The organism is Corynebacterium sp. HMSC064E10 (genome assembly GCF_001812505.1).
Lineage (GTDB): Bacteria > Actinomycetota > Actinomycetes > Mycobacteriales > Mycobacteriaceae > Corynebacterium > Corynebacterium amycolatum.
In genome coordinates this window covers 35,148-122,034 of sequence record NZ_KV809170.1, presented here as the reverse complement: position 1 = coordinate 122,034, position 86,887 = coordinate 35,148, and the positions used below count along the sequence as shown (strand labels likewise).

Annotated in this window: 69 protein-coding genes; 31 read left to right on the top strand and 38 right to left on the bottom strand. The window is 58.2% G+C overall.

From position 1 onward, the window contains the following. Positions 1–58: 58 nt before the first annotated feature. The 5 genes from HMPREF2860_RS11320 to cas6e are packed head-to-tail and all read right to left on the bottom strand — an operon-like array spanning position 59 to position 4,862. Complete coding sequence (locus HMPREF2860_RS11320; RefSeq protein ID WP_256375127.1) at positions 59–190, bottom strand: hypothetical protein; 132 nt, start codon at positions 188–190, stop codon at positions 59–61. After that, positions 171–485, bottom strand: coding sequence for a type I-E CRISPR-associated endoribonuclease Cas2e (cas2e, locus tag HMPREF2860_RS10825; protein WP_083296872.1), 315 nt, complete (start codon positions 483–485; stop codon positions 171–173). Before cas2e ends, HMPREF2860_RS11320 begins: the two co-directional genes overlap by 20 nt. Before the next feature lie 17 nt (positions 486–502). Next, positions 503–1,441, bottom strand: a complete 939-nt coding sequence (gene cas1e, locus HMPREF2860_RS00520) for a type I-E CRISPR-associated endonuclease Cas1e (protein WP_070549970.1) — start codon at positions 1,439–1,441, stop codon at positions 503–505. Beyond that, entirely contained in the window at positions 1,441–4,182 is a 2,742-nt protein-coding gene (locus HMPREF2860_RS00515; RefSeq protein WP_070628442.1) for a CRISPR-associated helicase/endonuclease Cas3, read from the bottom strand. Before HMPREF2860_RS00515 ends, cas1e begins: the two co-directional genes overlap by 1 nt. Further along, positions 4,179–4,862, bottom strand: a complete 684-nt coding sequence (gene cas6e / locus HMPREF2860_RS00510; protein ID WP_070605288.1) for a type I-E CRISPR-associated protein Cas6/Cse3/CasE — start codon at positions 4,860–4,862, stop codon at positions 4,179–4,181. Before cas6e ends, HMPREF2860_RS00515 begins: the two co-directional genes overlap by 4 nt. Positions 4,863–5,081: 219 nt before the next feature. On the opposite strand from cas6e, the gene HMPREF2860_RS00505 reads away from it, so the two are divergent. The 4 genes from HMPREF2860_RS00505 to cas5e are packed head-to-tail and all read left to right on the top strand — an operon-like array spanning position 5,082 to position 9,241. Then, the gene (locus HMPREF2860_RS00505) at positions 5,082–6,686 is read left to right on the top strand and encodes a type I-E CRISPR-associated protein Cse1/CasA (RefSeq protein WP_070605286.1); all 1,605 of its coding nucleotides are present in this window, start codon (positions 5,082–5,084) and stop codon (positions 6,684–6,686) included. Further along, positions 6,686–7,366 (top strand): type I-E CRISPR-associated protein Cse2/CasB, encoded by a 681-nt coding sequence (locus HMPREF2860_RS00500; protein WP_070605285.1) that lies wholly within the window; start codon positions 6,686–6,688, stop codon positions 7,364–7,366. The genes HMPREF2860_RS00505 and HMPREF2860_RS00500 overlap by 1 nt, the downstream gene beginning before the upstream one ends. Positions 7,367–7,425: 59 nt before the next feature. Beyond that, positions 7,426–8,535, top strand: a complete 1,110-nt coding sequence (cas7e, locus tag HMPREF2860_RS00495) for a type I-E CRISPR-associated protein Cas7/Cse4/CasC (RefSeq protein WP_370449818.1) — start codon at positions 7,426–7,428, stop codon at positions 8,533–8,535. Then, entirely contained in the window at positions 8,528–9,241 is a 714-nt protein-coding gene (gene cas5e / locus HMPREF2860_RS00490; protein ID WP_070628440.1) for a type I-E CRISPR-associated protein Cas5/CasD, read from the top strand. The genes cas7e and cas5e overlap by 8 nt, the downstream gene beginning before the upstream one ends. 34 nt (positions 9,242–9,275) lie before the next feature. Here the strand turns inward: cas5e and HMPREF2860_RS11375 are convergent, their stop codons facing one another. Beyond that, complete coding sequence (locus HMPREF2860_RS11375) at positions 9,276–9,578, bottom strand: VOC family protein (protein WP_370449820.1); 303 nt, start codon at positions 9,576–9,578, stop codon at positions 9,276–9,278. 335 nt (positions 9,579–9,913) lie between these two features. On the opposite strand from HMPREF2860_RS11375, the gene HMPREF2860_RS00480 reads away from it, so the two are divergent. The 9 genes from HMPREF2860_RS00480 (at position 9,914) to HMPREF2860_RS00440 (ending at position 23,488) form a co-directional block, all read left to right on the top strand. Beyond that, a complete protein-coding gene (locus tag HMPREF2860_RS00480) occupies positions 9,914–11,149 on the top strand; it encodes an acetyl-CoA C-acetyltransferase (RefSeq protein WP_070628438.1) in 1,236 nt (411 codons plus the stop codon). A gap of 74 nt (positions 11,150–11,223) precedes the next feature. After that, complete coding sequence (locus tag HMPREF2860_RS00475; protein WP_070628437.1) at positions 11,224–13,455, top strand: 3-hydroxyacyl-CoA dehydrogenase NAD-binding domain-containing protein; 2,232 nt, start codon at positions 11,224–11,226, stop codon at positions 13,453–13,455. A gap of 444 nt (positions 13,456–13,899) precedes the next feature. Further along, the gene (locus HMPREF2860_RS00470) at positions 13,900–15,177 is read left to right on the top strand and encodes a PDDEXK family nuclease (protein WP_168164987.1); all 1,278 of its coding nucleotides are present in this window, start codon (positions 13,900–13,902) and stop codon (positions 15,175–15,177) included. A gap of 31 nt (positions 15,178–15,208) precedes the next feature. After that, positions 15,209–15,967, top strand: a complete 759-nt coding sequence (locus HMPREF2860_RS00465; protein WP_239393065.1) for an MOSC domain-containing protein — start codon at positions 15,209–15,211, stop codon at positions 15,965–15,967. A 48-nt stretch (positions 15,968–16,015) separates the two neighbouring features. Next, positions 16,016–17,632 (top strand): protein adenylyltransferase SelO family protein, encoded by a 1,617-nt coding sequence (locus HMPREF2860_RS00460; RefSeq protein ID WP_070628434.1) that lies wholly within the window; start codon positions 16,016–16,018, stop codon positions 17,630–17,632. Positions 17,633–18,159: 527 nt separating this feature from the next. Further along, on the top strand, positions 18,160–19,905 hold the full coding sequence (locus HMPREF2860_RS00455) for a peptide ABC transporter substrate-binding protein (RefSeq protein ID WP_070628433.1): 1,746 nt from the start codon (positions 18,160–18,162) through the stop codon (positions 19,903–19,905). 4 nt (positions 19,906–19,909) lie between these two features. After that, positions 19,910–20,836: an ABC transporter permease gene (locus tag HMPREF2860_RS00450; RefSeq protein ID WP_038626862.1), complete on the top strand. Its 927-nt coding sequence runs from the start codon at positions 19,910–19,912 to the stop codon at positions 20,834–20,836. Next, entirely contained in the window at positions 20,829–21,809 is a 981-nt protein-coding gene (locus tag HMPREF2860_RS00445; protein WP_070559823.1) for an ABC transporter permease, read from the top strand. Before HMPREF2860_RS00450 ends, HMPREF2860_RS00445 begins: the two co-directional genes overlap by 8 nt. Further along, positions 21,806–23,488: a dipeptide ABC transporter ATP-binding protein gene (locus HMPREF2860_RS00440; RefSeq protein ID WP_070432084.1), complete on the top strand. Its 1,683-nt coding sequence runs from the start codon at positions 21,806–21,808 to the stop codon at positions 23,486–23,488. Before HMPREF2860_RS00445 ends, HMPREF2860_RS00440 begins: the two co-directional genes overlap by 4 nt. Positions 23,489–23,697: 209 nt before the next feature. Here HMPREF2860_RS00440 and HMPREF2860_RS00435 read toward each other — a convergent pair whose 3' ends face one another. From HMPREF2860_RS00435 to HMPREF2860_RS00400, 8 genes are all read right to left on the bottom strand, one after another. Then, complete coding sequence (locus tag HMPREF2860_RS00435) at positions 23,698–24,441, bottom strand: response regulator transcription factor (protein ID WP_049181799.1); 744 nt, start codon at positions 24,439–24,441, stop codon at positions 23,698–23,700. Between the two features lie 6 nt (positions 24,442–24,447). Then, entirely contained in the window at positions 24,448–27,051 is a 2,604-nt protein-coding gene (locus HMPREF2860_RS00430; RefSeq protein WP_038626891.1) for a sensor histidine kinase, read from the bottom strand. Between the two features lie 46 nt (positions 27,052–27,097). Then, on the bottom strand, positions 27,098–27,688 hold the full coding sequence (kdpC, locus tag HMPREF2860_RS00425; protein WP_048734312.1) for a K(+)-transporting ATPase subunit C: 591 nt from the start codon (positions 27,686–27,688) through the stop codon (positions 27,098–27,100). Between the two features lie 81 nt (positions 27,689–27,769). Beyond that, the gene (gene kdpB, locus HMPREF2860_RS00420) at positions 27,770–29,878 is read right to left on the bottom strand and encodes a potassium-transporting ATPase subunit KdpB (RefSeq protein ID WP_070628432.1); all 2,109 of its coding nucleotides are present in this window, start codon (positions 29,876–29,878) and stop codon (positions 27,770–27,772) included. After that, positions 29,875–31,527 (bottom strand): potassium-transporting ATPase subunit KdpA, encoded by a 1,653-nt coding sequence (gene kdpA, locus HMPREF2860_RS00415; RefSeq protein WP_070628431.1) that lies wholly within the window; start codon positions 31,525–31,527, stop codon positions 29,875–29,877. Before kdpA ends, kdpB begins: the two co-directional genes overlap by 4 nt. After that, complete coding sequence (locus tag HMPREF2860_RS00410) at positions 31,524–31,616, bottom strand: potassium-transporting ATPase subunit F (RefSeq protein ID WP_016421618.1); 93 nt, start codon at positions 31,614–31,616, stop codon at positions 31,524–31,526. Before HMPREF2860_RS00410 ends, kdpA begins: the two co-directional genes overlap by 4 nt. A gap of 677 nt (positions 31,617–32,293) precedes the next feature. Then, positions 32,294–32,965 carry a YdhK family protein gene (locus HMPREF2860_RS00405; RefSeq protein WP_080972903.1) on the bottom strand — a complete coding sequence of 224 codons (672 nt, stop codon included), beginning with the start codon at positions 32,963–32,965 and terminating at the stop codon, positions 32,294–32,296. Positions 32,966–33,041: 76 nt separating this feature from the next. Continuing rightward, a complete protein-coding gene (locus HMPREF2860_RS00400; protein ID WP_070628430.1) occupies positions 33,042–34,526 on the bottom strand; it encodes a YeeE/YedE thiosulfate transporter family protein in 1,485 nt (494 codons plus the stop codon). 204 nt (positions 34,527–34,730) lie between these two features. On the opposite strand from HMPREF2860_RS00400, the gene HMPREF2860_RS00395 reads away from it, so the two are divergent. After that, positions 34,731–35,741 (top strand): hypothetical protein, encoded by a 1,011-nt coding sequence (locus tag HMPREF2860_RS00395; RefSeq protein ID WP_049181808.1) that lies wholly within the window; start codon positions 34,731–34,733, stop codon positions 35,739–35,741. On the opposite strand, the gene HMPREF2860_RS00390 is transcribed toward HMPREF2860_RS00395, so the two are convergent. From HMPREF2860_RS00390 to betT, 3 genes are all read right to left on the bottom strand, one after another. Then, complete coding sequence (locus HMPREF2860_RS00390) at positions 35,738–36,565, bottom strand: CDP-alcohol phosphatidyltransferase family protein (protein ID WP_080972905.1); 828 nt, start codon at positions 36,563–36,565, stop codon at positions 35,738–35,740. The two genes, HMPREF2860_RS00395 and HMPREF2860_RS00390, sit on opposite strands and share 4 nt — an antisense overlap. 142 nt (positions 36,566–36,707) lie before the next feature. Then, on the bottom strand, positions 36,708–38,276 hold the full coding sequence (locus tag HMPREF2860_RS00385; protein WP_070628429.1) for an aldehyde dehydrogenase family protein: 1,569 nt from the start codon (positions 38,274–38,276) through the stop codon (positions 36,708–36,710). Then, positions 38,277–40,457, bottom strand: a complete 2,181-nt coding sequence (gene betT, locus HMPREF2860_RS00380) for a choline BCCT transporter BetT (protein WP_070628428.1) — start codon at positions 40,455–40,457, stop codon at positions 38,277–38,279. Positions 40,458–40,805: 348 nt separating this feature from the next. Here betT and betA point away from each other — a divergent pair, with 348 nt between their 5' ends. Together betA and HMPREF2860_RS00370 are read left to right on the top strand one after the other, a co-directional pair. Then, a complete protein-coding gene (gene betA, locus HMPREF2860_RS00375) occupies positions 40,806–42,545 on the top strand; it encodes a choline dehydrogenase (protein WP_049171795.1) in 1,740 nt (579 codons plus the stop codon). Positions 42,546–42,656: 111 nt separating this feature from the next. Further along, positions 42,657–43,763 carry an NAD(P)H-dependent flavin oxidoreductase gene (locus HMPREF2860_RS00370; protein ID WP_070605258.1) on the top strand — a complete coding sequence of 369 codons (1,107 nt, stop codon included), beginning with the start codon at positions 42,657–42,659 and terminating at the stop codon, positions 43,761–43,763. Positions 43,764–43,878: 115 nt separating this feature from the next. Here HMPREF2860_RS00370 and HMPREF2860_RS00365 read toward each other — a convergent pair whose 3' ends face one another. The 6 genes from HMPREF2860_RS00365 to HMPREF2860_RS00340 all read right to left on the bottom strand — a co-directional run bounded on the left by HMPREF2860_RS00365 (position 43,879) and on the right by HMPREF2860_RS00340 (position 49,999). Beyond that, entirely contained in the window at positions 43,879–45,075 is a 1,197-nt protein-coding gene (locus HMPREF2860_RS00365; protein WP_070628427.1) for a globin domain-containing protein, read from the bottom strand. A gap of 191 nt (positions 45,076–45,266) precedes the next feature. Further along, entirely contained in the window at positions 45,267–45,740 is a 474-nt protein-coding gene (locus tag HMPREF2860_RS00360; protein WP_070628426.1) for an RrF2 family transcriptional regulator, read from the bottom strand. A 112-nt stretch (positions 45,741–45,852) separates the two neighbouring features. Continuing rightward, a complete protein-coding gene (locus HMPREF2860_RS00355) occupies positions 45,853–47,688 on the bottom strand; it encodes a phosphoenolpyruvate carboxykinase (GTP) (RefSeq protein WP_038626917.1) in 1,836 nt (611 codons plus the stop codon). Positions 47,689–47,986: 298 nt separating this feature from the next. Further along, positions 47,987–48,412 carry a DUF6802 family protein gene (locus HMPREF2860_RS00350; RefSeq protein WP_070628425.1) on the bottom strand — a complete coding sequence of 142 codons (426 nt, stop codon included), beginning with the start codon at positions 48,410–48,412 and terminating at the stop codon, positions 47,987–47,989. Positions 48,413–48,446: 34 nt separating this feature from the next. After that, positions 48,447–49,475, bottom strand: coding sequence for a hypothetical protein (locus HMPREF2860_RS00345; protein WP_070628424.1), 1,029 nt, complete (start codon positions 49,473–49,475; stop codon positions 48,447–48,449). Continuing rightward, the gene (locus HMPREF2860_RS00340) at positions 49,457–49,999 is read right to left on the bottom strand and encodes a hypothetical protein (protein ID WP_070628423.1); all 543 of its coding nucleotides are present in this window, start codon (positions 49,997–49,999) and stop codon (positions 49,457–49,459) included. The genes HMPREF2860_RS00345 and HMPREF2860_RS00340 overlap by 19 nt, the downstream gene beginning before the upstream one ends. Positions 50,000–50,323: 324 nt before the next feature. Here HMPREF2860_RS00340 and trmB point away from each other — a divergent pair, with 324 nt between their 5' ends. The 7 genes from trmB to HMPREF2860_RS00305 all read left to right on the top strand — a co-directional run bounded on the left by trmB (position 50,324) and on the right by HMPREF2860_RS00305 (position 56,879). After that, complete coding sequence (gene trmB, locus HMPREF2860_RS00335; protein WP_239272130.1) at positions 50,324–51,172, top strand: tRNA (guanosine(46)-N7)-methyltransferase TrmB; 849 nt, start codon at positions 50,324–50,326, stop codon at positions 51,170–51,172. A 4-nt stretch (positions 51,173–51,176) separates the two neighbouring features. Further along, entirely contained in the window at positions 51,177–51,860 is a 684-nt protein-coding gene (locus HMPREF2860_RS00330; protein ID WP_070628421.1) for an NYN domain-containing protein, read from the top strand. A 47-nt stretch (positions 51,861–51,907) separates the two neighbouring features. Next, positions 51,908–52,951 carry a lysylphosphatidylglycerol synthase transmembrane domain-containing protein gene (locus HMPREF2860_RS00325; protein ID WP_065422990.1) on the top strand — a complete coding sequence of 348 codons (1,044 nt, stop codon included), beginning with the start codon at positions 51,908–51,910 and terminating at the stop codon, positions 52,949–52,951. 62 nt (positions 52,952–53,013) lie between these two features. Next, positions 53,014–53,385, top strand: a complete 372-nt coding sequence (locus HMPREF2860_RS00320) for a DUF3054 domain-containing protein (protein WP_049181823.1) — start codon at positions 53,014–53,016, stop codon at positions 53,383–53,385. An 87-nt stretch (positions 53,386–53,472) separates the two neighbouring features. Next, positions 53,473–54,999 (top strand): peptide MFS transporter, encoded by a 1,527-nt coding sequence (locus HMPREF2860_RS00315; RefSeq protein ID WP_070628420.1) that lies wholly within the window; start codon positions 53,473–53,475, stop codon positions 54,997–54,999. A 231-nt stretch (positions 55,000–55,230) separates the two neighbouring features. Continuing rightward, complete coding sequence (locus tag HMPREF2860_RS00310) at positions 55,231–55,500, top strand: ACT domain-containing protein (RefSeq protein ID WP_016421638.1); 270 nt, start codon at positions 55,231–55,233, stop codon at positions 55,498–55,500. Positions 55,501–55,514: 14 nt separating this feature from the next. Next, complete coding sequence (locus HMPREF2860_RS00305; protein ID WP_038626938.1) at positions 55,515–56,879, top strand: PFL family protein; 1,365 nt, start codon at positions 55,515–55,517, stop codon at positions 56,877–56,879. Between the two features lie 18 nt (positions 56,880–56,897). Here the strand turns inward: HMPREF2860_RS00305 and HMPREF2860_RS00300 are convergent, their stop codons facing one another. The 11 genes from HMPREF2860_RS00300 to glf form a co-directional block, all read right to left on the bottom strand. Next, positions 56,898–57,455 (bottom strand): TM2 domain-containing protein, encoded by a 558-nt coding sequence (locus HMPREF2860_RS00300; protein ID WP_038626941.1) that lies wholly within the window; start codon positions 57,453–57,455, stop codon positions 56,898–56,900. Between the two features lie 219 nt (positions 57,456–57,674). Next, the gene (locus tag HMPREF2860_RS00295) at positions 57,675–58,601 is read right to left on the bottom strand and encodes a cutinase family protein (RefSeq protein WP_038626944.1); all 927 of its coding nucleotides are present in this window, start codon (positions 58,599–58,601) and stop codon (positions 57,675–57,677) included. Between the two features lie 5 nt (positions 58,602–58,606). Further along, entirely contained in the window at positions 58,607–59,089 is a 483-nt protein-coding gene (locus HMPREF2860_RS00290; RefSeq protein WP_239122802.1) for a DUF732 domain-containing protein, read from the bottom strand. A gap of 43 nt (positions 59,090–59,132) precedes the next feature. Then, positions 59,133–61,244: an alpha/beta hydrolase-fold protein gene (locus HMPREF2860_RS00285; protein WP_070628419.1), complete on the bottom strand. Its 2,112-nt coding sequence runs from the start codon at positions 61,242–61,244 to the stop codon at positions 59,133–59,135. Between the two features lie 451 nt (positions 61,245–61,695). After that, positions 61,696–62,739: an alpha/beta hydrolase gene (locus tag HMPREF2860_RS00280; RefSeq protein WP_070628418.1), complete on the bottom strand. Its 1,044-nt coding sequence runs from the start codon at positions 62,737–62,739 to the stop codon at positions 61,696–61,698. A gap of 461 nt (positions 62,740–63,200) precedes the next feature. Further along, positions 63,201–64,220 carry a decaprenyl-phosphate phosphoribosyltransferase gene (locus tag HMPREF2860_RS00275; RefSeq protein WP_070628444.1) on the bottom strand — a complete coding sequence of 340 codons (1,020 nt, stop codon included), beginning with the start codon at positions 64,218–64,220 and terminating at the stop codon, positions 63,201–63,203. Positions 64,221–64,249: 29 nt separating this feature from the next. After that, entirely contained in the window at positions 64,250–64,840 is a 591-nt protein-coding gene (locus tag HMPREF2860_RS00270) for a phosphatase PAP2 family protein (protein WP_038626952.1), read from the bottom strand. Then, positions 64,824–66,884 (bottom strand): glycosyltransferase, encoded by a 2,061-nt coding sequence (locus HMPREF2860_RS00265; RefSeq protein WP_070628417.1) that lies wholly within the window; start codon positions 66,882–66,884, stop codon positions 64,824–64,826. Before HMPREF2860_RS00265 ends, HMPREF2860_RS00270 begins: the two co-directional genes overlap by 17 nt. A 199-nt stretch (positions 66,885–67,083) precedes the next feature. Next, positions 67,084–68,097: an alpha/beta hydrolase gene (locus tag HMPREF2860_RS00260; RefSeq protein WP_070432090.1), complete on the bottom strand. Its 1,014-nt coding sequence runs from the start codon at positions 68,095–68,097 to the stop codon at positions 67,084–67,086. 183 nt (positions 68,098–68,280) lie between these two features. Further along, complete coding sequence (locus HMPREF2860_RS00255; RefSeq protein WP_224792262.1) at positions 68,281–69,201, bottom strand: EamA family transporter; 921 nt, start codon at positions 69,199–69,201, stop codon at positions 68,281–68,283. 36 nt (positions 69,202–69,237) lie between these two features. Then, the gene (gene glf / locus HMPREF2860_RS00250) at positions 69,238–70,434 is read right to left on the bottom strand and encodes a UDP-galactopyranose mutase (protein ID WP_049193197.1); all 1,197 of its coding nucleotides are present in this window, start codon (positions 70,432–70,434) and stop codon (positions 69,238–69,240) included. Positions 70,435–70,765: 331 nt separating this feature from the next. Between glf and HMPREF2860_RS00245 the strand changes: the two genes are divergently transcribed. Both HMPREF2860_RS00245 and HMPREF2860_RS00240 read left to right on the top strand, forming a co-directional pair. Continuing rightward, a complete protein-coding gene (locus HMPREF2860_RS00245; protein WP_070628416.1) occupies positions 70,766–72,271 on the top strand; it encodes an N-acetylmuramoyl-L-alanine amidase in 1,506 nt (501 codons plus the stop codon). An 85-nt stretch (positions 72,272–72,356) separates the two neighbouring features. Further along, entirely contained in the window at positions 72,357–74,774 is a 2,418-nt protein-coding gene (locus HMPREF2860_RS00240) for an N-acetylmuramoyl-L-alanine amidase (protein WP_070628415.1), read from the top strand. 74 nt (positions 74,775–74,848) lie between these two features. Here the strand turns inward: HMPREF2860_RS00240 and HMPREF2860_RS00235 are convergent, their stop codons facing one another. Beyond that, positions 74,849–75,682, bottom strand: a complete 834-nt coding sequence (locus tag HMPREF2860_RS00235) for a Cof-type HAD-IIB family hydrolase (protein WP_038626965.1) — start codon at positions 75,680–75,682, stop codon at positions 74,849–74,851. A 6-nt stretch (positions 75,683–75,688) separates the two neighbouring features. After that, positions 75,689–77,338 (bottom strand): 1-acyl-sn-glycerol-3-phosphate acyltransferase, encoded by a 1,650-nt coding sequence (locus HMPREF2860_RS00230; protein WP_070628414.1) that lies wholly within the window; start codon positions 77,336–77,338, stop codon positions 75,689–75,691. A gap of 442 nt (positions 77,339–77,780) precedes the next feature. Here HMPREF2860_RS00230 and HMPREF2860_RS00225 point away from each other — a divergent pair, with 442 nt between their 5' ends. The 6 genes from HMPREF2860_RS00225 (at position 77,781) to HMPREF2860_RS00200 (ending at position 84,905) form a co-directional block, all read left to right on the top strand. Then, entirely contained in the window at positions 77,781–79,517 is a 1,737-nt protein-coding gene (locus tag HMPREF2860_RS00225) for a glycerol-3-phosphate dehydrogenase/oxidase (protein ID WP_070628413.1), read from the top strand. A 250-nt stretch (positions 79,518–79,767) separates the two neighbouring features. Beyond that, positions 79,768–80,517 carry an MIP/aquaporin family protein gene (locus tag HMPREF2860_RS00220; RefSeq protein ID WP_187401111.1) on the top strand — a complete coding sequence of 250 codons (750 nt, stop codon included), beginning with the start codon at positions 79,768–79,770 and terminating at the stop codon, positions 80,515–80,517. An 84-nt stretch (positions 80,518–80,601) separates the two neighbouring features. Then, positions 80,602–82,158, top strand: a complete 1,557-nt coding sequence (gene glpK / locus HMPREF2860_RS00215) for a glycerol kinase GlpK (protein WP_070628412.1) — start codon at positions 80,602–80,604, stop codon at positions 82,156–82,158. A 142-nt stretch (positions 82,159–82,300) separates the two neighbouring features. Beyond that, positions 82,301–83,473, top strand: coding sequence for an alpha/beta hydrolase (locus HMPREF2860_RS00210; RefSeq protein ID WP_038626972.1), 1,173 nt, complete (start codon positions 82,301–82,303; stop codon positions 83,471–83,473). Between the two features lie 257 nt (positions 83,474–83,730). Continuing rightward, positions 83,731–84,066 carry a PadR family transcriptional regulator gene (locus HMPREF2860_RS00205; RefSeq protein ID WP_038626974.1) on the top strand — a complete coding sequence of 112 codons (336 nt, stop codon included), beginning with the start codon at positions 83,731–83,733 and terminating at the stop codon, positions 84,064–84,066. Beyond that, on the top strand, positions 84,063–84,905 hold the full coding sequence (locus tag HMPREF2860_RS00200; protein ID WP_070628411.1) for a DUF5808 domain-containing protein: 843 nt from the start codon (positions 84,063–84,065) through the stop codon (positions 84,903–84,905). Before HMPREF2860_RS00205 ends, HMPREF2860_RS00200 begins: the two co-directional genes overlap by 4 nt. Before the next feature lie 205 nt (positions 84,906–85,110). Here the strand turns inward: HMPREF2860_RS00200 and HMPREF2860_RS00195 are convergent, their stop codons facing one another. Both HMPREF2860_RS00195 and HMPREF2860_RS00190 read right to left on the bottom strand, forming a co-directional pair. Beyond that, the gene (locus tag HMPREF2860_RS00195) at positions 85,111–86,004 is read right to left on the bottom strand and encodes a hypothetical protein (RefSeq protein ID WP_070628410.1); all 894 of its coding nucleotides are present in this window, start codon (positions 86,002–86,004) and stop codon (positions 85,111–85,113) included. Beyond that, the gene (locus tag HMPREF2860_RS00190; RefSeq protein ID WP_070628409.1) at positions 86,001–86,624 is read right to left on the bottom strand and encodes an ABC transporter ATP-binding protein; all 624 of its coding nucleotides are present in this window, start codon (positions 86,622–86,624) and stop codon (positions 86,001–86,003) included. The genes HMPREF2860_RS00195 and HMPREF2860_RS00190 overlap by 4 nt, the downstream gene beginning before the upstream one ends. Positions 86,625–86,887: the final 263 nt, after the last annotated feature.

Genomic DNA, 86,887 nt, shown 5'->3' with positions numbered 1-86,887 from the left:
GGAAATACCTCCGCGTATGCGGAGAAGAGATCGCCCGCCACTATCAGTGGGTGTGGGGTCAGGAAATACCTCCGCGTATGCGGAGAAGAGTCTTGACCAGGAACTCGCCCAGCGCCTTATCGGGAAATACCTCCGCGTATGCGGAGAAGAGAGTTCCCGACCTGCGGTTTTTACGAAGAAGTTTCTTCAAGTCCGCGAGTTTCGGCAGATAAGGTCACAGGCAGCAACAGACCATCGAAGTCCTGAATCACTCGGCGATTACTCCCCATCGTATTTACGGCGAACCCCTGCTCTCGGGTGGGATCATTATTAATCATCGTTAGACGTCCCTCACCTATAGCTCGGCTACACCGGCCCCATAGATTATCACGAACGCGTCTCGACACGTTACCGACAAAAACTCCAGTATCAACTTCAACTAAGAAACGAGTTAGATACCCTCGGAGATGTTCCGGCAAATTAGATGCAGTAAGTACCAAAAACATAAGGGACGCACCTACTGTTACTGGGGTCGATTTCCATACTGTGTATGCCCAGCCACTTCGTCGCCCCGTCCCGCAATCAACCGGTCATCGTCTCTTTCTGGCAGATACGGTTCGAGAATCTCCATTAATACTCCAATCATCTCTTTCAACATGCCCCTTCGATGAATCTCACGGCGAATTTCCTTCCGAACTTCTTTTAGAGCGTCACCACTTTTCGAGCATCGGAAAGACAACGGAAGTGAAACTTCAGGTTTATATAAATCAGCCAGATCGAACAACAAAGAACGGGCATCGCCACGATGGATTACTCCCAGCGCAGGGTTAATCCCCAAAGCTTGGCAGGCGGAAGCGGCACAGCCGTACAACATTGAGTTCGCCAAATTGAGGCACAAGTTCACCGAATCTTCAGCTGTAGTATCACGCCGAAAAGCCTTGACACCATGCTCTCGGGCTAAAGACCGATATGTCTGTTTCATCATCCGGCCTTCGAGTCCACGCATCACGGCGATGCTAGTCTCTTCGGAATCAATGTCCAACCCAAGCTGGCGCCGATACAGGATAACCGCAGCTTTCCTCTGGTTACGTTCCGATGATACAAGCTTGGCTTGGGCAATCGCCCATCGAGCAGAGCTCGTCAATGGCACAGAGTAGGAATAAGAAGGCACTCCTCCCCCACCGGTGAACATGACTGTCACCCCTGCACGGGTACACGAAGTCATGGCCGCCGCTGAAATGCTCGTCCCAGGCCCTAAATGCAGCACAGCCAAACCTGAAACCGGTAATTGCACACGCTGAATCAGCGACTCGCCTTCGACTTTCGAATAAGCGACAACACCGGTCTTGTCCTGGCGCACGCTACATCGCTCGAGGTAGAGGAAACTAACTCTATCTTCAAAACGAACCTGGTGTCCTGCTGGAATTTGAGAGAATGCAATAGCTTCCTCTGAATAAGTCACTACACACCGGTCGCTTTCCCGCTGAATCCTAAGAAACCAACCAAAGAATCGTAGAGTTCATGCGCCTCGACGGCATAGTACTGACTCAAGAGAGTTTTAGCATCGGCCAGTGAGATTGGAGACTCAATCTGCGAGAACTTGCTCTGTCTCATCGGCATAGAAGCCCTTAGCGCTTTGCGGATTCGCTCACGATCCCCGCTGCGAATCGATCTCAGTTCCTCGACATCTCCTTGCCATCCGCCTGGAATGCTGTCCCCGGAATCCAGGAGAATAACTCGCACTGACTCCTCCTCGATAAGGCGAGTTCTAGCATCACCACCATCCAAAGATAGAGCAGACTCATTACTAAAGTTCTCATGGAGATTGGCCATGCGGTATTCGGGGTCTAGGATCTCTTCGACTTCGTAAGAGACGCTTTTACCCTTACGCGCCATTAGGCTTTCAGCTGCAACCTGATCGAAATCAGCATCCGTTGCAGACGGGTTCTTCAAATCGTCAAAACTCACTGAAGCAGCATCCACGAATTCCTGACACTCCTCCGGCATCTTCAGAACTCGATGCTGCTGGATCCACCGCGATGTGCGAAGCATCTCCGCTTTGTAATACGGATATCGCAGTTTTTCGCTTACTTCAACACCATCGACCACTCGAATCAATGGAGTGTGAATCTCAGGAATTCTTTCGCTTCTTGACGTATCTTGCCTTCGCCACACCCTACCGATTCGCTGAATCAGCAAAGCTGAAGGACACAAATCCGTAGTCAAAATATCCATGTCAATATCGAGCGAGGCTTCAATCGCCTGCGTACCTACGACGGTCACACCAGTGGCGTTACCGTTAGGTCCGATTATTTTTTCCAGCAACTCTGCGTTACGACGTCTATGTTCCGAAGTCATCGCGGAATGTAGCACGACTACATTGTGCCCTGCATCGGACAATTGTCTCGCTACTGATTGAGCCCAATCCACTTGGTTCACAATTACTCCAATACGTGCTTGCGGGAACCGTAAGCGTTGTTGGATTACCCATTCCGCATGAGCACGGCAATTGTCGGAGTGACTGATCTTTGTGTGATTAAGTTCTATATCTCGTCGTAGAACATCAAATGGCAGAACTGAAACTACTTTAGACTCCTCAGCCTTCTTGACCCGTTCGCCCCCAGAATTATGCTCTAGTGCGCATTCCTCCCGCTGCACACTTTGAACTTGGCGACGAGGACGAACAACCGCTACTGCGGGAAACTCAGCAGGTTTGTCAACCTTCACTCCTGAGTATGCATGTACAAGTCGTCTGTATTGCCAGCTCGGGAAGGTAGCAGTCAGAAGAGTTACTCGTGCACCAACTTTGCCAAGCCACTCAAGAACAGTGCTCAGCAGCTCTGTCTGATAATGATCAAGCGTATGAACTTCGTCAACAACGATGTGGGCATTGGCCAAGGACAATAATAGTAAATGTAGCCATTTTGTACGGAGTCCGGCTTTCAAACTCTGATCAACCGTTCCCACCGATACAGCTGCCATCAGTCGTGACATCCCGGCTCTCACGAATGATGCGGGATACAGTCCGCCAGATTCTCTACAGCTAGGATCCCCTTCCGTATCATCATGGAAGCTACTTACTGGGGTGTCGTAAAAATCCTCAACACTCGCGAGACTATGAGCCAACGACGCTACGTTCGGCGTGCTAGAAAAAGCACGCTGCACACGTCTCATTAATGCATTCGTTGTTGCTTGGGTTGGCAGTAAAAACAGGAGGCGCTCATTCTTCTGCGCATGGCGAAGCAGAGCCGCCTCTGTCTTCCCGATTCCAGTCGGAGCCATGACTCCGACAAGCCCGTCACCAGCGTCACGAACTATTTTCTGGATGTGCCGTGGACTACGTTGCTGCAGAATAACTGACTCTGCGTGCTCCTGCGATTCCCAGCCAGAGTAGATGCCAAGGTTTTCACGGACGTATTCGTCTGCCCTCTCGAGCTGAACTCGATACCACTCGGTTGGGTCATTGAGATTAAGCTCACCTCGGCTTGTGGCTGCTTGCGCGTTCTCAACCCACTCATTATTTGATGCCAAACGATCAGCCAGCACGGTCAGTCCAGATAAAAGGATAGAAACCGCAGGGTCACACTCTTCGGGAAGTTCGTTTCGCGATACCCCGACGGCCCTCTCAAAACACTCTTGAATATTCTCGTGCGCAGTCTTCCATCCTTCCCATTTGAGCATCTCATCGGCACGTTTCATGGAGGATGAATGCATCTTTCCACGGAAGGGAAGGGTAAAGTAGCCATGATGACCTAAAGCTGGCAGTGTCGCCCACTGTTCTCCGATGGTTGAATCCCCGAGATTCATTCCGCCGATACCGATTGCAGATACGCGTTCATGCCTACGAAGATCGCTGTACCTATTCCAGCGCTCCATCTTCTCCCGTGGAACGGGTTCGTAATTTCCACTGTCACGAATCTCGGATCGGACTTTTCGCCACGATTCATCGTCCCGCATGTGCTGAAACTGAAATAGCGGGTTGGCTTTTCCTAAATCATGCATACCCACTACCCAGGCCACGATGCACTCCGCATTTTCTCCCAGTGCATCGCTTATTTGGAAGCGCAGCTCGGGTCGAAGCCAATGCCTAAACAAGTAAGTACCTACCGCAGCTGCATCAAGCATGTGTGCTAAAAGCGGATACGTCTCAGCGTTCTCACCCTTCTTTGCCCAGAGCTCGGAATGGACAAGTGAGTCACTCATGGAATTGCCTTCACGCTTAGCATCCCGCAGCCATACGCCTTTTCCCTGCCGACGCCTTCGAGAATCAATCTGTTTAGAGCCTCTGGATCGTCGACAAGCGCAGCACCATCCAAAACATCAACCTGAATGGCCATTCGGGAAGACTCCCGTTCGGTGGCCTTCAGCACCTCTCGCTGATGGTTAACCAACTGCACCTCCTTCAAGGCTCCAGCGAGTTTGTTCTGAATCCACGGAGTAATTGTTGTCCGCCCCTGCTCAATTGCGTCTATTTCTTGGTCATATGGCACGGGCGTCACGATGGTCTTCATCTTTCCATCATGCTGTTCACGCTTTCGACGAACTGCATTGACAGCTACACGAAAGACAACTGGCTGACCGGGCTCAAGGTCGAATAATTCCACAGTACGACTTTCAGCCCCTCGAAGCTCACCGAGATGTACAGGTTCCACCGAAGACTGGATAAGGAAGTACGGGGGGTGACCTGCAGTGAAATCAACTCGGAAAAGAATTTTTCCTGTCTGCCTGGGATTTGCATCAAACTCCCCAAAGAGGCTCATCACAGCCCTGTGTCGGAACAACGGAGAGTCAATCGACGACGGGACAAAGCTCTTTTTCTTGTCTATTCTTCGCGAAAGCAAAGAATGCACTGGAACCTTAGTCAGAAATACTGTTGCTGTCATGAAAACCTCTCTATTTACAGCATCAACGGTACAGTGAAATTGGTCTCCGCTTTCGTGGAGGTACTTCGTTATATTCGGCTATTTGCACACCTTCTCCGCGCTCGTGGAGGCACTCTCAAATAGCCAACCAGTTTTATTAATACTTATATTCGGCAATTGCTTGCGGCGTATTAACCTCATCGGTACCATAAAGCAGTACCTAGCGAAAGTGAACTACGAATGAAGATAAATGCTCTCACGGATTCACCCTTCCTAAGAACACCGAACGGTCGCTCAACCGTTCGAGACCTCCTTCTTTCATCACATAAGCAAGACACCGCCATCAGCGTAGATGGCGCCGCATATCAGTTCACGGCGCAGTTACGTTTCCTCGCTGAGATCACAGCAGTGGCTTTACGTCACACATCAACCCCAATCGAAGAAATTGTTCAGGGCGGCCTACCAGAAAATGCTGTCGACCAGGCAATTGCAGATTTAGCTCCGGGCTGCGACCCCTTTGATTCAATTCAGCCTTTTCTTCAACGTCCACCACTGCCATGCGATGGCCCAAAGGACAAAGCCCACCTACTGATGGCTGGACATTTCCCCATTAAAAAGCTCTCACCGGCAATGCTCCCCGACGAGGGCGAGACGTACTGGAACCTAATCAATGACGGGACCCCAGCCTTAGCACTGCCCGACGCTCTGCTAGCTCTCGTGGTGTACCACCACCTCTCAATGGCGGGAAATAACAACTACGCAGGAGACAAATGCCAAATGGGAGCTCCAGGCATGCGTTTTGTGGGCGCCGATTACACCGCGACTGAGATTATCCAAACCGGAGATACCCTTCTGGAAACCTTGCTGTACCAAATACCGACATCATGGGTAAAAGGCAGTGGCCTTCCGGCTTGGGCAGATCGAACGTGCAACAATTCCACACTCCCGGATGCTCCAAATCAGGCGCATCCACTTTGGCGAGCCACATGGAGCTCCAATGCTCCAGCATGCCATTGGGAAGATGGGGTACTTAATGGAGTTCGCACAGGCGGCATCCCCGAAGAGTGGTACTTCAAACCCGAGATGGGCACAAATAAAACGACATACAAAGAATGGTGGGATCAACGCAATACACTTGACCCGTTCTACCTGTATGAAACGCGTGAAAAAGGCGGCGAAACCTTAGTTCGTGTCGACTTGGGGCGAGACAACACTGACCTTGCCGTTGAGTGGGCCGCAAATAACCGTTCAAACAAAGTGCATGCTCGAATCTCAAGCCGCGCATTATCCCGCTTACCCAACGACGCGCCGCTCATTTTCGCACAACACCTAATTGCAGGTACAGCTAGCTCACCAAATATTCGCGCCAGCGAAGTTTTCTTTCCCTCATCTGCGGAATGGGCATTCGATGTCGACGAAGACTTACAAGAGGACATTCAGCTTCAAGCTAAACTTATCAACCAGCTGCATCGCAGGGTATGTCAAGTGTTTAGCAGGAAACCCACGAAATCTAAGTACCCACCCGCAGTTTTAGATGACATGATTGACCGAAAGCAGGACGCTTCAAACGCTTTCTGGCGCAATATTTCAGCGGTTTACCAGGACATATTGAACGACGCTCGCAGATTCTATAAAGCTCAGTCTCCTTCACCTTTTACGCACAGCTACGAGATGCCAACCGACCTCAGAGACCGCTGTATTGACGCGTCGTTGTGCGCATTTGATGAAGTTGTCAATCCCCATTCCATTCAGGAGCCAGCACGAATCGCATATGTCCGAGCACAACTCCGAAATGGATTACAAGCCTTAATACCCAAGCCGGCCAGTACCGAGGAGAGTTTCTAATGACATCTTCCGAAGCTAATAGTGTCCACGCAATGTGGGCAACGCGGTTAGCCAGCGTTCTCGCCTTACGAGACGACGCAAATATCCAGTCACCCCGTTGGAGAAAGACTCGAGCAGAGCTGCGTCGCGGAGCCTCACCAGCAACCGAGCACTACGCCTATCCGCATGTTCTTCCGTATGCAGATCCGACACTTTCCGACCATCAAATAACATCACTCGTTCGTCTCTTTGCTTTGGTAGCAGAATTCGACCAAGTTCCTCACTACCGACCATCGAACACAACAGATACAAATGGACAAAAGAAGATTCGGAGGGTCGGGCATTGGGCTCGACAAGTCTCAATTGCTCAAGCGAAGAAAACTGGCGAACAATTTCAGGCTAATCCCGACGACCTCGACTCCGTTGGCCAGCGCCTGCAATTCATCTATTCACTCGATGCGGAAGAGGCAATTCTTAACGTTTCGCGTATCTTGAAAATTGCAACTGCCCTGCCCGGACCTATTCCGGCGCTCGACTACTACGACCTGTTCCGGACCTTCCTATATTGGGGCAATGGATTCACGCCTGCGTCACAGAACATTAGGCGCCGAATGCTGCGAGACTATTTCTCTTACTTCGCTGAAATTCCAGAGACCTCCTCCAACACAGATAACGACAACAAAGACAACGCAACAACATAATTCTGTCGTAGAGGCATAAACAACTCCCCGAGAAAGGCCTAAACTCCATGCCCCATAACTTGACCCTCAGCATCGTCACCGCAATCCCATTCAGCAATCTAAACCGTGATGACACCGGAACCCCAAAACGAATTAACCAGGGCGGAGTTCTTCGAGCCCTCCATTCTTCTCAATCGATTAAGCGCAGCATCCGGTTACGCTACGAAAACGCGTCAATGGACCTAAGCATCCGCTCGGGTGAACTCGCCGAAGAAATCGTCGAAAGAGTCTTTGAACTGAACCCCGACGTTGACCGGAAGGCTGCACTGAAAAACGCGAGATCAATCGTCGGCAAGCTCACCAAAGCTGAAGCACCAGCTAAGACTTCTGGCGACGTTGATTCGCAAACCCAAAAGGCTGAATCCGCTCGTTCGACGTGGATGTCAAATGAAGAGATCAATACTGCCGCCCAGACTGTGCTGGCCAGCCTGACGAGCGGAAAGGACATCAAGAAAACCGATGTCAACGAGTTTATTCAGGAGCACCGAACAGGATCACTAGCAATCGCTGCCTTTGGTCGAATGTTCGCCAATTCCCCTCAAAACACAACGGAAGCGGCCCTCAGCGTCTCTCCAGCAGTAACAACTCATGCGACCAGCATCGATACCGATTACTTCTCAACTGTCGATGATCGACACGAGGCACAACATCGAACTGGGGCAACATATCTCGGAGTTAGCCAGTACACCAGTGGCGTTTTCTACCGCACAGTCAGTATCGATAAGAAACAGTTGCGTGAAAGCTGGTCAGCTTTCGATGCAGAAGACTCTCGAGAAAACGTCCGGGAATTGATTCGATCAGCTATCTATGGCCAGCCACGCGGCAAAGAGCACAGCACAGCCCCATACGTCCTTCCAGCCCTAGTACTCGCTGAAGAACAGCGCTACCGGACTGCATATGACTTCCAAACTCCGGTCATCCCCGAAGGAGCTGGAGGATTCCTCGCAGCTACAATCACTTCCCTTTCTCAACAGTATTCCGCAGCACGAAGCTTTGACGCCGGAAACTTCGGCCCCACTGAAGCCCTCGCTGGAACTTTCCCAGGGCTTGAAGACAAGTTCGGCAAACTCGAGCCGACTCAGCTGGACGACCTCATCGACACCGTCGTGAAGTGGGTTTTTGATGACTGATTCAGTGTTCATTCGGCTGGCTGGGCCAGTTCAAAGTTGGGGCAAACCAGCCATCACCGGTAATTTCGTCAAAACTGACAAAATGCCTACAACCACTGCACTCCGCGGACTGATTGCTGGTGGCCTTGGATACCGCCGAAATGAATGGCCGGACTGGATTTCTGATATCGAGTTCACTGTTCGAGAAGAACGCCGACCTACGTTCGTGGACGACTTCCACACCATCGGCTCACGTGAAGATGAGTGGGACTTTCGGCGTCGTCTAGCGATTAGCCAAGGACTTAAAGCCAAGTCAGCAAAATCGGTTGCCTACAAACCCGGTGTCGGAGCGACTGTGGTCGTCCGCCGAACATACTTGGCCGATGCGGAATTCATCGTCCGCATAACCTGCGAGGGACACACGGAGGACATTGACCGAGCTGTTTCAGACCCGGTATTTGTTACGTACTTAGGCCGCAAAGCGTTTTCGGCAACTTTCCCGTTCTATTTAGGCACGGGAAAACCCGAGCTTCTCCAACGAATTCCGAATATTTCGAAGGACACCCAACTCGGAGATAGCACTACAGTTAATCAGTACTTTTTAGCAAAAGGTGCGGGCACACGCCCCGCAACAGTTGTTGTTCCTCGTGTTTCAACTCGCGCGGAATGGATGGGCAGGGTCGGCGAACTGGGTTTGAAGCTACGGTCAACGATTCAAGAAAACTAGAAGCACCGAACTTCGGCACAGTGGGATTTTTGATTCACAACGCACGAGCGTGGCTAACGGTATCTCGCGTATCTGTCAATTTCTCCGCCGGAGTCCACGCGCCGAGTTCGTGGCCGGCGGGCGTCGTGAAGCAAAAGCGAAAACTACCTGGGAAGTCGTATGGTTCCTTGGCAATCTTGCCACCCGCGGACGTGACCTGCTCGTAGGCGGCATCGAGATCCGCTGCTCGAATGAAGGGGGCATGATTGCGCGGGTGGGATCCTCGGCGTTGATTCAGCTGACGATGCCAGAATCGCTGGTATCGGCGCAGTCGTCGCCGTACATGGCGTAATTCCACCCGAATACGCTGGAGACGAAGTCGCAAACGGTACTCAGCTCCTCGACGGACGACACAGGAAACTCAATGTCATTAAAGAGTGCGCCAGTCACGAACCAATCCTAAGGCAGAATCGAGCCCCCGCCATTCGCCTGCCACATTGTAACGCGCCCCACTCTCGCGCCGCATCACCAAAACTACTTATGTAATTACCCCCGGTTTCTCCCATAACCCCAGGTGAGAGACTACGGCAAGTTAACTTTCTCCCCAGTACCCCTCAAATCACCCCCGGCAATCCGGCATTCGTTATAGAGTGACGCACGACACTTTACGACGAATCTGTGAGGTAAAAACACATGACTTCCGCCACCACTCAGCCGGGCGGCGAAGCCTTCATCTACGAGGCAATTCGCACCCCGCGCGGCAAGGGCAAGAAGGACGGCTCCCTCCACGAGGTACGCCCGGTATCACTTCTCGTCGGCCTCATCGACGAAATCCGCAATCGTTTCCCTGACCTGGACGAAGAGCGCATCAGCGACCTCATCGTTGGCTGCGTCAGCCCGGTCGGCGACCAGGGTGCGGACATTGCCCGCACCGCAGCACTCACCGCAGGCCTGCCGTACCGCACCGGCGGTGTCCAGATCAACCGCTTCTGCGCTTCCGGCCTCTCCGCCATCAACTTGGCTGCTCAGAAGGTCCGCTCCGGCATGGACGAGCTCGTCCTCGCCGGTGGCGTCGAGTCCATGTCCCGCGTGCCAATGATGTCCGACGGCGGCGCAATGGCAATGGATGCACAGGTCTCGTTCGCAACTGACTTCGTCCCGCAGGGTATCTCCGCTGACCTGATTGCATCACTTGACGGCTTTGACCGCGAGTCCCTCGACGAAATGGCAGCACTCTCCCACGCCCGTGCCGCAACGGCTTGGTCTGAGGGTCGCTTCGACCGCTCCGTCGTCCCGGTCAAGGACGCTAACGGCCTGACCATCCTCGACCGCGATGAGACCATCCGCGAGGGCGTCTCCGCAGAGTCCCTGGCCGGCCTGCGCGCAGCCTTCACCATGATGGGTGAGCAGGGTGGCTTCGACGCAGTTGCACTGAAGAAGTACCCGCAGCTCGAGCGCATCAACCACGTCCACCACGCAGGTAACTCCTCCGGCATCGTCGATGGCGCTGCACTGACCCTGGTTGGTTCTGAGAAGGCTGGCGCAGACATGGGGCTGACCCCGCGCGCACGCGTTGTCGCCACCGCCGTCAATGGTGTCGAACCGACCATCATGCTCACCGGTATCGAGCCAGCCGTCCGCGAGGCTCTGGCCAAGGCCAACCTGACGGTCGACGATATCGACGTGTGGGAAATCAACGAGGCGTTTGCCGCCGTCGTCAAGCATGCTCAGCAGAACCTGGGCATCGACTACGAGAAGCTCAACATCAACGGCGGCGCGATGGCCATGGGTCACCCGCTGGGGGCAACCGGTGCCATGATCACCGGCGCCGCAATCGATGAGCTGCACCGCACCGGTGGCCGCTACGCCCTCATTTCGCTCTGCGTGGCTGGCGGCATGGGTGTTGCAACCATCATCGAGCGCGTCTAAAGCAAACCGGAACGAAACTCACAGCGACAATTACCGCGGCCACACCGCGATAACCACAAAGGACTGACTGATTTATGAGCACAGATAACATGTTCCGGTGGGATCAGGACGACGCCGGAATCGTCACCCTCACCATGGATGACCCGAATGCGCCGGTCAACACCATGAACAAGACTTTCCAGGACGACATCCGCGCCACCGTGGAGCGCCTGGAAAACGAAATTGGCGACGGCTCTGAGACCTCCATCAAGGGCATCGTCATCACCTCTGCGAAGAAGACCTTCTTCGCAGGTGGCGACATCAAGCAGATGTCCAAGGCCACTGAGGACGATGCAGCTGACATGTTCAACATGGTCGAGGACATGAAGGCCTCCCTGCGTCGCCTGGAGAAGCTCCCGGTGCCGATTGTTGCCGCCATCAACGGCGCAGCACTGGGCGGCGGCCTCGAGGTCGCGCTGGCTGCTAACCACCGCGTTGCGGCTGATGCCCGCGGTTCCAAGATTGGCCTGCCAGAGGTCACCCTCGGTCTCCTGCCGGGTGGCGGCGGTGTCTCCCGCGTCGTTCGCATGCTGGGTATTCAGGACGCGCTGATGAAGGTCATTCTGACCGGCGCGCAGATGAACCCAGGCAAGGCCCTCGCAGCTGGTCTCGTTGACGAGGTTGTTGCTCCGGAGCAGCTCATTGACACTGCTCGAGCATGGCTGACCAGCGAAGATGCCAAGGCCGCACAGCCGTGGGACGAGAAGGGCTTCAAGATTCCGGGCGGCGACCCGAAGACTCCTAAGTTCGCAATGAACCTGCCGTCCTTCCCGGCAAACCTGACCAAGCAGCTCAAGGGCTCCCCGATGAAGGCTCCGCGCCTTGCGATGCAGGCTGCCATCGAGGGCTCTCAGGTCGACATCGACACCGCACTGCGTGTCGAGTCCCGCTACTTCACCGAGCTGGTCACCGGCACTCAGTCGAAGAACATGATGCAGGCGTTCTTCTTCGACCTCAATCACGCTCAGGGCGGCGGCTCCCGTCCGCTGCAGGCTGACGGCACCCCGTACCCGAAGTGCGAGTTCAAGAAGGTTGCCGTCGTTGGTGCCGGCATGATGGGCGCAGGTATTGCATACGTGTGTGCAAAGGCTGGCATGGAAGTTGTCCTGAAGGACATTTCCCTGGAGAACGCCGAGCGTGGCAAGGCCTACTCTGAGGGGCTGGAAGCGAAGGCTCTCAAGCGCGGTCGCACCACTGAGGAGAAGTCCGCAGCACTGCTGAACCGCATCAAGCCGACCGAGTCCTACGACGACCTGTCCGACGTCGATCTGGTCATCGAGGCCGTCTTCGAGAACACCGACCTCAAGCACAAGGTTCACGCCGAAATCGAGGCCGCGGTTCCGGAGACCTGCATCCTGGGCTCCAACACCTCCACCCTGCCAATCACCGAGCTGGCTTCCCACGTCAAGCGTGAGAAGGACTTCATCGGTCTGCACTTCTTCTCCCCGGTGGACAAGATGCAGCTGATTGAGATCATCTCCGGCGACAACACCGACCCGGCAATCCTCGCCGCTTCGCTGGACTTCGCTGTTGCAATTCGCAAGATTCCGATTGTCGTTACCGACTCCCGCGGTTTCTACACCTCCCGCGTCATCGGCACCGTCATCAACGAGGCCCTGCGCATGGTTGCCGAGGGCTACGACCCGGCCATCATCGAGGCCGCTGGTCGCCAGGCTGGTTACCCGGCACCGCAGCTCCAGCTTGCCGACGAGCTGAACCTCAAGCTCATGGAGAAGATCGCTGGCGAGACCCGCGCTGCCGCCGAGGCCGCAGGTCAGACCTTGGACGAGGGCGGCGTGCCGGCTCTGGTCGAGGCCATGCTGCACAAGTTCGAACGCCCGGGCAAGCTCGAGGGCAAGGGCTTCTACGAGTACGTCGACGGCAAGCGCTCCGGTCTCTGGCCGGGCCTGTTCAACGAGCTGCGCGAGGAGCTGAACATCACCCCAATCGCTCCGGAAGACACCGACCTGCAGGAGCTGGTCGACCGCATGCTCTTCATCGAGGCCATCGAGACTCAGAAGTGCGTCGACGAGGGCGTTCTGCTTCACGACGCCGACGGCAACATCGGCTCCATCTTCGGTATCGGCTACCCGGCCTGGACCGGTGGTACTCGCCAGTTCATCAAGAACTACGACGGCGCCACTGTCGTCGACCCGGCTGCAGCTCACCCAGAGCGCCGCGGTGTCGCAGGCTTCGTCGAGCGCGCCGAAGAGCTGGCCGCTAAGCACGGCGAGCGCTTCAACGCTCCGGAATCCCTGAAGAAGTAGGGCTCTTTTCACCCCGGCTAGCTAGTTCACTAGTTCATACGGCTTAGGCCATACAGCACACCAACCAGCCCCGACCGGCAGTTTTTAACTAACTGCGGGTCGGGGTTTCGGCTTTTCGAGGGAAGGTTGGTGGACTTGGATCCGTCGTAAAGCGAAAACAACGGTTATCGCCATTTAACAGGGGTGTTTTGACGCAGACTCGCATGTTTGGTGGGCTTCAAATTAGAAACTCCCAGGTCAGCTCCCTGGATTTGGGCAAAAAAAGGCACCAAACATGCGAGTCTAGGTAATTTTGACCCTTGTAAACGCCTTTAACAGTTACTTTTGGATCTGCAGTCTGGCTCAATTGATGTGTTATCCACAGTCCGAAAACTATCCACAGAAAGTTGATTTACAACGGTCTTTGGCCAGCGGGCTTCCGCACCATCGATGAGAATGTCCGCCATGCGGAAAACGAGCGAGCTCATTTTCAATTCCTCCGGAATTGTGCACCTGCGAGAACAGACTCATATCAGCCGAAATACAGCACGAGGGATTCTCAGCCGGGCGGTCGAGCGCGGTGAACTTGTTCAGTTGTTTCGGGGCACTTACGCGGATGCACGAATATGGCCATCTAACAGCGATTTTCCACGAGGAATTCTTGCCATTAAGGCGGAACTCATCCGGGCACGGATTCAATGCATTGCCATTTCACAGGCACACCCAGATCGCGTATTAACCGGAATCGCAGCAGCGCTGATACATAGCCTGCCACTGCTCGATATTCCGCAAACGCTGACGCTCAGTTCCAGTGTAAAAAGTGGGTCGTCGACACTTAAAACACACCATGGCCTGCAATTTCACCAGAATTACTTAGCATTGCCCCCAAGTGCCACGACCACCATCGATGGCGTGCGGGTCACTACTCTGGCGCGAACCGTGGTTGATATCGCTGCTGCTCAGCCGCGCGTCGACGATGCCACGCGCCGCAAACCCGAGGTCTTTCGACGCTTTGCCGAAGCTATCGCGCTTGCCGACGGCGCCCTGCGTGGCTCGGTCGGAACACTTGGCTCGACGGGAATGCAGCCTCAGCAAGCTCTGCCGTGGCCGGAGGCGCCGCCGCGCTTTAAGCCATCAAATTGGGACATTGAACAGGAGTTTCCGCAGCTCGCAGCGCCGCGGCACGTGGCCATTTCCAGTACTGATTTCTTACCCCACGTGCACGACCAACGGGGTCGAGTGCGTGGGCCCCGCATGCTGGAGGTGCTGATGGTGGCATCGCCGTGGTCGGAAAGTGCATTTGAGTCGGTGACAAAGGCGTTGCTCGTGGAGCTAAAGCTGTCATTTGTGCAGCAACCACGAATAGTAGATGAGGCCGGGGTGTTCGTTGCGCGTGTGGATTTCCTGCTTCCGGCTCACGGAATCATCATCGAGTGCGACGGGCGAATGAAGTACGAGCCCGCGCAATCGAGAATGCAATCAACAGTGCAATCAGAAACGCGCGCTGGCGCCGGCCAACACCACGCGGGCACAGCAAGCATCTGGCATGACCGGCGTCGCGACTACCAACTCACCAACCTCGGCTACGCCATCATCCACCTGACGTGGGATGCGATCTTTGACGGCTCGGCGGCGGGCATGATTCGTAAGGCATTGGCAGCCTCAACGACACCGCGCGGACGCTGGTTTGATGCCATTACCGCACTTCCAAAAGGCGCATATAAATTCTCCTTTTCTGGCTAAAACGCTTCCAGTCACATGGCAGACTCAAAACATGAGCCCGCAGACCCAGCCAAGCCACCAACGACCAAGCCACCAACGACCAAGCCACCCACAGCCGAGCCACCAACTCCCAGAACTCATCGGCCGAGTGCGCCGAGTCCGCACAGGCCCGGCAGTGACGCAAAAGTGGAGCGGCCGTGAAATCAGCACCGGCGCGGCCAAAGCACCACGCGCAGACCGCGTAATAGCCACAGAAAACGGCCTTGACGGCGACGCCCAAGGCAACTTGAAGGTCCATGGCGGACCAAACAAAGCGATGTGCTGCTACCCATTGGAGTTCATGGCTCAGTGGGCGGCTGATGGATTCGATTTACCGGAGGGCGCTTTCTTCGAAAATCTCACGCTAGAAGACCTTCCTGACCAGGTGGTTTATCTGGGTGACATCTTCGAACTGAACGATCTGACAGTCCAGGTCACGCAACCGCGTCGTCCGTGTGCCACGGTCTCGGCACGTTGGAGTGACCGCCGACTGCCCAGGCTCATGCAGTCGAAGTCCCGTTCCGGCTACTACCTGCGGGTCCTTCATCCCGGCACCATCGCTGAAGGTGACACCATGCGGCTGGCCAAACGTCTTCCAAGCGCTGTCTCTGTTGCAGAGACCAATCGCGTCATGAACATCGACCGCCAGGACATCGAGGGCATCCACCGTCTCCTCGCCGCCCCTGAGCTTCCGGAGCGGTGGCGAGCAACGCTCTATCGCCGCTTGAACGGCGAGTTTGAAGACGACACCGCTCGCCTCAGCAAGCCCTGAACATAAAAGCGCATATTCTCAATCCGGCCTACCCGTTAAACTGCGCACATGGCTAGAAACGTCGTTGATCTGCCCTCCGCACTGCCTGAACTCGCTATCGACCAGCAGGGGTTTGACGCCCCATCGCCGCAGCTCGTCATGCTTAACGAGGAACTCGCGACCCAGCTCGGTCTCTCCCCACAGTGGCTCCGGTCAGACGCTGGCCTGAAGTTCCTCACTGGCCGCGGAGTCGGCAAGGAAACCGATACCCCACCCGGCGCATACACAACCCCGGTGTCCACGGCCTACGCCGGCCACCAGTTCGGTAACTTCGCAGGCCTACTCGGTGATGGTCGCGCGCTCTTGCTTGCCACAGTTGAGGCTGAACCGGGGCTGACTGGACTGCCGGATTACCCCAAAGAGACAACCCGCAGCGACAACACCCAGGCCTACGAGATTCAGGCGAAAGGCACCGGCCCCACACCCTTCTCCCGTGGCGGTGACGGCAAAGCCACGCTGACCTCCGCCCTGCGGGAGTACCTCATCAGCGAAGCCATGTATGCGCTCGGCATCCCCACCACCCGCGCGCTGGCGGTCATCAAAACCGGCGAAGAGATTTACCGCGGCTCGCAAACCCCATTCGACAACACCGACCCCACCACCGAACTTCAACCGGGCGGCATTGTCGTGCGCGTAGCATCCAGCCACCTGCGAGTTGGCACGTTCGAGCTGGTCGCACGCTCCGGAGCGGACACCGGAATCATGGACCGGCTCATCGACTTTGCCGCGCAGCGGCATGGCTACGAGGGTTCGGCGGAATCGGTTCTCCGGGACGTCGTCAAGCGGCAAGCCAATCTCGTTGCGGCGTGGCTGGCCTGCGGTTTTGTCCACGGCGTGATGAACACCGACAATGCCAGCATCGCGGGCGAGACCATCGACTTTGGGCCGTGTGCGTTTCTGGATGCGCACGATCCGCGGGCGGTGTTTAGCAGTATTGATCGCGGCGGTCGATACGCGTACGGCGCGCAGCCAACAATCGCGGGGTGGAACATGTCGAAACTCGCGGAGACTTTGCTACCGCATTTCGCAGGCACCCCGGAGGATGCCCTCGCACGCGCCCGCGACATCCTGGGAGAATTCGCCGACGAGTTCACCGATGCGCTCAGCCGCAGGTGGCTGCCCAAGTTGGGGATTCTCCCCTCGCTTTACGACGACCCGCTGGCCATCCCCTTGGTACAGCAGTGGCAGGCGTTGCTGGCGAAGTTTGGGCTCGACCACACGAATGCTCATCGGGCGCTGATTGAGGCTCTGGCCGATGGTGATGGGCAGGATTTCACTGCGCTGACCGCGCTGACCAGGCTGTCTGATGATTCTGCGCTCCCCGCTGCCGCGACTGAGTGGGGGCAGTTGTGGCAGCGGACGCGGGAGGAGCTGGGAATCGACCAGACGACGGCCCTGGCACTTATGGAGGAAACAAACCCACTGTATATTCCGCGAAACTACCTGGTCACGGAAGCGTTAGCGAAGGCAGGGGCGACGGGAGAAGCAGGGGCGGGAGATTTGGCCGCCTACCGGCACCTGCTGGAGGCGGTAACCAACCCCTTTGAGTTGCAAGACGTCCCAGCGGGGTTCACTGAGCCGGCACCGCGGGAGTTGGGGGCTTTCCACTCGTACTGCGGGACTTAATGCGCTGGCTTGGCGGCGCTCCGGCGCCCCTCTACCAAGCCCCAAAGCCCACTTCACGACACGGGTGTCACCTCGTGTCAGCTGTGGAGGTGGCATGAGGTGACATAGCTGTCGTGAAGTCGCGGATGGGGCCCGCGGACGGGGCCCGAGGATGGGACCAACGCGAATAAGCCCAACGCGGACGGAGCCTGGCTGAGCGCCAACGTCGCGGAGCACCAGAGGACAACCCCTGCGGGGGTGCCAGGGTGTCACAGACTTTCACCGCTGCACAGAATTAACTCCCCAATCGAGGGTAAAAGACACCGTCAAATAAGGGATGGTTCGCCTGATCAATACTCATATGTTTTTTGGACTTGTAAGGTTAGAGACTGTATTGAACGGTCGTATCCAAACCTTAGAATCCGTCACAACCAAAGGTTTCACCACCACCATTGCTAAGCAGCTGGGAGGTGGGTAGCTGAGTCGTTTGGAGTGAGCCGATCACCAAATTCATATCGCCTAGCTGGCAGAATCTAGAAAGGCTCGCGATGCATAGACCCGTTGCCTCCGGCCCCTTCCACACCCGGCAGGAACTCCGGCGGAAGCTCCGACAGCGAGAGAAGTTCCGTGCCACAAAACTGCACGCAACAGCGCTCAGCGAAAAAGGAAAGTTCACGCTGCATGTCCGCCAAATCCTGGCGGCTTTGCTGGCAATTGTCCTACCGGGCGCTGCACTTGCTGCCTGCAGCACTGACCAGCAACAGGTCGGCGCCGGGTTCATTGTGGTTCAGAACTCCGAACCGCAGTCGCTGCTGTACACCACTGACACCAATGAAACCGGTGGTGGCGATATCCTCCGCGTGCTCTACTCAGGTCTGGTGCGCTACGACACCGACGGCTCGATGATCCTGGACCATGCGGCAGAAATTAAGCCCAACGAGGACTCGACTCATTTCGACATCACGCTGAAACCGGGCTGGACCTTCCACAACGGCGAACCCGTCACCGCGCAGAGCTACATCGATGCCTGGAATTACGCTGCCTACGGCCCGAACCTGCAGAAGCAGCAGTCCTTCTTCGCCAACGTGCAGGGCTTTGATGCTGTCTCGGGAGAAAAGGCCACGGAGAAAACACTCTCCGGTCTGAAAAAGGTCGACGATCTGAAGTTCACCGTAGATCTGACCACCCCAGATTCCTCCTTCCCGCTCAGCCTCGGCTATGTCGCGTTTATGCCACTGCCGAAGGCAGCGTTCGAAGACAAGAAGGCTTTCGGTGAACACCCCATCGGCAATGGTCCCTACAAGATGGCCGAAGGTCGTGCGTGGCTGCATAATAACCAGCTGACCTTGGTCAAAAATGATAACTTCGCCGGTGAGCACAAGGCTCGCAACAACGGTCTGGTCTACCGCTTCTACTCGGACATGGACACCGCGTACGCGGATCTCCAGGCAGGCCGCCTGGACACGCTGCCGCGCACCATTCCACCGACGGCGATGGCCAGCTTTGAAACCGACTTCCCTGACTCCAGCGCAAACGTCCCAACTTCCTCAGCGCAATACTTCGCAATTCCGCGAAATCTGCCAGGCTTTTCGGGTGAAGAGGGCAAGCTCCGTCGTCAAGCAATTTCCATGGCGTTTGACCGCCAGCTCATCACTGACAAGCTTTTCTTCGGCACGCGCACCCCGGCGCGCGAATTCAGCTCACTGACGCTCGGTGACTTGGATCCGAATGTGCCTGGGCAGGATGTGTTGAAGTACAACCCGGACAAGGCTCGCAAACTGTGGGCCGAGGCCAACAAAATTGCGCCGTTTACGGGCTCGTTCGATATTGCCTACAACGCCGACGGCGGGCACCAGCAGTGGGTTGAAGCGGTGACCAACATGATTGGTGAAACCCTCGGAATTGAATCTCACGGCAAGGCCTACCCGACCTTCAAGCAGCTGCGCGATGAGATCACTAATGAGACCCTGACCAGCGGCTACCGTACCGGCTGGTCAGCGGACTACCCATCGGTTGCCAACTACATGATTCCGCAATTCGCCACCGGTGGTTCCGCGAATGACAACCACTACTCGAATCCGAAGTTCGACAAGCTCATTCAGGAAGCGTCCTCGGCAAAGAGCGCAGAGGAGGCCAAGCCGATTTACGTCAAGGCTCAGTCTGTGCTGATGGAAGACCTGCCTGCAATCCCTCTGTGGTATCCGAATGCTTCGGTGGCGTGGAACCCGAAGCTGCGTAATGCCGTGGTGATGTGGGATGGCATTTTGGACTACCCAATGATTGAAAAGGACTAGCGCCATGGGTTGGTATATCGGAAAGAGACTCCTGCAGATGGTGCCGGTCTTCTTCGGTGCCACGCTGCTGATTTATGCGATGGTCTTCGCCATGCCCGGTGACCCCATCGCCGCATTGGCCGGCGACAAGCAGTTGCCGCCGGAGCAGGTCGCTGCGCTGCGCGCGCACTACCACCTGGATGAACCCTTCTTCGTCCAGTACTGGGAATACTTAAAGGGCCTGTTCACACTGGATATGGGCGAGACTTTCTCCGGCCGCTCAGTCGGCGAGGAAATTGCTCTGGCCTTCCCCATTACTATTCGCCTGGCACTGATGGCCGTTGCCATTGAGGCAATCTTCGGCATCGGCCTTGGCGTCATCGCAGGCATGCGCAAGGGCGGCTTCTTCGACTCCACCGTCCTGGTTCTGTCCCTGCTAGTCATTGCAACTCCGACCTTCGTGCTCGGCTTCGTTGCCCGCTACCTCTTCGGTGTGCGCTGGCACATTGTCTCCCCCACTGTCGGTAGCGATGCGTCCTTTACTTCCCTGCTACTTCCGGCATTCGTGCTGGGTCTCGTCTCGGTTGCTTATGTTCTGCGACTGACGCGCTCGGAGGTTTCGTCGGCACGCCATGCTGACTTCGTGCGCACCGCCCGCGCCAAGGGCTTGCCAACCTCTGAAGTCACCCGCCGCCACATCTTGCGTAACTCGCTGATTCCCGTTGTGACCTTCATCGGCGCTGATCTCGCCGCTCTGATGGGTGGCGCAATCGTCACCGAGGGCATCTTCAACGTGCCCGGTATCGGTGGCCTGATCTTCCACGCCGTCCAGATTGGTGAAGCTCCCACCGTGGTCAGCATCGTGACCATCCTGGTGGTTATTTACATGTTCGCCAACTTGCTCATCGACTTGCTCTACGCAGTCCTGGATCCGAGGATTCGTTATGCCTAAGCCAGATTCGACGCAGTTAGATTCGACTCAGCCAGAAAAGCAGGCCAACACCGCACAGGCCAACACCGCGCAGGCACCAAATCCGGCGACGAACCCCGACCACAAGCAGTTGCCGGATACCCCGCCACTGGGGCTCTGGGGTTCGGCCTGGCAAAACCTGCGTTACCGCCCACTGTTCTGGATTTCCGCATTCATCATTTTGCTCTCCATCGCAGTGGCCGCGTTCCCGTCGCTGTTCACCTCGGTGGATCCGTCGGCAGCTAACCTGCGCGACTCCCTGGCACCGGCCCGCGAAGGCCACCCCATGGGCTTCACGCAGCAGGGCTATGACGTCTACGCCCGTGTCATCTACGGTGCCCGCGCCTCGGTCATCGTCGGTATCGGCGTCACCCTGGCCGTGACCATCGTCGGCATCATCCTCGGCGCAATCGCCGGCTACCTGGGAGGATGGGTCGATGCGGTGCTCTCTCGCATCACGGACATGTTCTTTGCCATTCCACTGATTCTGGCCGGCATCGTGCTGATGCAGCTGTTTACCGAACGCACCATCTGGTCCGTGGTCTTCGTGCTCGCTGCTTTCGGCTGGCCGCAGATGGCGCGCGTGGTGCGCTCCTCGGTGATTTCGGTGAAGAACGAGGAATACGTCACCGCTTCCAAGGCGCTCGGTCTGTCCAACACTGGCATTCTCTTCCGCCATGTGCTGCCGAACTGCCTCGCCCCTGTCATCGTTATGGCCACGACTTCACTGGGTATTTACATCGTCGCCGAAGCCACGCTGTCCTACTTGGGCATTGGCTTGCCAACGACCACCGTTTCCTGGGGCAACGACATCTCTGTCGCACAGCAGGTGCTCCGCCAGGCCCCGTCCAACCTGTTCTGGCCAGCACTCGCCCTGGCGATTACCGTTCTCGGCTTCATCCTCATGGGTGACGCTTTGAAGGATTCTCTCGACCCGAAGGAGCGTCGTCGATGAGCACTGACACTAACAAGACCGCGGCACCAATTCTCACCCTGAAGGACGTCTGCATCGGCTTTCCGACGACCACAGCGTCCGGCCGCCGCAGTAAATCGTTGACCGATGTGGTGCACAACGTCGACCTGGAGGTTTTCCCCGGTGAGACGGTTGCCATTGTCGGCGAGTCCGGCTCTGGTAAGTCCACCACTGTCCACGCCGCACTGGGGCTGTTGCCCGGTGATGGTGAAGTCACCGGTGGCACCATCACCTTCGATGGCCGTGACATCACACACTTGACGGACCGCGAGTTTGTTAGCATCCGCGGCAACGGCATTGGCCTGGTCCCCCAGGATCCGATGACCAACCTCAATCCGGTGTGGACTATCGGTTCCCAGATTAAGGAGGCGCTGCGCGCCAATAACATCGCCACTGGCTCTGAAGCTCACAAAAAGGCGATTGAGCTGCTGGAACAGGCCGGCCTGCCGAATGCTAAAAAGCGCATCGACCAATACCCGCACGAGTTCTCCGGTGGTATGCGCCAGCGCGCACTTATCGCGATGGGCTTGGCCGCGCACCCAAAGCTACTGATTGCCGATGAGCCCACTTCCGCGCTCGACGTGACCGTGGCGAAGAAGATCCTTGACCACCTCGACAAGCTCACTAGCGAACTCGGCACGTCCGTGGTGCTTATTACTCATGACCTCGGTTTGGCTGCCGAGCGCGCTGACCGACTCGTCGTTATGCAAGCAGGACGTGTCGTGGAGACCGGCCCTGCCCTGGAAGTCCTCACTCGCCCGCAGCATCCATACACCAAGCAGCTGATCGCGGCGGCTCCGTCGCTGGCTGCCCGCCGCGGTGATCGCGTGGTGGCGGCGCCGACGACATCGGATGCGGATCAGAAGGAGATTCTGGTCGCGAAGAACTTGGTGCGCGACTTTGCCATCCCCGGTGACCGTCCGTGGCGCAAGGATTCCTTTCGCGCCGTCGATGACATCAGCTTTACGCTGCGCCGCGGTCGCACCATCGGAATCGTGGGCGAGTCCGGTTCGGGTAAGTCCACTGTCGCAAATATGGCGCTGGGGCTGCTCGATCCGACAGAGGGCGAAGTGCTTTTCGACGGTAACCGCGTCCAGGGCCGGAATCGTAAAGAGGAGCTCGAGCTGCGGCGTCGCATTCAGCCGATTTTCCAGAACCCGTATGCGACGCTGGACCCGATGCGCACGGTGCATTCCTCCATCGAGGAGCCGCTGCAAATTCACAAGATTGGCACCAAGCAGGAGCGTGAGCAGCGCGTATTCGAGCTTCTCGACCGCGTCGCGCTGCCCGCGGAGATGGGTCGCCGCTTCCCCGGTGAGCTGTCGGGTGGCCAGCGTCAACGTGTTGCGATTGCGCGTGCACTGGCCCTGAACCCTGAGGTTGTGGTCTGTGACGAGGCGGTGTCAGCCCTCGACGTGGTGGTTCAGGCTCAGGTGCTCGAACTGCTTGCTGAGCTGCAGGAAGAGATGGATTTGGCCTACCTCTTTATTACGCATGACCTCGCTGTGGTGCGGCAGGTGGCTGATGAGGTCATCGTGATGGAGCACGGCAAGATGGTTGAACACCGTCCTACCGACGATCTCTTCGACCACCCGGAGAAGGAATACACCCAGCGGCTGCTGGACGCTATTCCGGGCGCTTCGCTGGATTTGGATCTGTAGCTAGGCGGTGCCGCCCCCCCCCACAGCACTTCACTCCACCCTCTGGGCTGGGGCAGATCGCACTTCACGACACCTATGTCACCTCGTGCCAGCTGTGGAGGTGGCATGAGGTGACATAGGTGTCGTGAAGTCGCGAGGAGAGGCAGGCAGGCGAGCGGGAAGGCGGGAACGTGCAGGCGGGCAAGCAAGAACGGGCAAGCAGCCGGCTGCTACTCCTCGTCCAGCACCATGCGATAACCGACCCCCACCTCAGTGCGCAAGTACTTGTTGTGAGCCTGCTGAGGCTCAATCTTGTGGCGCAGCTGGGAGATGTAAACGCGCAGGTAGTTGGTCTCTTTTTCGTACTGGTCACCCCAGACGGCCTTGAGAAGCTCCAGTTTGGTCACCAGTTCGCCACGATGCTGCACCAGGTAGACCAGGATGTCCCACTCGCGCGGGGTCAGATGCACGAGCTCGTCCGCCACGAGAACTTGCCGTTTGGCCAGGTCAACCATTAGATGACCATCTGCGGAGGTCACCTTCGGCACCTCTTCGACCACTACTTTGCTAGCACGCCGCATGGTTGAACGCAGCCGAGCCAACAACTCCCCCATCGAGAAAGGCTTGGTGACGTAGTCATCGGCCCCTTCATTGAGGGCGTTGATTTTCCCCGCCTCGTCGTGACGTGCGGAGACAATCAGCACTGGAATATCGCTCCACCTGCGCAAAGAACGCAGAACTTCCAGGCCACTGACATCGGGCAAGCCCAGATCCAGGAGAACGGCGTCGGGCTTCCACTCGCTGACCGCGGCTAACGCCCGCGTGGCCGTTTGCGCGACACGTGGCTCGTAACCGCGGGCTTTTAAACTGACAAGCACAGTGCGGGCCATGGCGACATCATCCTCGACGATGAGTATCTTTCGCCCGGGTTTGTTGCCAGCCTGACCAGCGGGTTGTCCTGAACTGAGATTCATGGAATCCTACTTTCTCTCGCCCATTGCACGCGGCAACGTCAGCACGAAGGTAGCACCGCCGCCGGGTGTCTGTTCGGCGCGGATGGCGCCTCCCATGGCGTCGGCAAAACGCGAGGCGGCGGCAAGTCCCAGACCAAGGCCCTGAGATTGTGCCGAGTAGTCGCCAAGGCGTTGGAACGGTTGAAAAATCTCCTCCAACTTATCCTCCGGGATGCCCTTACCGTGGTCAATGATCAAAATGTCTATGCATGCGCTCGCAGCGATAGCACCCAGCGAGCCCATAACCGGCATGTCGGCGGGACCGCGCACACCGCGCTCGCTGGGCCGCGTACGAATGGTCAGGCTCGACTCCGGTGCGTACTGACGGCCGTTGATGACGATGTTGGAAACAATGCGCTGGATCAGCCCAGGATCGCCTTCCACCATGCAGGCGTCATGGTCAATATCGCGGTCAATGTGACCTGCGGCTTCCGGCAGCTCCGCACATACCGCGTCCACAACATCGGAGACGCTAACCGGCACACTTTCCACCCGCTTGGTGCTGGAGTCGATGCGGCTGGCATCGAGTAGGTTGCCAATGACCACCTCTAGGCGGTCAGCGGAACTCTCGATTGTCTCCATGAGGATGAGACGCGTTTCGTCGTCAAGCTCAACGTCCTCCATGTTCATGCTGGAGATCGCAGCCTTGATGCTGGCCAGCGGTGTGCGCAGGTCATGTGAAACGGCGGTCAGCACCGCGCTGCCCACGCGGTTGCCCGCCTCGAGGGCAGCGGTGGCGCGGCGCATCGCGGCGATTTCCTCCATGTCCATGAGCGCCCGGATGCGGGAACCGTGAGCCGCAATCATGGCAGTCTCAGCGGCGGTGAGTTCACGGCCACTGAGCACAAAGCGCAGGTCATCGCCGGAGCTGACCTTAGTCATCGGCAGCTCTGTCGGCCACGGTTCGGACAAGCCGTGTTCGGCGGTGGTGACAATGGTCAACCACTTCTTGCGCTCTGAGGAGTAACGCTGCACGTCCACGCGCTCCATCGAGAACGTATCCGCCAAGCTGTGGACCAGGTTGGACATGTTGTCGCCATCGTGGACGACACCGTGTGCCAACTCGGACATTACGACTGCCTGATGCAAACTCCTGTCCGCCATCTCGCGGCGGCGCTCGGAACGCTCCACCACCGTCGCCACAGCCGCCGCAATCACACCGAAGAGCAGGATTTGAGCCAAGCTGGCCGGCTCGGTGATAGTCAGGGTATTCACCGGAGCGGTGAAGTACCAGTTTGCCAGAATTGAGGAGACCACCACTGCCGCCAGCGCTGGCACCAACCCTGCCGCCATAGCGGCGAAGACTATCGGCATTAGATAGGTCAGCAGCAGCACGCCCAGGAACTCCGGGCCGGTGTCCAGCTGGTAGAGCAGCAACGTCAGTAGCACTGGCCCCACCAGTGCCAGGAGCCAACCGGTGATGCGTCGCTCCTTGGAAAAGCGAGAGCGCAGTTTCTTGCGCCGCTTGGCTTTCTTCTCTGAGCTTGAGGAGATGATGTGCACATCGATGGGCCCAGCCTGGTCGATGATGCGCTGCGAGGTACTTAAGCCCACATAGCGCCGCAGTCCTCGCTCCGAGCCAATGACCAGCTGCGATGCATTGACCGTGCGGGAGAACTCCAGCAGAATTCCCGGCACATCATCGCCCACGATGGTGCGCCACTGCCCACCCAGCGACTCGGTGAGATCCTGCAGCTTGCGCAGCCGACGCAGATACCCGCGGTCAAGGCCGTCGTCCTCGCCGGTAATGTGCACGACAATCATCTCGCGGCCGGCCACGCGACCGGTCATACGAGCACCGCGGCGAATCATGGACTCCGCGTTCTCATCATCGCGCACGGCCACCACGACGCGCTCACGCGTGGTCCAGTGGTCGTCGATCTCCTCGTCTTCGCGGTAGGCATCGAGCACCTCCTCGACCTTGTCAGCCAGCCACAAAAGTGCCAGCTCACGCAGGGCGCTGAGGTTGCCCGGGCGGAAGTACTTGCGCAGCGCTAGTTCCGCTTGCTCCTTGCGGTAGATTTCGCCGCGAGACAGGCGGATGCGCAGGGCGTCCGGGCTCAAGTCGATGAGCTCAATCTCGTCCGCATCGCGGAGGACACGGTCGGGTACCGTCTCCATCTGGCGCACGCCGGTGACGGCCGCAACGACGTCGTTAAGCGATTCCAAGTGCTGGATGTTCATCGTCGAGATGACGTCGATGCCTGCGTCGAGAAGCTGGTAGACATCGTGCCAGCGCTTGCGTTGCTGAACGAACTCGTTGTCCGGCTCATCGGTAACGACGGTGTGCGCGAGCTCATCGACGAGGGCGACCTCGGGACGCATCTCGATAATCGCATCAACATCCAGCTCACGATAGGTGTTGCCGCGGTAGGACACCTTTCGACAATCCAACACTGGCAGGCCTTCGATGAGCTTCTTCGTCCGCTCGCGACCGTGGTGTTCCACCAGACCAATGACTACCTCGTGCCCACGGGAGTACAGATCGTGCCCCTCGCTCAACATGGCGCACGTCTTACCCACGCCCGGGGCGAACCCCAGGTAGACCTTCAGTTTTCCTCGCTTGGCCATTTCTTACAGACCTTTACTTGCCATACCTTGCCCAATCGCAGGATGCTTACTGTCCGTCTGTCAGAGCGGCGTTCAGCTTTACGACGTTGACCAGTCGCCCACCATCCTGCGAGCCCTGTTCCGTAATTGCGTTTTCACTATTTTCCGAGATCAACCGCTCAACCTCTGCCTGTGGCAGGTTGCGCTCCTTGGCCACGCGCGGTGCTTGCAGCTGTGCGTACTTCTCGGAGATATGCGGATCCAGACCGGAACCGGAGGCGGTGACTGCCTCCACCGGTACCTGGGCCGGGTCGATGCCCTCGCGGGCAGCGACATCGGTGCGGCGCTGTTCGATTTCAGCCTGGAACTCCTTGCTATACGGCGACACGTTCGATGCCGAAGACGACATCGCGTCGTAGCCATTATCCCCCGCAGCAGACGGGCGCGGGTAGAAAAATCCCGGCTTTGTCACTTCTTGGGCAATGAGCTCCGAGCCCTGGGCCTTGCCTGCGGAGTCATACATCATCGAGCCATCAGCGTTATCGGACCAGATTCGCCCCACTACCCAGATTGCGGCTGGGTACAGCAGGCCGATAACCACGGTGAGCAGCAAATATGCCTTGATTGTGGTGGATACCAACCGAAAGTTCTTGTTCATGTCCTTCTCGATTCTTTTCACATGTTGCGAGATGCCAAGTGCTGTGCGCTGGCTGCGCCGTTTGGCGCGAGGCCAAGGCACTTACATCCCGAACACTCCGGAGAGCAGGAGGTCAATAATTTTGATGCCGACAAACGGTGCGATGATGCCACCGACACCGAAGATGAGCAGGTTGCGGCTCAGCAGTGAGGCAGCCGACCCGGCGCGGTACTTCACGCCCTTGAGAGCCAGCGGAATCAAGGCGACAATCACCAGCGCGTTGAAGATCACTGCAGACAGGATGGCGCTTTCCGGCGAATGCAGGTTCATGATGTTGAGCTTGTCCAGGCCAGGCAGCGCCGTGACGAACATGGCTGGAATGATGGCGAAGTACTTCGCCACGTCATTGGCAATGGAGAAGGTGGTCAGCGCACCGCGGGTAATCAGCAACTGCTTGCCGATTCCCACCACGTCAATGAGCTTGGTCGGATCCGAATCCAGGTCCACCATGTTGGCCGCTTCCTTCGCCGCCGACGTACCAGTGTTCATTGCCACGCCCACATCTGCCTGCGCCAATGCCGGTGCATCGTTGGTGCCGTCACCGGTCATGGCGACCAGGCGTCCCTTCGACTGCTCCTTGCGGATCAACTCTAGCTTCTGCTCCGGGGTGGCCTCAGCGAGCACATCGTCGACGCCGGCCTCCTTCGCAATCGCATGCGCCGTCACCGCATTGTCGCCCGTGATCATGACGGTACGAATGCCCATTTCACGCAGCTGATCGAAACGCTCACGCATGCCAGGCTTAACGACGTCCTTGAGATAAATAACACCCAGCACTCGTCCGGACTCACCGCTGGTTACTTCGTCGCCGCCAAATACCTCGGCGACCACCAGCGCGGTACCGCCCGCTTCCGAAATGCGCTGGACAATGCCATCGACCTCGGGCGGCACGGTGGCACCGATGCACTTCATCAGCTTCACAATCTCCATTGCGGCACCCTTGACTACCTTGCGTTTCTTCTCGCCGCCGGTAGCGGGGAACTCGATACCACTCATACGAGTCTGAGCGGTAAAGGGAATGAAGGTCGCATTGGCATAGACGGATTCGTCGATGCGTTCATTCGATTCGGTTTCCGCGAGCTCGACAATGGAGCGGCCCTCGGGGGTTTCGTCGGCAAGCGAAGAAAGCTGGCAGGCGTGTACCAATTCAGCGTGCGTGGTGTCGCCGACCTCGGAGAACTCCGCAGCCTGACGGTTACCGAAGGTGATGGTGCCGGTCTTGTCTAGCAGCAGCGTGGCGACGTCACCAGCGGCCTCAACCGCACGGCCCGACATGGCCAACACGTTGTGCTGAACCAGGCGGTCCATACCGGCGATACCAATAGCGGACAGCAGCGCGCCGATAGTGGTCGGGATCAGGCAGATCAGCAGTGCGACCAGTACCAATGGGTCCTGCTCAGCGCCGTTGAAGACAGCCATTGGTGCCAAGGCGATGACGACCATGAGGAAGATCAGGGTCAACACGTGCAGCAGGGAACCAAGTGCCAGCTCGTTCGGAGTCTTCTTGCGCTGTGCGCCTTCGACCAGACCAATCATGCGATCCATGAAGCTCTCACCGGGCATGGTGGTGACCTCGATGGCGATGGCGTCGGAAAGCACGCGTGTACCACCGGTGACCGCGCACCGATCACCGCCGGCCTCGCGGATGACCGGCGCGGACTCACCGGTAATGGCGGACTCATCGACACTGGCAGCGCCGACGATCACGTCGCCATCGGCGGGAATCGGCTCGCCGGCGGAGACGATGACGATGTCACCCGGAACCAGGTCCGTGGCCGCGACCTTGGTGGTCTGCGCGGCTGGGTTCTCCAGTGCTGCAGCGGCGTTGGCGCCGTTGTTGAGCTTGAAGGCATCAGAGGTGGTGCGCGAAGCGCGCAGCGATTCCGCCTGTGCCTTGCCGCGGCCCTCAGCGACGGCTTCCGCCAGCGTTGCAAAAAGTACCGTCAACCACAGCCACACCGTGATGGAAATACTGAACAGCGACGGGTGCGCAATGGCCAGGACCAGCGTAAATGCGGCACCGACTTCGACCAGGAACATCACCGGGGTGGCGATGAGCTGGCGCGGGTTCATCTTGCTCAGCGCCAGCGGCAGAGACGCTTTCAGTGCGCTGGGAGAAAATGCGGAAGATGCGTTGGAATTCTTGCTCATGACAGGGCCTCCGTCAGCGGACCTAGGACGAGGGTTGGTAGGAAGGTCAGGGCGCTGACGATGATTGCGATGGCAACGGTCAGGCCGACAAACTGCGGTCGGTGAGTTGGCAGGGTGCCAGCGGTCTCGGCGGCTGGTCGCTGCTTGGCGAAGTCACCAGCCAGACCCAGCACCATGACAATTGGAAGAAAGCGACCAAACAGCATGGCGAAACCGAGGCTCATGTTGAACCACGGGGTATCGGCACCGAAGCCCGCGAATGCCGAACCATTGTTGTTGGACGCACTGGTGAAGGCGTAAATCAGGTCGGAGAAACCGTGCGGTCCGTCAGCGGACACGGAGTCCAGCGTCGACGGCAGCATGGTGGAGATACCGACACCTGCCAGCACCAGCACTGGCATGACCAGGATGTAGAGGCAAATCTTGGTGATTTCCGAAACACCAATGCGCTTGCCCAGGTATTCCGGGGTACGGCCGACCATCAGGCCGGCGATGAATACGGTCAGGATGGCGATGATGAGCATGCCGTAGAGACCGGAGCCCACACCACCAGGGCTGATCTCGCCCAGCAGCATGTTCAGCATGAGCATGCCGCCTGCCAGTGGTGAGTAGCTGGAGTGGAAGCTGTCCACCGCGCCTGTCGACGTCATGGTGGTGGTCACCGCAAAGAAGGAACTCGGCAGCACGCCAAAGCGCATTTCCTTGCCCTCCATGCCGCCACCTTGGAAGGTCTGCAGCGCAGTCTCGCTGGACATAACGACAGCCAGAGAGATGAAGTAGAGCACCGCCATGGTGGACAGAATTGCCCAGCCCTGACGCTTGTCACCGATGATGACACCGAATGCCCTGGTCAACGAGACCGGAATCAACAGGATAAGGAAGATTTCCAGCATGTTGGTCCACGCATTCGGGTTTTCAAATGGATGCGCGGAGTTGGCGTTGAAGTAGCCACCGCCGTTGGTGCCCAATTCCTTGATGACCTCCTGCGATGCCACGGCACCGCTCGGGATAGTCTGGCTGCCGCCGGTGACAGTCTGGATAGTCTGTGGGGCCGAGAAATTCTGGATGGCACCCTGCGAAATCAGCAGAATTGCACCAATAGCGGCGATGGGCAGCAGCACTCGCAGGACGGTACGAGTCAGATCTACCCAGAAGTTGCCGATGTTGCCGTCACCGTGACGGTTGGCCAGGCCTCGGACCAGCGCCACCGCCACTGCAATACCGACTGCGGCGGAGACGAAGTTCTGAACTGCCAGGCCAGCCATCTGGGTTAGCACTGTCATGGCTTCTTCACCGGAGTAGGACTGCCAGTTGGTGTTGGTGGTAAACGACACCGCGGTGTTCCACGCCTGGTCCGGAGAAACTGGGCCCTTGCCGTGGTTGAGCGGTAGCCACTGCTGCACTCGCTGCAGCAGGTAGACGAAGATGACGCTGACAGCGGAGAAGCTCAACACACTGGCGGTGTACTTTGTCCAGTGCTGGTTGGCCTCTGGGCGCACACCGATGGCGCGGTAGAAACCGCGCTCAACACCCAAGTGTTTATCAGTGGTGAATACCCGCCCCATGTAATTGCCGAGCGGGATGTAAAGGATGGCCAGTGCGGCCATCACGATGATTACCGGGACAAATCCCATAATGACGTTGCTCACGAGAATCGCTCCGGATCAATCAGGGCGACCAGAACATAGCCCAATGCCGCCAAACCTAAAATGGCGCCGACGATCAATTCCCACGTCATAGTTTCTTCACCGCCTTTGCGCAGCCCTGCAGTAGCAGGAAGGCCGCAATGGTGAGTAGAAGAAGCAAAATGTCTACGAACATGACAGTTATAAAACACCCATACCTACTGCGGCGGGCACCTATTAACGCTTTTTTAACACCCGACTGAACTGGGGTTATGCGCTTAGAGATGCGCGAATGCACTTCTGATTAAGAAAGTGCCAATGCAGGTACGCGGCGAATTAATACCAGCTTCGGGGCTGAGTGGGCTGAGCAGGCGCACTGGTGTTGCCGACTTATCGATGGTTTTCCGTGACCTGTCGATGACTTCCCTTGTCTTATCGATGGTTTTCCGCCACTTATGCGCACGTTGTGGGGTCTACCTGAGCACTTGTCGATGCGTTATTCACTGATGGCCACGCTATAGCGCATCGACAGGTGAATAGCTCATCGACAAGTGGCCGACCGCCCCTGCCCCTCGCCGCCCCTGCCCTCGCCGGCCCCGTCCCCGCCGTCTCCGCCCCAGCCGGACCACGCGCTACCCGAAGGTTTTTGGACACGGAGCATAGGCGCGAAGCATAAAAAAAAACCGGGCACCACACTTCCTGCGTGATACCCGGTTTTAATGGATTGAGTTAGGCCGAAGCAACCGGCCCGAAGCAACCAACCTAGAAGTGGCTGACTAAGCCTGACTAGTTAGTCCTCCGGTGCGAGCTCGCTTTCGGTAACCCACTTGTGGTTCTTCATGGTCATGCCGTCTTCGTCGATATCAACCATATAGACCGGCTCCTGGGTGGAGTAATCAACAGTGCCCTTGGCGCCCTTCATGCCCGCCATGTGCTCGGCATTGATGGTGATCTCGGAGCCGTCGGCAAGCGGAGCCTCACCTGGGTTCTCCAGCTCCTCATGAACAACCCAACGGTGATCCTTCACCGGTTCACTGCCATCGGTCGGAGTGTAGGACACGGAGTACGTGGTGGTGTTGAAAACACCAACAACCTTGCCTTCTGCACCCTTCATGCCCGGCATGTGATCAGCCAGAACCTTCACTTCACTGCCGACCGGAAACTTCGCGTTGTCAGCCGGAGCCATTCCCTCGGGAGCCGGACCGCCATCGGCCGGGTGATCATGGCCAGCCATTGCATCGTCATCATGGTCGCCGTGCTCACCGTGGCCATCGGCATCGTCCATGTCATCCATGTCGCCCGTGTCCTCAGAGCTGGTTGCCGTTGCCGACGAGCTGGTCTCGCTAACAGTGCTGCTTGCTTCGGTATTAGTCGAATCATCGGAGGAGCAACCGGCCAGCGCAAGCACGCTGGCGGCACCTGCGGCTACAAGCGCATTAAGTGGTCGGATATTCTTTGCCATGGTCAAGCTCCTTTGTTGTTGATGTCAATCAATCTATGCCCTCACCCTACCGACGCTCCTCTAACGCCACCAGGACTTATCGCCCTCGGCGGACGGAAATCGTCCAACCAGCCTCGCCGGTCTGCTCGAAGTTGGTGACCTCGTGGCCATCCTTCGCAGCCCAGCGCGGAATCGCATCCGTGGCCTGGGTGCAGTCGAATGGAATCACCAGCTCCTCGCCGACCTCAATCTTGTTGATTGCATCCTTGGCCTCGATCAACGGGAATGGGCACACCGCGCCGACGGTGTCGAGCTCATAACGCCCGCCACCCAGCGGCTTTAGCTTGCCGTCATCCTGCTTGACGACGCTCCGGTCGAGCAACGCCACCGGAGCGACAGCAAAGGCACCCGCCAGCGGGGAGGCCTCGGTGCCAGCGGCACCGGCACCTTCGCTACCCGGCAGGGACACAGGAGAAGTAGCAGCCGAAGCGACCGGAGCCGCTGCCGATACCGCCGTGTCGTTGGTGGTGGAAGAGGTGCTCGGGACGTCGTTAAGCGAAGGTGCGGACGGCTTCAGCCAAAGCTTGGCGGCGATAGCGACACCTGCGGCGATGGACGCCAGCGCAAGCCAACCCTGGTAGCTGAACAGCGAGGTCTGGACCATGCCGTTGCCGACGGTGCAGCCGCCGGCCCACGCAGCGCCAACACCCATGAAGATGCCGCCGACGACGGAGCGAGCGCCCTGCGTAGCGTCCGGGACGCGGAGACGGAATTCGCCGGATGCCTTGGCGGCGATGAAGGAACCGACGAGGATGCCGAGGACGAGGAGGACGCCCCAGTCGAAACGCTCGGTGTCACCAGTGACAACGTAGTTAGCGAGGTTGGAGGACGGAGTGGTGATGCCGAGGCCATCGTTGCGGCCGGTGGCGGCGGACAGCGGCCATGCAATCACGCCCAGTACACCGACGATGGCGGCGGTGGCGTACACGTGCCAGGGCTTCTCAGCCAGGATGTGCGCGAGACCGGACTTACGCGGTGCCAGAGTTACCGGGCGCGGGCCGGAGAATTCTTCGCGCAGGAAGCGGACGGCGAAGTATGCCGTGACGGCGCTCAGCGCGATGACCAGTGGCCAAATGCTAATGCCGAGAGAGGCATGAATGCTGGTCAGGCCGACGGTGCGGTCCTTCAGGGAATTCTGCAGGCCATTGAGGAAGCCAGTCTTCATAGCAGCAGCGGATAGGGCGTAAAAGACCAGTGCGATCCAAGAGCCGATCAGGCCCTCACCCGAGCGGTACCAGGTACCCGAGGCACAGCCACCGGCCAGGACGATACCCAGCCCGAAGATAACACCACCGACGATAACGGCCACCGGTGCCAGTTCGTTGTATTCGGGAGTAATCACGCCGGCGCTGGTCAGTGCGGCCAGGCCGATGGCGTGGAAGGAAATAACAATCAGTAGCGCGACGAAGCCGCGCCAGCTGCGCTGAGTAAAGATATCGCGCAGGAAGCCGGTGACGCAGAAGCGTCCTCGCTGCATAACAAAGCCGAGCACGGCGCCCAGCGCTAGTCCTGAGATGAGCATGAAAGTAGTTCTCCTAAGTTTTGTGGACAAGCCCGCCATTTAAACCCTTATGAACAGACCTGTCTATTCGTGGGTTAGAAACTACTTCAATCACCGAAGAAAGTCCAACTTAACGGCGTTTTCGCAGAGCAGAGCACTTATCAATAGACAGACCGAACCGTATAGTTGCTGGTGATAAACGCAAGTTGTGGCAAGCTAAACACTATGAGCGCACAGAATTCAGCCCTGGCTGGGCACCAGCGGCTCCTTGCGATGCGCTCGATACTCGACCTGCCCTTTGCGCACGCTTTCACCCTTGACCCACAACTGGTCATTGACATCTCCGGCGTCGCCCGTCTCAGCGAGCTCAACGCCAAAAATGTCGCAATAGTCGACAGCTTGCGTTCACTCGCCCACACCAACGTGCAGGACTTTTATGCCATCGATGACGCGGCAGAAGCTCTAGGTACCGCCTTGCGAATGGCGATTTCCTCCCGACAGCTACTCTGGTTAAGCTCACTGCCCCACAGCGACGTGGAGAGGGTACGAAACATCCTCGGCGGCGACATCGTTCATGTGGTGGGCGAGGCACTGGCCGTCGATAAGCTCGATGACGATGTCCTGGAGCTTCCCGATGCCATGAAGCAACGCGGAGAACCACTGGTGCCCATCGCCATTTCGCCGACCGAGCTGGTGCAGACCTGGGCCCACGGTACGCGCGAGCAGCAAAAACTGCTGACGTACCTGATGGAGGGTACGAATACGCTGGTCATGCAGCACAAGAACCTGCATGCACTACGCAAAGTCGGAACCAAACTCATAGAGCGCAACCCCGTGTGGCGCCTGCTCTATAACCCGAAAGTGCTCGCGTATCTGGTGGTGATGGTTTACTCTTCGCTCCGCGCGCTACCTGTGGTTTTTGTCCCCGGATTCCACGGCAATGTCTGGGTGCTGTGGAGCATCGACATCATTACCGCTATCCCCTATACCTGGGGAATTGTCGAGATGATCACCGGCCGCTCATTCGGCCGAAGAATGCTGGGGCTCCTGATCACTCTAGTGACTTTCGTCTCGCCCTACGTCTACTTCTGGGCCAACGGGCGCGATTATCCGGTGTGGGTCACCATCTTTGTCATCGCGCTGATTGTCGCGGCGTGCGCCGTTGAATACGTTCGCTGGCTGCGCGACCGAGTCATCTATGAAATCCTGCGAAAACCACCCACCAGCGGCGGCTAGCGACCGCTGAGCGAGCGCCGCACTCCCCCAATAATCAGCCAGGCACCGGCGGCAACGTTCACAGCCACAAGCCCGTGAACTGCTGTACTGCTTAACGACGCTGCCGTCGTCTCACCTGCGATGAGAGTACCGGTCGAAATAATCCAGATGAACGTTGCGGCAATGTTGGCAATCCTGCCGCGTTCCACGCGGAATGGATGCGTGTAGTGCAGCGGCACCAGCGTCATTGCGCTGAAGATAAAGATTGCAGCGATGCACACCGCCATGGGCGCGTTCCATACCCACAGCAAAACCGCCACGATGTTCCACGCGGCGGGGAAACCAACGAAGTAGTAGTCGCCGGACTTGGCGGCTTCGTTGGCATAGCAGAACATCGATGACACCAGCACCAGGATTATCAGGGAAATTGCCAATGGACGTGGCCCCAGCGGCAGGTACATGACCATGAAAGCTGCGGGAATGGCGGTCCAGGTGAGATAGTCGACGATGTTGTCCACCACTGCGCCGTTAAACCACGGGACGACTTCCTTGATGTGATGTTTACGCGCCATATTGCCGTCGACACCATCGACGACAAGGGCAATGCCCAACCAGAGCCACATCCAATGTGGGCGACTCTCCAGCAGTGCGACCACAGCCAGCGTCGCCCACACCAAACCTGTCAGTGTGAAGGCATGCACCGCCCAAGCGATGACATGCTGACGCCGGGTGAAGCGGGTGAAGGTCGCAGCGGTGCTGGCAGCATCGGTGTTGGCAGTCGAGACAGCAGCGGAATTATCGGCAACAGCGGAACTGGCATTGTCGGAGCGGATAGTAGCGTTCACGGCAGATGTCCTTTAGAGAACAAAATGCGCACAACTGCAAACCTTTATCGCAGTTGTGCGCAGAGTCGATTTTTTCAATCGGTGAGTATAACGGCCGATGGGTCGTTTTCCCGTATTTTTGCTCGGGCTTGTGCCGAGTTATTTAACGACGATCCTCGAACCAACCGGTAACAGCCGGCGCTGTGTTCTCGTAGACCAGCTTGGCTTCGGTGTACTCTTCCAGGCCGGTCGGGCCCAGCTCGCGGCCAATACCGGACTGGCCGAAGCCACCCCATTCGGCCTGTGGCAGGTAGGGACCAAAGTCGTTAATCCAGACGGTGCCGTGGCGCAGCCCGCGGGAGACGCGCTCAGACACCTCACGGTTGGATGTCCACACCGCACCGGCCAGGCCGTATTCGGTGTCGTTGCCAATCTCGATGGCCTCGTCAACCGTGGTGAAGGTCTCCACCGTCACCACCGGGCCAAAGGCTTCGTCGTGAACGCAGTCCATATCGCGGGTGACCTGGTCAATCACGGTTGGGAGGTAGAAGTAGCCGTCGGCAAGCGAGGCGGAACCATCGGCGGTGGCGCCGGTGGCGATTTCGCCGCCCACGCGCACGCGCGCACCCTGCTCACGGGCCCGATCGACGTATGCCGCGACCTTATCCAGGTGCTGCTTGGAGATCAGCGCACCGGTCTCGGCCTTCTCGTCGAGCGGACCGCCGAGCTGGATGTGCCCGGCGCGCTCAACCAGATCGTCGACGAACTTCTCGGCGATGGACTCCTCCACCACCAAGCGAGCGCCCGCCGAGCAGACCTGACCGGAGTGCAGGAACGCAGCATTGAGGGCATTGTCCAAAGCAGCTTCGTAGTCAGCGTCGGCGAAGATGATGTTCGGGTTCTTGCCGCCGAGCTCAAGTGCAACCTTCTTCACGGACTTGGCTGCTTCACCAGCAATAATCTTGCCAGTGACAAGACCGCCAGTGAAGGAGACCATGTCCACCTTCGGATGCGAGGACAACGGTGCGCCCGCTTCGGCGCCAGCGCCGGTAATGAGGTTGGCAACACCTGCCGGAACACCCAGATCATCGATGACGTGCATGAGCAGAATTGCTGTGTGCGGAGTCAGCTCCGCCGGCTTGAGCACAAAGGTATTGCCCGTGGCCAGGCACGGTGCGACCTTCCATGCGGTCTGCAGCAGTGGGTAGTTCCACGGCGTGATCAGGCCACAGACACCGACAGGTTCACGCACAATACGCGCGACGACGGACGGGTCATCCGCATCCACGAGACGACCGGCATCATTGCCCGCGAGCTTACCGAAGTACTCGAAGCAGGCGATGATGTCATCCATATCGGCTGCCGCCTCAGGCAGGCGCTTGCCGGTATCCATAGCCTCTGCCCAGGCAAATTCATCCTTACGCTGCCTGATGGCAGCACCGATGTCGAGTACCAACCTGCTGCGCTCAGCTGTGCTCCAGGATGCCCAGGAACCTTCTCCGGTACGTCGGAAAGCAGCGTCGGCGGCGGCGATGGCGCGCTCGGTGTCGGTCGCGTCTGCTTCCGCAACTTCGGCGATGAAAGAGCCATCGGCCGGGCACTCAATAGTGCGAGTGTTGCCAGCGGCTGCAGCGGACCAGGCGCCGTTGATGAACAGCGTGGCCGCGCCTTCGTGGGATTTGGCGGTCTCGGGTGCGAGGGCCTTATCAGTAGTGGAAGGCTCAAAGGTCATTTAGGAATCCTCCTTGGCGTAGTCGTCAGACCATTCGCGGACAGGTTCGGCATTATCGGACAGATCTGAGGTGCCCGGGAGATCAGCCTGCATATGCAGGAACTCCAGGTGCCGTTCGTAGAGATCGAGGACATCGGAAATCAGCTGCTCTTGGGTGTAGCCGTAAACGTCGTAGCCAAGAGAGCCGGTCAGTGTGAATACCTCGAGGCGGTAGTAGTAAATGTCGGCATCACTGTCCAGGTGTACCAGGCCGGCAAAGGACGGCGTCAAGTGTTCAACCGGATAGACCTGGTATCGGAAGCTCATCTCCTCGCCGAATCCGACCTGCAGGTCAATCTGGTCGATGCCGACTTCTTCTGCTGGTTCACGGTGCAGCGTCACTTCACCGCCACGTTCCCTGATAGCATCTGCCACCTGTTCAAGTGCGGGCTGCACCACTCGGTCGAGGTAGCGCATGACTGGCTTCTTGCCCGGGAAGGACATGGAGCGGGCAAGTCGATTGCGCCAGTCGCCCTGTCGGCCATCTACGGCGCGGCCCGACATCGCCCCGTGGAGGGCTCGACGTGTCGAATCCTGTTGCAACAGCTCCAGTCGCAGCGACTTAAACAGGCCATACATCACCAGATAGATGACAAAGGCAAACGGCAGACCCATCACAATCGTTGCCGACTGCAGCGTCGGAATACCACCGACATAGAGCATGGAGATGGTCAGCACACCGACCACGACAGCCCAGAAAATACGGGTCCACTTCTTACCGTCCTGCTGTGTGTCGGTGATCTTCGAAGTGAAGTTACTCATCACCAGTGCCGCCGAGTCCGCCGAGGTGATGTAGAGCAACAGGCCAATCAGAGATGCGACTGCAGCCACCATCATCGGCGCCGGGTACTGCTCCAGCAGCAGGTAGAAGGCACGCTCCGGGTAATCCAGTGCAGTCTGGCCAAACTCCGAATCGCCATTGATGACCAGGTCCAGCGCCGAGTTACCGAATACCGACACCCACATCAGGACGAAGAGGAATGGAATGGTCAGCGTGCCGACGACAAACTGGCGCAGGCTACGGCCACGGGAAATACGGGCCAGGAACAAACCGACGAACGGTGCCCAGGCCACCCACCAAGCCCAGAAGAACAGGGTCCAGGAGTTCAACCATTCCTGTGCACCGGAGAACGCGTAAGTATCCATAGTCATGGACGGGAACTTCGAGACGTACTCACCGACGTTCATCACCAGTGCGTCAAACAGGAACGCAGTGCGGCCGGTAATCAGGATGTAGAGCATCAAGCAGATGGCCAGGCCAACGTTGAGCTCCGAGAGACGACGAATTCCCTTATCAACACCGGAAACTGCGGAGGCGATAGCCACCGATACAGCCACGACGATCAGAGCGATCTGCCAGGACGTACTCTCATCCACCCCGAACAGCACGCGCAGGCCGTAATTCAGCTGGACGACGCCGATACCGAGCGAGGTTGCGACACCGAAAACGGTACCCAGCATCGCCGCGATTTCGACTGCTTCACCAGCGGGGCCATGGATGCGCTTGCCGATAATCGGATAGAGCGCCGAACGAATGGTCAGCGGCATATTGAGGCGATAGGCGAAGTAGCCGAATGCCATACCCATCAGGGCGTAGAGTGCCCAACCGGTCACGCCATAGTGGAAAAGCGTGAACACCACTGCCTGACGTGCAGCTTCGATGGTCTCCGCGTCTCCGGTCGGCGGGCCATAAAACTGTGCCACCGGCTCCGCTACCGAGAAGAAGAGCAGGTCAATGCCGATACCCGCCGCAAAGAGCATAGAGGCCCAGGAGAACAGACCAAACTGAGGCTTGGCGTGATCGGGGCCGAGCTTAATCTGTCCCGTTCGCGAGATAGCGACGTAGAGCATGAAGAGCACTGCCACCGTCGCGGTCACAATATAGAACCAGCCGAAGTTCTTCGATACCCAGGCGACAATGCCAGCTAGGGTGTCCGCTGCATTGTCCGGGGCAAAAATAGCCCACAGGGCAATGGCAAGAATGCCAACACCTGAAATAATAAATACAGGCCAGTTGACCTCAGGCTCGGAGGTCACACTCGCTTGCGCTTGTTGTGGAGGGGCCGACTGCGATCGCTGCATTCCTTGCGACGATCCAGATTTTTCCTCCGTTACCTTCTCAGTTGGCGGAGTATCAGACATAGGAAAATCCTTCAGATTCGGGAACTAACCCAGCATACCTAGTTTGAATAATCCCTCAAGTTTAAGAATCGATTCAGAAGAATTCTCCAATACCAACATCAACACCTTCACCTGCATATTTACCCAGTTTTCAAGACGTTTAAAATCATTCCAACTGGAATTGAATACCAATTGTGTGGCATTCTATATAGGTGAAGGGGATTTGAGATACGCCTCCGGCCACTTATTCCAATATCAATATATAGGGCCCGCCTTTAAATATTACTTGGGGCTTATCGGGGCTTATCACAGTCCTTGAAAACCATTCCGATATACATCGGCAAACAACCTACGGAGGTACACCAGAACATGGGAGCTTTCCCGGCTGTCTTCAACTTCGGTAAAAAGAATGGCAACACCACAGTCGAACACCGCGACGTCGTCATCGTTGGCGCGGGCTCTGCCGGCTCTGTGCTGGCTAACCGGCTGTCCGCAGACCACACTCAGCAGGTGCTCGTACTCGAGGCCGGCCGCATGGACTCCCTCTGGGATCTCTACATTCACATGCCTTCGGCGTTCTCCTTCCCAATCGGTAACAAGTACTACGACTGGAAGTACGAATCCGAGCCGGAACCGGAGATGAACGGTCGCCGCATCTACCACGCCCGCGGCAAGGTCGTCGGCGGCTCCTCCTCCATCAACGGCCAAATTTACCAGCGCGGTAACCCCATGGACTACGACAAGTGGGGCGACACCAAGGGGCTGGAGAACTGGGGCTGGAACCACGTTCTGCCGTACTTCAAGCGCATGGAAAATGCGCTCGGCTCCGACAAGGACGACCCGCGCCGTGGCCACGACGGCCCACTGCGCATGAAGCGCGGTCCGGCCGATTCTCCGCTGTTCAAGGCCTTCTTCAAGTCTGTCCAGCAGGCCGGCTACAACTACACCCCGGACGTCAACGGCTACCGCCAGGAGGGCTTCGGTCCCTTCGACGCGAACATCGACAAGGGCCGTCGCCTCTCCGCTGCCCGCGCATACCTGCACCCAGCCCTGCAGCGTCCAAATCTGGAGCTCCGCACCCGCGCAGAAGCCACCCGCATCCTCTTCGAGGGCACCAAGGCCGTCGGCATCGAGTACACCTGGAAGGGTCGTACACACCAGGTGCGAGCAGACAAGGTCATCCTCTGCGGTGGCGCTTTCAACTCTCCGCAGCTGCTCGAGGTCTCCGGCGTTGGCGATGAGAAGATTCTGAATGCCGCCGGAGTGAACGTCGTCAAGCACCTGCCTGGTGTCGGCGAGAACCTGCAGGACCACCTGGAGGTCTACATTCAGTACAACGCCACCCAGCCGGTGTCTTCACAGCCGTACCTGGAGAAGTGGCGTTGGCCGTTCATCGGTCTGTGGTGGATGCTCACCCACAAGGGCCCGGTGGCAACGTCGCACTTCGAGGGTGGCGGTTTCGCGCGCTCCAACGACAACGAGCCCTACCCGAACCTGATGTTCCACTTCCTGCCGCTGGCCATGCGTTACGACGGCACGAAGATCGATAGCCCGCACGGTTTCCAGTTCCACGTTGGTCCGATGTACTCGGATGCCCGTGGCCATGTCCACATCACCTCCTCGGACATCAAGGTCAAGCCGTCGATCCTGTTCAACTACCTGTCCACTGATCAGGACCGCCGTGAATGGGTCGAGGCTGTGAAGGTCTCCCGTAAGTTGCTGGACACTCCGGCCATGAAGGAGTACACCGACGGCGAGATTTCCCCGGGTGCAGATGTGCAGACCGACGAGGAAATTCTCGAGTGGGTCCGCAAGGATGCCGAGACCGCCCTGCACCCATCCTGCACCTGCAAGATGGGGCCGGCCTCCGACGAGATGGCCGTGGTCGATCCGGAGACCATGCAGGTCCACGGCACCGAGGGCCTCTACGTGGTTGACGCTTCGGTCATGCCGGGCATCACCAACGGCAATATCTACGCACCGACTATGATGATTGCCGAAAAGGCCGCTGACCTCATCGCCGGCAAGACCCCGCTGGCACCGCAGGACATTCCGTTCTACCGCGCTGGCCAGGGTATGCCGCTGGATCCGCCGGAGAGCACCAAGTAGTTCTTGAGTTCTTGAGGCGGTAGCGCGGCGTCTATTGCGCAACGTCGTTCGTCGGCATTGGCCGGGTTCTCCCACGCGGGGGAATCCGGCCTTAGTGTTACTCTCGCCCCTATGAGCAGTACAACCTCGCAGACACTCGAAAACCTCCGACGCTCATCAATCATTTTGGCGCCGATGGCCGGTGGCCCATCCACGCCCGAACTCGTCGCTGCCGTTTCCAATGCTGGCGGGGTTGGCACCCTTGCCGCCGGATATCTCACTGTCGAAAAGCTCACTGAACAGGCACAGCAGACGTGCACACTGCTTGACGACGGCAAAGGTTTCGGCATCAACCTCTTCTGCCCCAACACGGCTGACGCCGGTGTCGGAACCTCAGAGGAGGAACTTGCTCAGTGGACCGCTTTTCGTAATCGTCTGGCGCCGGCTGCTGCCCACTTCGACATCGATTTGCCTGACACTCCGACCTGGTCAGATGACTACTTCTCGGCGAAAGTCGAGGCAATTCTCGCTGATGACTTTCTGCCCAATCCCGATGCCCTGAAGTTCGTCTCCTTTACCTTTGGCTACCCAGATAACGAGGTCATTGCTCAGGTAAAGGAATCTGGCCGCAGCGTGGTGCTCAATGCGACCTCAATTGAGGGCGTACGAGCGGCGGCTGCAGCTGGCGCTGATCGCATTGTCCTGCAAGGACTAGCTGCGGGTGGGCACCGCGCATTTGTGGAGGGGAAGGATTCGTCCGACAGCATTGGGGCCTCTGTAGAAGAGCTTGCCCAAGCAGTCACCGAAGCATGCGCAGTGACCGATGTACCTATCATCGCCGCTGGTGGGGTGGGTAACCGAGAGGACGTCGTCAAGCTTATGGAAGCCGGCGCGGTGGCTGTGCAAGTTGGCACACGGTTCCTCACCACCGCGGAGGCGGGTACGAAGGAGACGCACCGACGGGCACTGCGTGATTTGGTGGAGCGTGCCACCGTTTTGACTCACGTCTTTTCCGGTAAGCCTGCGCGTGCCATCGAGAACACGTTTACTCGGGAGTTTTCTAGGGTCGCGCCGGAGCTTTACCCGCAACTGCACTACTTGACCACGCCGATTCGCGGCGCGGCGAATAAGGCCGGCGATTCTGAATATCTCAACTTATGGGCAGGTATTGGGTTTGCGCAGTGCGAGGTTCAATATGCGGGCGAGGTTGTTGCGGAGCTTTCCGGCTTGGCCGAGTAATACGAAGCCGCCGATGCTACAAACTGCAAAATGACCAGCCCCGGACATATATCGCGGCTGGTCATTTGGCTTTATTTGTGACGACGACTTTTATGGCGACGGCGCGGTTGTGGCGTTAAGCGTCTAGCAGCCAATCGTTCGGGCTGAACAGCTCGAAGTGAACGTTATCGCGAGCAACACCGCGATCGGCGAGCTGCTGGCGAATGGCCTGCAGGAAGCCGTTGCCACCACAGAGGTAGAACTGAGCGCCCTCCGGCAGCTCCGCATCCGCCAGATTCATCAAATCCGGCTCGTACCACACCTGCTGGCGAGCATTGGCCAATGCGGCGACAGCATTGTTGCGCTCTGCGCGCAGGGCATCTGCGGTTTCTGCGCGGTCCGCGTGGAGAACGACAACATCACGCTTGGAATCGGCAGCCACCAGGGCATCCAGCATGCCGATCATGGGAGTGGCGCCAATACCTGCGGAAATAAGCACCACTGGGTCGTTTGATTTGGTGTCCAACACCAGGTCGCCTGCCGGCAGAGAAATCTCGATGGCATCGCCCGGCTGCACCTTTTCCCACAGCTGTGTGGAAACTTCGCCAGCCGGCAGGTCCTCGGAGGCATCGACACGACGAACCGCGAAGGTCAGAACACCTTCCTCGCCGCCGACCAGAGAGTATTGCCGTAGCTGGCCGGCGCCGTCCGGCATGGTCTGGCGCACAGAGATGTACTGTCCTGGGAGGTAGGAAACGGGGGTTTCGTCGTCAAGCTTGACGGAGAACACTGCGACGTCATCACCGCGCTCTTCACGGGAGACGACGTGAGCGGCGCGGAAGACATCGCCTGCTTCGACACCGAGGTCGTCATAGAGCCCCTTCTCGAAGTTGATGAGAACACGCTCCATCTCCAGGTAGACGGCATCCCACGCATCGCGGACAGCTCCCTGAAAGACCTCTGGGGTGAGGATTTCCTCGATGGCATCGAAGAGGTGCTTGTGTACGATTGGGTACTGCTCCGGCTTGATACCAACGGAGATGTGCTTGTGGCCGATGCGGGAAAGCAGTTCTTCCGGGGCGGGAGCATCTGGGTCGACCAGGGTAGCTGCGAAGGTAGCGACGGATGCCGCCAGCGCCTTCTGCTGAGCACCCTGCTTCTGGTTGCCGCGGTTGAAGGTATCGGCAATGAGCTCCGGGTGAGCAGCGAACATCCGGTTATAGAAGTTCGGCGTGATTTTCTCGATGTTGGCACCGACAACGGGCAGGGTTTGGGTGATGACTTCAGCCTGCTCTGGGGTCAGGCCGTTCTTGTTGACATTCAGGTTTGGCATGACTTCACAATAACACCATATTGCGCATTCCGTTTGCGTATTATCACCCAATGGTGTCCCTAACTACTCTATGCGGTTGAGTTTTACCCGTCTTGAACTGCACAAATGGCAATGTCGAAAACTTCACCAGAAAACTTCGACAGCACCATTTTTAGCTTTTTCAACCCGCGGTCAGGCCTTCAGCTCTGCACCTAAACCGGACGAATATTGAGCTGGGTACTCCCCTGCGGACCGCCTCCCTCGGGGCGATTGGCATCCACACCATTAGCCGATTTGGGCGGAATGAGATCAGCAATCAACACTGGATCCAGTGCGGCAAAGAACGCCTCCTGCGCAGCCGCTAACTTGCCACGCAACAGGCACGTCGGCAGTAATGGGCAGTCAGTGCCGACACAATCGACGACCTCGTTGTTTTCCAAAGTGCGCAGCAGCTTGCCGACGGATTTTTCCGTAGCCGAATCTCGCAGATAGATGCCACCATTGCGCCCCTTGACCGCTTCCAAGAAGCCGAGCTCCACAAGCCGCGAGACAACCTTGGAAACATGCGCGCGAGACGCATTGAGAGACTCCGCTACCTCGGCAGCGGTGTATTTGCGCCCCAGCTCCCCCATCGCCATCAAAGTGATGACACGCAGGCTCAAATCAGAGAAAAGCGTTAGTTGCATTGCGTGTCATCCTTCATCGTTGTACTGCACAAACCACCCCCTTGCCAGCCACTTCGGGCAACAAGGGGGTGGTTCTAGGTTCTAGCTTTTAGCAAGGCTAGCTAGCAAGATCTTAGTCCTGCAGGCTCTTCTCGATACGGGCCTTCAGAGCCTCGAACTCGTCCCAGACTTCCTGCGGAACGCGGTCGCCGAGGAACTTCAGCCACTCCTCGTTGTCCGGCAGGTCACCCTGCCACTTAGCAGCCGGTGCCTTCAGGGCTTCCTTGACATCGGCGAAGTCGATGTCCAGGCCAGTCAGGTCCAGGTCCTCTGCCTTAGCGGTGTGACCAACAACGGTCTCCTTGGCGCCAACACGGCCCTCAATGCGGTCGATGATCCACTTGAGAACGCGAGAGTTGTCACCGAAGCCCGGCCACAGGAAGCGGCCGTCTTCGCCACGGCGGAACCAGTTAACCAGGAAGACCTCTGGCATCTTGTCGCCGCCCTTGGCGCCCATGTCAATCCAGTGCTGCAGGTAGTCACCGACGTTGTAGCCAATGAACGGCAGCATTGCCATCGGGTCGTGGCGCAGGGAGCCGACCTTGGCCTCAGCGGAAGCAGCGGTCTGGCCGGAAGCCAGGGTTGCACCGATGAAGGTTGCGTGGTTCCAGGACAGTGCCTGGGTCACCAGCGGCACAGTGTCCGGGCGGCGGCCACCGAACAGGATGGCGTCGATCGGGACACCCTGCGGGTCGTCGTACTCCGGTGCGGCGACCGGGCACTGCGAGATCGGGGTGCAGTAACGGGAGTTCGGGTGCGAGGACAGCTCGTCGGAATCCGGAGTCCAGTCATTGCCCTTCCAGTCAATGAGGTGATCCGGCTTGCCTTCCATGCCTTCCCACCAGACGTCACCATCGTCGGTCAGTGCGACGTTGGTGAACAGGGTGTTACCGGCCTCCATGGTCTTCATGGCGTTCGGGTTGGAGGAGTAGTTGGTGCCCGGCGCAACACCGAAGAAGCCGTTCTCCGGGTTAACAGCGTACAGGCGACCGTCCTCACCAAACTTCAGCCATGCAATGTCGTCGCCGACGACCTCGGCCTTCCAGCCCTCGATGGTCGGAGTCAGCATAGCCAGGTTGGTCTTACCACATGCAGACGGGAATGCAGCGGCGATGTGGTAGGCCTTGCCCTCCGGATTGGTGAGCTTCAGGATGAGCATGTGCTCAGCCATCCAGCCCTCTTCCTTGGCCATGACCGAAGCGATACGCAGTGCGTAGCACTTCTTGGCCAGGATGGCGTTTCCGCCGTAGCCGGAACCGTAGGACCAAATCTCCTTGGTCTCCGGGAACTGGGTGATGTACTTCTCATCGTTGCACGGCCATGCAACGTCCTCCTGGCCCTCCTCCAGCGGAGCGCCAACGGAGTGCAGAGCGTGGACGAAGTCTCCGTCCGGGCCAATCTTGTCCAGGGCATCCTGACCCATGCGGGTCATGATTCGCATAGAGAGAACCACGTACTCCGAGTCGGTCAGCTGAACACCCAGCTTCGGCTCCGGGTCGGTGATCGGACCCATGCAGAACGGAACGACGAACATGGTGCGGCCCTTCATGGAACCGCGGTAGTGCTCGGTCATTTCCTTCTTCAGCTCGACCGGATCCGCCCAGTTGTTGGTCGGGCCAGCGTCCTCTTCCTTTTCAGAAGCGATGAACGTGCGGGACTCCACACGAGCAACGTCCTTCGGGTTAGAGCGGGCAAGGAAAGAGTTCGGGCGCTTTTCCTCATTCAGCTTGATAAGAGTTCCCTTATCAACCAGGTCCTGGGTAAGGCGGTTCCACTCTTCTTCCGAGCCATCAGCAAAGACAACCTTGTCTGGCTGGGTCAGTTCTACGACCTCAGCAATCCAGCGCAGCAGTTCGGCGTTCTCGGTCGGGGCCTGGCCCTCGAGACCAGGAATAGAAGGTGCGGACATCAGTTCTCCTGACTCATTGATTCGCGTCTTAATTTAAGGCTACCGGGGGATACCGAAAGTTGCCGGGCCCCACATCGACAATCTGCTCGTTCCCGCATTTGCAAGCCGTTACATCACAGCTTTACAACAATTAATTTTCCTCGCCCCATTCTTGCGACCTGTTCATTTACGGCCATAACCAGTGAATAAGGCCAGCCTCACCACATAAATTGACAACCATTAACCCCTTGGGGGCAGTTACCCCCATTTGTAAGCAACCGAGACACGGGTACCCCCGCGCGCAGTGGTTCCAAAGTCGTTAGTCCCAGCTGCCCCGAGCGGATTGCTCCCATGAGTACGCATCCCACTTCCCCGCGACTGATGCCGGTTCCACCGCTGCTCCGCCCATCGCGTCAGCAGCCCTCACATCATCGCTGCTCCAAGACTCCCAAGTGCCGTCAAAACGGACCGTCGTAACGTGATCCACCGTGCCGTCACCGTCTAAATCCGAATAGATTGACAACCCGGAGTCGTCGGCAAGCGTAATTGACCCCTCGTCGTCGCCGAGGTCGTAGAGCTGCCCATCGACCTCCACGACCAACCCGGCGCCACCAACGTCCGCAGACTGCCCATCAATCGGCGTCGCCGCCTCCAAACCACACGGCGTAGCGGGCGAACGCACCTCCACCCCGCCCTCGGACGCGGGTTGGTCGGAAAAGTACTGCAGTAATGAAAACTCATCCATCGTGATATCCCCCTATTTCTCTTGGCTGTCACGGCTATCGTGCAGGCGCTCCGGTGTACTCCGCCAGCTGCTCTATTCGCCATCCCGGACCCCGCGCACCAAGGGCCTCGCGCACCGCCATCTCCACGGACTGTGTCCATTTTCGCCGCAGATGGGCGAGGTAATTTGCCCGCCACTGCGCGGTGCGTTGGCGTGCGTTACGACGAATCGTTGCGCCCACCGCCACCACCGCAACGCCGAGGCCTATTGCAAGTGCGGCCAGCTGCGCCGCAAGCGTCGGCACCCCAACCCACATCATCCCCCCGTGGACGACCCGCACTGCGCCGACCGCCACGCCGAGCGAGGCTACCGCCACCAGCGCATCCATGGCATAACTGGGGCGAGCCGGACTTTCTGGAGCGGGCACCGGGATTTCCACATGAAGGCCCAATTCGTCGCCACCCCGCTGCTGCAGCCGCGTCGCTGCAATTTCGGCACGGCCCTGAAGTTCCGCTTGGTCACCCGCGGGGCCGTCAGCCACTTCCTGGAGCGCATCCCGCACTGCACTCTCAGCTACCAACTGCATCTTCCGCTGCAATCGCGCCGCCGCCCCGGCTCCGCGCGATCGCTCCTGCGCCAGCTGAGCTCGCACGTTTCGAGCCCGGCGCGCACTCAGTGTTTCCCCCGAGTTTCTGGGCGGGCCTTCTGCCAGCAGAACCAGGGTTCTGGCCATTCTCTCGTCCAGCGCTCCCATCGGGATTGTGCTGTCGATTTCCTGGCGCCAGGCCTCGGCATACTCACCATTGCCAATCAGGCCAACTGCAACGCGGCCGGTGGCCTGGCTAATTGCTGCAACCGTGCTGACGCACTCCCGCGTGGGCTGCACCTCGCTGTCTGCAACATAGAGCACGACGGCGCTGCGTTTATCCACAAACTCCAGCCGACGTGGCGGCGTCGCAGTGTCAACGATCTGCGAGAAGTCCGCGCGGTCCGCCGCGTCCCCGGCTTTGGTGACAAGAAGCGGTGGCTGCTCAGACCCCTCCGCCGAGACCGGGCGTGGCTCAACTACGTCCGGTGTTGCCATAGCAACTCCTCCAGGCTGTCTCTAGCCGCGGGAAAGGCTGCCGCGATCTCAGTCAACTGCACTGCGAGTAGCCCGTCATCATCGCGTGATTCGTCTTCCGCACCGTAGCGTTCAGCAATCTTCCGCAACGCGGAGCTGAACAAAAAGGTGTGTTCAGCTGTCTCGTTTGTGGAGATGTCGCAGTACTCGTCGGCAAGCGAATGGCGAATCGGTTGTTGCTCGATGACCAGCGCGACAGGGGCGGACAGCTTGTCGGCCAGCTCCGCGTGACATTGCGAAAATGCCTCGCGCACAGCGGTTTCGCGCACGCCCCTGCGCAATCGCGCGCAGATTATCGGTGGCCGTTTCTCGCGCTCAAGCGCCTTGGCGACGCACACCTCCGCGCCGCTCGTGTTAGCGGTGTCCGAGTGCGCGGCCTGCCGTGATGACAGCCAGTCCACCACAGCAGCGCGCAACGACGACGATGTAGATCCCGTTGACGGCTGTGTTGTTTCCGTGACATCAGTTGCGGAAATAAGGTCCATCCGGCCTAGTCCCCTCCCATAAATCCCCTGCGTGGTTTAGTTAAAACCTGCGTAACCCCCATACGGCCCGTGAGCCAGATTCCGCGCCCTGAAACGCTGCGCTAGGCAGACCCCAAGCGCCGCTTCAACCAACGAATAAGCGCGGCTTCGCGTTCAGCCTACAGCGGACCGCGGATTCGGCAAGTCGACAAAACAAATTGCCCCGCCGTGCCGCCAGTTCAGGACGACGCGGCATCGTCAACCGGTGTGAAACCGCCAGGACAACAACAAAAATCCTAGGGGCAATGATTGGATAGTTGGCCGATGTCGTGGACAATAGGGAACGTGACTACTTCTGATTTTTCTGAAAATATCGAACAGCCTGCGGTTTCGCAGGAATCCGAACCATCGCCAACTCGTGCAGACGAGCAGGCGGAGCAACCGCATGAGCGCCAGCCGAAGAAGGGCGAATTGCCTTCAGGTCGTCCGGAAAAGACCCAATTCGACGATGGTCTTGACTACCCGCGCATCGGCAATCTGTCCTTCCGCCGAGGCACTTTGACTCCCAACCAAGAAAAGATCTGGGAAGATAACTGGGACACTTACGGCAAGGTCCTCTCCGACGAGGTCATCGACGTGGAGGAATGGTTCGGCCGCAAGGGACCGACCATCGTCGAGATCGGCTGCGGCACCGGCACGTCCACCGTGGCTATGGCTCCGCAAGAACCGGACCACAACATCATCGCCGTTGAGCTTTACCGCCCTGGCCTGGCGAAACTGCTCTCCGCCACCGTGCGCAATGAGGTGTCGAACATCCGCATGGTCCGCGGCGACGGCGTCGAGGTCCTGCAGCGCATGATCGAGCCGGAGTCGCTGGCCGGCGTGCGCCTGTTCTTCCCGGATCCGTGGCCGAAGGCACGCCACCACAAGCGCCGCATTGTGCAGTCCGGCACGTTGCGCCTAATTTCTTCGCGTCTGAAGCCCGGCGGCATTTTCCACGCCGCCACCGACCATGCGGACTACGCAGAGTGGATTGAGGAACTCCGCGAGGTCGAGCCGACGCTCGAGCCTATCGCCTGGCCCTGGCCGGAATCCCCCATGCTTCTCGACCGACCGACGACCAAGTTCGAAGCCCGCGGCCTGAACCTCGACCACGACATCCACGAGTTCATCTGGCGCAAGAAAGAGGCATAGGAACATGAGCACTACCCAAAACACCTCTGCCAGCTACAACACCACCGAGACGCACCCCACCGCACTGCTCGTGTGGGATGCCCCGAACTTGGACATGGGGCTCGGCGCCATTTTGGGATCCCGCCCGACCGCCGCGCACCGCCCGCGCTTCGACGCCGTGGGCAAATGGCTTATCGACGAAGCCGAGCGCGTATCCCACAAAATCGGTTCCGATGTCCTCCCCGAGGCCACGGTGTTCACCAACGTCAACCCGGGCTCAGCGGAGATTGTCCGCCCCTGGGTCGAGGCTCTGCGCAATGTCGGTTTCGCGGTCTTCGCAAAGCCGAAGATCGAAGAGGACACCGACGTTGACCCGGACATGATTGCGCACATCCAAAGGCGTTACGACGAAGGCGTGTTGCGCAGTGTCGTCGTTGCGTCCGCCGATGGCCAGAACTTCCAAGAGCTGCTGGAAAAGCTCGCATCCGAGGGGATTCCGGTAACCGTCATCGGTTTTCACGAGCATGCTTCCTGGGCGCTGGCCTCCGATGCGATTCGCTTCGTTGACCTGGAGGAAATCAAGGGCGTCTTCCGTGAGCCGCTACCCCGTATCGACCTCGACCGCCTACCGGATGGCGGTGCGTGGCTGCAGCCGTTCCGTCCGCTCACGTCGTTGCTCAAAGAGCGCGACGGTAAGAACGACGTCTAGGGAGACCACCGCCGCGACGAACAGGAAGACGAACAGGCTTCTTTTTTATGTCACGACTTAAAAATGTCCTCAAAACCGGCAATTCGAGCTGGCTACGATCGATAATCCTCGTACCCCTCGTGATTGTCGGTATCGTCCTGACGGTAAGAAACTGGGACAGTGTCGTCCAAGGGCTGCACATTCTTGCAGATGTTGACGCTAAGTGGCTGTTCATCTCCATTTTTTCCGTGGCTTTTTCGCTCTACGCGATGGCGGAAGTGATGCGTCTGCTGTTGCGAGCTGGAGGCGTAAAAGCAGCCACTCGCCGCAGCACCAATGCGTTAACCCTCGCATCCAACGCGTGGGCGGTCACCGTTCCCGGTGGTGCTGCATTTTCCACGGCGCTGCAGATTAAGCGCATGATGCAGTGGGGCGCATCCGCGGTCCTTGTCAGCTGGTTCGTGCTTTTTTCGGGTGCGCTGTCGTTTTTAGGTCTGGCATTTCTGGGGCTTGGCAGCCTCTTCTTCGTAGGGCAAGGCGGCACGACCGCAGTGCTCATCGCTATGGCAATTGTGGTGTTACTAGCCACCATTTTGCTGTGGCGGATTTCGCAGAACCCAGCTTTCCTCAACAAGGCGGGTGCATGGTGTCTACGTGTCTTTAACAAGATTCGAAAGAAGCCCGCAGACACCGATGTCGACCGACTTGAAGAGTCCATCAAACAGCTGACCAGCGTGAAGTTGCCCGTGCAAACTTTAGCTCTTTCCTTCACCTGGTCCTTTATCAACTGGGTCGCGGAAATTGTCTGTCTCTACGCCGCCATCCGGGCCGTTGGTGTCGATGACATCTCCGCTACGAAGGTGCTGCTGGCCTTCGTAACCGGCAAGCTCGCGGGTTTCATCCAGGCCACACCGGGCGGCATCGGCACTGTCGAGGCCGCTTTGACTGCGGCTCTCATCGCAGGCGGCACCACCGGCGCCGAGGCTTTTGCAGCGGTGCTGGTCTACCGCATCGTTTCCTTCGTCCTGGTGGCAATTGTGGGCTGGATTATCTACGCCCTCGGCTTCGACCACAAGGATCAGTCCGAGCATCAGCCTGTCGCTGACCGCTAATGGCTTCCTCGCCGCTGGTCGCTGGTCACCCACCGATCTGAGGGGTCGCTAGACTAAGAAGCATGAACACACGCGTATCGACGTTCTTGATTGACATCCTCGCCATCTTTATTTTCGCCGTGTTAGCGCGCCTGGCTCACAACACTCCCGAGGATCCTTTTACCTTCATCAATATCCTCGATACCTGGTGGCCGTTCGCAATCGGTGTCCTCCTGGGAACCGCGCTGACTAAGAATGAGCCGAACCCGCGTGCAGTGAGTTCAGGCGCAATTGTGTGGCTCGGTACTGTCGTCGTCGGCCTCGCTGTGTGGGCCACCCGCAATTCGGCAGTCCCGCACTGGTCCTTCATTCTGGTCGCCTCAGTCATGAGCGCCTTGCTGCTGCTGGGTTGGCGAGCAGCGTCGAATGCGGTTGCTCGTAAGTCTCTGGACTAAGCCTTCGGACCCGTTCCTAACCCTTCGGTTTAGTTCACTGACTAAATCTGGTTTTTAATTTTTGCGCTGCGCCTCGATAATTGAAGAATGGACAAATCTTCTGACGAGGCTCTCGGCAATCAACCAACTGCTGAGACCCAACGAAATCATAAGCCCGCAGGGTCCAGCGAAGAACGCACGTTCATGGGCCAACCGTGGGGTCTCGCCAACCTCTTCGGCATCGAAATGTGGGAGCGCTTCAGCTTCTACGGCATGCAGGCCATCCTGGCTTTCTACATGTACTACGAGACCACTCAGGGCGGTCTCGGCCTGGACAAGGGTGCTGCTACCTCCATCGTCGGTGCTTACGGCGGTCTTGTCTACATGGCCGCACTCGTTGCCTCTCTGGTTGCCGACCGTATCCTTGGCTCGGAGCGGACACTGTTCTACTCCGCCATCCTGGTCATGATTGGCCACATCTCCTTGGCATTCATCCCCGGCGTGATTGGCCTGGCTATTGGCCTTGTCTCCATCGCAATAGGCTCCGGCGGCGTGAAGACCAACGCACAGGTCGTGCTGGGTCAGCTCTACGCCAAGGACGACCCGCGTCGTGATGCCGGCTTCTCCATCTTTTACATGGGCGTCAATATCGGCGCCCTGTTCGGCCCACTGCTCACCGGCTGGATTTGGGGCATGAAGGGCTTCCACTGGGGCTTCGGCCTTGCCGCTATCGGTATGGCTGCCGGCCTGGTTCAGTACATCCTGATGCGCAAGTCCACCATCGCCGAGGCTGGCCATGAGATTCCGAACCCGCTGCCGAAGAAGCAGTACCCGGTATGGATTGGCATTGCAGTGATTATCACTGTTGTCTCGGTTACGCTGGTTTCCACCGGAATTGTTCCGGTCACTACTCTTTCCACTGTGGTCACAGTGATTGCACTGATCGCCGCTGTGGTGCTGTGGTGGCAGATGTACTCCTCGCCACTTACGACGAAATCGGAGAAGACTCGTCTGGTCGGCTTCATCCCGATGTTCGTCTCAGGCGTGCTGTTCTTCGGTATCTTCCAGCAGCAGTTCACGGTGCTGGCCATCTACTCAGATATCCGCCTCGACCGCGAGATCTTCGGTTGGGAAATGTCTCCAGCCTGGATTAACTCGATCAACCCAATCTTCATCATCGCCTTCTCGATGGTCTTTGCAGCCGCCTGGTCCAAGCTTGGTGACCGTCAGTGGTCCACCCCAGTCAAGTTCGGCGTCGCCAACATCATCATCGGTATCTCGCTGTTCTTCTTCATTCCATTCTCCGGTGGCGGTGAGAACTCCACTCCGCTGTATGCGATTATCTGGATTCTCTTCCTGTTCACCATGGGTGAGCTCATGCTGAGCCCGGTCGGCAACGCCCTTGCTACCAAGGTCGCTCCGGCAGCATTCCCGTCGCGCATGATGGCCGTCTGGCTGATGGCAATCGCTATGGGTACTTCGCTGGCAGGCACCCTGGCCGGCTTCTACAACTACGAAGACGCCGCTGCTGAGAACACCTTCTTCATCACCCTGGGCATCGCCTCTGTTGTCCTGGGCCTGATTCTGCTCGCACTGCGCAAGTGGATTGTCAAGGAGTTCGTCGACGTCCGATAGGGCTGTAAGGCTGGCCCTCGCTCTGGCACAGCCCACGCCCACGCTCTCCCCTCCCCCCCCCACTTCACGACACCTATGTCACCTCATGCCACCTCCACAGCTGGCACAAGGTGCCACGGGTGTCGTGAAGTGTCTTCAGCGGTCCCCGAACATGCTTCGCCACAAACTTGCCACCAGCACGACCGCCATCCACAGATTTTCGCCACCTCCCCACCGGCTAAAATTGAGGCCATGTTTGCCATCATTACCGTCACCGGCGAGGATCACACCGGCATCATCGCCGCCGTCACCACTGCTCTGGCGGAGCAGGACGTCAACATCGTCGATGTTTCCCAGACCCTCATGGATAAATGGTTCACCATGATCCTGCGGGTGGAGTTCAACGAGAAGGCCACTCCCATCAGCACGCTGCAGGGTTACATGGATTCCGTCGGCAAGCGGGAGGGGCTTGTGATTCGAATCCAGTCTGAGGCGCTGTTCAACGCCGTCAACGAGATTTAAAGGGCGCGACCAGGATGGATTTCAACTTCGCGCAATCTAAGTTTCTCGACACCATTGACATGATCGAGAAGTACCGTCTGGATATCCGAACGGTCACCATGGGGATTTCCCTGCTCAAGTGCTCTCGCTCTGAAATGGAAGCCACCGCACAGGCGGTGTATGACCGCGTAACCAGGCAGGCCGCTCGCCTCGTGGAGGTCTGCGAGGGTATCGAGGCGGAGCTGGGCATTCCGATTGTCAATAAGCGCATCTCGGTCACACCAGTTTCCCTCATCACGGCCGGTTGCGAAGGCGACCCCACCGTGGTGGCCAAGGCGCTCGACCGCGCCGCCCGCGATTCGGGCGTGAACTTCCTCGGCGGCTACTCGGCGCTCGTCGAAAAGGGTGCGACGACCAGCGAGAAGCGGCTCATCGACTCCATTCCCCACGCTCTGAGCGAGACCGAATTGGTGTGCAGCTCGGTCAACGTAGCGTCGTCACGCGCGGGCATCAACATGGATGCAGTGCGTCGCATGGGCGAGGTGGTGAAGGAAGCCGCGGCGCAAACCGCTGACCGCAGCTCGATTGCCTGCGCCAAGCTGGTGGTTTTCGCCAATGCGGTGGGCGACAATCCGTTCATGGCCGGCGCGTTCCACGGCGTCGGGGAGCCCGATTGTGTCGTGTCCGTCGGCGTTTCGGGTCCGGGTGTGGTCGATCGCGCGCTCGGCGATCTGGAGGGCGCCAGCTTCAACGAAGTCGCCGAGGAGATCAAGAAGGCGGCGTTCAAGATTACCCGTACGGGTCAGCTGGTCGGCACGATGGCGTCGGAGCGGCTAGGCGTGCCTTTTGGCATCGTGGATCTCTCGCTCGCGCCGACCGCTGAGATGGGTGACTCCGTCGCTCACATCCTCGAGCACATGGGGTTGGAGCAGGTCGGCACGCACGGCACCACTGCCGCGCTGGCGCTGCTTAACGACGCCGTCAAGAAAGGCGGCCTGATGGCTTGTTCACGCGTCGGTGGACTGTCCGGGTCGTTCATCCCGGTCTCTGAGGACAAGGGCATGATTGATGCTGTTCGCGCGGGGTCGATCAGCATGGACAAGCTGGAGGCGATGACCTCTATTTGTTCGGTGGGCTTCGACATGATCGCGATTCCTGGTGACACGCCTGCGACCACGATTTCCGGCATGATTGCCGACGAGGCCGCCATCGGTGTGATGAACCACAAAACCACCGCCGCCCGCCTCATTCCGGTGCCGGGTACCAAGCCGGGCGATGAGGTGAACTTCGGTGGTCTGCTCGGATATGCGCCGGTCATTGATGTCAATGCCAAGGGCAATGCCGAGTTCATTGCCCGTGGCGGCTACATCCCCGCCCCGGTGCACGGGTTCAGGAACTAGCGGCTTCGGACGAGGCTCCTACGATTGCAGGCGGCGCCCATTAGCGTCATAGGCGTAGGAGCCACTACCGACGAGAATCAAAATGAACTCGATAAATGCCCAAATGCTGACGCCAATGATTAGGAAGAATCCGACCAGAAGGATAGCCGTAATCCAGCCGAATACCGTCAGTGCTAGTTGAATAGCGCCACGCGAGTTGTGCCCCAGGTAGAAGTTGTGAACACCGAGGGTACCCAGGAAGAAGGCAAGCAGAGCCGCTGCAATCTTGGACTTATCCGAGACAGGAGCACCTGCGCCCCCGTAGCCCTGGTGCGGGTTTGGGCCACCGAAGCCAGCGGAATACGCCGGCGCCTGCTGGTTTGGGTAACCACTCTGATACGGGTTCGAGTACCCGTTGTGGAAATTGTGCTGGCTCGGATCCTCATAGCCCTGCCCCATGTTCGGCTGCTGCTGTGGGTACGGATCCGAGTACGGCATACCGGAGCTGTAAGCACCCGAGCTGTCAGCGAACTTTCCCCGGGACCTCGGCATACCGTCTTCGTCGAAATCTCCATATGGGTTTGTCGGATTCGTCATTGCACCCTACCTTTTCGACTAGATTATCCGGTCATGAACAGCAGTTCCTTGGGCGATAATAACCGGTTCTGTCAGACTGCTTCCTGCAATTTTTGTCAATTTCTTTCGACACTTTAGCGAACCTGTTGTTTTGAAACGTTAAACACCAGTTCTTGAGCAAGATTCTAACAGCAAGTACCCGTCGAGGTCGGGCGCGTCTCGCACATTTTTGAGCTACCTCTACCGTCGCGCCAGCGATTGTTCAATCAGTTCGCGAGTCCAGCCCTCAGTCCAGGCCAGCGGAGTCGTCCCCGGAATTGCCACATCATTCGTGGCGTAGGTCGCATGCGCACCCGCACCGGCAATCATCTCCTGCGCTCGCGCAATCGCATCAGCCACTGCCGGAGGAACATCACAGAAGGAATCCGATGGCACGCAGACATTCTGGACCTTGTCATTAAGAGGCCCAAAGCCGTCTCGTGGACCGCGCATCGTTGCGCCCGGAACCACAGCCTGCACAATGCCGCCAAGCGGCTGCAATGACAGCTCGACACCCACACCAGCCAGCGGAACGCCTTGGTTCACGCCCTGATTGGGGTCACGCCGCGGGTCGCCCAACAGGGCCACGCCCGCGATGCGCTCGGCCGGAACGACACCGCGACCATTGCCGATGTCAGAGGCCAAATCACCTGCAATAGCCGCACCCTGGGAGAAGCCCATCAGGACGAAGTCTGTCAGCGGGCACTGCCCGTGTAAGTCAGCCATTTCCTTAGCGGTGACATCGCGCCCGACTGCCTGCGAATCATCGTAAGTGAGTTGGTCGGGCAGCTGATGCGTCTTAATCTGTGCCGGGTACGGCGTAGTCCAGACCTTGACATCACCCTCCGAGTAGGACTGCGAAATCGAGTTCGTCAGGCCAAGCAGCAGCGAATGTGGGTTCGCGGTCGGGGCCATTGGGTCATCGTCAGCACGCGATTCCGCAGTTCCGGGCACCGCAATAACTTCTACCGCCGGGCACCACTCGGGCTGTTCGGCCAGAATCCCACCATCGTCGCCGGGGGTCGGTGGGGTTTGACCGCCTTGGTCGTCGTTAAGCCATTGCACTACGCCGAAGCTAATAGCGGCCACCAGCACAATGACCGCCAGAATTGTCAGCACTTTACGCATGAGTGCTAGCAATACGCCTTTTTAGCGGAGCTTGCAATAGTCTTCGCCACTTCTTCAGCGCTTTCCTGCGAGCGCCCCTGTGCGACCAGCTGTCCGGCAATCGCCAGCGCGATGACCTGACGCTCCTCCTCCGGTGCGTCTGCGCATGCCGCGCGACCTGTGCCGATGAGCTGATCCTCCACCCCACCGACATCGATTCCCGCTTTTTCCAGCGCTTCGAGGTATGAATCGTCCGCCTCGCTGAGCTTCATCTGTCCATCGGGCGCTTCGTCCACGCGCTTAGCTTGGGGATCTGTGATCTCCGGCGCAGACTTTTCGCTCGACTTCGGCGCAGAAGTCTTCATGCTTGACGACGTCGTGGAGGTCTTCGTAGTCGTCGACGAGGTGACCTCCGAAGACTCCACTGTGGAACTGCCACAGGCGGCCACTCCGAAGGTCAGCAGCGCAACAGCTGTGGTTGTAGCCAGTGTCCGGAAGGACTTGTTCATGGACATTTGTCTATCCCTTATTCAGTGCCCTGCTTTGGTTAGCTTACTTGTCATCACCGTTGTCGGCGGCTGGGGCTGGCGCTTCTGGCTTATTGCGCTCTTCAACAATCTTGCCGTTGAGCTGGCGAATCCAGCCACCCTCGAACTGCTGTTCAAGACCGCCGGCCTTGACTGGCTGCAGTGGGCCGACCGGGTAACCGAACGGGCCATTTTCGTAGCCAGTGCTGCCCCAGTGGTCAGTGATGTCGTTGGAGCGCACCGGCTGCGCACCAGTTTCCGGAGTCCAGTAAATGGCACCGTGCTCAAAGCGCTGGAAAGCGCCGCGAGCGAGCTTGACCTCGTCGCCGTCGATAGGCAGACCCAAATCGGACTCGGCGCCACCGAGCTCCTTGTAGACACGGCCGATTTCACCACGCACGATGCGAGGTTCTTCGCCGCCGATCTTGACGATGGTGCCACCCTGGAAGTCCTGGGCGACACCGCCCGGAATATCGCGGTGGTTGGCGACTGGGTAGCCCAGCGGACCGGTCTCGAAGCCGGCCTTGCCCCAGGCGTTCATAATGTCGCCGGTGACTTCGTGGGCTCCGCCTTCCGGAGTCCAGTAAATCGAGCCCTTTTCGAAGTGGACGAACCGTCCCGAGCCATCCGGCGTAGCCAATTCGTTGGTCACTGGGTAGCCGAGCGGCGAGGAGGGACCGCCGAGCTCGTTGTAACGCGAACCGATGCGCCCCCAGACCACATGTGCCCCGGAATCCGGGTGCCAGTAGGCAGTACCGCCGGTGAAGTCCTGAGCCACGCCATTCTTGGCGACACCATACTCATCCGACAGGCAGGTGCCGATTCCCGGCAGCGATGCGACGGCCTTTTCAATCTCGCCGCCTACACGGCAGACCGCGCCACGATCGGACTCCGGCAACTGGAGTGCATCGGCCAGCGTTGGCCAGGCCTGACTGACCTCGAATTGCCAGTACGGCCAGGTGTGAGTACCCGAGCTCCGGAAGTTCACAACCGGCTCGACGCCCTTTTCACGAGCATTCCGGATGAAGGTCTCACTGGTCATGCGGGAAAGCACTTCCAATGCGTAACCGGTCGGATTGTCCGGCTTCGTCGGATCAATCTGCGACGGCACGTCCCACTCACCGGTGTTGCCGTTACCCGCCGAGATGTACAGCGACATGCCCTTGAGCTTGTCGATGTTCAGCTTCGGATCATTGTCCTTCCAACGCTGCGAACCGAGCGGGCCCCACATCTTCGTCGCGTCATAGCCACCGGTGTTCTTCATCGCCAGAGCGATTGCCTGCGGCATGCCCGGCGAAGTCATGTCTAGGTAACCTGAGAGGCTACCGGCAAACTTCCACAGCTCCGGCGAGTGTGCTGCGACGTTGTAAGCACCGGTAGCTCCCATGGAGATACCGATAATGCCGCGTTCATCGTTGCCGCGGAAGCCGTTGGTGATAACCGGCACGAGCTCCTTAGTAATGAAGCTCTCCCACTTGTAGTTCTGACCGTTATCCGGCTGATCCCAGTCAGAGTAGAAGGACGATGTACCGCCGGCGGGCATAACCACCAGGACATTCTTGTCCTCGTAGAAGCGCTCGATATTAGTAGCGCGGATCCAACCGGAGTAGTCATCAAACGATGCCATACCGTCAAGGTGGTAGACGCTCGGGAATGTGCGCTCCTTGTCGCGGTACCAATCGCGCGGCAGCAAAATCTCAACCTGAATTGGCTTCTCCGGCATGGCAGCCGAGCGAATGTGCGCAATGACGTGGTGATCTGTGTACCACTCGACTTTGTCTACGCTGACTCCGCTGGGCAGGTTCGCCACTGCGGGAGTATCGACTTTAAATGGCGTACGCTCCGGCCCTGGCATCGGCTTCGGCATACCCAGGCCAGGTAGCTGCGCACCAGCAGCTTGCGCTGCTTCAGCGGCCTTAGCAAGGTCTCCCAGGTCTCCAGATTGAGCCAACTGCCCCTGAACGGCCTGAAGTTCCTCGTAGCTAGGCAGACCTGGCTGAGCTGGCTGGGGGGCCGCCACTGCAGCAGGGGCACCGAGAGCGAGAGTCAACGGTAGTGCCAAAAGTGCGGTCAACGCCCGCGATGACTTCCGGCTGTTGCCGAGGCCACCACGGAGGAATCTAGCGGTTACGCGCATAAGAGGGCTTCCCTTTACAAAGTCGCTGGTTGAAATTATTTGAGACATTGAGTGTTGCACCGGCGCCGATTAGGCACCTGCAGATAGCATCACGCGGCGCTAGAGCTATGCGTTTACCGTTCGGCTTCGCAGAATTACGTGGTGACCAGCAACGTATCCGAAGGTTCCCCTCCTCCGGCGTTCCGCTGCAAGAAGAATCTCACACACGTTCTGCGAAACAAACGGTAAAGCTACCTGAATAGCTTCACCCTTTACTTTAAGGTTCGACTCTCATGTTTACCCTCTTACGGGTAAAAACCGTGGAGACACACGCAAAAGGAACTGAATTCACGTTATAGCAGCATGAAATTTCTGCCGTACAAAAAAAGACCAACCCCGAGTACGGGATTGGTCTTTTCTCATAACTGGCGCCTACCGAGGGGCTCACTGTGAGGAAATCTCACAAGACAGCTTAAACCCCAAGTGCTCCGAGAATATATGGGCGAGCCAGTGCCGCGTCACGCCCCCACAGCTCCCACGAGTGGATACCGTTCGGACTGTAGACAAACTGCGCATTGAGACCGGCAGCGCGAGCGTCCCGCTCGAATCGCTGCGTCGAAGCACGGGAGACGGACTCCATTACGGCACGCCAGACAGTGTCAGGAAGCTGCGGCACCGGACGGCTCAAAACCTCCGGGTCACTCCACAGGCTCTGAACACCCTGGGCGGAGGACACATACATCGGCAGCCCCTGGAGCTGATCGAGCAGCATCGAAGGGTCATGGGCCTGTCGTTCCGCCGACGCCGGAACCGGAAGACCCCACATACCAGTGGGATTCACAACACCAGTGCCGGCCACCATTGCAGTGGTACCCGTAGCAACTACCGGGTTGGACATCTGGTAGTAACCGGACAGCGAAGTGACCTGCTTGAACTGATCACGGTGACGGGCCGCCAGTGCCACTGCCGCGGCTGCACCCATGGACAAACCAGCAATCGCGTTGCGGTTTGGATTAACACCAAACTCACGCTGCAAATAAACCGGCAGTTCCTGAGTCAGGAAGGTTTCCCACTTCTGGATCTTGACCCCTTCAGCGGTCACTGCCGGAGCGTTCCAGTCAGTATAGAAGGAGCCATCGCCAGCAGCCGGCGCAACCAGAGTGATGTTGTCATTGGCAAAAGTCTGAGCAATATGGCCCGACCAAATCCAACCGGACGCACCCTTATTAAAGCCCCACAGACCGTCGAGCATGTACAGGGAGGCATCGCCGCCACCAGTAGCCGCCTTAATCTGAACCGGAATATTGCGGTTCATAGCCGGCGAGAAAACCTGGCAGTACTGAACCCACCAGTTGTATGGGTCCCAATTACAGCCTGGGCGCAGTCGATCACGGTTTGGATCAGCGCTCGCATCCTTCGCGGATACGAGCATGATGCCGCCAAAGACCATTGCAACCGCTACGAGGGCAGCTACGACCTTCACCGTGAAGTTACGACTCACTGCAGTAAAGCTCATCGTTCTCCTCTTTACTTTCGGACTTACCTCCGCGCCAGACTTCTCGGAGGCAGTCGCTTGCGCGAGCTTTCGCTTTTCTGCTTCCAGTTGTGACGCGACAACTGGAGACTCCACAAAAGAATCTCGAGTATGTAACGATACTCAATCGTTTCCCTACAACCAAGTTAAAATCGTAACCATTCCGTAATATTTCTCACATTTCCCGGCAAAACTATCTACCACAAGGAGAAACACTGTTTACCAGCGAGGAATTACAGAATTGTAATTCTGCCCCCGACCGCCCCGTAGGACTGACTGAGACATCTAAAACACGCCTACAAGAGCCCCAAACACATCCTAAGTACTAACGAGGTACAGAAAAGCCCATGCACCCCTCGATGCATGGGCTTTCAGCTACCAACCGAACCCGACGAGAAACCGACGAGAAACCGCAGTTCGCTTAATGGGAAAAGAACAAGGAACTACCCCAGAGCTGGAACAGCGTAGACAGCGATGGCAATGGACAGCAGCCACAGGACGGCCAGTGCCTGCAGCGGACGGTCCTTGAGCGCAATCTCATCCGGGCTTCCCGCATCACCACGGTCAACGTCGGCTGCGAAGCGCAGGATGGCCACAGTGAATGGAACCATCGAAATCTCGTACCAAATAGCCGAAGTGGACGAAGTGCCCGGTGCGCGGCCCATCTCGAAGCCCCACAGCGCGTAGCTCAGTACCACGGCGGTCGCAGCGAGGGTCCACACAAAGCGCAGGTAAGTCGCGGTGTAACCCTGCAACGACTTACGAATCTTCTTACCTGTACGCTCCGCCAACAGCAGCTCAGCGTAACGCTTACCGGCTGCCATGAACAGCGAACCAAAGGCGGCAACCAGCAAGAACCACTGGGACAGGTTGATGTTGGCAGCAACACCGCCGGCCATTGCACGCAGCATGAAACCCGAGGACACCAGCGCAATATCAATCACCGGCTGATGCTTCAGACCAAAGCAGTAACCGAGCTGCAGCGCAATGTATACAGCCACAACAATTGCTAGCCCCGGCCCCTCAGAGGCAAACCAGGACACCGCAATCGAACCAATAATCAGTGCGACCGCCATAATGTACGCCATGCTCACCGGCAGTACGCCAGCGGCAATTGGGCGGAAGCGCTTGGTTGGGTGCGCACGGTCAGCCTCGACATCGCGGGCATCATTAATCAGGTAAATCGACGATGCTGCCAAACAGAAGGCCACGAACGCCACCAGGATGTCGACGGACAGCGTGCCGATCGAACGTCCCGAGTCCATGATCTCGTTGCCGGCTGCCAGTGGAGCCGCAATGACCAGGACATTCTTCACCCACTGCTTCGGGCGAAGCGCCTTGATCATGCCGTCCAGCAGATTCTTCGGCGGATGCCCCTGCGGGTGCGCAGGCTCATCGATACCGGAAGTGTGCGGCTCGGACCCAATCCTTGATTGAGAAGCTTGCCGCTGGTTGGCCGACACATTGGCCAAGTTGTCGTTCTCCGCCTGTGTCACTGTGCATTCCTTTCCGCAATGGAGGGCTGTCCACCCTGGTTATGCTGCGCGTTTTTCGGCTCGATGACCTTATCACCTATCTTGTCCACCGCAAGAGCAGTGGCTGTACCCAGCGCCGCTCCGAGAGCAACATCCGTCGGGTAATGCACTCCCAACACCAGGCGAGAGAGCATAATCGCCGGCACCCCCACGGCCGGTGCTGCCGGGTAACCCAACTTGGCAATCCCCACCAGCGCCGCCGTCGTCGACGTCGCGTGCGAGGACGGGAAACTCAGCTTGCTCGGTGTACCAACGCCGATTGCTATACGACGGTCATGGGGACGCGGGCGACGGACAATGCGCTTAAGCACCACCGATGCCGCATGCGAGGTAAAGGCGGCCACACCGACCTTTGCCCAGCCAATGCGTCGCTCCTTATCCACCGCCGCCCCGAGAGCAGCGAGCCCCATCCATCCAAGGGCGTGCTCACCGAAATAGCTCATGGCACGTGCGGTGGGCAGCACCCCCGGGACGTCGTTAAGCGTGTGCTGAATATTAACGAGAACGTCGGACTCGCCGAACGGATCGCCTTTAATTTTCGAAGACATTCGCCCAGGCCTTCCTACTGGTCAGATGGTCATAGGCTGCGCGGTAGCGTGCCTTCATTTGCTCAAAACGCTCCTCAACCTGCTTTTGCAGCTCCCAGGATTCTTCCAGCAGAGCCTTGGCCTTGTCGCGGTCACGCTGGCGATACACCACGCCACGGCCGTCAGCGGTAGTAACGGTGGCACCGTCCAAGCGAGACAGGGAGAACCAACGAGCCTCCAGCGGCGCCAGGTTCGCCTGCGGCACATCGTGGTGCTCGGAGTTTTCCGGGCGCACGCTGTGCAGCAGCCCCTTGGCCAGCCAACCGACCTTCTTCAGCTTGCCCAGACGACCACCGACATCCTTTGTCGGAACCCCCGGAATACCGGAGGGCTTTGGCAGATCACCTGCACTCGGCAGCACAACCGCGTCGGGGAAGCTCTTGCGCAGGGCATTGATGCGCGGCAGCGAAGATTCGAGAATGTCGAACAGATGCTCCGGGCCTGCCAGGAAGTCCTTCATGGCTTCGTTTTGGATGGCAACAGTGGAGTACTCCAGGCACAGGAGGTGCTTGAACGTGGCCTTGCGCATGGAACGCACGATGCCGGCAGCATCGCCCTCGTGCTGAAGAGCCGCGACAATCAAGCGGTTGCGCAGGTGGAAGTACGCCTGCCAATCAATCGCATCGTCCTTGTCCGACCAGGCCATATGCCAAATTGCAACGCCCGGCCACGTGGCCGTCGGGAAGCCTGCCTTGCCTGCGCGCAAACCGTATTCGGCATCGTCCCACTTAATAAACAGCGGCAGCGGCTGACCGATCGTCTCAGCGGCGACGCGCGGAATCAGGCACATCCACCAGCCGTTGAACTCGACATCGATGCGACGGTGAAGGTCCTTCGAATCAACGACCTCACCGGTTGCGTTAGTGCCGTGCTCCCCGCGATCACGCAGTGGGTGAGCATAAAAGTCGTGGTCATAGTGGACGTGCGGAGCCGAGGTCCACATGAAGTCATGCCGACCGATGACTTCACCCATCGAGTGCAAGTGGCTGCGCTCCTGCAGATTCAGCATCTGACCACCAACGAGCATCGGGGATTTCGCGAACCGGCCGACAGCGACCGCGCGCAGAATGGAATCCGGTTCGATGGCGATGTCATCGTCCATGTAGAGAATGAACGGGCTGTCGGTCGCACGCTTCGGGTCCGAGTCAGGACCGCCCAGGGCCTCATACATAATGCGGGAGTACCCGCCAGAGCCACCGAGATTTCCCTGCGGGAAGATACGCAGGCGGTCACCGAAGTGCTCGGCTACAGTATCGAAGCCCGGCTCGTCCGCCGGGTGCTTAGTGCCCTGGTCAGGCATCAAAACAGCATCGATGATGGCATCGACTTCCGGATCCGAGGACAGCGCCTCGAGAGCAGCAACTGCATCGGTCGGACGATTGAACGTCGGGATACCGATAGTGACGCGTCCCTCCGGCGCCGGGTGCTCCGTGCCGTCCGGGTACGTCTGGCTCGGCGCCTCGATATCGGAGTACCAACCTGCGGAGTGGATTACCACGTCCGTCTCACAGGTGAGGTCGAACCAAATCCAGCCGCCGTCTTCAAATTGCGTCAGCGGTACTGGGATTTCGCAAACATGCACATCCTTGCCGTCCACCTTGGCTTCTGCGCCTTCAGCAGCAGCGCCCAGGTCACCGACAACCTCGCCGGTCACGGCGATACGAGCACCGTCAATCTTCGAACGGTAGATGTCCACGCGCGCGGTACCGGACAGCTCCAGGCGCAGGACAACATTGTCCAGATTCGTCCACCGGCGCCAGTAGCTGGCCGGAAATGCATTGAAATAGGTTTCAAAACTAACTTCATCACCCGCCGGAATGGTGGCTGACGTGCGCGAATGCGCTTGCACACGACCGGCATTAGTCTCCGGCTCAACCAAGTAGAGCGAGCGGACATCACGTGGCTCACCCAACTTTGGCAGCAGAATCCGCTGCAGGCGTTCAACGGCAAGGCTTGACGACGTTGTCGGGGTATGTGTCCGCTTTTGTTCAGGCTGTGATGCCATGAGACGTATCAACCACTTTCCGAAAGGTCTACCGGGGGTGTAGCCGCCGATAAGTTACCGACGTTTCTATCTCATAGCATCCTAGTGCCCGTGGCGGATTGCCTCTTGTTGCCACGCTAGCGACAGGCCAGAATGTGAAAGCCCCTACGCGCTGCGGACTATCTGCTGCGCATAGGGACTTTTCGTTCAGGTTCTAGTTTTAAGCTCCGAGGAAACCTTCGATGCGGGCCTTGGAGTTCTGGAGGTTGCGATCCCAGGTCGGCCAATCGTGGATACCGGTCGGCTCGTATTCAAAGGTGGCATCCAAACCGGAGGTACGAGCACGCAACTCAAACTCGCGGGTTGACAAGCGGGACAGCGACTCCAGCGCAACGCCACCGGCCTTCGGAACAACACGGTAGAGGTTCTTCGGGTCACGAACCTCATCCGGAACACCATTTGCCGAGGTAATAACCAGATCCAGCCCCTTCATCTTCTCGACGTTCAGGTACGGATCGTTGCGGACACGCTCCGCTGACATAGGCGCACCCCACATGTCGAAGGAGCTGTAGCCAGCCGACAACTGAGCAGCCTCAATTGCAGTGGTCATACCCGGCGCAGTGGTGTGCAGGTAACCGGAGAAGGCAAGAGCCTGACCGAACTGGTCTCGGTGGTTGTATGCCAGCGACAGCGCCGCAGATGCGCCCATGGAGAGACCTGCAATGGAGTTGTCAGTACGGGAAATGCCGAACTCGCGCTCAAGGTATACAGGCAATTCCTGGGTTAGGAAGGTCTCCCACATGTTTACGAACGGACCGTGCAGGCTAACTGACGGACGCTTCCAGTCAGTGTAGAAGCTACCGCCACCGCCACCGGGGATAACAAGGTTGACGTTGGATCCCTCAAAAGTACGTGGAGCGTTACCGTGCTCCACCCAGTCTGAGGCATCAGCCGGGCTACGCAGGCCATCTAGCAGGTAGAGAGCCTTGTTACCGCCATTGGCAGAGGCCACAATCTGGACCGGAATATCACGATCCATGGCCGGCGAATAAACCTGGCACTTCTGGGTGAAGTACTGGTACGAATCCCATTCACAACCCGGGCGCAGCGAACCTCGGTCGCCCGCCGCGCTCGCGGCCGGCGCCATGGTCAATGCAGACGCAGCCACAGCTACTGCGGACGCAACTGCTGCAACCTTTCGGCGCCAACCACGGAAAGTAGAGGTGATTTTCACGTGTGCATTCTCCTCACAATGTGCGACTCCCCACGACCAGTGGGAGCTATCAGGCGTGTTTCCTCTTCAGGGAATTACCTTAAAAAACAATAAATCTTCGACAAACCTACCCGCATTCACTGTTGTTTTCCAGCAGAACACGTCGAAACTACTCCTTTTGGGCGGGTTCCGGTACTCGCGTTTCTACTGCGCAAGCTCACGCGACTCCCGCGCCCCGCGCCAGGTAATAATCGCGCCAGCCGCCGCAATCAGCACGATGCCCAGCGCCATAGACCAGGTCACTCGGTCACCGGAAAACGCCCAACCCAGGATTGCACCGATAACCGGATCCAGTGCAAAGAGCGTGCCGACGACCGCCGCTGAGACAATCCCCGCAGCGATGGTGTCCATCACGTAGGGAATAACAGCGCCAATGAACCCAGAAATAACGATGGTGGCCCACATCGAACCGTCGACAAGCGGTGCGGCGGATACGGAAAACGGCGCGAGCACGATTGCTGCGACGACCACTGACAGCGCCAGGTCAGGCATGCCGCCGCCCTCGGCGCTGCCCATTCGGGCGGAGAAGAGCGTGTATGCGCCGAAGAAGATCGCGCCGATTGCGGCGTAACCAATGCCGATAAGGTCCAGGTCATTGGAGGGCTGGGCGATTAGGGCGACGCCGATGAAAGCGACGATGGCCCACAGGCGGGATCGCCACATTTTCAGTCCCAGGAAAGACACGACGCAGGGACCGAGGAAGTCGATGGTGACGGCAACGCCCTGCGGGAGGCGGGCGATAGCGGCGTAAATCATCATGCTCATCATGCCCATAGCGATGCCGTAGACCACGATGTTGATGGCGCGAGCGCGGGTCATCCCGGATAACTTTGGCCGGAACAGAACCACCATGATGATGGCGGCGGCAGTCATGCGCAAGCCCGATATGCCCGGCGCGCCGACCGTGGAAAGCATACCAGTGACCAGCACGGCTGCGGCCTGGGTGCCAAGAGAGCCGATGAGAACCAGAATTACGGGAGCCACTGGCAGGGTGAGAAACTTGTTCACACGCTGCAGCAATGGCCCCTGCTGGGGAACTTCGGTTTGGCTTTTCTCACGCGACACTCGCGCAATACTAGCGCAGGAGCCGCAAGCGGCAAACTAGTGCCCGCGCTCCTGCTCGATTGCTTCGCCGTCGTTGAAGAACGGTGCAATCTTGTTGTCGAACATCGACAGTGCAGAGCCGATGGCCATGTGCATGTCCAGGTACTGGTAGGTGCCCAGGCGGCCGCCGAAGAGGACCTTGTTCTCCTGCGCTTCTGCTGCAGCGAGCTTGCGGTAGGCCTCGAGCATCTCGCGGTCTTCCGGAGTGTTGATTGGGTAGTACACCTCGTCGCCATCGTCGGCGAAGCGGGAGTATTCCTTAACAATTACCGTCTTGTCCTTGACGTAATCGCGCTCCGGGTGGAAGTGGCGGAACTCGTGGATACGGGTATACGGCACGTCCGCGTCGTTGTAGTTCATCACTGGGGTGCCCTGGAAGTCGCCGGTGTTGACAACCTCCATCTCGAAGTCCAGCGTGCGCCAACCCAGCTTGCCTTCTGCGTAATCGAAGTAGCGGTCCAGCGGGCCGGTGTAGACGACGGGAGCATCCGGGGAGACAGCGCGCAGCTCGTCGCGCGCCTCGAACCAGTCGGCGTCGACAACGACGTCAATCTTGTCGGAGGTCACCATGTTTTCCAGCCAGGCGGTGTAGCCGTCGACAGGCAGGCCTTCGTAGGTGTCGTTGAAGTAGCGGTTATTAAAGGTGTAGCGAACAGGCAGGCGGGTGATGTTTCCGGCCGGCAGGTTCTTCGGATCCGTCTGCCACTGCTTGGCGGTGTAGTGCTTGACAAAGGCTTCGTAGAGCGGGCGGCCGATGAGGGAGATGGCCTTTTCCTCAAGGTTCTTCGCGTCGCGCGGATCCAGGCCATCGGTCTGGTCCTTAATCAGCTGGCGAGCCTCGTCCGGGCTGTAGTACTTGCCGAAGAACTGGTTGATCAGCCCCAGCCCCATCGGGAACTGGTACGCGGTGCCCTTGTACATAGCGAACACGCGGTGCTGGTAGTCGGTGAAGTCAGTGAACTGGTTGACGTAGTCCCACACCCTCTTATTAGAGGTATGGAACAGGTGCGCACCGTACTTGTGCACCTCGATGCCAGTCTCCGGCTCTGCCTCCGAGTAGGCGTTGCCGCCGATGTGGTTGCGGCGTTCGACAACGAGCACGCGCTTACCCAGCTCATTGGCGGTCCGCTCAGCAACGGTCAAACCGAAGAAACCCGAGCCGACCACGATGAGGTCGTAGGTGTTGTCCTTGATGTCCTGTAGGGACTTCGGAGCAAATTCATTGGCGGTGGTGTTCTTTTCGCTACTCACGCCTTAAAACCTATTGCATTTCCGCCCGATTTGCGGGTGTACACGCGGGCTTTACGACGTCCACGTGAGCCCAACCCAACGTTCGTTTGGTCACATTATTTGATAATTTTCCCAAAATTAACGGGGAAACACAGATGCCTCACTAGATTTTTTTAGTCACACTGGTAACATCCTCCTCAGAATTTTCTGTTGCTTTGCAACTTTCCTTCCCTTCGACCCCGGGGTAGGCCTCGGGGTCGACAACCCTGTACCCCATTTTTTTGGAGCTTTTACCGTGCCAACTCGCCGTCGCATCAATGCCCCGTCGATGGGCCGCCGCACCTTCCTCTATGGACTGGCAGCTACTACTGCCGCAGCTCCACTAGCAACATGGGGTATTCGCCAGGCCCCTACCCTGGTTGAAAGCCCAGGCGTAAGCCCCATCGCGGCCAAGATCTCGACATCGCCGCTGGTTGACGCTGTCACGATGATGATTGACGACGCAGCCGTCGGCACGCATGCCATTACCGATGCCCTGCACCCGCTTCGCGGATTCGTGAAGGACATCACCCGCGACGAACCGTTCTCCCAGTTCGCCCTGACCTGGCCGGGCGATGACAACCTGCAGCTCTACGTTCGCGCCGAACGCGAAGATGGCAGCTTTGGCCCGTGGTTCCACGCTGATTCTCACGGCCCGATGAATAACTCCGGACAGTCCGGCACCGAGCTGCTGTTCGTTGAGCCCACCAGACGTGTGCAGGTGTCGACCGTCGGACTGAACCTCCTCGAGGGCCTAGATCCACGCAACATCATTGGTATCGACAACCTTGACCCCACAACCATCGGCGGTGCCCTGCAGGACATTGTCAGCGCTTCGGCAGCGTTGTCCCTCAATGCTGTCCAGGCAGTTTTCATCGACGGTGTGGAGCAGGTTGGCGAGGTTATTCAGCCGGTTGCGTACGAGTCGTCGATTGCCGGCGCACCGAAGGTGATCAGCCGTGCAGCGTGGGGCGCAGATGAGTCCATGCGCAGCGGCCCGAGCTCTTACAGCACCTTCAAGGGCACTTGCATCCACCACACCGCGGGCTCCAATAACTACTCGGAGTCGCAGGGCCCGGCCATTGTCCGCGGCATTTACGCCTACCACGCAAAGACGCTGGGCTGGGGCGATGTAGGCTACAACGCGCTGGTCGACAAATACGGCAACATCTACGAGGGTCGCTACGGTGGCCTGGACAAGAACATCGAGGGCGCGCACGCAGGCGGCTTCAACAACGGCACCTTCGGCATCTCGGTCATGGGCAACCACGACCAGCTGCAGATTCCGGATGCTGCCATCACCGCACTTGGCGAGATGGTCGGCTGGCGCATGAAGGTCGGTGGCGTCGATCCGATGTCCACCGCCGCGCTGACCAGCTCCGGTTACTCGAAGGCGCGCTACGGCTCCGGTCAGACCGTGAACCTCCCGGCCATCTTCGGTCACCGCGACACCGGCTACACCTCGTGCCCGGGCAACTTCGGCTACCAGCAGATGGACGACATCCGCGCAGCAGCAAAGGCCAAGTTTGATGGTGCCGGTGGAGCGGGTATCGCCGGCCGCTCGACGGGTCCGAACAACCAGGACGGAGAGGCCGCCAGCATTCCGCCGATTCCGGGCGCCGGCGAGTCGGGCGACAACGGCGGTTCCCTCGGAAACGTGGAAACGCCCACGCCAGGCGAGGTTGTTGGTGAGTTTCTAACTGAATCCTTGCCAACCAACCCTGCCGAAGCTACGCAGGCCTGGTTCGCACCTCAGAACTAAGTCCCCCGCTTATCCAATCCAGGAATAACCACATCACATTTGTGGTGTAGCACCAGATCTTCGTAATCACCCAGGAGTTATTACCGTGTTTAGTCGCCGCCGCATCAATCGCCGCGCAGGTGCCAAGCAATCCTTGGTACTCGCTGCCGTGGCGACCCTTGCCCTGACACCCGTTGCCGTTGTCGGCGCAGGTGCCGCTTATGACCTCATCGAGGAAAACGGTGCCAGCCCCATCGACCCGATTGTCCAGAGCAAGTCGCTTGCAGACAGCGTCTCCGTTCTCGTCGAAGACGCAGCAATCGCAACGCAGTCGCTTGCCGACGAGGCTCATCCCAACCGTGGTGTCGTCAAGGAAATTACCTCCGATACTGAGTTTTCCCAGTTTGCGCTGACGTGGGCCGGTGACCCTGATATCGCCAGCTTCGTCCGCGCCGAGCGCGCCGACGGCTCCTGGTCCGACTGGTACAGCGTTGACCCGGACTACCCCGCTGAAGGCAATGGCAACGGCCTGAACGGAACGGAGCTCATCTACATCGAGCCAACCAAGCGTGTTCAGGTTTCCACCCACGGACTTAACATCTTCGGTCCGGGGTCCGGCGTGGACCTGAAGGACATCAAGGGCGCTGAGAAGTTGGATTTGTCCAAGCTCAACCTCGACGAGATTAATGCTGAGGGCGCCAAGAAGACCGTGGAGGATGCAAAGGAATCCGCTACGGATGCAGCCAAGGATGTCGCCAAGGCCGTTGACGATGCCGCTTCCGACTACCAGCAGACTCCGGATGCAGCTCCTGGGGACGCACTCGATGACTCGGCTACCCAGAGCGCTAACGACGCTGCAAATCTGGACTCGCCGAATCTCCCAGTGAAGTGGACGGACATCGAGCCGGTCGCCGATGAACTGCCAATCGACCAGGTCGACGCAGTGCTTATCGACGGCCAGGCTGCTGCATCCGGTATCGACCCAATTGTGGATGCCAAGAATGTCACGGGCATGCCGAAGGTCATTACCCGTGCCGGCTGGGGCGCCAACGAAAATAACCGCTGTAAGGGCGCGGACTACGACAACAAGCTGGTCGGTGCCACCGTGCACCACACCGCTGGTTCAAACAACTACACCGAGAGCCAGTCCGCTGGTATCGTCCGCGGCATTTACCAGTACCACGCACAGACTCTGGGCTGGTGCGACATTGGATACAACGCCCTTGTCGACAAGTACGGCAACATCTTCGAGGGCCGCTACGGTGGCCTGGATAAGAATGTCCAGGGCGCTCACGCAGGTGGCTTCAACACCGGTACTTTCGGCATCTCCATGATGGGTAACTACACTTCGGTTGCTCCCAGTGAGGCTGCACTGAACTCGGTGGGCAACATGATTGGTTGGCGTCTGAAGGTCGCCGGCGTCAAGCCGACCGGCCAGATCCAGATGACTTCGGGTGGCACCAGCTACTCCAAGTATGGATACGGCAAGCAGGTCACTCTGCCGACCATCTTCGCGCACCGCGATGTTGGTAACACCACCTGCCCAGGTGATGCTGGCTACGCCCAGATGGATAAGATTCGCTCAATCGCCGAGAAAAAGTACAACACTCTCGCCAGCGGAAAGATTGATAATGAGGGTCCCAACGGTCTGATTGACCTCCTCGTTCCGCAGGATGAAAAGGGCGATAAGACCGACGAGGACGCAGATTCGCAGTCGACCGAGTCGACCGATTCTACTGATTCGACTTCGCCGACCACCTCCGCCACATCGGATGCGTCGAACACCACTTCTTCAACGGCATCGACCACCTCGACCACCTCGACCACCTCGACTACTTCGGAGCCAACCGACGCTACGAGCACCAGTAGCACCGCTACGGCTGAACCCTCCACGCCGTCGGCAAGCGAGCCGAGCGACTCCCCTTCCCTGACCACACCTGACTCCCCGTCCTCGCCGAGCGCACCGAACGAGCAGCAGAAGGCACAGGCTCTGGAGGCAGTCGCGGGTGCACGTTCGATGTTGGCCTCCGCGCTGGGCATGCTAGGTGCGCCTGGTCTGGGACAGACCGCCGATGCGATTCTGGGTGCGGTTGGACGCTCGATTGAAAACGGACCGTCGATTGCTGACCTGCCGGTTCTGATTGACCAGATCATCACTATCAATGAGCAGAACGACCTGGCTGCCGAATGGCGCCAAGTTTCCGAGGAAATGGGCTCGGTTCTCGGCTACGCGATGTCCGGTATCCAGAGCGGTTCTACCGTGGCGAACAATGCTGGCCAGGCCGATGCCCTGCGCTACGTGAAGTTTTCCAACGGCGTAATCACCGACTCCGACACCACCGGCGCTCACGCTATCTGGGGCAAGATTGCTGATGAGTGGGCCCGCCAGGGCTTCGAAGTCGGCAAGCTGGGTGCCCCGACGAAGACCCAGGTGGTCGATGGAAACACCGAGCGCGCTGAGTTCCAGAACGGTTCAATCACCTTCGACCGCGCCACCGGCGAAGTCAAGACCGAGCTGAAGTAAACGCTGTAGTAAACCCGAAGCAGCCGCTGTCGAGCGCTGGTGGGCTACCTGGCGCGGGAAAACCGCGAGGTTAGCTAGAACCAGCGCTCCAGCACACGAGCAACACCGTCATCATCATTGGTGGCGGTGATTTCGTCTGCAATCTCCTTGACAGTGTCAGCCGCATTGCCCATGGCCACACCCGTGCCCGCCCACGACAGCATCTCGATATCGTTCGGCATGTCACCGAAGCAGACCACATCTTTCGCGGTCGCTCCAACCAGTTCAGACACGTATTCCAGTCCGGCGCGCTTAGTCACGCCCGGCGCGGACACCTCCAATAGCCCGTCTGGCATGGAGTAGGTCACGTGCGCCAAGCTCGCGTCAATTGCAGGGGCTACCAGCTCATATAGCTGGGCACTGTTCACATCTGAGTTTCGCAGCAAGAGTTTCGTCGCGGGTTCTGACAACACGGCCTCTTCAGCAAGCTCACCATGCTCATCCGATTCCCACGCATGGTCATAGGACGGCGCCACCACAAAAAGCTCATCGATGGCGTCATTCGCCGACGTTCCAGCGCGCTCTGCCGCAATGCCGATTCCACCGATAGATCGCGTCGCTTCGCGCGCATGCTTGACGACGTATCGCAGCGTCTCCGGCTTCAATGTGTTGGCGGCAACCACTTCGTCACGGCCGGAGTCGTAAATGACGGCGCCATTGGCGCACACGCACAACGGCTGCACCGGCAGCTGCTCAAGCACTGGTTGCAACCACCGAGCCGGCCTTCCCGTGGCCAGCACCAACGGTGTTCCGCGGCGTAGCATTCGCGTGACGGCCTGCCGCAGGCGGGGAGTTACCCGCTCCCGCGAGTCAATGAACGTCCCGTCAATATCCGAAGCTACGAGTAGTGGATGTAGTCTCTCGGTCACTTCGAACTACTTGCCGTCCTCACTGCTGTCATCTTCACCGTCATCGCAGAACCGGTCGTGCAACAACTGCAACGTTGCGGCTACTCCCCCATGCTCGACAGTGTCGATTACCCAGTCCGCGTTCTTCAGCAAGGGCCAGTCCGCATCGGCCATAACTACCGGCATGCCGACACGCTGTGTGGCTTCCTCAAAGTTCGAGCGACCGGCAAAAAGAATCGCGGTTTCTTCCTTGCGAGCCTGCTTGCGCAGTGTGCTTACCACCGTATTTGTGACTTCCAGCTTGCTCGCGCCCTCCGGAAGCTCCACAACCTGCAGGTCAACCGACTCCAAGGCCGATAGATTCGGCTTTTCTCCCGATTCGTGCAGGACAACGATTGTGGCTCCGTCATTACCGAGCTGCTGCAAGGCCTTCATAGTTTCTTCGCTGATGTTGCCCGCATCGTCGGCAAGCGATGCGGGGTAATCGAAGATAAACGTTTCCGGCTGAGCGGTGATGAGCCTGTTCAAGCGCTGCGGAAGCTTGTCGCGGATCATCATCGACTGGCCGATAAGACGGTAAACGGTCTGCTGCGTCTGCTCGACACCGGAGGCGGAGGCCTTCTCTAGCTGCACGTACGCTTCGCGGAACGTCACGCGCATCGAATCCGTGGCAGTACGCACGGACTCCTTGCTCTCCTTGGCACCGGCGACGACATCATCAGCCATCTGTTCCACAGACTGACGGAACTGCGCCAACAAGGCGGTCGTCTGTTCCCTTCGGCGAGCAGACTCCGCGCTCATCGTTTGCGACGCATCGAGGAACTGTTGCCTGGTCTGATCGCCGAACTCACGAGCGCTATCGCCGAATTCACGTGCCGACTCGGCTAGCTTTTCCTTGAATGCGGCCAGGTCACCGCGCAAATGACGGATACGCTGACGCTCTTCTTCGACTTTCAGGTCCTCTGCCTGGGCCTCTTCGAAAGTCGGTGCACCACCGCCAAGGCGAGCCGGTACCCAGTAGGCGCCCTTCGGCAGGGGCCCCTCTTCAGCGGCGTACTCGTCCCAGAGCTGACGGACGCCCTGATCCATGATTTCGTGTAGCTTTTCAGTGGCTTCCGCCGGATCGCCCTCTGGGGTCCACGGTGGCAAAACCGTAATATGAATCGGAGTATTGCTGCGACCGAGATGCTTGGGGTGCCCCTTCGTCCACACGCGCTGGGACCCCACAATCAGCACTGGGATGATGGGCTTGCCGGTGCGCTGCGCCATACGCACCGCACCGGACTTCAGATTCTTGACTTCAAAACTGCGCGAGATAGTCGACTCCGGAAAGATGCCTACCAACTCGTCGTTTTCCAGCTTCTTGCAAGCCTCTTCGAAGGACTTGGAGCCGTCAGTGCGGTCGACCGGAATGTGCTTACAGGCACGCATGATTGGTCCTGCGACCGAGTGGTCGAAAACTTCTTTCTTCGCCATAAAACGGACAAAACGGCGGTGCTTGCGGAATGGAATACCGACATAGGTGAAGTCCATGTATCCGGTGTGGTTAGTAACCAGAACAGCGCCAGAGTCCTTCGGCACGTTTTCCCAGCCTTTAACGGTGAACTTCAAACCTTGGGCAAAGAAGACGGTGCGCGCCAATCCGATAATCGTAAAGTACACAGGATCCTTGAACATGGCTTTTACTCTACAATCTTTCGCACCCCTTAGCGGGGCAATATGCACTGGTATCTGAGACTCGCGGATAAATGTCGTTACAGGCTCATATTCATGTGTAAATCCGAGCGCAGCTCCAGTCATCGCCCCTCAAATACGCCACACGCCCGCCGTGCACCCATTGCCCATCCATCAGCCCTCTTTGGCACCCCCATTATGGGGGATTCTATTGCCAACCGACTTTCAGTCTAAAAGTAGTAAATCTCTATTAACATAGCCATCTACCTGCGGAAAATCGAACAACATTACTGGCGCGATTTTCGTGACTTTTTGCCCCATTATTTATATCTACGTAACCGTAGGTTGGCGCTTACAAGTAAGCCGAGTTTTGGTAACCTGAGCCGTGAGCCGAGAAATTCTCTTCGACGAAAAATCAACGCCCCCCACCGGGAAGGATTGGAAAATGTCGTCCTCTTCATCTCTCGCCCCATCTGCAGTTCTGAACAAGGAACAGCATGAAAAGACTTGGGAGAAATTCGGTACCGAGCAATACGACGTCGTCATTATCGGCGGCGGTTCTGTAGGCGCTGGCGCTGCGCTCGATGCCGCAACCCGTGGTTTGAAGACTGCGGTCATTGAAACTCGTGACTTCGCGGGCGGTACCTCTAGCCGCTCCTCAAAGATGTTCCACGGCGGTCTGCGCTACCTGCAGATGTTGGACTTCCGCCTGGTAGCTGAATCCCTGCGCGAGCGCGAACTGTCCATGTCGCATCTGGCACCGCACCTGGTTAAGCCACTGCGCTTCGTCTTCCCTCTGACTCACCGCGTATGGGAGCGTCCGTTCATGGCATCGGGCTTCTTCCTTTACGACGTCATGGGTGGCGCCAAGCAGGTTCCGATGCAGAAGCACTACTCCCGCAAGGGAACCCTGAAGCAGGCTCCGGGCCTGAAGGAAGATGCCGTGGTCGGCGGCGTTCGCTACTACGACACTCTGGTTGACGATGCCCGTCACACCATGACTGTCCTGCGCACCGCTGCTCACTTCGGCGCTGACGTCCGCACCTCCACCCAGGTTGTCGACTTCGTGAAGGAAGGCGAGCGCATCGTCGGCGCGAAGCTCCTTGACACCGACACTGGCGCGACCACCACTATCCGCGGCAGCGTTTTCGTCAACGCCACCGGCATTTGGTCCGATGAGATTGAGAAGCTGGCTGGCGTCACCGGCAAGTTCCGCGTCCACACCTCCAAGGGTGTCCACATTGTTATTCCGAAGTCCGCTCTTGAGGGCTCGGTGGCAATGACCTTCGTGACTGAGAAGTCCGTCCTGTTCGTGATTCCGTGGGGTGAGTACTGGATTATCGGTACCACCGACACCGACTGGACCATGAACCTGGCAAACCCGGCAGCTACCCGCGCTGACATCGACTACATCCTCGATCACGTCAACGCCAAGGTTCGCCGCCCAATTACTTACGACGACATCGTCGGTGTCTACTCGGGTCTGCGCCCACTGGTGGAAGGCGACTCTGACTCCACCACCAACCTCTCCCGCAACCACGCTGTTGCCCACGTTGCCCCGGGCATGGTTTCCGTCGCAGGCGGCAAGTACACCACCTACCGCGTCATCGGCGCCGACACCATCGACGCTGCAGTCCAGGATGTCCCACGTAAGGTACCGGAGTCCGTCACCGCTGATGTCCCGCTACTCGGTGCTGATGGTTACCACGCACTGAACAACCAGAAGCCAGCACTGGCCAAGCAGTTCGGTATCACCGAAAAGCAGGTCGAGCACCTGCTCAACCGCTACGGCTCCCTCATCTACGAGGTTCTGGCTCCGGCAGCCGAGGACAAGTCTCTGCTCGAGCCACTGGAGGCCGCTGAGCAGTACATGCGCGCTGAGGTTCTCTATGCAGTGACCCACGAAGGCGCAAAGCACCTCGACGACATCCTGGAGCGCCGCCTGCGCGTCTCCATGGAATACGCACACCGCGGTGTCGACAGCGCCCGGGCCACCGCTGAACTGGTTGCCCCAGCTCTGGGTTGGGACAAGGATACGATGGAGAAGGAGATCAAGGTCTTCATCGAGCGTGTCGAAGCAACCCTGGCAGCTGAACGTGAGCTGACTGACAAGGCCGCTAACGAGATTGCTGCTCATGCAGTGGAAACTCGCGCGGACGTCGACGTCAGCCTCGACCGCTAGTTCATTTCCCACCCTCCCCTAGGTGGCCATACGAGTTAGCTCTTGAATGGCCACCAGCGCTGTAGCCACAACGAAATAGCTTTCCCTCTCGGGAAAACGGCTTCGCACTTCAAAGGGCTGATGGGGTCGAAATAAAAGTGCCGGCGAAAAATAGTTTCTCGCCGGCATTTCTTATACCTAAAGAATTCTACGTTGCAAGATTCATCGTGACCTTGCCCGGTCACGACTCACAGAGAGTTTTCTACATCTCATGGAGACAATCACAGGATCCCAGGCATTCCTCTGGGAGTTTTTCGGAACCGCCATTCTGATTCTGCTCGGTAACGGAGTCTGCGCCTCTATCAACCTCCGGACTACCCGCGCAGCAAATGCTGGTTGGATGGGCATTGCCTTCGGTTGGGGTATGGCCGTTTTCGCTGGCGCATCTATTGCCGACGTATCCGGCGGGCACTTGAACCCAGCGGTAACCGTTGCCCTGGCAGTCAAAGGCAGCCTGGCTTGGAGCCTGGTCCCCTACTATGCCGCAGGTCAGCTGTTGGGCGCATTCGTAGGTGCAATCCTGGCATGGGCCGCGTTTAAGCAGCTGTTCGATGCCAATGGCGTTGACGACAACGGCAATCCGACCAATGCAAATGCCGAGACCGGTGGCAACTTCTTCACCGTACCGATTCATCCAAATAACTTCTGGAATGCCGTCACCGAGTTCATTGCGACCTTCGTTCTGCTCGCATTCATCCTGTTCGGCCCAGCCGGCGGCGAGCTTGGCCCGCTGACCTACTTCGGTGTCTCGTTCATCATTGTGTCGATTGGTCTTTCCCTTGGTTCCCCGACTGGATACGCTATCAACCCTGTTCGTGACCTCGGCCCCCGTTTGGCCTACGCTTTCGTGCTCCCGATTAAGGGCAAGGGCGATGCGAACTGGGCATATGCATGGGTCCCGATTGTCGCACCGATGCTGGCAGCCGTGGCTGCAGGCGCTCTTGCCTTTGCCATCGGATAACGGGAATATGAGAGTAAACGCACAATAAAATAGCGCAAGTCCGAAAACTCACATTTACACACAATTTCGCTAGGAGTATCCCCCATGATGCACAGCAAATATGTCCTCGCCATTGACCAGGGAACTACTTCCACCCGCTGCATCATCTTCAACCATGACGCAGAGATCGTCACTGTTTCTCAGATGGAGCACAAGCAGATTTTCCCAGAAGAGGGCTGGGTCGAGCACGACGCTCAAGAGATTTGGACGAACACTAGGCGCGTAGTCAGCGAGGCGCTCGCAGACCTCGACCTGCCTTCTGAGGATGTTGAAGCAATTGGCATCACCAACCAGCGCGAAACCACTGTCGTCTGGGATAAGAACACTGGTGAACCCATTTACAACGCCATCGTCTGGCAGGACACCCGCACCAATACAATCTGCAAGGAACTCATGGGAGATGAGGGGCCGGACCGCTGGCGTGAGACCACGGGTCTGCGTATCAACTCTTATCCAGCCGCACCGAAAGTACGTTGGATTCTTGACAACGTAGAAGGTGCCCGCGAAAAGGCCGAGGCTGGTGACCTGCTCTTCGGTACGATTGACACTTGGCTGCTGTGGAACCTTACCGGTGGCGCAGAAGGCGACAACGGCGAAGCTGCAATCCACGCAACCGATGTCACCAACGCTTCTCGCACTCTCTTGATGGATCTCAAAACTCTGGAGTGGGACGAGGACATTTGCCGAGAGATCGGTATTCCGATGTCGATGCTGCCGGAGATTCGACCGTCGGTAGGCGACTTTGGACGCGTCCGTGCCCGCGGATCCCTTGCTGGGCGGCCGATTACTGGCATCCTCGGCGACCAGCAGGCTGCCATGTTCGGTCAGGGATGCTTCAACGAAGGCGACACCAAGAACACCTACGGCACTGGCCTGTTCATGCTTATGAACACCGGTGAGAACCCGAAGTGGTCCGAGCATGGCCTCATCTCCACCGTCTGCTACCAGGTCGAGGGTGAGAAGCCGGTCTACGCTCTCGAGGGTTCTGTCTCCATGGGCGGCGCACTTGTTCAGTGGCTGCGTGACGAGCTGCAAATGATTCCAAATGCCGCTTCCATCGAGAACAAGGCAAAGAATGTCAAGGACAACGGTGGCGTGTACATCGTGCCGGCATTCTCCGGTCTCTTCGCTCCTCGTTGGCAGCCGGATGCCCGTGGCGTCATCGTCGGTCTGACCCGCTTTGTCAACCGCAACCATATCGCCCGCGCTGTGCTGGAAGCCGCTGCGTACCAGACCCGAGAGGTTCTTGACGCCATGGTCGCAGAATCTGGCACGGACATTACGACGCTGAGCGTCGATGGCGGAATGACCATGAACGAATTTCTCATGCAGTTCCAGTCCGACATCCTAGATGTCACTGTCACGCGCCCGAACAACATTGAAACCACTGCTCTCGGCGCTGCATATGGTGCAGGTCTGGGCGTTGGCTTCTGGTCGAGCTTGGATGAGGTCAAGGCTCACATCACGATTGACAAGAAGTGGCGTCCGAAGATGGAGGCCGAAGAGCGCGATCGCCTGTTCCACCAGTGGAACCGTGCCGTTGAACGCACCTACGGCTGGGTCGAGGATACCGATGCGGAGGAGGCACCGAAGCCTGAATAAGCCCTCGTAAGAGCCTAAGAATGGCTCGGAAAACCGAATCGGTTTTCCGAGCCATTTTTATTATAAATTCAGAGCTTGTTTGTTATAATAAAATTATTATCACTACCATCCGCTCCTCGATTGAAAATAGAAAAGAGCAATCATGCGTCGTGCATCGATTTTCACTGCGAGTGTGACCACCGCCCTGACGCTGGCACTGGCCACTCCGGCAGCATCAGCAACCCCAACGGATTTCATTAAAAACCCGCTGGAGCCAACCCCTGACCCGCAGTCCACTGCGATGGTCGAACTGCCAACTACCCCGGCGCCGACCACTACAGTTGACGGTCGCCACGTTACGGTGACCGACGGCTATATGACGTCGGAGGATGGCAAGGGCACTCAAATCTACTGGAAGTCCAACACCATTCCGAACGCCAAGGCCACTGTCGTCGTCGTGCATGGTGCTGCAGAGCACCTGGGGCGCTACGAGTGGGTAACTGGCAAGCTTCTGAACGCCGGCTACAACGTCTACCGTCTCGACCACCGCGGTCACGGCCACACGGGCCAGGTTGAAGGCACTCCAGTTGCTCGTGGCCACATCGATGATTTCCACTCGCTTGTCGATGACCTACACATGCTTGTAGAGAAGGCCAAGGCGGAGAACCCGAGCACGAAGACCTTCCTGCTCGGCCACTCCATGGGCGGTCTTGCTGTGGACTTCCACGGCATCAAGTACCCGGGCAGTGTCGATGGCATCGTCGCCAACGGCGGTGGCGCTCTGTTCAACCCCTACGGCGGCACGGACAAGGGCGAAACCATCACTCCAGAAGCCATGACCGATGTCGAGCGCGAAGCCCAGCCGACGATTTACCAGCGTCTGCCGTTCCAGGACATGACTACTTTCAACACGCGCATGCTCAAGGAAGTACCGAACCGTACCGAGATGCGCGTCCCATCGCTGCCGGGCACTGACCTGATTCAGGTTGGCAACCCGCTGGGTGCGAAAACTTCTTCTTCCCAGGCAGTGCGTGATGAATACGGCACTGATCCGTACAACAACTCCAAGCTTTCGCTCGGCATGGCTCAACAAATGGCGTTTGCCGCCACCTACAACGGCACCAACTCCGTCGACTTCGTTGAGCCGACCCTGGTCATGATGGGTGGCCAGGATGAGATTGTGCCACCGTTCTTCTCGCGTGACTGGTACAACGGTATCTCGTCCACCGACAAGCAGCTGATCGAGTTCGAAGGCCAGTTCCACGAGGTATTCAATGAACCGGCACAGCACCAGGCCATTGCGACGGCTATTGCCTGGCTCGATGAGCGCATTTAATTGAACGCTAAATAGGAACCGAACCGGTTCCTAACTGTTACAAGTTCTTCATAGAGCCAACCCGGTGGGATGAGGGGCGATTGTCTTTTGACAATTGCCCCTCATTTTTCTTTGTTCTGTTCTCTCTGTGCGGTATAGGCGTGCAGTACTTGGCAATACAAACTACTGTGGGTATAGTTGGCATTACAAGGTACTAGGTATGAAAAGGATTCTGCTCAAACAACTTCCTTCTACCGCCGGAAAGAAAGCACAACGCCATGCCCAAACGCCCACAAACACAACTGAAGAAGGGAGTACTCGAGCTCGCCATTCTCAAGCTGATTTCTCGCGAAGAACTCTATGGCGCGGCACTCGTCGCAAAGCTCAACGCCTACCCCCACCTCAGCGCGCCCGCAGGAACCGTCTACCCCCTACTCTCGCGGCTGACCACCAACGGCTTGATTAGCAATCGCTGGGAGGAATCCCCCAAGGGGCCGCCCCGCAAGTACTACTCACTAACAGACAAAGGACAGCAAACACTCACGCAGCTACATCAGGACTTCATCGATCTATCCGCCGACATGACCGCACTATTTTCCGAGGATCCCCAATGAACACCTACCTCACCGCCATCGACCACAAACTGCGCGAAATCGGAACATCGCCCGCACAACGCAAGGCGATCATTGCCGAGCAGGAGAGTCTTCTGCAAGAGCTTAACGACGTCCACGCGGACCTGGCCGAAGAGCTGGGAACGGCGACCGAATACGCCGAGCGAGTCGCCGAGCAAGTTGGTGAACCGAGCGCTTTGCGACGCTACCTCAGCAACCCACTTCGAGCATTTTCCAAGCGCGGTCGCGCTTCCCTGTGGAATATGAACGACCCGCGGATTCTCCAACCTCACCTGTTGGGTTTTGGCTGGTCTATCAATTGGGCTGCAGTAGCCACCAAGCTCGGGATTGTCCGCCCGGACGATATTGACGGTGAGGTTATCTCTGAAATTCCGGCTCGCGCACTGCAGGCGACCGCTTTTCTCCCCGCGGCTGTGACGGTTGCGCACGGAGTCGCACTGGCCATGTCCTGGAAGCAGTTGCCTTCAGAAGTCCACACAAAATGGAAGCTAAACGGCGAGGCAGTTCAAAAGACAGCACCGAAGGAAACTCTGCTTCTTCCCTTCGTGGTTTCTACGGTCGGAGCTGGATTCTCAGCTGCTTCGCTGCTTAAGGCAGATGACCGCGAAGATACTCTGCGCGTCGCGTCCCTAAGCGCGCTCGCAAGCACAATTGCGCCATCTCAGCTGATCGGCGTCTTCACGGAAGAAAACTCCAAAGTCAATCCAGCCTTAGTCCAAGCCGGTGTTGCTCTGACGTCGGTCGCAGCTTCGGCCGCATGTCTGGTCCTTCCCCTCCGAGCCGGACTGAAGGCTACCTGGAAGAAAGCTGGGGTGGCCTAGATCATGCCGATGTAATTTGGGCAGGTCAAAGCGTTACTCCGCAGCCCGTCAGCACCGGCCTGCTCGCTATTGCAATCGAAGTACTTCACAGCTAGGAGCTGTAGGCCAACAGCTCCTAGTAGAAGACGTTGCCTCTCCGCCTAGGATTCCCCTTTTCCCGCCGGCGCAGCCCGACCGCTTAGTCGGAGCATTGTGGCCGCAGCTCCTACATAATCGGCGCAATCGCCATCAATTCCGATGCAATAGCCGGAATAATCGCAAGACCGCCGGAAAACCAATACTGCAGCTTGCCCATTTCTAATGGTGCGCCCAAACCAATCTCAATCGAGGAAAAATCATTAGTTTCCCGTGGTTTTCCTCGAACAAGTGCACAATAGACAATTGCCACGGCAGCCCATAGCATGGAATACATGGGATTTAGCGGCATCCCCGGAAGGAATTGGACGGCCATTCCCAGGACGGTCACAACGCTCAGTATCGCCACTCGCCACGGCAGCTGACCTGGCGCTTCGAGCCTAGTCGCCCGCCATACTGCAGAGGCAAGCACCGCCCAGCAGAGCAAAACCAGCGTGCGCCCGCCTTTTCCAATCAGCGGTGCAACAGAAAACTCCGCCAGCGCCACCGCAACAAATAGCAACGGGATATACCCACGCCGCACCAGCCTGCGCAGCATCAACACCGGCAAGGAAGTTTGCGCGAACGGCCGCTCCTTGACCTTGGCACTCCGCAGCCAGGAAGCAGCGTAAATATTCGATGCCAGCTCCGCATTAAAGAACATCACGGTCACACGAGTCATCGATTGTGTCACGCCATTAGAAAGCACCGTCGCTAAACGACGTGGTCGTGCAACCCCAAGGACATATCGAAAAACCCCGCCAATGCCGAACCCAAATACGGTGAACACCAGCACTTGGAGCCAGCCGTCGCGGTCAATGCCGGGAAATCGACGTGCGGGGCGATACTCCCATTCCCATCGGTCGCGGTCACCGGACCTCAGCGGAGCCATTCGTTCCGCAATGATGACCAGCAGGAAGATAATCCCTACTAAGCCAACTACTTGAAATACGTTGAGAGGAAAACTCAAGCCTTCAAGGTTCACAGTCGAATCTCCCAGTCTGCCTCATCGATGAGACTTGGCGAATGCGATGCCACAATCACTGTGAATCCAGACTGTGCCATTTGGCGAAGTTGCGCGCACAGCAGCCGAGTCCAATCCGCATCGAGATGGCGCTCGGGTTCATCCAACACAACAACCGGAGCCGCAACCGCCAATTGGATTCCCAAGTTTGCCCGCTGCTTCTGACCGCTCGAAAGCCGACTGGGCAAAGTGTTGGGCAACTCAGCAACGCGCCATGGCTCCAACCGACTCAGCAGCGTGTCCATTTCCACACCTGTGCGCAGGGAAACCAGGTTAATATGCTCGCCGAGAGTTAAGTCCGGTAGAAATGCTGGATCAGAAATGCTGGTCACGCAGCCAGCGCCTTGCGGGCTTGACGGATCAACGAAAGTTTCTTCGCCCTCGCAAGCAACCCGCACAGTACCTTCGATTGGCTCTATCTCACCAGCAATGGTGCTAATCAACGTGGATTTTCCCACCCCATTCGGGCCGGTGATACTGACAAATTCCCCCTTACGGATCTCCGCGCTAATCTCACCAAGAATGCTGCTGTGTCCATATACGCAGTCAACTTCGAGCGAAGTTTTTCCTGGTTCAATCATGCCGCTGCTATCGATCCTCTTGCCAAATTATTGACTCAATCCCCCACCTACTTCTTAGCGCAGTCACCCCACCCACGTCTTGGGAATTGAAAATTGGCCCAGCCCACGCGAACCCAGCGAGCCGACGCGAACCTATCGCCGGCCAGGTCGACGGCATGCTGGAGGACTTCCCTGCCTCCGAGGCCTTGGATCGAGTATGCCGGAAATCGGTATCAAGACCGCAGCACAAATCTTGCTTTCCATCGGTGATGGATCCGACTTCG

What these genes read in the sequence shown, in the direction of transcription:
- HMPREF2860_RS00400 (WP_070628430.1), bottom strand. Translation starts at nt 34,526, where the DNA reads ATGCTCATCTCAGGACTAGCGCTGGGCGCCGTGCTCGGCTTTGTTATG.
- HMPREF2860_RS00385 (WP_070628429.1), bottom strand. Translation starts at nt 38,276, where the DNA reads ATGACCTTTGAGCCTTCCACTACTGATAAGGCCCTCGCACCCGAGACC.
- HMPREF2860_RS00405 (WP_080972903.1), bottom strand. Translation starts at nt 32,965, where the DNA reads ATGGCAAAGAATATCCGACCACTTAATGCGCTTGTAGCCGCAGGTGCC.
- HMPREF2860_RS00295 (WP_038626944.1), bottom strand. Translation starts at nt 58,601, where the DNA reads ATGCGTAAAGTGCTGACAATTCTGGCGGTCATTGTGCTGGTGGCCGCT.
- HMPREF2860_RS00355 (WP_038626917.1), bottom strand. Translation starts at nt 47,688, where the DNA reads ATGTCCGCACCTTCTATTCCTGGTCTCGAGGGCCAGGCCCCGACCGAG.
- HMPREF2860_RS00230 (WP_070628414.1), bottom strand. Translation starts at nt 77,338, where the DNA reads ATGTTCAAGGATCCTGTGTACTTTACGATTATCGGATTGGCGCGCACC.
- HMPREF2860_RS00470 (WP_168164987.1), top strand. Translation starts at nt 13,900, where the DNA reads ATGCGGAAAACGAGCGAGCTCATTTTCAATTCCTCCGGAATTGTGCAC.
- HMPREF2860_RS00435 (WP_049181799.1), bottom strand. Translation starts at nt 24,441, where the DNA reads ATGAATCTCAGTTCAGGACAACCCGCTGGTCAGGCTGGCAACAAACCC.
- HMPREF2860_RS00345 (WP_070628424.1), bottom strand. Translation starts at nt 49,475, where the DNA reads ATGGCAACACCGGACGTAGTTGAGCCACGCCCGGTCTCGGCGGAGGGG.
- HMPREF2860_RS00465 (WP_239393065.1), top strand. Translation starts at nt 15,209, where the DNA reads ATGAGCCCGCAGACCCAGCCAAGCCACCAACGACCAAGCCACCAACGA.
- HMPREF2860_RS00450 (WP_038626862.1), top strand. Translation starts at nt 19,910, where the DNA reads ATGGGTTGGTATATCGGAAAGAGACTCCTGCAGATGGTGCCGGTCTTC.
- HMPREF2860_RS00200 (WP_070628411.1), top strand. Translation starts at nt 84,063, where the DNA reads ATGAACACCTACCTCACCGCCATCGACCACAAACTGCGCGAAATCGGA.
- HMPREF2860_RS00220 (WP_187401111.1), top strand. Translation starts at nt 79,768, where the DNA reads ATGGAGACAATCACAGGATCCCAGGCATTCCTCTGGGAGTTTTTCGGA.
- kdpB (WP_070628432.1), bottom strand. Translation starts at nt 29,878, where the DNA reads ATGAGCAAGAATTCCAACGCATCTTCCGCATTTTCTCCCAGCGCACTG.
- betT (WP_070628428.1), bottom strand. Translation starts at nt 40,457, where the DNA reads ATGTCTGATACTCCGCCAACTGAGAAGGTAACGGAGGAAAAATCTGGA.
- HMPREF2860_RS00270 (WP_038626952.1), bottom strand. Translation starts at nt 64,840, where the DNA reads ATGTCTTCGAAAATTAAAGGCGATCCGTTCGGCGAGTCCGACGTTCTC.
- HMPREF2860_RS00280 (WP_070628418.1), bottom strand. Translation starts at nt 62,739, where the DNA reads ATGAGCTTTACTGCAGTGAGTCGTAACTTCACGGTGAAGGTCGTAGCT.
- HMPREF2860_RS00440 (WP_070432084.1), top strand. Translation starts at nt 21,806, where the DNA reads ATGAGCACTGACACTAACAAGACCGCGGCACCAATTCTCACCCTGAAG.
- HMPREF2860_RS00225 (WP_070628413.1), top strand. Translation starts at nt 77,781, where the DNA reads ATGTCGTCCTCTTCATCTCTCGCCCCATCTGCAGTTCTGAACAAGGAA.
- HMPREF2860_RS00515 (WP_070628442.1), bottom strand. Translation starts at nt 4,182, where the DNA reads ATGAGTGACTCACTTGTCCATTCCGAGCTCTGGGCAAAGAAGGGTGAG.
- cas2e (WP_083296872.1), bottom strand. Translation starts at nt 485, where the DNA reads ATGTTTTTGGTACTTACTGCATCTAATTTGCCGGAACATCTCCGAGGG.
- HMPREF2860_RS00325 (WP_065422990.1), top strand. Translation starts at nt 51,908, where the DNA reads ATGTCACGACTTAAAAATGTCCTCAAAACCGGCAATTCGAGCTGGCTA.
- HMPREF2860_RS00315 (WP_070628420.1), top strand. Translation starts at nt 53,473, where the DNA reads ATGGACAAATCTTCTGACGAGGCTCTCGGCAATCAACCAACTGCTGAG.
- HMPREF2860_RS00205 (WP_038626974.1), top strand. Translation starts at nt 83,731, where the DNA reads ATGCCCAAACGCCCACAAACACAACTGAAGAAGGGAGTACTCGAGCTC.
- HMPREF2860_RS00190 (WP_070628409.1), bottom strand. Translation starts at nt 86,624, where the DNA reads ATGATTGAACCAGGAAAAACTTCGCTCGAAGTTGACTGCGTATATGGA.
- kdpC (WP_048734312.1), bottom strand. Translation starts at nt 27,688, where the DNA reads ATGAACAAGAACTTTCGGTTGGTATCCACCACAATCAAGGCATATTTG.
- HMPREF2860_RS00410 (WP_016421618.1), bottom strand. Translation starts at nt 31,616, where the DNA reads ATGACGTGGGAATTGATCGTCGGCGCCATTTTAGGTTTGGCGGCATTG.
- HMPREF2860_RS00480 (WP_070628438.1), top strand. Translation starts at nt 9,914, where the DNA reads ATGACTTCCGCCACCACTCAGCCGGGCGGCGAAGCCTTCATCTACGAG.
- HMPREF2860_RS00340 (WP_070628423.1), bottom strand. Translation starts at nt 49,999, where the DNA reads ATGGACCTTATTTCCGCAACTGATGTCACGGAAACAACACAGCCGTCA.
- glpK (WP_070628412.1), top strand. Translation starts at nt 80,602, where the DNA reads ATGATGCACAGCAAATATGTCCTCGCCATTGACCAGGGAACTACTTCC.
- HMPREF2860_RS00290 (WP_239122802.1), bottom strand. Translation starts at nt 59,089, where the DNA reads ATGAACAAGTCCTTCCGGACACTGGCTACAACCACAGCTGTTGCGCTG.
- HMPREF2860_RS00360 (WP_070628426.1), bottom strand. Translation starts at nt 45,740, where the DNA reads ATGCAACTAACGCTTTTCTCTGATTTGAGCCTGCGTGTCATCACTTTG.
- HMPREF2860_RS00395 (WP_049181808.1), top strand. Translation starts at nt 34,731, where the DNA reads ATGAGCGCACAGAATTCAGCCCTGGCTGGGCACCAGCGGCTCCTTGCG.
- HMPREF2860_RS00320 (WP_049181823.1), top strand. Translation starts at nt 53,014, where the DNA reads ATGAACACACGCGTATCGACGTTCTTGATTGACATCCTCGCCATCTTT.
- cas6e (WP_070605288.1), bottom strand. Translation starts at nt 4,862, where the DNA reads ATGACAGCAACAGTATTTCTGACTAAGGTTCCAGTGCATTCTTTGCTT.
- HMPREF2860_RS00300 (WP_038626941.1), bottom strand. Translation starts at nt 57,455, where the DNA reads ATGACGAATCCGACAAACCCATATGGAGATTTCGACGAAGACGGTATG.
- betA (WP_049171795.1), top strand. Translation starts at nt 40,806, where the DNA reads ATGGGAGCTTTCCCGGCTGTCTTCAACTTCGGTAAAAAGAATGGCAAC.
- HMPREF2860_RS00310 (WP_016421638.1), top strand. Translation starts at nt 55,231, where the DNA reads ATGTTTGCCATCATTACCGTCACCGGCGAGGATCACACCGGCATCATC.
- HMPREF2860_RS00330 (WP_070628421.1), top strand. Translation starts at nt 51,177, where the DNA reads ATGAGCACTACCCAAAACACCTCTGCCAGCTACAACACCACCGAGACG.
- HMPREF2860_RS00365 (WP_070628427.1), bottom strand. Translation starts at nt 45,075, where the DNA reads ATGCCAAACCTGAATGTCAACAAGAACGGCCTGACCCCAGAGCAGGCT.
- HMPREF2860_RS00285 (WP_070628419.1), bottom strand. Translation starts at nt 61,244, where the DNA reads ATGCGCGTAACCGCTAGATTCCTCCGTGGTGGCCTCGGCAACAGCCGG.
- HMPREF2860_RS00500 (WP_070605285.1), top strand. Translation starts at nt 6,686, where the DNA reads ATGACATCTTCCGAAGCTAATAGTGTCCACGCAATGTGGGCAACGCGG.
- HMPREF2860_RS00475 (WP_070628437.1), top strand. Translation starts at nt 11,224, where the DNA reads ATGAGCACAGATAACATGTTCCGGTGGGATCAGGACGACGCCGGAATC.
- HMPREF2860_RS00430 (WP_038626891.1), bottom strand. Translation starts at nt 27,051, where the DNA reads ATGGCCAAGCGAGGAAAACTGAAGGTCTACCTGGGGTTCGCCCCGGGC.
- HMPREF2860_RS00505 (WP_070605286.1), top strand. Translation starts at nt 5,082, where the DNA reads ATGAAGATAAATGCTCTCACGGATTCACCCTTCCTAAGAACACCGAAC.
- HMPREF2860_RS00370 (WP_070605258.1), top strand. Translation starts at nt 42,657, where the DNA reads ATGAGCAGTACAACCTCGCAGACACTCGAAAACCTCCGACGCTCATCA.
- HMPREF2860_RS00305 (WP_038626938.1), top strand. Translation starts at nt 55,515, where the DNA reads ATGGATTTCAACTTCGCGCAATCTAAGTTTCTCGACACCATTGACATG.
- HMPREF2860_RS00350 (WP_070628425.1), bottom strand. Translation starts at nt 48,412, where the DNA reads ATGGATGAGTTTTCATTACTGCAGTACTTTTCCGACCAACCCGCGTCC.
- HMPREF2860_RS00265 (WP_070628417.1), bottom strand. Translation starts at nt 66,884, where the DNA reads ATGGCATCACAGCCTGAACAAAAGCGGACACATACCCCGACAACGTCG.
- HMPREF2860_RS00455 (WP_070628433.1), top strand. Translation starts at nt 18,160, where the DNA reads ATGCATAGACCCGTTGCCTCCGGCCCCTTCCACACCCGGCAGGAACTC.
- HMPREF2860_RS00460 (WP_070628434.1), top strand. Translation starts at nt 16,016, where the DNA reads ATGGCTAGAAACGTCGTTGATCTGCCCTCCGCACTGCCTGAACTCGCT.
- HMPREF2860_RS00445 (WP_070559823.1), top strand. Translation starts at nt 20,829, where the DNA reads ATGCCTAAGCCAGATTCGACGCAGTTAGATTCGACTCAGCCAGAAAAG.
- cas5e (WP_070628440.1), top strand. Translation starts at nt 8,528, where the DNA reads ATGACTGATTCAGTGTTCATTCGGCTGGCTGGGCCAGTTCAAAGTTGG.
- HMPREF2860_RS00210 (WP_038626972.1), top strand. Translation starts at nt 82,301, where the DNA reads ATGCGTCGTGCATCGATTTTCACTGCGAGTGTGACCACCGCCCTGACG.